The following is a 110963-nucleotide window of genomic DNA, read 5'->3' as shown; positions in this document are numbered from 1 at the left end:
AGCAGCTTGTCGATGTCGAGATAGGTCTCCGCCGCGGTGGCGCCGTGCAGGGCGTACGCCTCGTCGGCGAGCCGGACATGCGGAGCCGAGGTGTCCTGGTCGGCGTACACGGCCACGCCGACCAGGCCGGCGTCCCGGCAGGCCCGGATCACCCGCACCGCGATCTCCCCGCGATTGGCCACCAGGACCTTGCCGAATTCACGCGTCAACGAGCCCTCCCGGGGTCGTGGCCGGCTGTGCTGCCCGGATGCTCGGCAACACCTCACCGGCGAACAGGTCCACCATCTGGTCGAACTCGCCTGCCGGACACGCGGGTGCGAACACCATTTCTTCCGCGCCCGCCCCGGCGTACTCGCCGATCCGCCGTCGCACCTGCTCGGGCGTTCCGTACAGCAGGTAGCGCTCGGCTCGCCCACTCAGGTCCTGCCGGTAGGTGCGACCGACCTCGGCGAGCACGTTGCGCCTGGCCCGTGCGGGATCGCTGTCCACCGCGGCCCAGCAGAAGACCGCGCCGCGCACGGACTCCGGGGGCCGCCCGTACTCCGCGGCACGCGTCCGCACCTCGGACAAGCTCATGGCCAGTCTTCCGGGATCGACCAGGTAGGGCAGCCAGACATCGCCGTACCGCGCGGCCCGCCGCAGCGCCGCCGGGCGCCGTCCGCCGACCCACACCGGAGGACCGGGCCGTTGCACCGGAACCGGTTCCAGCGCCTGGTCCCGGATCGTCGTGAAGCCGCCGTGGAACGTCGTCCGCCCGCCCGAGAACAGCTCAGCGAGGAGCTCCAGTGCCTCGTCGGTGCGCCTGCCGCGTTCGGCGAGCGCGACCCCGAGCGCCTCGAACTCGGGCGGATGCTCGCCGCCGACACCGACCCCCAGGTCGAACCGGCCACGAGCGACCTGATCGAGCGACGCGATCAGCTTCGCCGCGAGCGCGGCCGGGTATGCCGGCAGCACGGTCAGCGCGCTGAGCAACCGGATGCGCTCGGTGGCCCCCGCGGCCGCGGCGAGGCCGACGAACGAGTTCGTGATCGGCCCGTGGAAGAACACGTGTTCGCCGCAGCAGAAGTAGTCGAAACCGAGTTCCTCGGCCCACCGGGCCACCCGCACCAGGTCGGTCTGGTCGCGGCCGGGCGGGAACATGAGGCCGACACGCATCAGGAGCCCTCCGTTCCGGGGACCCGGGCCAGCACCGCGGCCGCCATCCGGATGTGCACGTCGTCGACCATCTGCCCGTCCAGCACGGCGACCCCGGCACCGGCGGCCCGCAGGACGTCGCGCGCGTGCCGCACCTCGTCCTCGCCGGGAGTGAACGCCTCGTGCGCCAGCTCGACCTGACGGGGGTGCACGCAGATCTTGCCGGTGTAGCCGAGCTCGCGCCCGCGGGCGGCGTCGACGCGAAACCGCTCGCCGTCGCGGACCGCGACCACGGCCTGGTCGATCGGCGACACGTGGTTGAGGAACGCCGCCACGAGCACCTGGCTGCGGGCATAGAGCACCTCGAGGCCCTCGGCGGTGCGGCGTCCCCCGACATCGGCGATGTAGTCCTCAGCGCCGAAGTAGGCCGCGTCGAGCCTCCCCGCCAGCAGTTGCCGGCTGTCGGCGACGCCGCGCGCGGTCTCCAGGCCGACGATCACCGGCACCCGCGCGCCAACAAGCTCGCGCACGCGGTCGAGGTCGCCGCGGTCCTCGTACTTCGGCAGCACCACGCCGATTCCCGGCAGCCGAGCCACGGAGGTGAGGTCGTCCGCGAACCAGGCAGACCCCGCCGGGTTGACCCGCACCAGCATCATAGTCCGGCCGAAGTCCTTGCCCCGCAGGGCGGTCAGCGCCGCCTCCCGAGCCGCGATCTTGTCCGCCGCGGGCACCGCGTCCTCCAGATCGACTACGGCGGCGTCCGGGGCGAACCGGGTGATCTTGTCCACCAGCTCGGGCCGGGTTCCGGGCAGGAACAGCAGGCTGCGCGGACTCAATGGGCGTTCGCCGCCGGTCATACCGGACTCACCACGTGGTGGCGGCGATGGCCGGAGCGTTGCCACCCGTCCGCCGCCCGCAACCGGCCGAGCAGTTCGGCGCGCAGACGTTCCGGCGGCACCACGGCGTCCACGACCAGTTCGCCGCCCATCCGCGCGAGCGAGAAGTCGGCGGCCTGCTCGGCGACCCGGGCCTCGACGAACTCCCGCCGCTCGACCGGGTCCGCGATCGCCGCGATCTTGTTGGCGTAGACGGCGTTGGTCGACGCCTCCGGCGACATCGTGCCGATGGTGGCGGTGGGCAGCGCGATGGTCGCGCGGGGCTCGAACCCGGGAGCGCACATGGCGTAGAACCCGGCCGCGTACGCCTTGCGCAGGACCACGGTGAACTTGGGCACCTCGGCGCAGGCCATCGCGGTGATCATCTTGGCGCCGTGCCGGATGATGCCCTGCCGCTCCACCGCGACACCGACCATGAAGCCGGGCACGTCCTGGAGGAACACCAGAGGGATGTTGAAGGCGTCGCAGAGCGAGATGAACCGGGCCGCCTTGTCCGCCGAGTCGACGAAGATCGCCCCGCTGCGCACCGAGGGCTGGTTGGCGACCAGCCCGACGACGCGCCCGTCCAGGCGAGCGAGACCGGTGACCAGCTCGGTGGCCCAGCCGGCCTTGATCTCGAAGAAGCTGCCGGCGTCGGCAAGGCGCAGGATCACCTCGCGCACGTCGTAGGCGGTGTTCGGGTCGAGCGGGATCAGCCCCTCCGGCCAGTCCGGGAGCTCGGGCTCCGTGCCGGATGTGCTCGCCGGCGCCGACTGCCAGCTGTCGGGCAGGTAGGACAGCAGCAACCGGGCGGCGGCGATCACCTGCCAGTCGGCGTCGAACACCTCGTCGCCGCAGCCCGATACGGTCGCGTGCATGAGCGCGCCGCCCATCTCCTCCAGCGTCGTGCTCTCGCCCGTCACCTTTTCGGCGACCCGCGGCGAGGCCAGGTACATCGAGGCGTTGCCGGCCACCATGCCGACCCAGTCGGTGAACGCGGGCATGTAGGCGCCACCGGCGGCCGACGGTCCGTGCAGGCAGCAGATCTGCGGCACCCGCCCGGAAAGCCGGACCTGGAGGTTGAAGATGGCGGCCGCGCCGCGGCGTCCGGGGAAGAACCCCAGCTGGTCGGTCAACCGCCCCCCTGCCGAGTCGACCAGGTAGACCACCGGCATCAGGTCACGGTCGGCGCGCTCGAGAATGCGGATCTGCTTCTCGCACGTCAGCTGTCCCCACGAGCCGGCCTTGACGGCGAAATCGTGTGCGATCACCGCGACCGGCCGGCCCTGGATCGTGCCCACGCCGGTGAGTACCCCGTCGGCCGGGAGCCCGTCGCCGGCAAGCAGTCCGTCCTCCACCCAGCTGCCGGGATCCAGCAGCAGCGCGATCCGCTGCCGTACCGGCAGTTTGTCCGGCCATCGGCTGGCGTCGCCACCGGCCAGCGCCGCGCGCGCGGCGGCCTCGGTTTCGGCGATCTGCTTTTCCGCCTCCTGCCTCATCATGTCCGTGGCGGCGTCGGTCACGACTGCCCTCCCGCCGCCGACGGTGTGGTGCCACCGGGCCTGCGGTACATCAGACCGGCCCGGCGGCACTGACAGATCAGCTCGTCGCGCTGGTTGTGCGCGCGGTGTTCGAAGACCACGATCCCGGCCTCCGGGCGCGACTTCGATGCCCGTGCCTCGACGACCTCGCTGTCCACCCGCACCGTGTCCCCGGCGAACACCGGGGCCGGGAACCGCACGTCGCTCATCCCGAGCTGGGCCACGATCGTGCCCAGCGTCAGTTCCGGCACCGACAGCCCGACCACCAGCGCGAGCGTGAACATGCTGTTCATCAGCGGCTTGCCGAACTCGGTACGCGACGCGTAGTCGGCGTCGAGGTGCATCGGGGCCGGGTTCATGGTCATCGTCGTGAACAGGACGTTGTCGGTCTCGGTGACCGTGCGCCGGGTCGCGTGCCGCACGACGGTACCGGCGGTCAATTCTTCGAACCACTTGCCCGATACCGGACGGTTCGGGTCGATGCTCATGCTGTGCTCATCCCCTGTCCTGCCTGTCACGCCACACCGCGGTCACCCCGGCCCCGGATGCTGAATGGCCGCGGCGCTCGCGATCGCGCTGTCGATGTCCTCCTGCGGCACGCCGGTCTCGGCGAGCACCTCCACGGTGTGCGCACCCAGGCCCGGCACCCCGGACCGGGGCCCTGGCCACCGACCGTCCACGCCGAGCGGCTGCCGCACGTACCAGCGGCCGTCTCCGGGCAGCCTGCTGATCAGCTTCCTGGCCCGCACATGCGGCACGTCGGGCAGCTCACCCAGGCCACGAACCCGGCCGAACGGCACATCCGCGGCGGTGAAGATCTCTTCCCATTCCGCGCACGTCCTGGTGGCGATCCGGTCGGCCAGCGCGGCGGAGAGCCGCTCGTGCCGGTCGAACCGCTGCCGCGCGTTCAGATTCAGCTCACCGGTCAACCCGGTGGCCGCGCAGAGCGCGCGCCAGAAGTGATCCTCGTGGGCCACCCCGAGCGCCAGATACCGGCCGTCCCGGGTCGCGAAAACGCCGTACCCCGGCTCGTAGGGGAACCCCGGCGGGCCGTCCTTGTTGAGTACGGGGCCGATGTGCGCGGTCAGCAGGGACACCAGGGCGTCGAACATCGATACGTCCAGCCACCCGCCGCACCCCTGCCGCTCCCGGCGCAGCAGCCCCAGCAACACGGCCTGCACCGTGAGCAGGCCGGAGGCCAGATCGCCGAGTGCCAGCGACGGCGGTGCCGGAGGCGAGGCGGGCGGCAGGTGCTCGTAGAGCATGCCCGCCTCGGCCTGGTAGGTCAGATCGTGGCCGGGCCGGGTCTCGTTCGGACCGCCCTGGCCGTAGCCGGTCACCGAGACGTAGACCAGGTCGGGCCGGACCTCGGTGAGTTCGCGGGCGCCGACCCCGAGCCGGTCCAGGATTCCAGGGCGGAACCCGTCGAGCACGACATCGCTGCGCCGCGCCAGCGCGCGCAGCAGGTCCCGGCCCTGGTCGGTCTTGAGGTCCAGCGCCACCGACCGTTTGCCGCGTGCCAGCGCCCCGTGGAAGCCGGGGAACGCGCGGGCCGGGTCACCGGCGCCCGGACGTTCGACCAGCACCACGTCGGCGCCGAGGTCCGCGAGGATCAACGTCGCGTACGGCCCCGGGTACTGGTGCGCCAGGCTCAGCACCCGGAGCCCGTCCAGCGGAAGAGACATCCGGTCAGACCGCCAGGCCGAGCGCCCGCGCGATCAGCATCTTCTGCACCTCGGAAGTGCCTTCGCCGACGGTCAGGATCCGGGCGTCCTGATAGTGCCGGGTGGCCGCGGTCTCCTCGATGAACCCGTACCCGCCCTGCAGCTGGGTGGCCAGATACGCCGCTTTGTTCGCGGCCTCCGAAGCGACCAGCTTGGCGGTCGCGGCCGCCTCCCGGATCGGCAGCCCCTTGTCGTACTTCCAGGCCCCGTCGTAGGTGAGGGTGCGCGCGGTCGCGGCCAGCGCGGCGATCTCGGCGGTCTGGAACGCGACGGCCTGATGCCGGCCCAACTGCTTGCCGAACGAGGTCCGTTGTTCGACGAACCGCATCGTGTCGGCCAGGCAACCGGTGGCCAGCCCCGCGCTCATCGCGGCGATCGGCAGCCGGGCCCAGGTGAGGAACTCGAGCACGTCACGGTAGCCGCGACCGTGCTCCGATATCAGCGCCTCGGCGGGTACCCGCACGTCGTCGAAGAACAACGGGTGGGTGTCCGAGGAGCGCCAGCCCAGCTTCGGGTACTTGTCCCCGACTGTCACGCCGGGCGCGTCCAGCGGGACCAGGAACGCCGACACCGGCGGCCTGCCGCTGACGTTCTCGCCCACCGCGGCCATCAGGATCACGTACCTGGAGAACGGCGTACCGGAATTGGTGATGAACTGCTTCGACCCGTTGATGATCCAGTCGGAGCCGTCCCGGCGGGCCGTGGTGGCGATGTTGCCCGCGTCCGAACCGCCGGACGGTTCGGTGAGCCCGATGGAGATGAAGGTGTCGCCGGCGGCCGCCGACGGCAGGACCTCCCGGCACAACTCCGGCCGGTCCTTCGCCAGATGCTGCAGGAGCGCGACACAGATGGACTGCACGTGCACGGTGACCGCGAGCGATGAGTCCACAGTGGCCAGTTCCTCGACGGTGAGGCAGAGCGATCGCAGGTCCGCGCCCGCACCGCCGTACTCCGTGCCGACCAGCAGGCCGAACATGCCAAGCTCGCCCGCCTTGCGCACCAGCGCTGGATCGAAGAACGACTCGATGCTGCGCCGGGCGGCCCCGGGTGCGACCTCCTCGGTGACGAACCGGCGCACCGTGTCCCGCCAGTCCAGATGTTCGGGCTCGAACGCCCAGGGAAGGTCATAGCCGTCGGTGGCAAGTCCCTTGCCCTGCCTGGACGCGATGGTCGCGGTCATCCGACACCACCTGCCTCTCTCTCGGTTCCCATACTGTCAATCCGAGCGATCAAATTCAAGTCTCTACTAGATAATCTTCTGATGTGTAGATTTTGACGGTCAGGCACCGCTGACCCGCTTGCCGTGTGCCTGCCAATGCGGCTCCCGCAGCGCCTTGCGCAGCAGCTTGCCGACCACGTTCTTCGGCAGCGGCTCGGTGGTCAGCTCCACTTTGGACGGTTTCTTGTACGAGCCGAGCCTTGTCCGCACCAGATCGATCACGCCCTCTTCGGTGACCGTGGCCCCCTCCTCCACCCGGCACACCGCCATCGGGGTCTCCCCCCACTTCTCGTGCGGAATGGCGAACACCGCGACCTCGATCACCTCGGGGTGGTCATTGATCACGGTCTCCAGCTCGGCCGGCCAGATGTTGAAGCCACCGGACACGATCATGTCGTCGGCCCGGTCGAGGATGTAGACGAAACCGTTCTCGTCGATCCGGCCGATGTCGCGGGTGCGCACCCATCCGTCGACAAGCCGGGTGGCGGTCAACTCGTCGTCACCCCAGAACCCGCGCATCTGTGACTCGACCTTGGCGTAGAGCTCGCCCTCCTCGCCGATCGGCAACACGGTCCCGTCCACGTCGCGCGCCTCGATCCGGGCGAACGGCAGCACTCGGCCAGCCGCCCGCATCGGCGTCGAGCCCGGGAACTCGCCGAACCACTCCTGCGGGGTCATGACGGTCAGCGGGACCGCCTCGGTCTGCCCGAAGACCTGATATAGCACGTCTCCGAACACCCGGCGCCCGGCGTTCGCGGTGGAGTCGGTGATCGGTGCGCCGCCGACCAGGATGCACTGCAGGGCCGCCAGATCGCGCTGGGCCGCCGACGGCTCGGCGGCCAGCATCTGCACCATCGACGGCGGCGCGAACATGTGGGTCACCCTGTGCCGCTCCAGCATCCCCAGGACCTTCACGGGATCGAAGGAGCCGAACAGCAGGTTGGTACTGCCATGCAGCCAGGCGGGCAGGAACAGGTAGCCGGAAGCGTGTGAGATCGGCCCGGCGTGGCCGACCACGCTCTCCCAGTCGAGGTTGGGCAGGCGGTAGAACCAGTTCCGGCAGTTCACCAGCCAGTCGTGCTGGGTGTAGCCGACCCCCTTCGGGCGTCCGGTGGTGCCGGCCGAATGGCGGATGATGTACCAGGCATCCGAGTCCACGTCCACCATCGGGTCCGTGTCGGACCGGCCGGCGAGCCATTTCTCGTAGTCGTCGTCCCGGACGACCACGTGCCGCAGGCAGTCCGATGTGGAGGGAAGTTCGGCCACCGAGTCCGCGTAGGCCTGATCGGTCAGGACGACGCTGGTGCCGGTCTGTTCGATCATGTGGCCGTGTGACTCCGCCGAGTTGCGGGCATAGAGGGGGACCCGGACCGCGCCGGCGATCGCCGCGCCCAGGAACAGGTCGGCCGCGCCGAGGTTGTTGTCCTCCAGCCCGGCGACACGGTCACCCGGCCGTACGCCGAGATCACGCAGGGCGTTGGCGAGCCGCACCCCCCTGGCCCACATCTGCTCGAAGGTGAAGGTCTCGTGCTCGGTGATGACCGCGACGCGGTCTCGGTTGAACGCCACCGCCTGGCGCATCAAGCTCGGTACATCCATGGTCCTCGGCTCCTCACACCGCGACCCGTCGCCTCGTCGGCGATCGGACAGGCCATGAGGGAAAGTAGGACCGATCCGCGGCGCCGAGTAGCCACGATCGTGGGGGCTCCGCCGACCGGAATGCGCCGGGGACAAGCAGGCTAAGCCGGGGAAAGCGATAGGAAAGGCGCGGCCAGCAGATCGGCGAGCTGATCGGCCAGCTCCTCCGGGGCCAGGGCCCCGCGCGGGTCGTACCACTCGGGAAGATAGGCGAGGGCACCGAAGGCGATGCCGAGGCGCAGCCGCAGCTCCGCCGCGCCGATCCCGTGCCGGTCGGCCACGCGTCGCGCCGCCTCTTCGAAGATCGCGGCGTGCTCACGGCGGATGCGGAGCACGGTCTCGCGCAGTTCCGCTATCGGCACAGAAGTCTTGAAGAACAGCGGCACGAATTCCGGATAGTCGCGCACCTCGATCAGGACCTGTTCGCGGAACAACGCACGCAGCCGGTCCGCCAGGTCCTCGGTCGCTGTGGCGATCGCACGCAGCCGGGCGAAGACCTCGTCACCGGACTTCTGCACGCAGCGCAGGAACAGCTCCTCCTTCGAGGAGAAGTAGTGGTACAGGCTGGGCCCACGCAGGTCGAGCTCGGCCGCGATCAGATCGAAGTTCGCGCCGTCGTAACCCTTCTCGGCGAAGATCCTCGCCGCGGTCCGCTCCAGCCGCTCCACCCGTTGCGCACGCTTCCGCTCTGCACGAGACGAGGGCACGCGCCCACTGTCCCCGGATCCAGCCACCGACCACCTCGCACACCGTGTCAGCACTCACGGTAGCAAGCCCGCAACGCGCGCCCGGCACACCGCCTCGCCCGTACCGCGCCGCGCCGGCGACCGGGATCGCGAGAACGCCGGCCGATCCTCGCCGACGTCGGCCACCTCCCTGCCCGCTTGGGCGATCCGCGGGAGAGGGCGGGTGAGCAGGCCCGTTGCCCCCACGATCGTGGGTGTCCTTGACATCCACTCAGTCTTAACCTGCGTCGTACACCTGCTCGCTCTCGTCGATGGAGGACGAGTCACCAAAGCTGGGAGCCAGGACCATGGCCGCACCGCCGGATGCGCCGACCGATGGCACCGAACCGGGGCCGGGGCCGCGATATCGTCCGGGCTTGCGCCCCTCACCTTTCGATAGCTGCCGGCCAAGCGGCGCCGTGTGACGGAAGCACCGTGATCGCCCACATCGCGTGCCGTGGCGACCGCCGAGCAGCGCTTCCCTCCGCGAGCGATCAGCCGGCGCCCTCGAGCCCGGCACCGCCGCAGGTGTGCGGAATGGCAGGCGTTTCTCGCCACTCGAGGTGCCGGCCAGACCGAGTCGGCAGAGCGGGAGCCTGCGAGGTACCTCACGGCGAGTCCGCAACTGAACGCCACGGTCCCCGACGACGGCGGTTCGTGCCTGCGGTGGCTACTCGGCATCGCGGGTCGGTCGGGACTCGCGTCCGGCATCGCCGGAACCGGGGTCAGACCAGGAAGAGGCGCGGTGTGCCACTCGGCATCCCGCATGACTAACCCGAAGGAGCGTGGCATGACGGACAGCCTGAATCAGCTCATCTCCGCTTCCCTGCTGCCGCTGCGCAAGCAGTGCTATTCGCGGGAGCGTGCGGAAGAACTCCTCGCCGCGCGCGCACTGCATGACGAGGATCCGGACAAATACTGGGCCTGGGTGGCCGGACAGCAGCGGTGGATTCGGCCGTGGACCACGCTACGGTCCGGTGGCCTGACCGATTTCCGGTACTTCGAGGGCGGGTTGATCAACGTCGCCGACAACTGCGTCGATCGCTGGGCCGAGGACGCTACGGCCGCGGACACAGCGGCGATAATCTGGGAAGGCGAACCCGGCGACAGCCGCACCGTCACCTACCGGGAACTGGCCGCCGAGGTGTCCAGCCTCGCCGCCGGGCTGCTCGACCTCGGAGTGACCAAGGGCGACGTGGTCGCGATCTACATGCCCAACTTGGTCGAGGCGTTCACCGCGATTCACGCCTGTAACCGGATCGGCGCCATCTACACCGTGCTGTTCTCGGGTTTCGGCGCCGACGCGGTCGTATCCCGGCTCAGGGCCTCCGCCGCGAAGGCGGTCGTGGTCGCCGACGCCAGTTACCGGCGTGGCAAGCTGGTTCCGCTCCTGGACAACCTGCGGACTGCTCGCCGGAACCTGGACCACGTGGCACATACCATCGTTGTGGACCGCACGGGCCGGCAAGTCCCTCTGCAGCGGGGCGAGGTCTCCTACGCGGAACTGGTCTCGGCGCATCCAGGGGGCACGCCGGTGGTCCCGCTGGAACCCAACGACGCTGCGTTCCTGATCTTCACGAGCGGCACCGAAGCCACCCCGAAGGGAGTGGTGCATTCGGTGGGCGGCTTCCTCGTCGGCACCTGGGCGAACGCGCACTGGCAGGTGGGCCGGGAACCCGGCGACGTTTACTGGGTCGCCGCCGACGTGGGCTGGCTGACGTTCCCGATCCAGGCGGTGGTCGGCGGCCTCGCCTGCGGGATGACCATCGCCTGCTACGAGGGTGCTCTGGACACGCCGACCAACGAACGGTTCTACGAGTTCGTCGAGCGGCATGGGGTGACCAAGGTGCTGGCCGCACCGACGGTGCTGCGCATGTTGCGCAAGTTCGGCGACGAGCTGTGTGCCCGGCATCCCCTGCCACAGTTGAAACTGGTCACCGTCCAGGGCGAACCCCTGGACGCTGACACGTTCGGCTGGGCGTCCGAGCACCTGGCCGGCGGCGTTCCCATCGTCAACGCCTACGGGCAGACGGAAACCGGGTCCACCTGGACATATCCCGTCGCCGGGGTGGACGACCTGAAGGCGGGTTCGGTGGGGAGGCCGCTGCCTGGGCACGAATGCGTAGTCGTTGACGACAACGGCGAGCCGGTACCGCCCGGCACGAAGGGAAACCTGCTGCTGACCAGGCCATTTCCAACGCTGGCCCGGACGGTTTGGGGTAATCACGACCGTTACCTGAGCACTTACTTCGGTCGCTTTCCCGGGCGCTACGCCACGAATGACGAGGCGGTGTTCGACTCCGACGGCCACTTGTGGGTACTCGGTCGCGCCGACGACGTCATCAACGTGGCCGCACATCGGATCTCCACCATGGAGATCGAGGCTGTCGTCACCGCCCACGACCAGGTGACCGAGGCCGCGGTCATCGGCGTACCCGACGACACGAAGGGCACCGTCCCCATCGCCTTCGTCACGCTCATGGCAGGCGCCGACGCCGATGCGGTCCGCGCGGATCTCATCCGTCTCACGGGCGAGGAGCTGGGCGGATACGCGCGCCTGGCCCGGGTGTATCCGACCGCCACACTGCCCAAAACCCGCACGGGCAAAATCATGCGCCGGCTGTTGCGGGACGTTCTCGTGACCGGCCGGCCCGAGGGCGACACGAGCGCCATGGAGGACCCCGCCGCCTTGTCGGCGGTGGTCACCGCGATCGCAGGATCGGCCGCGGCGCGGTGAGCCGCGACGGTTCGATTCGGACCCACCCGATCGCGCGGTTCGGCCGGGACGAATAGCCATATCGTCCGGCCGCCGGTAGACGTCGTCCGCAATGGACGTTCTGGTTGTAGCCGTTGGCACGACCACACGATGGCGTCGCGCTCGTCGGCGGTCGCGGCAAGGTACCCGCCGGGCGATCTGGGCCGCGGCCACCGATACGCGACCGGTTCTTGCGTGGCGTGCCCCGTTCTGCCGTCGTCGGCAGCGACCGCGGCCGCGGCCGGGAAAGCGTTACGGACCGTAGATCGAAGGCTGACGGAACGCGTTGAACAACGCCGTACCCGACACACCCGAAAGAATGAAACCGCACGCCTGTCCGGCCTAGTCGCACCGGTGACAACGCGGCTACTTTCCGTGCGTTTCCAGGGAAAGCACCTGGTCAAAGTCCACTCTGGACAGGCCGGCGCGCGGCAGCAAGATCAATCTACGAGGCGCTGCCCGGCGCGACAGGTCGGCCCGCACTGCGGCACACCCTCAAAGGTGGGTGGTGGGCACATACGGGCGACATCAGAATCTCAGCGGTCAAAGGTATGAACCGCCAGATCGCATGCCGTTCTGGTCGCGCACGGTCGATGGCCCGGTGTCCGATGCCTTTCGTGGTACCCGCGGGCCCGGGGCACATCCGCCTTGGCCATTGCCGAATCCGAGTGACAGTGAGAGGTACGACTAGTGAAATTCGCTCTGCACAAGCGATGGGCTGTCCTACTGGCAGCCGCCTGTCTGGGTGTGAGCCTCGGCGCTCCCGCGTTCGCGGACCCCATCAGCGGGCCGATTTCCGGTCCCGGTTCTGGTTCTCCGCTCGACGGTGTCGGCCAACTGAGCAGCACGGGAGACTTGCTCAAGGGTCTGCCGGCGTTGGCCAATACGGCGACGTTGCCCAACGGCCTGCCACAGCTTCCAGCCGGTGCGCTGCAAAACCTTGCCGGGTCCGGCGCCGGCACCGACACGCGGAATTTCGGTACGCCGACCCCGGCGCCGGACAAGGTGTGCCCGTTCACCGGTGAAGTGCCGATGTCGGTTCCGGTGGTCAATTCGCCCGTCGGGTCCTCCCTGCCCGGACTCGGTGGCTATACCCTGGACGCTGCCGCGATCCCGGTGCAAATCTACAGCGAGCTGTGTATGAGCCGGGAGACACTGGCCGCCGCAAAGGCAGGCAGGCCGGTCGCGGTGCTGCTGCTGGTGCACGGAATCACCTACGGCACCTGGTACTGGGACTCGCCGTACCAACCCGACAAGTATTCGGTTGTGAACGGCTTGATCAAGCACGGGTACGCCACGCTGAACATCGACCGGCTCGGTGAGGGTAGGAGCAGCCATCCGATCAGTGCCGCCGTCACGGCCGACACCAACGCCAACACGGTGCACGCACTCATAGACAAGCTGCACAGCGGCGACATCGGGGGATTCAAGTTCAGGCACGTCGGGCTGGTCGGACATTCCTACGGCACGGTGACCAGTTACCTCGAAACGGCCAAGTTCAACGACGCGGACGTGGTGATCGGGACCGGGTACGGTAACCGGTTCAAGTTCGACCAGGGCGGGATGCTCTTCGCCGGTCTGATCCCCGCGTCGGCACAACCGTTGTACAAGGGGCAGCCCTGGGCCCTGGACCCCGGCTACCTGAGCTTCCGGTCAGGTGCACGCGCGAACTCCCCGTTCTTCAACAAGGCGGACACCGATCCCGCGATCTTCACAATGGACGAGGAATTGCAGAGTCCGGTCACCGCTGAGGAGTTGGCGACCTTCTTCGTGCGTGAATACGACGGCACGCATAAGAACATTCATACCCCGACGTTCCTGATCGACGGCGAGCAGGACAGTTTCTTCTGCGGTCCCAACAACATCGCTTGCGCCACCGCCGCTACGCCGGCGGACGGTCCGAACACCCTCGAAGAGGATGCCAAGGCGATGACCCAATACGAGAACCCGGGCTTCTCGCCGCAGGCCTGCCTCCGCACGGCGGTCATCCCCGGCGGCGGACACGACATCAACTTCGAACTGAACGCGAACCAGGTGTGGGAGCAGATAGCCTATTTTGCTGATCAGTCGATGGGCCCGCAGGGGCAGAACAACGCGAACTATCGACAGTCTTGTGTGAGCAGGCAAACCGACGTCACCGATCTACTGCCGGAGCTTGGTCGGCTGATTCCGCCCACGAACCTGCCGATCAACTGATAGAGAGCTTATGCGAGCGTGGCCGGCCGGGGTAGGTCGTATCGGCGATCCCGGTCGGCTGCGCCACTCCTGCGTCTTCTAGCCGATCCCACCAAAAAGGACGAGTCATTGCGCAGCACCAGCCCTGCACAGAATCACGACCCCGACGACACCGACCGAGAACGGGCGCAGGCGGCGACCGGTGAGCCGGAGCCCGAACTGCCCGCGACAAGCCGGAGATGGCCGTCGAAGTTTCGGCGGCCGTTCGTCCTCGCCACGACAACGCTCGTGATCGTCTCCGGCGTCGTGGCGGCAATGGTGTTGACAATGCACGGTCGTTCCCCATCGCCAACCTCCGCCGCGGCAGCCGATCGTTCCACGGTGGAACCGCCGGCCGCGGCCGGCACATCCGCTCCCGCCGCTTCCGCCGCGCCTACCACCTGTCCCACCGCGCCGATGGCCGGTTCCGTTACCGCTGGGGACGGGCATCTCACGCTTACCGCCGACCAGGTGCCCTACTCCACACTGGTTCAGTCAGACCTGCCCGAAGGGTGGCAGGTTGCGCCGGCCCCCGACTCGGCCACCGGCACGGCACCGGCCAGCGGCTACAGCCCCTTGGACGATCTGGCCAGAACCATGAGCCGCGCGCCGGTGCGCACCGGTGTCCGGTTCGTCAAGGGGAATTCAGGCTCGCTGGTGCAGCAGGCGGTGGCGGTACCCGCGAAAGACGGAGCGAGCGCCGCCTTGACCGCCTTCAGCTCCGCGACCAGGGCCTGCACAGAGTTTGCCATCCCCGGTCGGGGAAGCTCGCAACGTGTGACCGTCCGGCCGCTGGTCACGCCGGCTCGAGGCGACTCGTCCGCGGCGGTCCAGCTCGTGACCCCCACCTCGCGCGGCCAGGTGGTCGTCGACGTGGTGGTTGTCCGCATCGGCAAGGCATTGACCACGCTCTATCTGGCGGGCGTGGGCGACGTTCCGGCAGATCTGGTCGACTCGGTCACCGCCCACGCTCTCGACCGGGTTCGCGCGGCCGCGAGGGCCTGACCCAGAGCCGAACCGACCTGCTGACCCGACTCAAGTCACGTGTTGAATATCTAGCGACCAGCCAATATAGTGACTGTCGCCACAACGCGCGAAGAGGCGCGGAGGGAGGCTTCGATGCCGGTACCGGCCGAGCATGACCGAGTCGCGTCTGGTGACCTCCTCAGGTCGCTGCGGACGTCGTGCCTCGTTGATGTCGCCTTCGCCGCGCGGGTGGACGACCACAGCGACACGTTCGTCCTGGATCGGTTCGAGGGCGCGCGCACGGCGAACTTGCGCAATCTCGTCTGTTCCACGGAACACGGGGTGGGCGGCAAGTGCATTACGCTCAGCCGGCCGGTATCGGTGGCCGACTACGCCGCCGCTCGCGGTATCAGTCACGAGTTCGACCGTCAAGTCGCGGGCGAAGGACTTCGGGCAATGTTCGCCATACCCGTCGCCGGTCCGACCGGGGTACGGGAGATCGTGTACGGGGCGGTACGGCGACCGCTGTCGTTCGGTGAACGGCTGATCGACCGGGCATTGGCGATTGTCGACGACGCGGTCAAGGCGAGCCGTGCCTGCCGAAGCCCGCAGCCCGATCACATCGGTCTCGCGATCCGCGACGTCTACGCCGAGCTCGTCGCGATTGCCAAGGACGTCGCCGACCCGACACTTCGCCAGCGACTGCGTGACCTCACCGAACGGCTCGTCCGCCTGCAAGGCGGCAGCGCGCACCAGCCGTGGGTGAAGCTGACGCAGCGGGAGCTGGACGTACTCGCCGAGGTGGCCATGGGTTGGAGCAACGGACGTGTGGCGTCCCGGCTTGGCCTCACGGAGCAAACGGTGAAGTCCTATCTCAAGGGCGCGATGAGCAAACTGGACAGTCACACCCGGGGCGAAGCCGTTTACCAGGCCCGTATCCACGGCTTGCTGCCGTAGCCCGCCGAGGCGTAGCGCACGGGCCGAACACAGCGCGCGCCCGTCGCGACGATGTCCATCGCGGGCACCCACGCTGCCGGATATCCGCGTACGGCGTCACAGATCTTGTCGGGGTGTCCCTCGGTCACCGACTCGGAGGCGAAGAGCCGTGGGGTAGCTATTCACCTGGTGTGAGTGCGGGTGGTAGCCAGGCGCCGGTGGTGAAGAGTTGGTGGAGGGCGTCGAGTTTGTCGTGGGCCTATTTGGTGGTGGTGTCCAGGTAGGACTGGACGATGGCGAAGTCGGTGAGCCCTTGCAGGGTGCGCCAGCAGCCGCCGGAGGTGCGCTGCTGGATTTTGACGGGCCTGCAGGCTCTTTCCGCGGCATTGTTCGTAAATGGGACCGAAAGATCAGTGGCGAATCTCAAGATCATGTTCTCGAAGCGCCGGAACCGGGCGATGAGGGTGCGTGCCTTATCGGCGAGGGCGGTGTCTTCGTCCTGGTTGTCGTCTCTACCTCGGGCGCGGGCGCCCAGGTAGTGGTTGCGGATCTGCTTGAGCGTTGCCTCATCGAGGCGGTCGGCGTCGCGTTCACGGGCGGTGTGGGCGGCGCGGTTGGCGTCGGTGAGGGTGGTGGCCATCGCGGTGGCCCACACCTGCCCGTCGGGGTCGGCGTCGGAGATCGACCGCAGATCGCGCAAGAGATGGGCTCTGACCGTACAAACGGCGAAGCCAGTGATGCAGCTGGGGCAAGCTCGGCACGCCCCGGACCCGCCAACGGCGTATGGTGATCGCTTTGGCGATCGTGGGTAGGCCTCCGGGCTTGCGACTCGTGCGATGTCCGTGATCGATGCCGGAACCGGCCCAAGCGGGCTGACAAATCAGGGATCGCGTGCACACACTGTGTCACCCGACGGTGCCGTGCCTACCCGGCGAGACTCGGGGTTCAGCGGCCGAGGGCCTGCTGGAGCTGCTTTTTCGTCATGGTGGAACGGCCGCGGATGTTGCGCTTGCGGGCTTCGTTGTACAGCTGTTCCTTGGTGGGCCCGCCCGGCCCGAGGCGCTTGCCGGACCTGTGGCCACCTCGCTCCTGCGGAGACTTATCGCGCAGCGAGGTCTGGCTCTGCTGCCGCGATTCCCCCGATCGGGCACGGTTCTTGTTCACGGTCCTCGCCGCGATCTCCTCCGCACGCCGTTCGCTCGCGCCACGCTCCTTTTGGCTGCTCTTGATGCTCTCGTACTGCCGTTCCCGCTTCTCGTTCCAGGCCTGCTGGGGCATGACAAACTCCTTTCCCGTGTAGCGTTTCCCGTGCCGAAGGTCGCGCAAACCTCACGCCGGGTTGAGGCCCGGCTACGGGGTGCCTGCCAGGTCGCGAGCAGCTCGCCGCGCCGCCGGCAGCGGGCGACCGGCGTTTTCGGGGCGTAGTCTCATGGAGCCTTCGTGTGCATGGTTTCGAACCCGGACGGTCATGACAGGAGGATGTGATGAGCGAGCCAACTGATGTCACCTCCGGTCTGGAGCGCGAGCTGCGGATCGTGCGGGAAGATCGGGCCGGGGCCGTGGTGCTGCGTATCGGCGGTGAGGTCGACGCCTTCACGGTGCCCAGGTTGACCAACGCGGTCGCGGATGTCGTCGCGGAGCAACCACGGATGCTGGTGCTGGACCTGTCGGCGGTGGGGTTTCTGGCCTCGGCGGGGTTGTCGGCGTTGCTGACGATGCACCGGGATGTCGGCGATAAGACCGTGCTACGGATCGTCGCGGATGGGCGGGCCACACTGAGGCCGATCCATCTCACCGGACTTGATCAGAGTTTGCCCCTGTACCCGACGCTCGAGGCGTCCCTGGCCGGGCTGTGATCACGGTCGGCACGCGGCTCCGCATCGGGTGATCAGCAGCGCGACGTCGTCCTGCGCGGGACGTGACCCGACCTGCGACGTCATGACACGTGCGCACAGGTGTTCCGGATCGTCCGTCTCGATCAGCTCGGTCAGCCGTCGCATGCCGACATCGATGAGCTGGTCGCGGCGTTCGACCAGTCCGTCGGTGTAGAAGGCGAGCACGGTGTCCGGCGCGAGGGTCAGCACGGTGGTGCGGCGGGGTCGCGTCGCGATCGTCAGGCCGATCGGTGGGTCGGGCGGTGCGGGTGCCAGTGTTGCGCGTTGGCCAGGCGAGGCCACGACGGGGGGTAGGTGACCGGCGAGCGAGAGCGCCAGATGACGGCGGCCGGGGTCGAACACCCCGTAGGCCACGGTCGCCATCGCGCCGTGTTCGAAATGGTTGGCCTTGCGGTCCAGCTTGCCCAGGACCTGGGCGGGATCCTCGGAGTCGAGTGCGTAGGCGCGCAGCGCGCTGCGGAGCCGGCCCGTGATCACCGCTGGGTCGAGCCCATGCCCGGACACGTCTCCCCTCACGACGCCGAACCGGTCGCCCGGCAACCGGAACAGGTCGTACCAGTCGCCGCCGAGATGGGCACCGGCGCCGGGCACGTACCGCGTCGCGAACGTGAGGCCGGGGGACTTCGGGCGGCGCAGCGGGCAGCAGACTGCGTTGGAGCGCGAGGGTCGCGGTCTGGTTCTCCCGCAGGGCGTCCAGTTGCAGGGTGACCGCGAGCCGGTCGGCGAGCATTCGCACGACCGCGATATCGGCCTTGGTGAATGTGCGCGGCCGCAGGGAGCCGACGTGGAGCACCCCGATCAGCTCGGCGTCGGTGAGCATGGGCACGCCCAGCATCGTGTGCAGACCGCGATGCCACAGCGAGGGGTTCGACACGGTGGTCTCGTCGACCCGGTCGATCACCACGGGTTCCAGCCGCGTGGCCACTCGGCCGGCGAGGCCGACTCCAAGCGGTGTGCGAACGCCCTGGTAGAGAGCCTCTTCGAGGCCGGCCGCGGCGATCGGAACGAGGTACCGGCCGCGCGGTTCGTGTCGCAACACCATGGCCGTGTCGACTCCGAGGACTTCGCACGCCTTCTTGAGCGCCATGTCGAGTTGCTCACCGAGCCCGAGATGACCCACGGGTGTGCCGATGATCTCGTCCAACACGGCCAGGTTGGGCGACTCCGACGATGGCGGCATGGGTTGACTCTACGCTTGGCGGAGTCGCGCCGAGCCGAGAGCGCAAGTCGTGGCGTCGGGAAACAGCAGCGGTAACGTCAGCCCGGGGTGGTTTCACCGCCCAAGGCGGCGATGACCTCACCGCTGTAGTAGCCGGCGAGCCGGTTGGAGGCGAGAAACACGTACGACGGTGCGAGATCGTCGGGATGAGCGGCCTCCTGGAAGGGGACCTGAAGTCCGAACTTCTCGACCCGCTCGGGCGGGAAGGTGGACGGGATCAGCGGTGTCCACACTGGACCCGGCGCCACGCAGTTCACCCGGATGCGGCGACCAGCGAGGGCTTGTGCCATCGCGTACGTCCACGCGTGTACCGCGCCCTTGGTCGCCGAATAGTCAATCAGGGACTTGTTGCCGCGCAGCCCGTTCACCGAACCGGTATTGATGATCACGTCACCGTCGCCGAGGTATTCCAGCGCGGCAGAGGTCACCCGGAAATAGCTGTGAATGTTGACGTCGAACGTATGCGACCACTGTTTGTCGGTCAGCTCCTCCGGCGCGTTTACCGGCCACTGCGTTGCGACGTTGTTCACCAGTATGTTCAGCCCACCCAGGCGGCGCACGGTCTCGGTCACCACCAAGCGGCACTGCGCGGGCTCGGCGAGATCACCGGGCAGCAGCGCGCAGGTGCGGCCTTCGGCGCGAACCAGTTCCGCGGTACGTTCCGCGTCCTCGTGCTCCTCCAGGTAGGCGATCGCGATGTCGGCACCTTCCTTGGCGAACGCGATGGCGACCGCACGGCCGATACCGGAATCGCCGCCGGTGATGAGCGCCCGCTGGCCGGCCAGGAGATCACGACCCAGGTAATCAGCCATGGTATCCCGCGGTGGCGGGTCCATCGGACCTGTAGTCCCTGGCGGATACTGTTGCTGCGGCGGGCGTATCGGCTCGGACATCGCGGCTCCTTCCAGCTCGTCCAGCTGGCTACCCGGCGAGTACGTATTCACACTTGTTCACAATGAGGGGTGCTGCGGCATCGTCGTGAAGGGACGGCCGTCCGTGGGATGAGCACACGGGGGCGCTGCTGGTCCGCCGCGGCGCTCCTGCCGAGGTGTCAACCAGCTCATAGCGGGTACACCAATCATCATGCGTTCTGCCGTACTGGACATCGGTTCCAACTCCGCACAGCTACAGGTTGTCGATGTCGCTTCAGGGGCGCCTCCGCTGCCAGTGCACGCCGTCAAGGAGCCGACGCGGCTCGGTGAGGAGTTGCAGGCCGACGGCAGCCTGAGCGAACGCGGCGCCCACCGTGTCGCAGCCGCGGTCCGGCGTACCGTCGAGGCAGCCGGCAGGCTGGAGGTGGAGCTGCTTTACCCCTTCATCACCGCGGCGATCCGCGACGCCACCAACCGCAGCGACGTCCTCGACTTGATCGAGGTCGAGTCCGGAATCCGGCCACAGTATTTGTCCGGCGAGGAGGAAGCCCGCCTGACCTACTTCGCCGCGCATCGGTGGTACGGCTGGTCGTCGGGTCACCTGCTGCTCATCGACATCGGTGGCGGCTCCATGGAACTCGCGCTCGGCCGTGACGTCGAGCCCGACCTGGCCGTCTCCCTGCCGCTCGGCGCGGGCAGACTGACCAGGAGCCATCTCAACGGCGATCCACCGGGCCGCAGCGAACTCAAGGGGCTCCGACAGCATGTGCGCGACACGTTGTCGGAGGTGCTCGACCGGCTGCGCTGGGAGGGGAACCCGCGACGTGTCGTCGGCACCTCGAAGACGTTCAAGCAACTGGCGAGGGTTGCCGGCGCCGCACCGCGGCGAAGGGGCCCGTTCGTCAAGCGGGAACTGTCACTCGCCGACCTGCGCGACCAGATCCCTCGGCTCACCGACGTGAACACCAGGAAACGCGCCGAACTCAAAGGAATTTCGAGGCCGCGCGCCGGCCAAATAGTGGCCGGAGCGCTGACTGCCGAGGCCACTATGTCGGCGCTGGACGTGATTTCCGTCGAGATCTGCCCGTGGGCCTTGCGAGAGGGAGTTCTGCTGCACCATCTCGAAGCCCACTCAGCCACTCCGGAACTTCCGTTGCGGGCTCTGTCGAGAACTGCCTTTGCCAGCAAGGGCGAGAAAAATGACGGAGTCACCGCGCGCGGCACTGTAACCGCCCTGCCAGCGCGACGCGGCCCGCCTGCGTGATCTCGACCCGTACCCGTCGCCCGGTCGGTCCCGGCCGCAGAAGCGCGATGAAACCGTCGTGCGCGAGTTCGTGCGCGCTCACCTGATCGCCCGTCGACGAAGAGGTCGGGTTCCACGCTCGGCACGCTTTCGACGCGCCCCTCGGCCGCGGCCCGCAGCACGTCAACTTCCGTGCGAAGAGGACAATTCCTGACGCCGCGGCCATTTTTCCTCCTCATCGGTGGCGTCGGGGATCAACATCGTGGCGACCACACCGCTGCGCAGGTAGTCGATCACGGGCTGGGTGAGGATTTCACCGGGCAGCACGACCGGAACACCGGGCGGGTAGGGGCTCAGTGTTTCGGCGGCGACCCGGCCCGCGGCTTGCTGGGTAGGCACGTGTTCGGCGGGGCCGAAGAAGGCCTCGCGAGGGGACATCGCCTGCTCCAGTTCCAGCTCGGTCGGGGCAGGTAGGTGCAGCTCTGGTGCCGGGGTGGTGTCTTCGTCGTCGGCGATGGTGAGCTGCGCGGCGATACGTCGAGGGCATCGAGCCGCTCGCCAGTCTGCAGTGCCCATCCCCGTCTGTGTCCAACCGATGCGCAGCCCGCTGGGCTGGAGCGTTGAACTGCGCCCCGCTCGAATTGCCGATGGTGGGCGGGCGTGCACACCCTGGGTCGTTTGTGCTTGCCTTGCCGCCGTAGGGAATCGCTCCGGTCGCGGCACGTCTCGATCAAACACCCGAGCGGTCGCGGGTCGGTGTTTGGTGCTCTGACACCGTGGCAATCCCGAAACAGGAGGTCATCATGGCGAGACCGATCTGGCGTGGCGCGTTGTCTTTTGGGCTGGTCATCGTGCCGGTGCGGCTGTACGCCGCGGTCGAGGACCACAGCGTGCGGTTTCGCCAGCTGCAGCAGGGAACCGGTGACCGCATCCGGAATCGCCGGGTCAACGAGCGTACCGGCGAAGAGGTCCCCTATTCCGACATCGTCAAGGGCTATCCGACAGATGGTGAGTACGTACCGGTGGAGCAGCAGGAACTCGACGATATCGCGCCTGGGCGATCGAAGACGATCGACGTCGAGTCCTTCGCGGAGTTGGGGGAGATCGATCCGGTCTTGTTCGACCGGGCCTATTGGCTCGGTCCGGACGACGAGAAATCCGACCGCGCGTACGTGCTGCTGCGCGACGCGCTCGCTGACCTGGGCAAGGTCGCGATCGCCCGGTTCGCCATGCGGGGCAAGGAATACCTCGCGTTGATCCGGGCGTCCGGTTCCGTGCTTGCACTGCACACGCTGCATTTCGCGGCGGACGTGCGGGAGCCGGGGCAAGCCCTGCCGAGGCTGCCCGGTGCGGTGAAGACCCGCACGAAGGAATTCGATCTCGCCGAAGACGTGGTCGACGCGATGACCGAGCCGTGGCGGCCGGAGGACTACCAGGACACCTACCTCGACCGGGTGCACGAACTGATCGAGGCCAAGAGCTCCGGCGACACGGTTGCCGCGGAAACCGGGCCGAGCGAGCCGACCAAGGTGGTCGACCTGATGGATGCGTTGTCGCGCAGCGTGGAACGCCGTCGCCGGGGGACATCGGCGCGCGCCCGGAAGAACGCGGCGAAAGACCTGTCGGGTATGTCTAAAACGGATCTTGAACGGCTCGCTCGCGAGCATGGCGTCAAAGGCCGGTCGAAGATGACCAAAGCCCAACTTGAAGAGGCGCTGCGGGCATCATGACGCCTTCACGTGTGCCGCAGTAGCGCACCGAAACCTTCCCAGAGGTCCAGTCGCTCGTCCAGCACGGCCAGGTCCGCTCCGGTCGCGACCGCCGCGAAGGGCAGCGCTTCGTCGGCTCGACGAGCGACCGGCGCGTCGAGCCCCGACTTCCCGACCGCGACGTCCGCGGGCCGGCGCCCGGTGAATACCGTCGCGTCGCCCGGAGAAGCGACCAGGAGGGTGGCCACATTCGCCTCGGTCAGCGCGGTCGTCACGGCGTCCAGGCCGGCGACCGCGCGCCCGGGCGTCCGGCCGGACTCGGCGCGGAACTCGGCGGCCACCTCGTCGAGCCCGGCCAGCTGGTGCCCGGTCAGCGCTTCCTGGATGCGCCGGTCGTCGCCGGTGCCGACCTCGACGGTGATCGGCCGGAGGGCCTCCGGCAGCAGCTCCCGCACGGCGCTACGGGACTGAACTTCCCCGGCCAGGAACACGAATGCGGCGGCTGTGCGTTCGGCCGTCTTCGCGATCTCGCGGGCGGTCTCGGCGAGGTTCTGCCGGGTCGTCTCCTCGGTGTGCTTCTGGATCTCGCGGTGGGCAGTGCCGCCGCCGCGCACCTTGTGCACCGGATGATCGGCGCCGCGCACGACGTGTGTGCGCGGCTTGCCCGGGCCGTGCTCGGCGATTTCGGCACCGACGCGATCGACGGCCGCGACAACATACGGCGGCCATTCGTCGGTGTGCACCGCCAATGGCACCAGATACGGCAGTGGCGAAAACCGCACCTCCGGTGTCGCCGGCGGCCCCGCCAGCCGCCGGTTGACGAGCACCGAGCCGCGCGCGGCGATGACGCCGCGACCGGCCTTGCCGGCCGGCGGCCGGCTGTCCCGCACGGCGGCTACTACCGCGGCCACCGTCTGCGGATCGGCCCCCTGCGCGGCCAGCTCGGTCTCGACTTCTCTCAGCCGGAGGTCGAGTTGTTTCATGGCGTCTTCCGTATCGTGCGACTCGTCCATGTGCACCGAGGCGAAAGGGCCGTCGGCTTCGGTGACCGGGCGCAGCCACGATGTGTCCACAGTGGACCCCCTAGTGCTTTGTGGGCAACAGCTCCTGCAGTTTCGTCATGACGCCTTGTGTGACGAGGTGCCACGCGTTCGGGTCGCCTTTGAGTACGGCCTCGGTCATCGAGGTGACCTGATCCAGGGTGGCGTGCGGTGGGATCGGCGGCACCTCAGGATCGCACCGGATGTCCAGTACGGTGGGGCGGCGGGCGGAGAATGCGGTGTCCCAGGCTTCGCCGAGTTCGCCGGGTTCGTCCACGGCGATCCCATCCAGGCCGATATTGCGCGCAAAGTCTGCATAGGACACTTCGGGCAGTGTCTGCGATTCCTCGAATTTCGGCGCCCCGCCCATCGCTCGCAACTCCCAGGTGACCTGGTTGAGGTCGCCGTTGTGGAACACGCAGACGATGCATCGCTGATCAGCCCACCGCTCGCGGTACCGGGCGATGGTGAGCAGCTCGGCCATGCCGTTCATCTGCATGGCGCCGTCGCCGGTGAGCGCGACCACCGGGCGGTCCGGGAAGGCGAACTTCGCCCCGATCGCATACGGCACGGCCGGGCCCATCGTCGCGAGCGTGCCCGACAGTGATCCGCGCATCCGGCCGCGGAACCGCAGATTCCGGGCGTACCAGTTGGTCGCTGACCCGGAATCGGCGGTGACGATGGTATCGTCGGGGATCCGTTCGGACAGTTCGTGCACGATCCGCATCGGGTTGATCGGGTCTGCATCGAGCATTGCCTGCCGCCGCACGGTTTCCTGCCAGCCGGCGACGTTGTGCTCCACCCGTTCACGCCACGAGCGGTCCTTTTTGGCCCGTAGCAGGGGAATCAGCTGCTGCAACGTAGCTTTGGCGTCGCCCAGCAGTGGTACCTCCACCGGGTAGCGGAGGCCAAGGAAGCGGGCGTCGACGTCGATCTGGACGGCGCGCGCCTGATCGAAATCCGGAAGGAACTGGGTGTACGGGAAGCTGGATCCGACCATCAAAAGGGTGTCGCAGTCACGCATCAGCTCGTAGCTCGGCCGGGTGCCGAGCAGCCCGACCGACCCGCTGACGTACGGCAGGTCGTCCGGTAGGACATCCTTGCCCAGCAGCGCTTTCGCGATCCCGGCGCCGGTGACTTCGGCGACCTCGCGGAGTTCGGTGACCGCATTGCGCGCTCCCTGGCCGACCAGGATCGCGACCTTCTCGCCCGCGTTGAGCACCTCCGCGGCGCGCGTGAGCTCATCCGTCGGCGGGAGAACGACGGCACGCGGACGGCTCGGCGGACCGGAGGGTACCTGCTTGAACACGTGCTGTGGCGGGGAGTAGTCATCCTCTTGCAGATCCGCCGGGATGATCACGGCGGTGGGCGCGCGCTGAGCGAGCGCGGTGCGCATTGCGCGGTCCAGGGCGTTGGGGAGTTGCTCCGCCACGTTCACTTCGACGAGGTATTCGCTCGCCACGTCTTTGAACAGCGCTTGCAGGTCCACTTCCTGCTGATAGCTGCCGCCCATCGCGCTGCGCGCCGTCTGACCGACGATCGCGACCACGGGAACATGGTCGAGTTTGGCGTCATAGAGGCCGTTGAGCAGGTGAATCGCGCCCGGCCCCGAGGTGGCCATGCACACGCCGACCTCGCCGCTGAACTTCGCATATCCCACCGCGGCGAACGCGGCCATCTCCTCGTGCCGGGCCTGCACGAACCGCGGCCGGTCATCCGCTTCGCCGAACGCGGCGACCAGCCCATTGATGCCGTCACCGGGGTAGGCGAACACCTGCTCGACACCCCATTCGCGCAGCCTGGCCAGGACATGATCGGCAACCGTCTCAGTCATGTCTACCGGTTACCGCCGCACCGCAAGGGCTAAACGTGCTGCCGATGCGTCCGGAATGGACAGTCGCTGTCGGGCGGTTTACCGCGGTCACATCGTGGGCAGCCGAGGGCCATGGGCTTCGGATACACGTTGATGACGGAGCAGGCAGGCCCGCGGGACCTGGTGGCCAACGCGAGCGCGGCCGAGGCCGCGGGATTCGATTTCGAGGTGATGAGCGATCACTACTCGCCGTGGCTCGCCAGCCAGGGGCACGCCCCGTACGCGTGGAGTGTGCTCGGCGCGGTCACCCAGGCCACGGACCGCGTCGAGTTGATGACTTACGTGACCTGCCCAACCAGGCGGTACCACCCGGCCGTGGTCGCGCAGAAGGCCGCCACGGTGCAACTGCTATCCGGCGGGCGCTTTACCCTCGGGCTCGGTGCCGGTGAGAACCTGAACGAGCACGTGATCGGCCCGGGCTGGCCGCCGGTGAACGTCCGGCACGAGATGCTCGCGGAAGCGCTGACCATCATCGGCCAGCTGTTCGACGGTGACTACGTGAACTACCAGGGCAGGCATTTCCAGGTCGACTCGGCGAAGCTGTGGGACCTTCCCGAGCGCCGGGTGCCGATCGCCACGGCCGTGTCCGGACCGCAATCGGTCGCGCTGGCCGCCCCGCGCTCGGACGCGATGATCGCGGTGGCTCCTGATGACGATCTTGTCACTGCCTGGGACAGGCTCTCGACCGAGACCGGCCAACGGAAGATCGGGCAGCTGCCGATCTGCTGGGACACCGACCGAGACGCAGCCGTGCGCAGGGCTCACGAGCAGTTCCGCTGGTTCGCGGGCGGCTGGAAGGTGAACTCGGAATTGCCCGGCACGCAGGCTTTCGCGGACGCCACCCAGTTCGTCACACCGGCGGACGTCGCGGCGAACATCCCGTGCGGTCCGGATATCGACGGGATCGTGTCCGCCGTCGCGGAGTTCGGGAAGGCAGGATTCACCGACGTCGCGCTCGCGCAAATCGGGGGCGGTGCACAACGGGACTTCTTCGCCTTCGCGGAGCGTGAGTTGTTCCCCGAGCTTCGGGCAGCCAGGTCGTGAGAAAGCGGACGATCCGGCTGTCCGGGCGGCCCACCGACGTCGAGAGCGCGACCCTGCGATACCTGCTGTTCGGCCTGCTACCGGCGTGGTTCGCACCGGGGATTCTGGACTGGCTGCAACACCGGCGCACCCGCATCGAGCACACGTCGGGTACCCGGGAATCGCTGATCCACGCGCTGATGATGGCAGAGGTCGGCGGGCCGATAGCGCTCGCCCTACTGTGCGAGATCAACCCGCTTGCGCTGGTGATCATCGCGTCGGCGATTGCGGCGCACGAGGCCACGGCGTTGTGGGACGTGCGGACCGCGCAGGACAGCGGCCGCACCGTGACGCCGTGGGAGCAGCACGTCCACAGCTTTCTGGAATCCTTGCCGTTCATGGCAACCGGGACACTCGCGTGCCTGCACTGGGAGCAGTTACGTGCGCTCGCGGGCGGTGCCACGCAGGGGAATGCCTGGCGACTCCGGTTCAAGCGGCGTCGCCTGCCCACGGGCTATCTGGCCGCCGTCGGCGGTGCGATCGCCGGGCTCATCGCGCTTCCCTACGGCGAGGAGCTGTACCGGTGCCTGCGTTCGCGGCGGCCAGCAGCTCCGCCAGATGCACCGGCGCTGGCGTAGCCGAATTCCTCGTACAGTGCGGACAGTCGGCGCAAGTAGTCACCCAGCCGATCGGGCGCCACGGCGGAGTCCTCCCAGCCCTCGAACGTGTCGCGGTGGCTCGGCACGTGTGCGGTCGCACCGAGACCGGCCTCGCGCACCTGCCACAACTCGTCCTCGCCCGCCGGGTCGTCGAGGAACGCGACCGTGGGTTCGTGGTCGCTCTCATGCATCGCGTCCAGCATCCGTTTGGCCCGCTCGTCGGCTTCTTCGGTGTCGGCGCCACCGAACTGCACCATGAGGAACGCGTTGCCCCTGGGAAGTTCGGCCAGCGCTTCGGGATTGAGGTGCTTGATCTCCTCGTCGCGGATCAGCTTCGCGTCAACCCCCTCCAGCGCGATCGGTTCGTGTGGCAGGATCGCGGGCACGGCGTCGGCCGCGCGGTCGATGCTCGGGTAGCCGAGCACGACCAAGCTGCGGCTCTCCAGTACCGGAACGAGTTCGAGCTCGGCGCGCAACACGGTGACCAAAGTGGACTCGCTGCCGACGAGCAGTCCGGCGACGTCGAAATCGTGCTCAGGCAACAGCGAGTCAAGATTGTAGCCAGACACCCGGCGCGGGACATCCGGATAGCGTTCCCGGATCCGGTCGGCGTAGGTGTCGCGCAGGCCGCGCAACTGCCGGTACAGCGCCGCGCGCAGGTCACCGCGACGTTCGATCTCTGCGTACTGTTCGTCGCTGGTCTCACCGCACCAGAACCGGGTGCCGTCGTAGAGCAGGACCTCCAGCCGGCCGATGTTGTCCACGACCTTGCCGGTGCGCTGGGCGGTGGCGCCGCAGGAGTTGTTGCCGATCATGCCGCCGATCGTGCAATTGGCGTGCGTGGCCGGTTCCGGCCCGAAGCGCAGGCCGGTATCGGCGAGCTGCGCGTTCAGCTCGTCCAGCACGATGCCCGGTTGCACGACGCACGTGCGTGCGTCGGTGTCCACGGATTCCAGTTCGGTGCAGTATTTCGACCAGTCGATCACTACGGTTGTGTTCGTGCACTGGCCCGCCAGGCTGGTACCGCCACCGCGAGAGAGCACGGGCGCGTCGTACTCGCGGGCAACGGCGATCACGTCGGCTGCGGCATCCGGGGTGCGCGGCAGCACGACCCCGATGGGCACCTGGCGGAAGTTCGATGCGTCGGTCGAGTAGGCCCCCCGGCTGCCGGCGTCGAAGCGGACGTCCCCGTCCACCCGCTCCCGCAGCGATCGGGCCAGCCCGTCGGCGTCGACAGGGCTCATCGTTGTCCTCCTCAGACGGGTTCGGCATAGCGCTCGGCGGCGGCGTGCCGGAATGTCAGGCCGTGGCCGGGACGCGATGCGTCAGGGGTGACCTCGCCGCCGGTTGGATCGAGACATCCGTCGAACAGCGCGTTCTCGATGCGAACGTGGTCGTGGAACCATTCCAGATGCCGCACATTCGGGGTTGCGGCCGCGACAGCGGCGTGCAGGTGTGGGGCGCAGCGGCCGGACACGGTCAGCCCGAAACTCGCCGCGACGGCCGCGGCGCGGAACCACTCCGTGTAGCCGCCGCAACGGGTGGCGTCGATCTGCAGGCAGTCCACGGCACCGGCTTGGCACATGCGGCGGAAGTAAAAGATGTCGGTGCCGTACTCGCCCGCCGTCACCTCGGCGGTGACCGAGTCCCGGATTTCGCGCAGTCCGTCGATATCGTCGGAGCTGACCGGTTCCTCGAACCAGCGCACGTCCCACTCAGCCATCGCCCGGCCGACGCGCGCGGCCTGTTTTCGTTCGTAGCCACCGTTCGCGTCGACGTACAGCTCGACGTCCGGGCCGATCGCCTCGCGGGCCGCCGCGATACGGTCGAGGTCGCGGCGTTCCTCGCTGCCCCACGACTCGCCGATCTTGATCTTCACCCGGGGGATGCGCTGGTCGTGTGCCCATCCGCAAGCTGCTTCGTGAACTGATTGGCGTCGTAGGTGGTGAACCCGCCGCTGCCGTACACCGGCACGGCATCGTGCACGATGCCGAACAAGCTGGCCAGTGGCAGATCGAGCAGTTTCGCCTTGAGATCCCACAGTGCCACGTCAACGGCCGAGATCACATAACCGATGGCACCGGCCCTGGTCGCATTGCGGACCGCGGCGACCATCGCCGACCAGCAGCGGGGCACCGCCAGCGCGTCCCGGCCCACCACCACGCCGGCCAGCAGATCGCGCACGATGGCGGCACACGCCGCGGCACCGTAGGTCCATCCGACGCCCACCTTCCCACCCGCACGCGCGTGCACGACGACGATCGTGGTCTCCTGCCAAGCTGCGGTGCCGTCGGCCTCCGGGATCTCGGTGGGCAGCGTATAAGCGGCAGCCTCGACGGACTCGATCCCGATCACGTCCGCTGACTACCCGCTGCGTGCCGAGTCAACCATGTCGCCCGCGGACGTTTCGCCCCGGCGCAATGCCGGGTAACCGACGGTGGAACCACGAAAGGAGGCGGCGTATGCCTTCGGGCGAATACCCACCGACCACGAACGACGCGGGCATCCCGGTCGAAAGCGACGAACACTCGTTGACGCTCGGACCGGAGGGTCCCGTCCTGTTGCAAGACCATTACCTGATCGAGCAAATGGCCCAGTTCAACCGGGAACGGATCCCGGAACGCCAGCCGCATGCCAAGGGCAGCGGCGCGTTCGGGCGCTTCGAGGTCACCCAGGACGTCAGTGCGTACACGAAGGCGGCGGTGTTCCAGCCCGGCGTGACGACCGATGTTTTGGTGCGGTTTTCCACCGTGGCGGGTGAACGCGGCAGCCCGGATACTTGGCGTGACCCGCGCGGGTTCGCGGTGAAATTCTACACCACCGACGGCAACTACGACATGGTCGGCAACAACACGCCGGTGTTCTTCGTCAAGGATCCGTTGAAGTTCCAGCACTTCATCCGATCGCAGAAACGCCGCGCCGACAACAACTTGCGCGACCACGACATGCAGTGGGATTTCTGGACCCTGTCGCCGGAATCGGCACACCAGGTGACCTGGCTGATGGGCGACCGCGGCATCCCCCGCACCTGGCGGCACATGAACGGCTACAGCTCCCACACCTACCTGTGGATCAACGCGCGAGGCAAGAAGTTCTGGGTGAAGTACCATTTCAAGACCGACCAGGGCATGGAGTACTTCACGCAGCACGAGGCCGACCAGATGGCGGCCGTGGACACCGACTACCACACACGGGACCTGTTTGAGGCGATCGAGCGAGGCGATCATCCCAGTTGGACACTGTCCATGCAGATCATGCCGTTCGACGACGCAGAGCGCTACCGATTCAACCCGTTCGACTTGACGAAGGTGTGGCCGCACGCCGACTATCCCCTGGTCGAGGTCGGCCGGATGACCCTGGACCGCAATCCCGTCGACCACCACACGGAAATCGAGCAGGCGGCATTCGAACCGAACAACATGGTGCCCGGCATCGGGCCGAGCCCGGACCGGATGCTGCTGGCCCGCCTGTTCTCCTATGCCGACGCGCACCGTCACCGCCTCGGCGCGAACTACAAGCAACTGAAGGTGAACGCGCCACACGTGCCGGTGCACAGCTATAGCAAGGACGGCGCGATGCGGTACGAGCCGGTGTCGGACCCGGTGTACGCCCCGAACTCGAAGGCCGGACCGCGCGCCGACACCGAGCGGTCCGGCGAACCGGCCGGCTGGGCGGCCGCAGGCGAGATCGTGCGTTCACCGTACGTGTCCCACAAGGCGGACGACGACTGGAGCCAGCCGGGCACGCTCGTTCGTGACGTGCTGGACGACGCGGCCCGGGAGCGGCTCATCGACAACATCGTCGGTCACCTGCTCAACCAGGTCACCGAACCCGTGCTGCAACGGGCTTTCCACTACTGGCGCAACGTGGACACCGACCTCGGCAGGCAGGTCGAGGAAGGAGTGCGGGCCAAGCAGGGCGAACTCGACCCGAAGGCCGCCGAACAGGGTAACCCGGCCCGCCGCAGCATGCAGGCCAAAGCCTGACCGCTATCGGGGGCACGGTGTGGCCAGCCGCTGGGCGGTCTCCAGCAGCGACGCGTGTACGAAGGCCTGCGGCAGATTCCCGCGCAGCTGCCGTTGCAGGACATCGTATTCCTCGGCGAACAACCCCGGCGGGCCGCACGCGGCACGGTTGCGTTCGAACCAGCGGAACGCTTCAGTCGCCTTGCCTTGCTGCCACTGCGCGAGCGACATCGTGAAGCCGCACAACAGAAACGCGCCCTCCGCTTCGCCCAGCGGCCGACCGTCCTGGGCGAAGCGGTACACATACCCGTCCTCGGTGAGCTCGTCCTCGACCGCTTGGAGGGTGGTGAGCGTGCGCGGATCGGTGGCCGCCACGGCACCTCGCACCGGAGGCAGTAGCAGCGATGCGTCCACTCGGTCGTCGCCGGGGCTGCGCCGCCAGGCGCCGCCCGGACCAGTGCAGCGTGGGGCCGTCTCGGCAAGTATCGCGTCGGCGAGGGCGGTCAGTTCGGCGGCGCGAGGGCCGGGCAGCTGCGCGGCGTAGGCGCGCAGCCCGGCGACGCAAGCCAGGCGCGAATGCGTCCACCGCTTGTCATCCAGTTCCCAGATTCCGGAGTCCGGCTCGTGCCACCGATCGCCGATCATCCGCACGGCCAGTTCGGCGGCGCGGTGACCTTCGGCGTCCAGGTGATCGTGGGCGGCGGCCGTCGCGAACACTTGCAGGGCCTCGCCCGGGGTGTCGAGCTGGAACTGTGCGGTGGCGCGGTTCCCGGTGACGGCGGCGCCCCCGGGGTAGGCGGGTAGGCCCAGCGTTTCCGGTGCCGGCACAGCCGCGCCGGTCGCCCGATATGCGGGCGCGAGGTCGGGACCGTGCTCAAGGACACGTGCCGTGACGAACCGGACCGCGTCGTCGAACAGCGGATGCGGGTCGCCGACGGCGACCGCCTGGGCGGCATAACACTGGTCGCGCAGCCACACATACCGGTAGTCGTAGTTGCGTCCGGCCTCGGCCCGCTCGGGCAGGCCGAGGGTGGCCGCCGCGACCATGCCGCCACCGCGTGTGGTCAGCCCGCGCAGCACCGCATAGGCATGCCGCGCATCGCGTGGCGCGACGCTGCCGGCGAACGCCGGGACGGCCTCCGGCCAGGCGTGTTCGGTGCGGGTCCACGCCAGCTCCGCGTCGAGGAGATCGGGCAGTGGCCGATCACTGATCTCCAGCACGAAGTCGTGGTGCCGGCCGGCGGGTACGAAAAGCTCCCACCCGAGCGCGCTATTCTCGTCCGGCTTCGCCTCCGCGGCGCCGGACCACCGCACCCGGAGATCACCGGTACGGGCCAGCCAGCTGCCGTTTTGGTCGCGGCGGAGGTCGTGCATGGGCCGGGCGCCGTATCCGGCTCGGACATCCAGGCAGACCCGGAGCCGGACATCCTTCTCGACGGCCAGCACACGGCGGAGGATCACCGTGCGGTGCTCGTCACCGGGAAACGCCAGGGCGTCTCGGCATTCGACCGCCGTATGGTCGGTGATCCAGCGATTGCGCCAGATCAGGCTGCCGGGCTCGTAGTAGCCGCCCCATGCGAAGCGGTCGGTCGGCGTGATCGCGTAGACGCCATCGCCGTTTGCGAGACCGGCGAACACGGCGTCGTCGTCCCAGCCCGGCGCGCACAGCCACGCGAGATCGCCCTGCGGACCACACAGGGCCCCACGTTCCCCGTCGGCGATGAGCGCGTATTCGCGCAGTACATGCGGCGCGACCGTCACCTGGACCGTCCGGTGAGCAGCCCCGCCACAGCGCCAGCGAGCCGGCCAGCATTCCGGCACCGGCCAGCGCGCCGTGATGCCTGCTTGCCCACAGCTGCGCACTGCGCTCCCTTGCCTGGCGGTCGAACGCGCCGTGTGCGCCGAAGTCGTGTCCCTGCGGGGCGTCGTCGGCGGGCTTCCACAAGTTGGCCGGCTGGTCCTGGCTGCGCCGCTGATCGGTTTGCTGGGACGAGAAACCGGTTCTGGCAAGATATCGATCGAGCAGGCCGGGTGCGATCGCGTTGAGCGCCAGCGTACCCGCGGTGCTGACACCCACCCAGTACTCCCGACGGCGAGGATGATCGGCCGCGTACACGATCGCTCTCGCCGCCACCTCCGGCTGGTAGATCGGCGGGACCGGTTGCGCGCGCCGGGGCAGCCGCGACAGTACCCAGGAAAACTGCGGGGTGTTCACCGCCGGGAGTTGCACCATGGTCACCCGCACGTGACTGTCCTCGTGCAGCAGTTCGCACCGCAGCGACTCGTGCATGCCCTGGATCGCGTGCTTGGCCGCACAGTACGCCGACTGCAACGGGATGCCGCGGTACGACAAGGCCGAACCGACCTGCATGATGGTGCCGGCGTCGCGTGCCTTCATCCGGGCGAGCGCTGCCAGCGTGCCGTGCACGTACCCGAGATAGGTCACCTCGGTAACCCGCCGGAACTCTTCCGGCCGGATCTGGTCGAACGGCGCAAACACCGAGGTGAACGCGTCGTTCACCCACACGTCAATCGGGCCGAACTCCGCCTCGACCCGGCTCGCGGCCCGCTCGACCTGGCTGAAGTCGGCCATATCGGTGGGCAGCGCCAGCGCGTCGCCACCGGCCTCGCGAACGTCGTTAGCGGCTGCGCGCAGCCCCCGTTCACCGCGGGCCAGGAGCGCGACCCGCGCGCCACGTCTGGCGAACGCGCGCGCAGCGGCACGCCCGATACCGCCGCTGGCCCCGGTGACGACGACCACCTGACTCATCGACGTGTGGTCGCTCAATCGACCGAGAGCGCTTCCAGCAGGTCCCCGACCTTGGGGTCGGTGAGTGCCCGGGCCACGTCCGCCTGCGCGATGATCCCGACGAGATCGTGCCCATCGATCACCGGAACCCGCCGCACCTGGTGCTGCGCCATGGTGCGCAGGACTTCTTCGGCGTCGTCGTCCGCGCCGACGGTGACGGCCTCCCCCTGAGCGAGGTCACCGGCCTGGATCGCGCGCGGGTCCTTGCCCGCGGCGAGCACCTGCACCACGATATCGCGGTCGGTGATCATCCCTTTGAGACGGTCGTCCTCACCGCAGATCGGCAGCGCCCCGACCGCGAGGTCGGCCATCCGGCGAGCGGCATCGAGCACCGCCTCGCTGGACCGCACGCACTGGGGATCCTTGGTCATGAAGTCACGTGCCTTCGTCATCGCTCTCCTTTTGCGTCCTATGTGGATCCCAGATTCATTCGAGCGGGCCGTCGGCGTCTTCCACGGCCTGCTTGACCTCCTCGGCCACCTCCCGCCATTCCCGCTCCTCCCTCGGAGGCGTGTCCTCATCGGGACGGTGTGGACGCCGCTCCTCGTCGACCGTGGTCCGGTGCGGGTTCGCGAGATCGTTCGGATCTTCTGTACTCATAGCGAGAGACTGCCCACCGCGCCACGGCTCCAAACAGTGCGGGTTTTGTTCCGGCCCGTCCCGGGTACTAACCTTGCCGTGGAAGTCGGCGTATGGTGGGCGTTCCTCGTGGTGGTGTGGCTTGCCACGCTGAACTCCGTGTCAGTACAGGAGATCGTGACCGCGGCTGTACTTGCCGTGCCGTGCGCCGTGGTGGCCCGTACCGCCCGGCGGGCGGCCGGCTTGCGCTGGAGCATCCGCCTGACATGGATCCGGTGGTTGGTCATGCTGCCGGGTGCGGTCATTCATGACGCCTTGGCCGTGCTCGGGCTCGCGGCCCGTCGCCGGACGCACGAATGCCACGACGAGTTCCGCAGCATGACGCTGCCCCGGGAGCGGGGGGAGGTTGCGCGAGCCGGCCAGGAAGCGGCAACCGTGGCGGTGCTGTCCGCGACTCCGGGGTCGGTGGTGGTGGACATCGACCGTGACTCCGGCGAACTGCTCTTCCACAAGATGCCGATCGGTCGTACCCGGCTGGAACGGGAGTTGAGCCCATGACGGTCTGGCTGATCGCGGCCGGCGCGTTACTGCTGGGCGGCCTGCTGCCCGCGATGGTCGTGTCCTATCGGGACACCGCGGAACGCCGGGTGGTGGGGTTGGGCCTGGTGTCCGTCACAGCCACCCTGATGATGCTCGTGGTCTGCCAGGCGTTCGGCCAGAGCAGCTACCTGATCGTGCCGCTCACCCTGGCACTGCTGTCGTTCGTGGGCACACTGGTGTTCACCCGCCTGCTCGGCGCGTCCGATGAGTAGCGTCATCGCGGGCATCCTGCTGGGCACGGGGACGCTCGTGGCGGTGCTCGCCTCGCTTGCCGCTGTGCGGGCCCGGACCGCGTTTCGCCGCCTGCACTATCTGACCGTCCTGACCTCCGTCGCCAGCCCCCTGATCGGGGCCGCCGCGATCGTCGTCGACGGTTTCGGGCTCAGCGGCGCGAGTGTGCTCGCGATCGTCGTTCTTCTCGCCGTCACCGGCCCGATCCTCGGGGCCGCGACCGGCAGGCTCAACGCGCGCCGCGACGGGGTCATCGAGGTGGCGACACCGGAATGACAGTCCTGAGCTTTCTCATGCTGGGCCTCGTCGCGCTCGGCGGCACAGTGGTCGTCCTGACGTCCGATCCGAGGAGGCAGGCCGTCACGCTATCGGTGTACGGCGTGTTGCTCGGTGTCCTGTTCCTCATTCTGGCCGCGCCCGACGTCGCGCTGTCGCAGGTTGCGGTGGGCAGTGCGGTGGTACCGCTGATGGTCCTGCTCACCATCCGCAGTGTTCGGTCCACAAAGGACAAGAAGCAGTGAGCAGAAGGGCGCGGCTCGTGCTGTTCGGGATCGGCGCGACCGTCCTGGCAACCATGCTCGGGTACGCGTTGCACCTGGTGCCGCCGTTCGGCGGTGACTGGCATCCGTACCGGGACAGCGCGGTGGCCGCGGCGCTGTCCCGCCAGGCCCCCAACGTAGTCACCTCCGTCAACTTCGACCAGCGCGGCCTGGACACGTTCGCTGAAGAGGCGATCCTGCTCGCGTCCGTGATCGGTGCGGTCACCCTGTTGCGGCCGGCCGCAGACGAGCGAGCTCGCCGGCCGCCCGGTGCCGGGCATGTCCTGCAGAGCACCCGCCTGGCCGGTTACCTGCTCCTTCCGGTGAGCCTGCTGCTCGGCGCCGATATCGTCGTGCATGGTCACCTCACACCCGGCGGCGGTTTCCAGGGCGGTGTCGTGTTCGGCACGGGCCTGCACCTGATGTATCTGGCGGGCAGCTATCCCGCGCTGCGCCGCTTGCGCCCGTTGCACTGGTACGAATATGGCGAGGCCGTGGGCATGGGTGCCGTCGTTGCGCTGGGCGTGGCCGGCCTGGCCGCCGGTGCGGGCTTCCTGGCGAACGTGTTGCCGACGGGACAGTTCGGGCAGCTCGTCTCGGCCGGCACCGTGCCACTGTTCAGCATCGCGATCGGCATCGAGGTGGCATCCGGGGTGGTCGTACTGCTGGCGGGCTTCCTCGAACAGGATCTGGCCATCGCGACGAGACGGGGCCGCCGATGAGCACCTTCGCCTACGGGACCGGAATCTGGTTGGTGCTGGCCGGTGTGTTCGGCGTGGTCCGCAGCGGTAACCTGATCCACACCGTCGTCTGCGTCTCGGTCGCGCAGTCGGGCACCTACGTCGTGTTGCTGACGGTCGGCTACCAGCGTGGCGCGGTCGCGCCGATCTTCGGACCGAGCACCGCTGCGGGCACACCCGTCGTCGACCCCGTGGTGCAGGCGATGACGCTGACCGACATCGTCGTCTCCGCGACGGTGACCGCGTTGTTGCTCGCACTCGTGATCCAGGTGGCGAAGCGGCACGGCACGATCGTGCCCGACGAACTGCGGGCGCTCCGTGGCTGATCCCACCGCGCTGCTCCCGTTATGCCTGGTCGTGCCGGTCGCCGGCGCGTGCGTGCTGCTCGCACTGGGTGCGAGGTGCCCACGCTGGGTCACCGACGGCACCGCCGTGGCCGTGGCCGCCGGTGGGCTCGCGGTCTCGGCGTTGCTGCTGCACGCCACCTCGGGCGGCCGGGTCGTCACCTGGGCCGGCGGCTGGCAGCCCCGGCCGAACCTGACCGTCGGCATCGTGCTGGTCGCCGACCGCGGCGGCAGCGGCATCGCCGTGCTCATCTTCGCGCTGACCACCGTCGCGCTGCTGTTCGGATGGCGCTACTTCGACACCGCCCACGGCCATTACCACGCGCTCATGCTGCTGTTCGCCGCCGGTATGGCCGGCTTCGCGCTGACCGGCGACCTGTTCGACATGTTCGTGTTCTTCGAACTGATGGGCGCGGCGGCCTACGCGCTGGCGGGGTTCAAGATCGAGGATCCAGAGTCTGTCCAAGGTGGACTGACGTTCGGCGTCGTCAACTCGCTCGGTGCCTACCTCTGCCTGACCGGAATCGGCCTGCTGTATGCCCGCACGGGCCAGCTCGGTCTGCCACAGCTGGCCTTCGCCTTGTCCGCCCGGGGCAGCGATCCGCTGGTGCTCATGGCGTTCGTGCTGATCGGCACTGGCTGGCTGGTCAAGGCCGCCGCCGTACCGTTCCATTTCTGGCTGGCCGACGCGCACGCGGTCGCACCGGCCCCGGTATGCGTGCTGTTCTCGGGCGTCATGGCGCCGTTGGGGTGTTACGGGCTGGCCCGCCTGTACTGGGTGGTCTTCCGCGGCGTGCTCCCGGACACGGCCGTGCACCGCACCTTCCTCGTATTCGGCATCGTCACCGCCACGTTGGGTGGCCTGATGTGCTTCACCCAACGGCACATCAAGCGGCTGCTGGCGTATTCGACGATCGCCCACATCGGCCTGTTCCTGGTTGGCATCGCCGCGCTGAGCCCACTGGGGATCGCGGGTGTGGGCGTCGCCGTTGCCGCCCATGCGGCGGTGAAAGGTGCGCTGTTCCTGCTGACGGGGCTCTTGCTCAGCCGCTACCGCAGCGTAGATGAACTCGAACTCTACGGACGAGCCCGCGACCACAAGGTGGCCGGGTTCGCGTTCGCCGTCGGTGCGCTCGCGCTGGCCGGCCTGCCACCCTTCGGCACAGCGCTGGGCAAGGCGTTGATGGACGAGGCCGGTGATTCGCCCGCACTCACCGGGCTGACGCTCGTCGTGTCCGCACTGACCGGCGCCGCGGCGTTCCGGGTCGCGTTGCGGGTCTACTTCGGGGTGGGCCCCCCACCCTCCGACGAGCCCGCATCGGAGCTGACCACCGGCCGCGACGAGGAACCCGACACCCAGCCTCCTCCCTCGACACCGACAACCATGACCGTGGCCATCGCATTGTTGTTCGCAGGCGGGCTGGTCATCGGATTCGTCCCCGGAATCGGACCTGCCGCCGCCGCGTTCGTGAACCAGCACGCCTATACCGCGGACGCACTCGCGCAACCAACCCCGCCCGCGCCCGCCGCGCCTGAAACGACATGGACCGGAACCGGTGTCTTGCTGGGTCTGCTCACGACCGCGCTCGCCGTGCTCATCGCGTTGGCGGCCCTGCACACCCGGCGAGTCCCTGGGTGGTCGCGCACGACGCTGGCCGGCCTGCATCGATTGCATTCCGGTCACATCGGCGACTACGCCGCCTGGCTGGCGTTCGGAACCGCGGCCTTCGCCGGAATCCTCGCCCTCAGCGGAACTTAAAGATTTTTGGCTCTCCTGTCGTAGTAGCAGCGGCGGGTCAATCCACGTCGGAATGATCAGACGTCACGCTGTCGGACTTCTGCCGACTCATCGTCGATTCGACGATCAACGTGGCCAACGCGTTGACGGCCTGCTCGTACTGCTGGGCGGTCATCGGCATCGTCTCAATCCGTTCGATCACACAGTCCCGCCGACGGCGCTTGGCGCAGGAATCTTCAGTCACGGTGCCCATCATCAGCAGCCGCGACAGCATAGGCCGACATTGTCGAGTCACACGTCTGGTTGATACACACTCCCGAGCTCAAGCAGCGCTCTCAGACATCACAACCACGAGCGAACGAGATCAGCGACGGTGCAATCGGGCTGATCTTGCTTGAGATGAACGAACATGAACCAGCGCACCGGGACACACTTGCCTGTGTCGCGGGCGAACCCAAGTAAGTCAATCGTCACTTAGGGCTTCGGTTGGCCATCGCGTCAGGAAGGCACCGAGCGCATTGTCGATGAGCACGCCCTGTTCTGTGGGCTCCTGGCCTGGCCCGAGGTGCTCGGTGAAGGCGTCGGCGAGGACCTCAATCACCTCGTCCTGCTGGTCCAGGGTGGGCCTCTCCTGCACCTGCAGCGCGGACAGGAGCTCAGGGTCCCGTTCCGCGAGCAGGGCCGTGACCACGTCCCGGTACTCCGCAGGGAGGCTCTCGATCACGGTGCTCACTCCTGCCTCCAACCCGCTTTGGATCGTGCCCATGCGGTGACGACTTTTCCTTCTTGGTTGAGGTTTACCACGGCGTCCTTTCCCGTGAAGCGGTAGGCGCCGCCATACTGGTCGGGCCGGTACTTCGGTGGCTTGACCGGGTTGTCCACGGCGTCTTTTGCTGCGGCGTCGCTGACCCCGTGCCCGTCCCGCTCAGCCATTTGCTGCGCCCCATGCTCAGTCTGGCCGGTGATTTCTTTGGGTGGTGGGAACGGCGGTTCGGTCTCGCCGCCCCCGCCGCTGGTGCTGTTGGTCTGCATCGGCGACACGTGATCGTCGCCCATGGCATGCATGGCGAGCTGCGTCGCTCCGGCCGCCGCCGCCGTGGCGCCACCGGCGATGAGGGTGGCCGAGCCCGCTTGGAGCGCAACCCCCGGCGCGATACCAACACCGGTGGCGTCGAGCACGGTGCCTACGACTTCGCCGCCCGCCCCGGCGGCCATGCCGAGAAACCCCATCGCCGTGGTCGCCAGCTACCCAGGGTGGTTGACCATCGCGTTGCCGAACGACGCCAACCCGTTCACCAGGTGAGCGCCCGCGTCGGCGAGGAAGTTGCCCGCCTCATCGAGCCAACTCGACTGCTTCGGCGCCCCACTGGTGGCGTCCTGGATCGCCGCAGCAACGGCGTCACCGACTTCAGCCAGCTGACCGCGCGCCCGGTTGAGGGTGTCCTGGGCCGCTTGGCGGGTTGCGGTGCCGGGATCGGTGAACCGGGGCGCAGGCTGATTATTGGCCGCCGCCTGCGCCGTGGCCTAGTCGTGCTGGGCTTGGGCTTGTTGGGTTGCAGCCTGGCCCTGGTTCCACTGGGCGAGGTCGCCTCGACCGCTTGGGCCTGGGCCCAGCGCAGGGTACTCGCGTAGTAATCCAAGGCATCGGCGGCCGACAGCAGCGAATCCGCTGCGTCATACCATTTGCCCGGCTCATACGAAAACTTGTCATGGAACGCCCGAGCCGCCGGTCCCTGCCAGGCGCCGGTATCGATGGCCTTGAGTCCCTCAGCGGCACGGCCCGCCCGATCCGCACGGGCGTGCAGCACCCGCACGTTCTCCTCGATCGCGTCCGGCTTGCCCTTCACCAGCTCGGTGGGATCTTGGGTTTGGCCGAGTTCAGCCACCGCCGACCGCTCCCGTACCGGAGTCGGTCTTCAGGGTGCGGGCCGTCGCGCCGTCGATGGCCCGGTAGGCGCGGATCGCACGCGCCAGGGCATCCGCGATCGCTCCAGCGTCGTTGGTGAGCGTGTCGAGGCCGTCGCTCCACCGGACGCAGCAGTTCATCAGGGCGTCGTGCACCCCGGCGTGCCCGTACAGCTCGCTGTCACCGCACAGCCCGCGCAGCTCGAAATTGTGCTGGTCATCGACACTCTGGCGGATACCAGTAGCGGCCTCGTCGACCTTGTCAACATCGACACGAAACCCAGGCCCGTCCATAACGCTCCATCCGCTCGGTGACAGTGCAAGCCGCACCAGTGCGCGAAGCCCACCCCTGCAGGATCAACTTCAGGCCACCTTGGCTGCCGATACCAACCCTCCGCGTAGCGGCACCACCACGGTACGAAACCGAGGAGCCGGCCGATCCGAGACCCGCGACTACCACTCGAATGGACCAGCAGTATGAGCATCGGGGTTGCTGGCAGCCAGCCGAGCGCCTAGAGACGTCGCGCCGTGCTCATACGTTCCGTCGCACCAGCCACGACGCCAACATCAACCCGCCGAAGGAGCCAACCACCGTGTCGATCACGCCGCCCGCCAGCACACCGATCGCCGCCGACTATGTATCGCAGCACCAGCTCCTCGACCGCTGCGTCGTTGGCGACTGGCGCGAACAGTCGCTCGCCGACATGCGGCAATACTTCCGCGACGACGGTCCAGCCGAAGCGCTGTACAGCGGGCGAAGATTCGAGCGACTGGCCGGCGGCGGTGACACAGCCGCGGTCCGGGACGTGATAACGCCTGCCGACGTGCTGGCGTTGACCTTCTTGAGCATCACCGACCGGCTGCCCGCAGTCACGATCGACGTCACCGAGACCTATGCCGACCGGATCACCAAGCTGCTGACTCAGCTCCCCACCGACCTGGCGATGCACCAGGCGCCCTGGGAGCACTACGCCGCCGGATCACCGGCATTCGAGCTCTGGACGCTGCTCTGTCGCTGCGGCGGGAAACAGCGCTGGGTAATGGCCCACAAGCTATCGGCTCGCAAACGGCCGCACCTGCTGCCGGTCTACGACAACGAGGTCGCCACGTTGCTCCAGCGACCAAAGGACAGCTGGGCCTGCCTGTGGACCTGGCTCCACGACAACCCGAAACGACCGAAAGCCCTCAGCGAACTGCGCGACGAGGTGAGCGGGATCGCGGACATCAGCCTGCTGCGATGCCTGGACGTGGTGCTATGGATGCGGGCGACCCGATAGCGACAACCACGTCAGATTCCTCGCGCAGCCAACCCTCGCGTAGCGCTGTCCGCCGCGCCCAAGCCAGCTGGGCGCGATCGACAGCCGTCACTACCCGATGACCTGTGCAGCCCCGGGCGACAGGTGTCGAGGCACTTCGAAATCCGGCTGTGGAAAACCGCCGCGATGACGACGCGAAGAGACGACAGTGTTCGCATGAGCGCAAAACTCGAGCGTCTTCACAGGAAGACCCGAAACCGTTCATCTTCGCAGGTCACAGGTCATCTAGGGTCTTCCTGTGTACCCTTCTGGTGGACCTTGGGGGAGCTTATTACAACCCGAAAGACCAGGTCAAAGCCCTGGAAGAGCTCCGTGAGAAGCTTCCCAGCCTCGATGCACCCGAGCCGCCGTCGATCAAGCGGGACCGACCCGACCGGGCCCGGCAACTTGGCGCCGATCAAGTCGAGCAGCTGATCGCCGAGTACCGGTCCGGCGCGACGGTGTACGAACTCGGTGACCGGTTCGGCATCGAACGGCGAACGGTCAGCAGCATCCTCCACCGGCACGGCGTGCCGATGCGCCGCCGTGGCCTCTCCCCGGACCAGGTCGACGATGCCATCCACCTCTACAACCTCGGCTGGTCCCTGGCACGAGTCGGCGACCACCTGGGCGTCAACCACACCACCGTCCTGAACAAGCTGCGCGAACGCGGCATCCCCACCCGAGACACCCACGGACGTCCGCGCGCCGAAACAGGTGGTGCCCGATGACCCGTCGTGCAGCTATGCCGACTCGATCAGGTTCGGATGGGGCCCTCTGTCGTGCAGACCGTCACCGTGATCAGGGGGTCGGACTCACCTTTCCTCTTCGGCTTCGCCGAAAACCCAATGACGTCTCAATCTCGCGCTCCGGCTCGGCATACCTGCCTGGGTCGCTCCACTCATCGCACCCGCTGTCGACCTCTCGGTCCTCGGGCTCCTCCTCGGCCGTCGACACTCGACCCTCGCGTGGGCGACGCCAGTGCAACTATGGCCAGCCCGACGACTGCTGATCTTCGCAGAACGGTGACCCTCGCATTGGACGTGGCCGACCCACTCATAGCCGGTCAGTACGGCAAAGCTGCGTTCGATGTCGTCAGCCCACTGCTGCTGAAGGGCTGGGCCGAGGCCGGCCCGGAGCTACTGCGAGCCCAGCGCACTGCCAATCGGCCGACCGAAGCAACGCCTGACGACACGAAGCTGGCACAGGCCCTGTTCGCTGACGAACGACCGAGTATCGAAGGGTCAGTACCGGAAGCATCCGGGGACAACGCGGGCCCGGCAGCGCGCCGGCAAACGAGTACAGCGACCTCGCAGCGTCCGGAACGGTCGACCACACGCCGGTTCGGCAGGCGTGATCGATTGGCGCGTCAGCGAGCACGTCGAGCGCGTGACTGAGCACAGCAGCCCCGGAGACCTTCCAGCGCCAGCGCCCTTCCAGGATGCACGACGGTTCTGGCGCCTATGCCACGCTGAGGAGGAGGGTTGTCATGGGGGCACCGCTGGCCGCGCCAGAGTCGAGCGCGGCTGGCTCTTTGCCGACGACTGATAGCCCTGCCGCCGCGAACAGCGGGGAAAGGGCCGACGGTGTCCAGACGCGGTCGTTCATGTCCGACACGACGCAAGGGACCGGATCGCCTGGTGTCGACACTGCTTTCGGCACTGCTGCCGTGCGGTGCAGGAGCGCGGTGGTGGAGTCGAAACGCATCGACCAGATGATGAGGTGGTTGACGTCGTCGCGATCGGTGAAGGAGTCCACGACCACGCGACCATCGAGGTGGGTCATCGCCGACGGTGCGCCGTCGTCGAAGATGCTCACCGCGACGCGGCCTCCCAGGGAGAGAAGGGACCGGACGTGCGCGAGCAGGGTTACCACGACGTCTTCGTCGGTGAAGCCATTCAGAGTGCAGTCGGCGAGGAGCACCGCGTCGAACGTGACACCCGGATCGTAGGCGAGGAAGTCACCCGCCACGAATTCCACTCGATCAACCCCGGCCGCGTCGGCCCGGGCACGGGCGCGTTGCAACGCGGGTTCGGAGGTGTCGATCCCGACCAGGCTGGCGGCTTTAGTGTTGGTCGCCAAGTGGACCAATGCACGCCCCATCCCGCAGCCAACCTCAAGTACCCGAGCGCCGTCGCCGATCGCCAGGGCGAGGCCGGCGAGGTCCCACTCGGTCTCGCCAGTCCGGCGCTCGACGTCGCGTTCGTAGTCGTCGAACAGCGGTGAGTCGAAGTAGTACGGCTCGACCGTGGCGGCGACACCGGGCAAGCGGAGCAGACGGTCCAGCGGCGGGACGGGGGCTGCCGCCGGTGCCCCGGCACGGTTGTAGTCGGATCTGACGGTCACGAGCCCGTGTCCTCCTTGATGCGCAAGGGAAGTTCGGCCATCCACAGCACCCTGGTGCGGGTCTGCCCCGCGGCGACGGTGATCTCGGCGCGGGACAACTCTTCGAAACCCAGACGTTCCAGCCACCTCACCGCCTCGGTGTTCTCGGCGACGTGGCAGTCGACCCGCAGCCGCCCGATGCCCCGCCCAGCCAGCTCCGCACTCAGCCCGAGCAGAATGCCGGTGCCAAGCCCTCGACCGCGCGACTCGGGTTCCACGACCACCATTCCCAGAACGGCGGTCCCGTGTTCCGGGTACTGCTCCAGCAGGTCCACGGCAGCAACCATTCGATCGCCGGAATAACACCCCAACAGGTGCTTGCACTCCTCAGGAACGTACTGTAGCCCTTCCAGGAATTGACTCTGCGCATCCGCCGAACCCGTGGGAATTCCGAAGCTCAAGCGGGAGTAGTCGTCGCACCTTTCCAGCAGATCCTGCAACGCGGGCCCGTCGTCGGACTCCAGCGGACGAACCTGTTGACTGCCCGACAACATCACGTTCAGTGACACCATTCCCCCTGGGCGCCGTGGGCGCAGTTCGTTTCTTCTCTACCTCGATAAGACGCTTGATGGCGGCCAGCTTATCAGGTAGCGTCAATCGCACTGGGGCATGTTCGGGGGATTCAGCGGAACTCGAAGAGTTCGCTTGACAGGGGGAAAGATCGCGGCATCTACAAATGGGGGTTGTTGTGGTAATTCAAATGCCCGCGCCATTTAGCTTCTGGGTGCAGCCCACCAAGCGCACCAACCTCGACAGCGAAATGGCGTACGACGTGTGCGATCCGACCGGGGTCGAGCTGACGTTCGACGAGATCACCCGCTCCATGCAAGAGATGTTCGGCCAGAACGTCATCAGCGTGTTCTTCGAGGGCGGTGAGCCCTTCCTGCGCGAGGACTTCCTCGACATGGTCGAGTACGCCACCCCCAACGCCTTCACGATGATCCGCACCAACGGCACGCTGGTGACCGCCGAAGTGGCTCGCGCGCTCAAGGCGGCCAGCGTCGGCGTTGTGTGCGTGGACATCGAGGGCGGCGATGCCGCCACACACGACGCTCTCGTCGGCTTGCCTGGCGCCTTCGACCGCGCCGTGGCGGGAGTCCGGCATCTGGTCGAGGCCGGGATCTCGACGTTCATCACCACCATCCTGACCAGCTACAACGTCGACCAGCTGCAGATGCTGGCCGACCTGACGGCCGAGACCGGCGCCGAGAAGCTCGGTGTGCTGCGCCTCTACCCGCTCGGACTGGCGCGCAAGAACTGGACGAAGCTATCCGTGCCGCTGCCCCGTCAGATGGCCGCGCTCGAAGCGATCTCCGTGCCGGCGGGCGTGCAGCTCATGCAGTCCTGGCACCCCAACGATCCCAACTGCTGCTGGCAGATGGCCGCCGTCGACGCCTATGGGAACAGCATCGGTTGCCCCTACCTGCGCGACTTCGCCAACTACGGCAACATCCGCGATGTGTCCTTTATGGACACTTGGCGCAACCCGGCATACAAGAAGGTCCGCGCTGCCAGCGCAGCCGACGCCTGCCCGGAATGCGCGGCCAACGACCGCAACCGCTCCGGCGGCTGCCGATCCACCTCCTACGCCTTCGGGGGCGCCTGGGACGCACCGGACCCGTACTGCACGCACATGAACAACGGCACCGACCTGACCCGGCTGCCGGACCGGATCGTCGACCTCCCGTTCGGCGCCCCGCAGACCATGACGGGAGTGTGACCGTGCCCGTCGAACCACTGGACCGGACGGTGTATGTGCAGAACGCGCGACTGCGGCTGCGTCCGTTCGAGCCGTGGCATGCGGTCATGGCCTACACCCCGGACAAGCCCGCGCTCCACTGGCTCAACTCGTACTCATGGCTTGTGCTCGAACTCTGCGAAGACCGGAGCCTCGAGGAGATTTCCGCGACGATCGCCGAGATCATGCCCGATCGCGACGACGTCCTCACCTCCACCAAGGACTGTCTCGAAGACCTGGAGCGGAAGGGCCTTGTCCACACGAGCAACGCCGCCGGAATGCTTCCGGCCGGGGAGGAGGTGAAGAACTAATGCGCAACCGTATCGACATCGAAAAGCTCAAGGCGATCGCAGCCGAGGACAACGAGCGTCCCGAGGTATCCACCCTGGACCCCCAGGTCCGGACCTCCAAGTACGCGTTGTTCCCTGAGCCCAAGGACATGTCCGCGCTGGAGGACGAGTCCTGAGCCGACAGGTGCCCGGCGTGGCCGCCCGTCCCGCCGGGTCCGATGACCCCTCCTTCTCCAGGCACGCGGAGGTTTCCATGGCACGTCGCCCACGCACGCTGCTGGTGAACCCACCGTTGTGGAACGTCTACGCGCCGCACCTGGCGGTGCCGCTGTTGACCACCGTGCTGCGCGACCGCGGGTGGCCGGTCACCGCCTTCGACCTGAGCGCCACCCACTTGCGATGGATGCTTTCGGCGAAGACGGTGGCCGGTCTCGCCGACCGCTACGATCGCGCCGACGACCTGGGCCTTGACCCCGAGGCAGTGGACGAGGCCCGGCTGCTTCTACCCTCGGTGCGCGACGGGATCGAAGACGCGTGGGTCACCGTCCACGACACCGCGAGCCTGCACGATCACGCCGCTTTCGCAGCCGCGACCCGTACCATCGGCAACGCGCTGGTGTGCCATTCCGCCGCGTTCGCGGGCTTCCACTGCGACCTGCGATCCAATCGCCAGTACTACAGTGAGCGATCCAGCGCGTCGGTGCTGACCGCAAGCGGAGACCCCGATCGCAACCCCTACCGGTGGGCATTCGAGGAACTGCTCCCACCGCGGCTAGCCGACCCGAGCCTGGGCTTGGTCGGTATCTCCGTTTCCGCCGACACCCAGCTGATCCCGGCGATGACCGTGGCCGCTTTGGTTCGCGAGCACCGGCCGGACCTGCGGATCGTGATGGGTGGCAACTACATCACCCGGGTAGCCGGCCGGTGGCGTACCCGGCATCCGTTCTTCGACCTCGTCGACGACTTCGTGCTGTACGAAGGCGAGGACGCGATCGTCGCCCTGTGCGAAAACCTCTTCGAAGGCAGTACCCGTCCCGTCCCCGGCCGAAGCACCCTGGCCCCTGACGGACAACTGAGCTTCGCCCCGGCCCGCGACGTCTCCCTCGCCACCCTGCCCGCCCCCGACTTCGACGACTACGATCTCGGCTCCTACCTCGCTCCCGGGCCGGTCTTGCCCGTGCTCGCCTCCCGCAGCTGCGCCTGGGACTGTGCGTTCTGCTCCATCCCGTTCGCCAGCAATCGCTACCGCCATCGGGACGCCGCCACCGTCGCCGAGGAGATGCTGTACTTGGCGCAGCGGCACAGTACGACGTCGTTCATGTTCGTCGACGAGATCATGACCCAGCGGACCCTGCGCGAAGTCAGCGCCGAGCTGGTGCGCCGGGACGCCGGCTTGCACTGGTACGGCGAGACCCGGTTCTCCGCGGGGCTGGACGACAAGCTTGCCGCGCAGCTGCACGCGTCCGGTTGCCGTCGGCTGGACCTGGGCCTGGAGTCCTACAACCAGCGAGTGCTCGACCTGATGCGCAAAGGCACGAAGGTCGAGCACGTCGAGGCGAACATCGAGGCGTTGCTGGGCGCGGGTGTTCCCGTGCACCTGTTCTGCATCACCGGTTTTCCCGGCGAAACGGAGGAAGAGGCCCGCCGCACACCCGAATTCGTGGAACGGGTGCTGCGCCGCTCGACGGAGGAATTCGCCTTGCCGTATTCGACGAGCGTGAACGGCCCGTTCATCCTCGACTTGCTCTCCCCGGTCGGCCTGCACCCGGAGCAGTACGGGCTGACCGTGCTCCACCCCGGCCCGCACGAAGACCTTGCGCTGAGTGTGGACTACCTCACAGATGCCGGTTTGGCCGGCGCCGAGGCCGCGCGGCTCGCCGCCGCGGCCGACGCCCTGCCCGACACCGGCCGCTCGGCGCCTCTGCAACACCGCGGTCTCGTCGGCGAGTCCGAGGAGTACGCGTTCCTGCGTTGCGTCCACCGCACCGGGGTTCCGCCCGGACGTCCGACCGCGCACCCGGCGGCGTTCGCCCCTGTTCGCGGAACCTCGCTACGGCTGGCCGAGGGCGTGACCTGGCGCGTGTCGGCGGACGGTGGGGTGGGGCTCTACGCCGCTGGAGCCGACAGCATCCTCCGGTTGCCGCGGCGATGGGTACGGCTCGTGTCCGAACTGGACACGGGATGGCAGTTCGACAACTCGGACAACACGATTGTGGACGTACTCTGCACGCTTTGGACGTTCGGTTTCCTCGCCGATCGCCGAAAACACGCCGTCCCCCTAGCCGCGGGGACCGATCTGCGTGTGCGGGTGCCCCCGGGCTGGCGGGAAAACGTCGACCTCACGACCGGTCGAGCGCGCCTGACCAGCTCCGTGACCGGGCGGGAGGTGGCGCTCAACGTGCACGCGTTCCTGCTGTGGCTGGAGCACACCGCGGACGAGCCGGCGGCAGCCGACTCGGAGCTGGTGGCCGACATGGTCCGCGTCGAGCTCCTGCAGGCGAACCGGCGGATCGGCCCCATGGCATCCGGCGACAAGACCAGAACGGGCAGGCAGGTGAGCGCGTGACCACGGTACTAACCACCGGTGGCAACAAAGTCGGGTACTGGCGCGCGTTCCTGGAGCGCTATTGGGAACGCGAGGCGGCCATCGTCGGCCCGCCACCCGTCGACCTCGACCTCACCGGTGACTGGTTCTTCCGCGCCGTCGTGCAAGCCGCGGCGGCGGGAGACCGCGGCGAGGGGCCGCTGCTCCAGCTCTCGGTCGACGGCGAACGCCTGCACCGCGACCGCGCCCGCTACCTGCCCCGGCCCGAGGACGGGTCCGTCGCCGGGTTCCTGTCCCGAATGGACGACGAGACCGGCGGCGCCGAGTGGAGCATGGGCTTGAGCCGGTTGCACCGCACCAGTTTCGAGATGTGGGAGCGAGCCGCGGTGTTCACTGAGGACCTGTGGACGGCGCTCGGAGGCTTCCCCTCCGGCTACGCCGACACGGATATCTTCCTCGGCCGCTACGCGGGTACCCATGTCGGTATCCACTGCGACAACGCCGCCAACTTCATGTTCGGCGTCGCGGGGCCGAAGGACCTCGTCGTCTGGCCGCCCGAGGACGGCGAATGGCTGCCCCTGCACCGCCGCGACTGGTTCGCGGTGCGCGACACCGGCCAGGTGCTGCCGGCAAGCACGACCGCGATGGGCTATTTCCCCTCCCGGTACTGGCATGTCGGCACGTCCGCAGATGCTTCGTCCGCCACCTTCAACATCGCTCTGTTCTTCGACGGCGACCCGGTCAACGCGATCATCGACGACGTGACGGCACAGCTGGCTGCCGCCCCGCGCCCACCGCACGGGGAAATCGTGCGCGCGAACGGAGCGGCGTTGCCCGAGGTGGTGGCCGTCCTGCTCGACAGCGCCATGGCTCGGATCGACCAGGACACCGTCGCCGACCGGCTCCTGGCCATTTGGCTGCGCAAGCTCACCGCCCGTGGCTTCGGCCACGTCCCCGTCCCATTGGACGTTTCTCCCGTAGCCGAAGACCAGGCCGTGTCGTTGCACCGCTTCCCCATCGCTCACGAACGCTCGTGCCGCAAACTGCTGGTTTCGGCGAACGGTCATCTCGCCCGGTTGCCCGACCACCCCGCCCTGCCCGCCGTCCTCGATCGGATCAACACCGGGGAAGCGGTCACCCTGGCCGAGCTCGCGCGTGAACGAGCGGACGACGAGTTCACTGATATCGTCCACGCCGTGCTTTACCGGCTGCGTTCATGGCGCGCGATCGATGTCCGGGACCAGGACGGTGTTTAGGGCTTTCGGGCTGCGCGCCGTCCTCCTGTTCACCGTCCTCCTCATCTCCTACGGCGGTGACGAGGTCGCCGTCTTCGCCCTCACCTTTCACCTGTCCTCCTCCGGGGCGCTCTTCGTCGCCGGCCTGCAAGTAGCGGCCCTGCTGCCAGGAGTCCTGCTGGGGCGGTACGTCGGCAAGCTGCTCATCGGACGCAAACCCGGCGCAGTCGTGGCGGCAGCGTCGGCCGCGCAGGCAGCCGTCGCGGTCGTCCTGTCGTTCGACCTGCCCGCCGCCGGAACCGTGGGGTTCGTGGCGCTGCTGGCGGTGGTGAACACGTTTAGCGTGACCATGTTGAACGCGGCACTCCCGATGCTGGCGGCCACGGAAGTCGCCGAGTCGGCCTACGGGCTCGGGCAGTCGGCGTCCTCGTTGGCCATGGTCTTGGGTCCGCTCGCGGGCGCCGGTTTGTTCGCCGTCATGGGCGTGCGCGGCGCACTGCTGATCGATGCCGCGACGTTCCTCACGGTGGCGGCCTACGGCGTCGCGGTGCGTGCGGTACCCCTGGCCGAGGACGCCGAACCCGATGCGAAGCCCGAACGAGGTGGGCTGACCGGCACAGCGATCCTCACGGTGGGACTCGTGTTCGTCGTCATCGGCACCACCGCGGGCACGGACGTGGCCTTCGTCTTCCTGGTGCGCGAGCACATGCCTGACTCCGCCGTGGCCGTTCTCGGGTTCGCCACCGCCGCGTGGGCCATCGGCATCATGCTGGGCAGCTCCCTCGTCAGCCGCGTGTCTTCGGTGTCCCCGGTCGTCCGCCTCGCTTTGTCCGGTTCCTTGATCGGCGCCGTCTACCTGGCCTGCGGCCTGGCCCCGACCGCGGCAGTCCTGCTGACCACGTTCGTCCTGGGCGGCCTCGCCAACGCGATCTTCAACGCCACGCTCCGTGCCGCCATCTACCGCATGGTGGGTCCGTCGGAAGCCACTCGGGCGTTCGGTACGTTCCTCGCTGGCGTCAACGCGGCTATCCTCTGCGGCATCGCAATCGCAACTCCGTTCGCCGAGGGCGCCAGCGCCACTGCGTACACCGTCGGTGGTGGCGCGGCCCTGCTTGCCGCGCTTGTCGCCATTCCGGTCGCTCTCCGCACCAGCGCCGAAGTACCGGCCGAGGACGTTGCTACCTGATGCGGTAGCCGTTCAACACGGACTCCGCGGGCCGCGCCAGGCTCTCCAAGGGCGGCACCGCCGACCACGATTTCGGTCGCCCTCTGCTTCGGTCCAGGTCTACCGCGCCTGCGATGACGACCAACGCCAGCAACTCAACCGTGCCCCTCTTCTGTCAGCTCCATCTCGCCGATGGCCGCATCACGAACCGTGAACCGTGGCCAGTGGTATCTGACCTAGTCCGGATCTTTCGTGCGGCTGATGTGCTGGCCTATCTGGAGCAACAAACCAGACGAAACCGATACTGCCTGGAGCCGGTGGTTAACTCAATGAATTCCTGAGCAACCTGCCTCGAAAAGCTTGACACGTTCCGGAAGGTGCGGATGTTGGAGCTGTTGGTGTTCCCGTGAGCGAGCCAGGTGTCCAGGCTGGTGGTCAAGAGAAAGGATGCGCCCATCGAGCCAGGCCAGCAGCCACTTCCGTCGCAAAGATCAAGACGGCGGTGGATTGTGGGTGCCAGTCCTGACGCAATGGAGGCATACCCGAACGGCGGCTTCCCTGATCAAGCGCCGATCGAGCCGGTCTACATAACGAAACCGACTCAATCGGCGTCCCGTGTCCAAATTGTGTCTGTGGACCCTGGAGGTGCCTACTCCAACACAAAGATGCAGGTCAAACAACTGCATGCCCTTATTGGCAAGTTGCCAGGGGTGGATGCACCAACACGACAGCGCAGTGGGCAGTCGCTGCCGGGGCGAATGCGACGGCTGGACGATGGTGAGGTGCAACTACTCGTCGAGGGGTATGACGCCGGTTCGAGTGTGTACGAGCTGGGTGAGCAGTTCGGCATCAGCCGTCAAACGGTCAGTCGAATCTTGAAGCAGCGTGGCGTCACGATGCGACGCCAGGGTCTCTCCCCTGAGCAGGTCGATGAGGCGGTGCGACTGTACGCGGAGGGCTGGTCGCTCGCACGGATCGGCAAGCGGATGGCCGTGGACCATGGCACGGTGTGGCACCGGCTGAGGGAGCGGGGGGTACGGATGAGAGATCCGCAGGGGCGAGAGCGCCCATGACAAGCACGCGTCGCTCAGAACGGTGGCTCATCACTAGACACGTTCCACGGATCGGCCTGCTTTGGTATCGCACCGGCTGGAAGGGGCAGGTTGGTCACGACGTAGAGGTTGAGGATGTCGTCCCTGTCGATGAACATGATCTGGCTTCGCTTGGCATCGTCGAGTGCATTGCCGATCCAGTTCCGGGCGGCTTTGGTGATCTCGCCCCCGGCGACGATGAAGGCATGGTCCACCAGCACCCGTTTGTTAATCTCCGGGTCGAAGATCTCGTGTGCCAGCATCATCAAGGCCTGGTGATGGATCTCGGCAACGTTCGCGTTGCCGGCCTTCGTGACACCAGATGCATCGATCTTCCCCTTCTTCGCCTGAATACCGAAGTAGAGGAAATGCTGGGTCGGCAAGGTGTAGCGCATCCAGACATCCTTGCCGTACTCCAGCGCCTTGTCTTTGTGACCGGCCGCCGTGATTCGGTGGAAACCGAGCTGTCGAAAAAGCGGCAGCAGGACCTCCTCGATCAGCTCGTCCTCGCTGCACCTATCGAGGTACGCCGCGAGGTCGCCCCGCCGCTTGACCTCCGCCGCGGTCAGCGGTCGGTGAGGATTCGCCTGAAGCACCGTTACGGTGTTCGTCCCGACGTGGCGGAGATACGTGTGGCGATCCTCGCCGTAGAAGGCTTCGAAACCCTCTCTGGTCAGCACCTCGTTGAGCTGTCTTAGCGCATTAGGCCGATCCGTGCCCTCGTTCATGGCGTCGCTCGGACTCATGAGCTGGTCGACGAGGCGACAGAAAATCTCGGGCGGATGTATCGGGCCATCATGCGGCTCACCCAGCATGGCGTCGAGCACGTCCGCGACCCAGCGGTGACGGGTCGAACCGTCGTGGGTCCAGTCAGTGTCAAGCTCCTGGAAGAACTCGGTGATATACATGCTCGACCGATACGGGAAATACTTCGGTTCCTCGCCTGGTCCAGCGTCGTACGAGCCAAGGTTCCCGCAGATCAGGTCGCCGAGCGCTTCGGAATTCCTCCGTCTGAACTTCATGCGTGCCCCTCCGGCGGGACGGTGGCCTGATGCCTCGCCGCTTCCAGCATTGCCCTGACCGGCATTGGGAACAGAGCATCGAGATCGAGGCTCCGTGTCAGGCCAGCCAGGGTGCTCCAGAATTGGGCCCGTACCTCTTCGGGCGTGAGTGCATACGCATCCGCCACTGCCCGCTCAACGTCGAGTGTCCAGCCTGGCTGCGTGAGGAGGCCACCTCCCGCGCGGTTGCCTGCAGGATGGTCGGTCTCAGGCAGGAGCCGGTCGAGAGGCACGCCTGCACGGCGAAGTCGCTCGTAGTCCATGCTGCGGTTGACGGAAAAAAGACAGCCAAGCCCGACCGCCCGTTGCGTCTCGCTCTGGCTGCCCAGCCACCAGTGCAGCACGATGCCTGGTGCGCCGGACTCCTCGACCAGATCTAGGACGTGGGATGTTGCCCTCTTGCTATGTACCGAGACGATCCTCGGTACCTGGGCAGCGAGCGCGAGGATCGATCGGAAGATCCTCACCTGTGTCTCGGTGTCCGTTCGTGCAGCGCCGTCGAGGCCGACCTCACTCAGCAACGGAGTGTTCCGCATCAGGCCAGCAAAATGTTCAGCGTCAAACTCAGCCTGTGCTGTTCGCACGCCTGGGTGGCACCCAAGTCCCCAGATCGTCACCTGATCACGTCTGTGGAGAGTCTGTTCGAACTCCGCAAGAGAGCGTGTTGCGGCGAAGACGACCGCACCCAAACCTTCAAGATCACGGGCACTGATTCGCGTGTCGACGTGGGCGTGCATGTCGATTGGCGGCAGTTGGCGGCTCATTGGATGTACTCCCGCAACTCGGCCGCCCCTCGTCTGCACAGGTCGAGCGCGTCGCTCGCGCGATAGTTCGCTGACAAGGACATGGCCATTACTGTGCGAGGTTTGACCTCGTCTTGGCAGAAGTCTGCGACGGCTGCCTCAATCGACTTCTTTTGCACGAAGTCTTTGTAGCTTCCGTCCGGGTCTTCGCTCAGATACGTCGTCCGATCTTTAAGACCGGCCGCCTTGAACGCAGCTCGGCGCACGATGCAGCCGAAGCAGACGCCGCATGAGCTACCTGGCGGCGCACCCTCGTAGTGTGCATCCGTGTGCGAACAGGAGTTGGTTGCGCTCAGGTACCGCGAGGCCGTGTCGGCATTCGTCTGGTCCGCAATAAGTGCAAACATCTGCCCCTTCGTCAAGTTCTGGAAGGGATTCTCGATCCGGCTGTGGGCGCCTAGTGCGGCCAGCAGCTTCTCAAGATCGTGCAGAAATCTTGGGTGTGTGGTGCGCGTCGAGAGGGCTCCTCGTCGTTCGGGCCCAAGGGGTGGGTTGAGCGAAGCGAAGCCGTTCTCGGGGATCAGGAGGGGACTACTGGTGCGTGAGGCGACGGCCAAACCGAGGGCCAGGAACAGGAGTGACCGCGAACGGCTCGATGGCTCGTTTCTGAAGTTCGTTCTGTCGAGGCGCTTGGAGCCGCGGTTGAGGTTTACCTGGAAGTGAATGGACGTCTGGCGGGGTGCTAGCTGGGCAATGGAGTCAGCGAGACTCTTCTGGAATGGGGAGATGGCGGTCGAGCTGAAGTGCGAGACGAGCGCCTGGGTTTCACCGGGCTGAAGTTGCAGGGCCGAGTACAGCGCGCCGGCCGCGGAGTCCGCGCCACCGCTCAAGAGAACCGTTTGAACGAAGCTGGCATCGTCAACGGGGAGTGGCGTGACAATGCTCGCAGGTGCCGCGACGAAGTCGAGACTCCAGCGGTCGCCTGTCAGGAAGCTGATCAGCTCGGTCAGTTCTTGCGACTTTGTCTGCCAGCGCCCAGGATCGGCTATCTGCACAGTAAGGTGGAGATCGCGCGCGTTCCAGTCAGCGCCCCGACCTTTCCGGCGCACCGAGCGATCTGCCGCAAAGACTCCCAAGGCGACCCGGACGAAGTCGCTGTTGACTTCCCCGATCGGTCCGAGGGCGCTGAGCGAAGGTTCGAGCGAGCCAGTAAAGGACGATCGACTGCTGTCGTTCCATAGGAACACCTCGTCATAGCCGCTGCCGTCCTGAGCGGTTTCCGAGTTGGTCGCGAGCAGCAGACGAGTCACGAGTCAACCCCGAAGATCCGGCCAAGCTCTCGGATCCCGTTTTCAATTGCGTCGGCCATCTCACGCTCTGAGGCACCCGTGGCTGTGAGCGTCACCTGCTGGGCATAGACCTCGGCGGTGTCACGAACTCGTTCCTCGGCCGCCCGCCGATCAGCCTGTGTCGAGCCATTCTCGCGGATGGTCTTGCCGACTTCTGTCAGCACGGTGTCCGCGATGATCGTCTCGATCGCCTTCCGCACCACTTCTTCGGGCGAAGGCGCATGGCCATCAGGCGACTGCAGAACCCACTCAACGACCGCAGCGACGATCTCCCGCTCCTCGCTGTCCTCGACGGTGCCATTTGGCCTCGTCTCGAAGGCTGCCTCAACGATCTTGTATCCGATCTCGACAGGATCGTTGAGGGCACGTAGCTGGTCGTAATCCAGCCCGACGCGTTCGAGGGCTTGCCTGTCGCCTGCCGCGTAGCCGAGCGCGAGTCGTCCTGCCCGACCTGCGGCCCGCGAGACTCTTCCGAGAGAGCGACTGGCGCCACCGGATGAGCGACCTCCGCCGCCAGGCGCACGTCCCCCACCTGTGCCACCGCCAGGACCGTCAGCGCCGCCGCCACGGCGTGCACCCCCCAGAAGCAGCCCCAGCGCGGGGCGAAGGTCAACATCCGGTCGGTTGTCTGCGGGTTGACCGTCGCCTGGTCGATCAGCGGGGATGTTCTGGTCGTCCTTCTGAGGCGTTGTCGGCGGAGCATCAGGACCTGCGGCGTCGTCCAGCCAGTCAACAATGGACTGACGCAAGTCTCTTGCGTCCTTGCCTCCACTTCCCCCAAACGAATTGCTAGTTCCCACTGGCGTTGCTCCATACACCCAGGACGCTGTCGATCGTCCTCGCGAGGTCCTCTTGGGCACCGCCCGCTTTCCATGCCTCAAGCACGGGCCGGTAGAGGTCCGGCTGCCGGGTCTTCAGCATCAGGCCAGTCGCCGGCGTGACCTCTCCGGCAGGAACCGACTTCAGCGCTGCAACGACCGTGCTCTCGACTCCTGGGTGGACGTCCGCGACGCGCAGCATCCCCGCAACGGTGAACTTTTGCAGTGCCGGTTGGTCCCGGGTCTTGCGGCCCAAGAATCCAACCAGGAGCTGCGCGTCGCTCTCGATGAGTGCCTTGAGATCACCCTCTTTGATGGCAGATCGGTCGATCTTGAGGGTTGAGGTAAGAGCACTGGCAATGTCCCGAAGACGCTCAGGCAAGCCCCGGTCGACAACCTCCAGCCCGACAAACGACGCGGCCAGATAGAGGTAGCCGGACACGGCTGACGGATCGAGCTCTGGTGGCAGCTTCGCCCAACGAATGAGGGTGTCCGAGAACGACTCCTCCTTCTTTGGCGGCGCCTCGGCCGCGGGCTTGCGCCGGGGCTTCTTACCGTCTTCATTCGGCTCGTGCACCGAAGACGGTTCGATCGCCTGGTTTGCCTGGCGGTCAAGCGCTTCCAGCTTGTCTCGCAGCTCATTGGTTGCGAGCCAGTCGACCACCGTCGTGAAATCCTCAGGAAGGAGACGCTCTAGCACCATCAGCTTGGCGACAGCGTCCGAAGGAAGCTCGATGCCACGACGGCGGGCCACCGATTGGCGGACGTTGAGATCGTTCAGGAACCGCTTGATGCGCCGAGGGTTCCCCTTGAACTTCTCGTAGAGAATCGGCGTCAGCCGTGAAGCTGTCGCCAGAGGCTCAGCAAGGTCCACCCCTGTCGGCATGACGAGATCGTCGAGGCTGCTGCCACTTCGTCGAAGATTGTCGCACTGCTGGACTAAGGCATCGAATCCTGCCTCGTCGAGCGAGTCATGCGACAGCAGCAGGAACAGGTATGCCTGGGTATCGAACCAACTTAGGCCCGGCAGTGGGATCGTCGTCTGTACGATCTTGTGGAGGTATAGCTGGGCAGGCGTCTCACCTTCTGAAGTAGCCACACCCGGCGTGCCCAGCCGCTTCTGGATGGCCTCTGCGACACGCTCCTCGTCCGCGGCGATCACGAACGACATGCCCTTGGCCGAGAGAAACAGGCGAATGGCTTCCAGCGTTTCGACGACGGTTTCGGGCAGACAACGATCGAGATCGTCGACCAGGACCACCACTCGGCTGATGTGTTTTAGGCCGTCGGACGCAAGAAGCGCCCCAAACTCCTCTCGGAATCGCGCCAATCCTTTGTCGCCAGACAGTTCCTCCGCCTTACCTGAATCCTCCTTGATGAGTGCCACCAGGTCTTCTGGTTTCGGCAGCTGGAGAGTCATCGAAGTGACGGCCGCCATCTTGAGCGCCTTGGCCCAATTAACCTTGCCGACGAGCTTTTTCAGTAGCTTCTTCGCCTGGCCGCCCTTGCTCTCGTCGATCGCTCCGTCCAGCGCCGAGAGCACCTCGGCAATGAGCGACTCCTTGGGGCCGACCGCTGGGTCGTAGCCCCATGGCTGGGTTGGAACGACCAGGACCCTTGTCTCGGCCTCGACGGAACGGCGTTCGATCTCGACCTTAACAAGCTCTAATACGCTGGTCTTGCCGCTTCCCCAAGCGCCTGAAAGTCCGAGCGCTATCGGGTCGAGACCATCATCAAGAACCGCGTCAACCACCGTCGAGGCGACAGCTCTGAACGACAGGAGATCCTGAGCGGTGGGCTCGTCCGACCACAGCGGGAAGCCACGGTCACTCATTGCACCAGCTCCCCGCGGAGGGCGGGTACGGCACGACAGCCCAACCAGAGGCGACCAGTTTTGGATCGAACCTGTCCTGGCCCGCGAGAGCATCGGAGTTCATCGCACGCTCCCCAGATCGCCATCGTGTACTCCTCCTCGTCATCAGCAACGTGATCGCTCAGAGCGACCGATACGTTTCGTGTGCCGCCCGTCATATGCCCGCACCCGAGATCCCAACGGGCTTTAGCCGCAGTGGGCCCTGAGCTACGAGGCGGTAACTCAACTTAGCTCCTCCTCCAGCACCCACACGAACGCCACACCGGCGCGCGGGAACACCTGGCCGTCGAAACTGACGTCCACGGTTCTGGCGGGCGCCGCTGCTGGTGACTGTTCGACGCGTGCTGTCTCCGGGCTGGCGAAGTAGTCGAGCACGTTCACACGGCGGATGCCGGCCGTTGTGTAGTCGAGTTGCACCCGCACGCCCTTGGCTGGCCGCGGCGCGTCGAGGTAAAGCAGATGGCCGTGGCGTTGGACGAGCACGCGGTAGGTGTACGAGAGGGTCACCTCGTGGTCGACGGCTTTCGCGTCGAGCGTCACCGTGGCCTGTTGGCTGCCGTTTCGGGCTGTCCGCCGGATGCGTTGGTCCCGGCCGTTCACGCTGAACTGCAGCAGGGTGAACGCTTCGGGATCAGCGGCATCAAGTCCCGCGTTCCTACCGACGTACCAGGCCGAGGCGACCGTGGGGTCGTGCAGCAAGTCGCGATACTCGGCGAGGTCTGACACGGAGGCGAACCGCATGGTTCGACTGGCAGGTTTGACCTTGTACTCCCAACGGACGGTAGCGACGAACATGGAGCCGTTGCCCGTGGCTGGGCCACCCGGCCACGGCGTCAATGAGACCGACACGTCAACGTCGCGCCAGCGCTCGGGTGAACGGATGACTTGGTCGCGCAGATCGGCGTACGCCTGGTGGCCGAGCCTCTGGTCACCGACGCGCAGCCCGATAGCGTTTGCGGCGATGCGGTCGAGGGTGTCATCTGAGGCAATGTCCTTCAACGCCTCAGCGTTGAAGGCGAAGCTGTCCAGGACAGCATCGCGGATGGCCGGGGCTTCTTGCCGAATGGCCGTGCGGAAATGCTCGGTGGCCCGCTCGTCAGCTTCCTTGCGCGCGTAGTACTCGAAGATCACCGCGATTACCCCGGCACTGAGCAGCGTGGTGCCCAGCTCGTTCAGCGGCCACCCGACCAGCCAGCTGAACGTCGGTGTGGAAGCCACTGCGTTCGAGAAGAAGAGGAAGCCCACCCCGACCACAGCAGTCAGCAGTCCGGCAAACCGGAGCTTGGTCTTGTAGAGCTGGTCGAGCAGGTGGGACATCTACCAGCTATTGTACCAAGTTTTGTACACGTGTTGAATAGACGACGAGCGCCCTGGGTGGTAGTGACACCCAGGGCGCTCGCGTGCGGGAGGCGGGAGACGCAGGATCAGGTGTCGCCACCGCCACCGCTGAAGGCGTTACGCATCGGGTCACCTCCTCGGCTTGTTCGGGCACCGCAAACTCCCTGGTCAAAGCCAGGGAGCGCCACTATGCTACTCATAAGTCTGTAGACCTACAAGTAGCATATGCGAACGCTTTCCTCCGTGGAGGGCGATCTTCAGCGGGCAGTGGGGCGCAACCTGCGCGCCTACCGGCTGGAGCGCGGCCTCAGCCAGGAGGACTTCGCCGACGTGCTCGGCGTCCACCGTACCTATATGGGCGGCCTGGAACGCGGCGAACGCAACTTGACGCTTCGATCGCTTGAACGGATTGCCGAGAAGCTCGGTGTTCCGCCGCTCGAGCTGCTCCGCGACGATGGCAAGTAGAAGCGATCCGCAGGAGCACGTCAAAGGCAACCCACGGGTCGACACCGCTACGTGCGCCTCGATGTCGATGGCATAGCCGAAGAGTGGGAGCAGGGGCGGTACGTGTCGGTGTTCACGACCCACCGGTAGCCAAGTCACCCGTTACCAAGACGATGTGCTCCATCCAGTAACCGACGGGTTACGAACAGCGATACACCTTCAGAAAGGCGGACGGTGTAGCGACAAGACGCGCCACACTTCGGTTTATAATAGAATCAAGGAGTACAAAAATACATGAAGCCCAATTTTCAGAGGGGCATTAGAGTAAATTTCTCGACTGAGTTCGTTGTCGAAGGTGGCGACTTCTCGACGCTCGAAGTACGGGCGGGCACGGATGGCAAGTTTCACTACTTCTACGACACCAAGAGCAATCGGCTCATTAAGCACTTTGTGATTGATGACCGGCCAAGAGTTGCCACGCTCTGTAATGTCTTCCTTATCAAGAAGGACGATGGCTATTCCCCGCGCCTCAAGTTCTGGAAAAAGGACAAGACCAAAGCAGATAAGCCGACTCTTGAGTTTAAGCTTGCCGATAACGCTGACACGAGAACCATCAAAGCGCTCGTTGATACCGCAGACGCGTACAAGAACTTTTGGACGCTGATCGACTTCTTGCAGAGCTACAAAGGCGTTGAGCTTCCGCCAAACCAGTTCAAGGTCGTGACAGCTCAGAGCGCCCAACTGGTGGAACAGCTCAGAGGCGCCGACCGAGCTAGTGTCATCGAGGCCGTGCGCAGCGTCCTCGGCAGCTCGCTCACGCAAGCCGATATCCACCTTATGACCAATCGGAAAGCCCAGCTCGATTACTTCGGCCGGCTCTTAGCCGATGAATCGTTCTTCGAGGCCGAGCGCGTCAAATATGGACGCGACGGCAAAGAGGCACTGTGGGAACACTTCTTTGAGGAAAATCCTTGGATCTTCGGGTACGGCTTAAACCTCATATCCTGCCGGACGTTCGATGACGGTAAGCTCGAACGGTACACGACTGGCGGTGACCTGTTCCGTGGAGCTGCAAAGCGGAGCGATGCGGTTTTGCGATCCCGCGGGTTTGTCAGCAGCCTTCTTTTCTGTGAGATTAAGACCCATGCGACGCCACTCTTGGAGGTAAAGGCGTACCGTGAACCCGACGTATACCAAGCATCCCGAGAATTGACGGGTGCCGTCTCGCAAGTGCAAAAGACGGCCGACAAGGCTGTTCGTGGCATTGGGCACTACATTGAGACGCACACCGAGAAGGACGGCACGCCAACCGACATCGAATACTCGACGGTGCGGCCGAAGCAAGTGGTCGTGATCGGCGACGCGCGCCAGTTTCAACAAAACGGGCGGGTCAATGGCGAGCGCTTCTCATCGTTTGAGTTCTACCGACGCGGCATTACCGACGTTGAGATCATCACGTTTGATGAATTATACCAACGAGCACAGTTCATTGTTCAAGACTAGCGAAATAACGGAGGCTACGACTCCGAAGCCAGGCGTTAGCATCTTTGGCTGCAATTATGCTACAATCGAATTGACATGGCACATAAGAAACAAAAAGGGTCAGCGCTCGAAAAGGCGTTCTTGACAATCGTAGGCCTCTACGTCTTGCTGGTCTCTTTGTTTACGTTCAGTAAAGCTATATCCCTATGGCCATTTGCCTTCTTTGTCATCGTTTCTTTATTTTCTGCGTATGCACTCCATAAAATAATATATAGAAATGACACCCGTAGATTACTGGGGTCAACTCTAATAATAGAAGGCGTTCTATCCATCTTCTTGCTGTATCCTACCCCTCTCGCGTTGGGTGCTGATTTCATCGGGGTCAAATGTAGTCATTGGTCTGGAGTGGTTGAAAAGTGTGCGGATAACATCTCCTTCTTATCCATTGAGTCCTTGCTTACGTTAATGGTTCCTATGGTGCTCTTGGCAATCTTTGCTTACCAAAAAACCAAGTAGTTTTCAACATGAAGATGCCCCCGGGATTTCTCCGCGAGGGCCGGCTCTTCAGCATGTAAAGCTTAGTTCAGGGTTATCACTCCGTTCACAATCTGGTAGTACTCGTACTGCCCGTCAATATTGGGATGGAAAATCTTCTCCCTGTACCCGTTTCCGAAGACGTCGTTTGGTGCCACGTTATGGAAATACGAGTCCAGCCCTTGACAGAGATCATGACCATCGAATGACCCGTCAACGCTCGCGTTCGGGTCAATGTATGTGAACTCGGTATCACTGAGCGTATTGGTGAACCCCGTGACCGCATCATGAATCTCGCCATTGAGTTCGGTAACGACATCACGTGCAGCTAGTGAATCAGCCCCATCTCCAGCAGAGGAGCTCAAGTAGCTACACTGGACGGGCAACGAATCCAGCCCCGAAGAGGGAGTGACGTACGGGTAGCCGATAACGTAGACCTTTGCATTCGAAGTTCGATCGGCAATCTCGGTTAGTACATCCGCCAGATGGCCAGGTAGGACATTGTGGATCTTGTACATTGTTGTGCTGTAGATCGATGTGCTTGAGTCGCACTCACTCGACGGAGCGGCACAGGCTGTTGCAAAGTCGCTGAACCCGATGTCGTTTCCGCCGATAGTGATCGTCACTACCTTGGTGTCGTCCGACAAGGCATCAACCTGCGCTGGCTCGTTCCACTTTCCTGCTGGGTCATCGGCTTCCGTCGTACCCAACACGTCGTTCGTTGTCGCACCTGAGCACGCCACGAAATTGATGTACCCAAGGTTCAACGACGGAGTTTGCGAGAGCCAACGTGGATAGGCGGACGTACTCCGGTGACACTTGTTCACATCATCTTCATCCGTCCCGGCCTCAAACGGCGAATTCCCCTCGCCACTTGAGAACGAATCGCCCATAGCAACGTATCTTGCAGCGGGAGGTTGGGTTGATGCAACTTCGCCCTCATACCCCGAAGGGTAGTTAATGGGGGCGTTTATAAACAAAGGTCGTAGGCTATACCCACCCGACGACACCGTGGAAGTGGCCGCAACAGATCTGGGTTCCGTAGACCAAGCAGTACTAGGTTTACCACGCCAAGCCATCGAGATGACTGGAGTGCACTGGTCATTGCCCCCAGAAGAACCCAAATCGTCAAACTGAACACGCACAGCGTACACATAACCGTCATCCGTGTTGGTCATGTGCGCTTGTTTCTGCGCGCCCCAGTAGATTGGGCTGGAAGAGAAGTCAACCTGCGCCGATGCAGATGGTGTAAACACCACATACACTGCATCCGCGATCGGGCTTCCCGAATCTGGGTAAGAAACGTTACTGTTGTGCTGTTGGACAACAGCCCAACCTGCTCCGTTGCCGAGAGTAGTAGCCCAATCTGCAAGTGTTGCAGATTGGGTTGCGCCACCAATTATCTGTGTCCTTGACGTCCACGAAGATGAATCAGTAAGGATACTTTCCCATGATGACGTTACGTCAACCGACGCACACGTCGGAGAACCTTGAGTCGCGCTGTCTCTCGACAAGTGAACGCTACCGACGGATTCGATCACATCGTCATAGCTACTTGTTGCACTCGCCGTCCCTGCTGATGCAATCGTCAGCAGGGACATGAACACGCCAACTATGGCGCCTAACGCAAACCTTCGTCTTGGGTGACGCATAAAGCGTCTCACACCCTTCCATAGGATTTGAACCTGAACTGTTAACGTTCGCGACGCCTGGGGAGCACTGCTATGCCATGTTTGGGCGCAGCACTCCCCACACGTCGTTTTGCTTGAAGAGCCAAACTATTTATGACATAGTTAGAAACTCGTGCATATGGTTAAAAGAACAACACACCGACTGGAGGGCTACGTGTAAATACCTCAACTAGTTGGCTTCTACGCTACCTGTGACACGGAGAGCAGATAAATTGCGCACTTGGACTCGTGCGTCAAACAATTGACCATCGAATGGCCGACTTTCGCGTTCATTCGGCATCCATAGATTCGGGACCTGTTCAAGGTTCGGCCCTCATGAACAGGCCGCTTCTGTCATTCGACCCCGCACCGTAACGAGAAACACCCCGTGTCCGTTGCCGGATGCGGGGTGTTTTCATGCCGAAGGCGCGTCGGACTCCAGGATGGCGATCACTTCGTCAACCAACCGGTTTACCCAAGCGCGAAGCGGCAAGTCGTCGAACTGCAGGATATCTTCACGCTCGCGTACCTGCCGGTGCATGGCGTCATCCGCTTGCAGGCGGAACTTTTCAAGATTCTCACTGTACTTCTTGTCGCTCGACCTAGGCCGATACTGACTCGCCACTGACCCAAAGTTGGGCTGACCAAAGATCGGCGGCACGTGATCGAGTATTGCCCGTAGCAGCGCATGACAGGCGTAGACGTTCTCGCTGGCGTAGTTCTCGTTCAGCTCGCGCAGGAGTTGCAGCAGCTTCTTGAGGTTCCACTTCGTGCCTGCTTGCGCTGCCTCCAGCTTGTCGATCAGCGCTTGGTCAACGTAGCTGTTACGAACAGGCACCGCGACAGAAGCAGGAACGACGCTCGGCACAACCCGATCGGGGATCTGCTGCACCCAAGCGACGACGCGTTCCACGTAGTCTTTTAGGTCCTTAACTCCCTGAAGCTGTTTTAACCCTTCTCGATGAAGCGTCAGCTCCCACTTTCCAGTGATCGGCTCGCGCGATCCACTTGCCAGGCCGATCGGTTCATTCCATAGCAAATCCGGCATGAGACGGTCAAACGCCGGACTAAACGGTATCCGCTGACCAAGGTCTTCGTTAGTGATCGTTATCGGTTCAACCTCAAATGGATTGGTTGATGGAGCCGAGACTTCGTCGATGAACACTTGCAGGGCGTGAACAAAGTCTTCGCCAACCCGCTGGAATTCAGGCAGCTGCAACGCCGCTGCTACGGTTAACCGAATGACCGTGTCGTCGCGGATAATTTGGTCGTTATACCTCACCAGGCCGTACCTTGGCATCTGCGACGACACCGGCCATATCGTCGGCAACGAGTGCAGGACGTCCAGTGTGTTCTTTCCAGTCTGGCTATAGATACTGTCGACATGCCGCCAATGAGGCCAGCGGCCATGCTCCTGAGCAGGCCCATAAATAACTCGAAGCAGGTTCTGCTGGTTGGCACCAAGGTCAGCAAAAATATCCGGCGGGATGGTCATACGACGCCACTTCCCACCGCATTCGGCCGCTCCCCTGTCGCCAGAAATTCATGCAACCCCTCGCGCACGGTTGAAAGCGGCACTTCAACATCACCCCGTACCTGCGTGTGGTTGCCCATGTAGATGTAGTCGACTACCGCGTTCGGATCGCCGTCGCCCTTCGTCCAGCCACCTTCAGTGCGGGCCGTGTACCCAATAAAGCCCTTGTCCTTGCCCAGACCGACTTCGAGGGCAGGCGAGCGCTTCACCCCGGCAAGGGCCACTTGAATCATGGGCGGGGCGGCGTTACCGGTCGTTTCAGCCAGGATGCGGTCAATCAACGTGTCCAGTTCAGCCGCAGTGGTGACACGAATCGCAACGTCACCCGCCGCGTTCTTCGGCGCCTGGTCGTACCAGATGTCGAGGGCTACCACTGTTCGCCTCCCTGGAACGTCTCTTTGTAACCATCCGGACCGTACACGGTGACGGCGTAGCCCTTCGGGAGCAGGACGGGCAGGAGGGAATCACAGCCAAGCGGACCGACACACGGCCGGTTGTTGATGACCAGCTCGGTGTGCCGTTGCCCGGTTTGGATCATCTCCGTCGCCACCTTGACTTCGACATGCGTGGTGATGGCCAGCTTCCGGTTCGCGGGTAGTCCGCACTGCTTGAAGCGTTCCCACGCTGCCGCTGACTGTTCGTCCTCGCCGCTCACTGTCCTACGCACCGTGCCGTCGACGTCCACCCATTGGCCGTGGGTCTTCTTGTTCTCCGGGTTCGGGCTCGGTACCGGAGGGGGAAGCTCGTCACGTAACTTCTCGACGCGTGCGGGATCAACCGGTACAGGCGTCGCCGGTGGATTCGCTGCTTCAAGCGGTTCCGGCCGGCTGTTCGGTGGTGGTGGCGGTTCAACCGGTCCCACTTTGGCGAGGTACTGCTCCAGCGCTTGCCCCGCGGCGGTGACCTGTTGATGTGTCGCGCCAAGCGCGGTGATGACCTCTGCAAGCAGGCCGACCGCCTGATGAGCTTCCGGGTCTTGTGAGCCTTGGATCACCCGCATCAACAGCTCGTGGGCCTCGGTGAGCGCATAGAGCGCCTGTCCTACTTGGCCGCTCGGCAACAGGGAAATGGCGCGGCCGACGTCGCGCACGATCTCGTCAACCGACATTGACCCCCCAGTTCATCCTCTTGAACCATAGAAGCCAAGGAACCCGACCAGCCAGTGCTCAGCCGGTCGGACAAAGCCGAGGCGCTTCCGGCCCGCCGAAAGACAGTAGAGCCGGAAGCCCCCGACGCCCTCCCGCCGATGTGGGCGTTGTGATCGGCGGGCTGGCCCCATCACCTTGTCGGACGTGCGCGAAGGCTCGGTTACCCGGACGCGCTACGGCGCGGTGAAGACGACACCTCTGCGCTGTAGTGGCTGGTGAAGGATTGACTTTCGGGAAGCGCTTGGAGCAGGATGGTTCCGCTGGTTCAGCATGGTTCTCGAAACAGGAGGCAGGATGCGTGCGCAGTTCCTTGGCAAGGACCCCGAGTCCCAAGAGGGGCAGTCACCCACGCTGTTTGCGACCGACCGCACCGACCGCGTGACTTACATCGCCCAGGGATGGAAGGTGACTGACCCCGACGCGTTGGCCGACGTCGGCCCCGTACCGGAGCATGAGACGCTCATCGAAATCCCAGAAGACGTCCTTAAGTTCTACGCCCGCCGCTACCTGCAGGAAGAGGGAGACCACTGAGCCGCTTGATTGAGCCCGGCCCGACGTTCGGCCAGCTCTTCCAGACCTTCGAGCACACGGCCTTCCGGCTGGAAACCCGTGATCAGTACACGTCCGCCAACGAGACGGAAGCTCTGCGGCAGTTCGTGGCCGGTGAGCCGGTGGACATGGGCTGGTTCCAGAACTGGCTGACCATGATTCGGCAGGCCACCGCCGAGGGGAAGCGGTTCTCGCGCGTCCGCGTCGTGACGGTGCCGCTCACCGACTACAGCCGCTTCGGCGTCTTCTGCTCCGGCTACACCAACGACGCCGGTGAGGACATCCGCTACCTCGACCGCACGCAGGCCGGTGAGCTACCGGACTACGACTACTGGCTGTTCGACTCGCGCCTGCTGGTGCGTATGCGCTTTGCCGACAACGAAACGTTCCTTGGTGGCGAAATCATCGAGGATTCGGCCGAGATCGTGCAGCACAACTACTGGCGGGACGTCGCCCGACACAAGGCACTACGGCGGGAAGATTTTGCCCCGTAGTTCGCCGTCGCACATCTCGAGCGTGCAGGAAGCACGGGCAGCGCTCGGCGCTCTTCTCCGCGAGCTACGGCAGAACGCCACGTTTACCGTACGGCAACTCGCCGAGGTGCTGGGCTGGCCGCATTCCAAAGTCTCCAAGCTAGAGAACGGCCGGCAAACCCCCACCGAGACCGACATTCGCGTGTGGACACAGGCCACCAACGCGGAGCACGAAACAGATGGCCTGCTCGCGCGCCTCAGAACGCTGGAGTTTCAGCACGTCGAGTGGCAGCGCCAGCTCACCAGTGGTCTCAAGTCGCATCAGGTGAAGCTGACAGAACTGAACGCCCGAACACGGTTTTTCCGTGTGTTCGAGCCCACCTTTGTGCCGGGGCTGCTGCAAATCCCTGACTACGCTCGCTTCCGCTTCGAACAAAGCGGCCGCGTCTTCGGTGTCCGTCACGACATCGATGAAGCGGTATACACGCGCATTCAGCGCCAAGAGATTCTGTACCGGCCGGAGAAGCGCTTCCACTTCGTCTTGACCGAAGCCGTGCTGCGCTACCGGCTGTGTCCCGCGGCGGTCATGCTCGGCCAGCTTGACCGGTTGGTCTCGCTGTCCATGTTGCCGAACGTGAAGCTCGGGATTATTGGGTTCGGCGTTGCGTACGACGTCGCACCGTCACACGGCTTCTGGCTTTTAGATGACGACCGCGTCATGGTCGAAACCTTCTCGGCCGAACTGAACTTGGCACAACCTCAGGAAACTGAGCTGTACGGCCGCATCTTTGCGCAGCTCGCCACTGTCGAAGGGATCAGCTACGGGCGTGAGGCCCGCAGCCTCATCACCAAGGCCGCGGAGCAGTGGACGACGTACCTGCCCGAGCGGTAAGCGTCGGTTCCCGAATCGCCCGCTGCTTGATCAACGTCACGAAACATCGAGAAACAAGCTTCGTGTGCGCCTCGCCGCGTCCATACGCTCCCGTGCACTGGATAGCTCAGTGTGGAGGGCAGCGAAACATGAAACCAACCAAGCGGTGGACGCCGTTAGATCAGCAGACATACCGAATCACTTGGCGGGACGGCAATGTGTGGGTCCTGCATGCTACCCCGGCGGGCAAGTATCCCTGGCTGCTCACCAACGACGATGGTGCCACGCAGGAAATCGGGGTGTCTGGCACCGTGGCCGCCCAAGCCATGGCCGAGTTCTGGCTCGACGTAAGCAGTCTCTACGCGCCGGTGGCACCGACAGCGTTGCGAGCAGCCGCATGACCGTGACCAAACCCAAGTACCTCCTATGTAAAACTGGCGAGCTGCTCGTCTGGGCGCAGCTGGCCGACCATCTGACTGCACGAATCGACCAGGGCGAATTCAAGAACAGCCTACCGCCAAACGCGGTTTTGGCCGCAGAGTACGGCGTTGCTGAGAACACAGTGAGTCGCGCCATCGACGACTTGATTTCCCGTGGTGTCATAAAGCCGCTTGAGGGCCGGGCGTTTCACTACGTGCGCGAAGCGGACGGCATGTGGCTGCACCGTGACCAGTGGCGAAACCTGGCGTCGAAAATCAACGACGACGATGCCATGTCCGTGCTGAGTGAAGACGCACCCGTGGCGTGGGCGCATGGTTTTCGGGCCGACGTGCGCCGCGAAGAATTCCGCGAGTCAGAGGCATGAGTGACCGCGTCACCTTCGACAACGGTGACTGGCCGGCGGTGCAGGCAGCCGTCACCCGACGCATGGCGGAGCTGGCGCTGTCGCCGCGCGATCTGCGAGACCTGACCAGCCTGTCGGCGTCGTCACTTGCCAAGCTGCGCGGCAAGCAGCCGGTGGGCAGGATGCACCTCGGCACGCTGCGGCAGGTGTCGAGGGGTTTGGGATGGCCCGACACCGCCCTGGCCGATCTCGCCCAAGGTCGGCTGACGCCGGAGGACTTGGCCAACCCGGACCCGTCCGAGCCGGAGCTGCACGAGCGGTTCCTGCGCTTGGAAGCCGCCGTGCGGCAGCTACATCAGGGGTTGACCGAGATAGCGCAGCTTGAGGACGAGCGCTCGGCCAAGATGGCCACCCTGCTCACCGAGGTGGCTACCCTCGCGGGGCTCCTGAACTCCCCGGACCTGATCCGGGTGCGCCTGGCGGCCCGGCGAGGGGAAGCTCCGCTCCGCCGAAGCGGCACGGTGCCGTCGATACGGCCGGACGAGTTCAGCGAGACCGATTCATGAGCGACCGGGCCGTGTATTACACGACGCTCCGGTCTCGGGCCAGCCGGTTGCGTGTCGCACTCGATGAGTCCATCCACTTCCTGATGAACGCCGACACCTGCGTGCAGGACATCGGCCAGGCCGATCTTGGCGAACTGGGCGAGTTGAGCGCCACCGACCACCACGATCTCACGACGTGCGTCAGCCACGCGCTGTTCTTCGCCCGGCTGGCCGAGAAAGCCACGAGCGATCACGTCAACGAGCTGGATCGGGAGCTGGCGCTGCTCGGTATCGACCCGCTGGCGGACACCGAGCGGCCTGCCGGATGACCCACCCGGCGAAGTTCAATCCCGACGCCACCCCGGGGTACGCCTACGTCCAGCTGGCCGACCATCTGGCGGCCCGCATCGCGTCAGGCGAGCTGCGGCCGAATACGCCGCTGCCTGCAGAACGACGTTTGGCCAGCGAATATGGCGTATCGGTTGGCACCGTACGCCATGCCACGCGGCTGCTGCGCTACCGCGGTTTGGTCAAGACGATTCAGTCGAAGGGGACGTACGTGGTGCCGTCGACTACCCCAGACCTGCCACTCAAAGAACACGCTATTGACCATGAGAAAGAGATGACCATCCAATGAACACGCGACCCGAGACATACGACCAACTGCTCACCGAAGCGTCCGGCCTGCATGACCTAATTGAAGCCGCGATGGGCAACGTCATGGATTTGGGCCGCACGGTCCGAGGTATGAATACCTCAGGCGGTGACGAGGAATTTACGGGCGGGTTGTGCGGAATTCTTGACGAGCACCTGCGGAAGTCTGTCGATGAATCGCTATACCACCTTTACCACAGCGAGCGGATCGTCAAGGAGTACGAGGAGGGGCTGGAGTTGGCGAAGACGCACTTCGACAACAAGATTCCGGCTGAGTGATGACATCCAGCTTCGATCGGCCACCTGTAGCGGTATTTACATCATGAGCGAACATACGGTTGATCTTTTTCGCGGCCTGAGTGATAGATAGAGCAGCCAAACGTGGCAGAAGTCGTGTTCGGTGACACGACGCCTCGTCGGTGTCCTGCGGCCTATAGGTGAACCAACCGGGTTCGCCGGCCGCAATTCACCGAGGAGGTGACTCGCCATGAGCGAGCCAACAGGAGCGGGAGGACCGCTGCGTACCTTGGCCGTGCGGATTAACGAAGACCTGCGTGCCCAACTGGACGTCGTCGCCCAGATCACCGGCCGCAGCGCCACTGAGGAGATCCGTCTGGCCCTGGAGCACTGGATCGAGAAGACCAAGTCCGACCCGGCCACGCTCCAGAAGGCCGAGGCCATTCGCGCGGAGATCGAGCGTGAGGCGCAAACCCGACGCAATGCAATTACCGCCATTTTCGGCGGGGACAACGCAACGTCGGGCGAACCGAAGAACGCCTCGGCTTCCCGCCCCGCTACCCGTCGCGCCAAGGCTGACGAGTAGCACGTCGCGTCGACCTGAGCGCGAGCTCAGGGAAAGCGCCCGGCAGGAGCGTGTGTCCGCACGCGACCCACGTCGCTGTGCCACGGGCACCGCTCCTGCCTTTCTGCCTGGATCGGCCGGAGCGCCACCGTCGACAATCTCAGCTCCCTCCACACCAGGCCTCGGGCCCAGCCACGGGGCCCGAGGCCTGGTGTGGAACGGATCGCCCGCCAGGCACGAGGCCTCTGGTCCGGAAACGAGCAACACACAGTGATAACCGTAATCGTGATCCCGGTGGATCGACGCAACCCGATACACCTCGCGCAGATCGATGAACACGCCCTCGATGCCTTCCGGCGTCTGGTGGACGGCGACCTGGAGGTCGCTCATCTGAACCGGCCGCCAGCGACGCTCTACATGAACGCCGAAGGCAAGCTCCTCGACATGCCGGTCAATGGACGGGCGACGGCGCTGGCGTGGACCCACAACAGTGCCTTCCGAGGCCGCGACGTCATCGCCGGGCCAGCGTTCATCGTCGGCCGGCCTGACAGGCGCGGCGATGACACGTCGGCGCCGCAAGATCTCGTCGACCTGCTGTTTCATACGCGACGCTACCGCGTCGAAGTACAAACAGCGCACGACCGTCAGTGGAGCAGCAACGCCCGAACCTTCGAGGACTGGCTCGACGCCTACGTCTATGGCGTCGACCTGGCCCAGCGCTGGACGGCCGTGACCGAGGTCCGAGTCGTTCCGGTGCTGGACGAGGCGTTACGGGAGAGCTGGTATCGGATCGGGATAGGTTACCGGCAAATCGCCGGAGCCACCGACCCGCGGTTTACCCGGGACAGTTTCACCGGCTGCTACAGCGTTGAGGAGTTGGAAAACTGGATCGGGCACGCTCAATGGGTGATCGGGACAGCCTTCTACTACCGTGACCTCTGCTTCATTCAGCAGACTAAGAGCGGTGACGAGTGGCTGACCATCCGGCACGGCATCGCATTCGAAAGTTTGTCGCTGATGCCACACATCGAAGACGGCACATTCGCCTCGTTGGTGCACCGCCTGCTGGCGGCGTCGAAGGAGCAATGCCAGCGGCTGGAGTACTGACAGCCGTGGCGTGAACTCCGCAGGCCCAGAGGCATTCGCCGCCCGGCGGCACGCTGGCCGGAAATCCATCCTCAAGCCAGCAAAGGGCGGGAGTCGACCCGACGCGGGTTTTATCGCGGTCTGGGTACGGCTCCCGCCTATTTTAATTTGCGGAGAAAATGAAGAACACCCCGGCCGCTGAGCGGACACGGGGTGTTCTTCGCTCGCGGGCCGAGGTGATGAGTCGGAAGAGGTTCGGGTCAGACGTCAAGCCTCTTGAGTCGGTCGCGTATCTCGCATAGGACTGCCGTCTGTTTCGTCACGGCTTGTTCGAGCTTCACGAGCATAGTGACGACCGCGTCATGCGTCTTGGGACTCTGAGCTTCCAGAAAATCCCGTACGGAGGTAAGACCCATGAGCTCGTCGGCCATTCGGCTGATCGCCACCCTCTCTCGCCTTTGGATCTCCTCGCTGCGCACGCCGAGCTTGCGAGCAAGATAAGCACGGCGATGAGGCACACTATCCAACCATGCATGTTCTGCGTCGCCGAACGCATTGCGAAGGGCCTCGGTGTGCTCGTCCTGCTCCAGGGCTCCGAGGACACCATGGAGCAGGTCGTATAGCTCTTGACCGTTCGTTACGCCGAACCCAGCGGCGTATTGCGTGGCCCGTTCAGGGGTCAGACCGCCGCGCTGCGTCAGGCGTCGAATTAGTTCTTCCAGGCGAGGTTTTGTTTCTCGCAGATTGGCGTTTCCGCCACTCTCTTCCGACATATGGGTGTGGCTCCTTGGTTGCTTCGGACAGGGCACACCACTAGCTCACGCAAGTAAGTGGAGCGCCACATCCGAAGACCACGGCCACCGATGTGCGTTATCGACGATCGACAATCTCTTTCATTTAAACACAAAATGACAAATTAGTCAATAGTTTGACTATGTCGCTATGTTAAAGGGAATAGCGCATTCAACTAAGCGACACGTGCACATTGAAGAGCAGATAGCCGCCATCCTGACCCAGGTAGCCATCCTGCTTGTTGCCAAGGAGTACGCTGCCTTCTGTAAGGGTGTCACTCTTTACCCCGACACCTTCTTTCGGGGTATCATTTGTGAACATACGTGTCGAGTCGGCTTGGTATTCGATGGTGACCGGCCGTGGTGAGATGAAGTTGCAACTGTCCCACACCGTGGGGACGGGTGAGTTGTCCGCCGCCAACGCGCCGACCAGACCAGGGTTGTAGATACCCGGCGCTGGAAGCACGGCCCAAGCCCGAGCGCGTTGGAGCTTCGCCGCCACGTTACCCTCAGTAAAAGGCGACGGCGTGGCGATACTGTCAAGCCTTGGGGAAATATCATTGTCGAAGAAAATCATGCACTCGTAAGTGTGCTCATCACGGGCGATGAGGTCATCGCCCCAGCCGCCACCGGGCTTGCCCTTGTCGGCCAAGTCATGGCACTGGACAAAGTTGCGCTCATCGCCGAAGCCGGTGAGGTCCGTGATGGAGTTGAACACCGGGTATGGCGCTGGATCATTGATCGTGAAGGTTCTACGGTCTGGCCCCCACCCGCGCGTGTTGTCGATCTTTGCGTCCGGCGGGGTAGACACCTGCGCGCGGGATGGGACCGTTGCCGCCTCGACCAGATTGACAGGACTTTGACTCGATCTGTTTTTCACGATCAAGATGCCGGTGGTAGTCCCAACCGCTGCGACCATGACGACCGCGAGGGCAACTGATGCCTTTACGTCCCGCCTGATCCATGTAACAAGTGTGGAGCGTGCGCGGCGCCACCACGGCGCATCGCGGTCATCGGCGGTCGGGGCGTCTTCGGTAAGTGCCACCGGAGCAGATTGGCCATTGGCCAGTACCTCAGTGCGACGTGCTTCACCGGGCACATTCAACTTCCCAGCCCGGCGCAAGATGAGGCACGCAAGTGCGGGGAAGCCGTACAGGTCCTCGTAACGCCTGTGTGTCTTGACGTCCACTTTCATGAAGAACGCCCTGCTGTTCGGATCAAACACGTCCTTGGCGCAAGCCCACTCGCGCCGCTGTGTCAGATTCCCGTGCGACCGGAGAGAGGCTCCGTCATCGTCGTTCCCGATGGCCAGCGCCACGCGCACTGCCACAGGGACCGCATGTTTGACCACCTTGGAGCTCAAGGCACCCAGCGCCCACGCATTCCCCGCGTCGAGCAAATGGGCGATGAGGTCATCGAGCACCGAGAGTCCAGCGTACGGGTCGTCTGGCGTCATGAGGAGATCAAGCAGCTCTGCGTTCTCGTGATCTTTGAGCCTCTCGATGGTCAGCCCGTCTCCATCTCGCAGAGCCTGGAACCGAGCCACTAGCTGCTCAACATCGCCCAACCGGCACCCCTCCGCATCGTTGCTGGTCAGTATCCCATGACAGTGCCGGACAGCAGGTGACAGCGGGGGACATTTCAATCGTCCACCTGTCTGTCCTGTTCTGTCCCCTGCCCTCCTGCGGACGGTTGAGGTGCGCGACCAGCCAGTTCTCGCGCATCCCCACCACCAGAAGGAGGAATCGTCATGCCCCGCACCCGCTACACCCGCCTCGTCCATGAACACGACGAGATCCGCCAGGAGGAACAGATCCGCGCGCTCCGTCGCCTCGCGCACGAGCTTCACCGCCAGCCCACCGACGTCGTGGAGATGGCGATGGTCATCGACCTGAAGGATCGCCGTCGCGCTCGTCTGGAACAGAACCGTCGCCACAAGCCCGCACGCACCGTGACCACCGTCAGCGCCTGACCGAATGGAGGCTGATATGGACATCATCCATCGTGGCCACGCCGTCCGCGTCTCGGCCGCGTCCCCGCTTGACCTCGGCGTCGCGATCAGCAAAGACGTTGTCCGCCCGTAGTCAGACGGAGGGGCGGCACCGCCGCCCCTCCCCACCATCGTCCCCACACATAGATCGGAGGTGCTTCATGTCCGCGTACACCCGAATCCGCCACGGCGTCGCCGGTGCAGTCACCGTGCTGACAGCCACGATCGCCTTCACCGCCTGCGGCTCACCGTCCTCGACGCCGGGCGATATGGCGGCCAACCAGCAGCGTCTCGCCCAGTGCGACCCGGCCAAGCCGCCAGCTTCCCTGGTGGAGATCGACGGCACCGGCTCCAGCGACGCCGCGTCGATCACGACCGAACGCATGCAGGCCATCGAATCCATCGCCACGCGCACGGCGGTGTGTTCCGGCGACCTGCGCGTCTTGGCCTTCTCCTCTTCCTCGGCGGCGACCACTGTCTTGTTCGATGGCCCGCTCAAGATGGACGGCGCCACGGACAACGCCCGGCTGCGTCGAGTCCCCGGTGCGGTCAGCGACGTCATGGCGAAGATCCGCGCCGCCTACGGACCTGCAGTGGCGGCCTTGCCGCAGAACGGCAGCGACATCACGGCGCAGTACCGGTTGGCCAGCGAATGGATGCAGCAGATTGGGGATAGCTACCGGCTCGACCTCACGGTCTTCACGGATGGGTTCCAGAACATCGGAGTGGATCTCAGGGCGAGGGCGCTCAGTAAGCAGGAAGCGACGGCGCTCGCCGACAAAGTGAACGTCCCGAAGCTGCCGGGAGCGTCTGTAGTGGTGGCTGGGCTCGGCCGGATCGCCGAGGGCACGCCGCCGTCCGCGGTGGTTGAGGGCTTGGTGGCCTACTACGACGAGCTCTGCCACAACACAGGCGCCGCGAAGTGCAGCAGTGTCACCGACTATGCCCAGGCCGGCCGATGAGCATCGCCAACTGGGCCAAGCGCCTCGACGACATGCTCACGCCGGACACAACAGAATCGTGGGAGGAGACCGCCGATGCTGTTGTCCTGCAACGCATCGACGAGGCTGACAGTCGGCCTCGGCCGACCAACGTCGCCACCTTCTACTCGGAGGAGGAATACGAACGCCTCGCCGAGGAACAGGAACGGCTGTGGTCGGCCGAAGGTGAGCGCGAGGCCCGAGGGCACACTGTTCGGGTATCTGGCCTGGACGCGGCCGCCGACGCGGCGCTGGACCTGCTGGCAGAAAGTAAGAAGGCAGTCGCCGCGGCCTACGAAGATCACCTGCATGCGTCGCGGGTGCTGACGCCGCACGTCCGCCGCGAGTCCGGTGCGAAGCTCAGGTACCGGATGGTCTGGCCGCTCCTCGTTCTCGGCGAAGCCAGCGGCATCTGGTCGGCGGCGATCTCCTGGGGCGACATACCTTGGATTGCCGCTGGCCAAGCCCTCTCGGCGGGCTTGGCAGGTGCATCCGCAGGGCTGGTCGGCAGCGAGCTCAAGCGTCTGCAACTCGCCCGTACGCGTCGCCGCGATCCCGACTCCCTCACTGAGGACGAGCGCCGCTACGAGCGGCTTTTTACCGGGAGCGAGAAGACCCCGGGCATCGTGAAGCTCATCGGGTTCGTGTCGGTCCTCGTTGCGGCGCTGCTGGCGGTCGCGGTGTTCGCGTTGCGCTCGTCGGTGGAAGGCAGCTCCTCCGGGCTCACCTACGCCCTCATTGCCTTCGCGACGGCGTTGGCCTCTGGCTTGCTGGGCTACCAGGCGGCCGACGAGGTGGCGGATCTGCTGGCGACGTACGTCAAGCAGGTCAAACGGGCGGAACGCCATCACCGACAGCTGGCTGGAGATACAGCAATCGCGGACCGGGCGGAGGCGGTCGAGGCTGCCCGCTCCACCCAGGCCGAAGCCGCACTCCGCGGCCAAGCCGCCAGCAAGCGCGTGGCGTCGCTCAGCTTCCGGATCCTCCGGCGCAACCCCGGTGCCGTTGGACACGGCTACCCATCTGGAGACGCGAGCGGGGTGATCGGACGGCGAGCGCGCCGGAACGGCGGTGCCGTATGACCGCCTCCGTCCGCTTGCTGACGAGCACGCTGCTCCCTGGCGGCCTGCTTGGTTCGCGAACCTCAAGCAAGCCGCAGGCTCGGTCAAAGGCGGGGTACGCCCTCGGCAACCCGGGCAGGCCAGCCACAGTGCCGACGCTGCTCATCGCGGTCTTCGACAACTCGGGCTCGGTGATCTGTCCGGTGGGTGCCGATCCGCTGTCGAACCGGTTCGCCGAAGTCGAGCACGCCTTCTCCGTAGTGGCGCGTAAGGGCGCACGCCACGAACTCGGCGCCGTGGTCCATTTCGACACGCCATCGAGTGGCGAGGTTGGTCCGGTTCCGCTCACCCGGTCTGGGGTCGGCGCCCTCAAGAAAGGCCTGCGGATCCCGCCGGACGGTGCAGGCTCCAGCGAACTCGCACCCAGCTTGGCACGAGTCACGGAGGTGGCAGAGGCCCATCCCGAACACGAGGTAACGCTGGTCGTCCTCTCGGACTTCCTACTCATGGATCCCGATCCGCGCGGTGTGCTCAGCGATCTCGCCGCCTTCCCCGGAGATGTGCACGCCGTCGTTCTCGGTGCCCGACTTCCCGCGGGCGTCTTGGACGAGCGCATCACCGTGACTCACATCGGGCGGGACGATCCGCCTGGCGCGGTCGCCCGCGCGGCGTTCGCGAGCCTGATCACCCACCGCCCGGGGAGCTCCCTGTCTCCTCCACCGTCGTAGCGAATAGCACAACATGTTTCTCGTTGATTCTGCTCGCACATAAACCAGCCAAGTAACAGAGGTAGTGAATCGTCGGTTCGCCCGAAGGTTCGAGCGAATATTCGAGCGAACCGACGGTTTCTCTTTCATCCGCGTCGCCTCATAACTAGGGGCGAATCCCGGCCACTTGCCGCCGGGAGCAAGAAAGGAGGACATATGCAAAAGGAGGTCACTTCAGAGCCGTCCGCAACCACGGGCAAGTTCCGCACGATCCTGGCGGACCCGCCGTGGAACACCCAGCAGAAAGGGGAATTTGGAGCCAGCCGACACTACCCGCTCATGAGTCTCAAACAAATCAAAGCCATGCCAGTAGCCGACTTGGCCGCCACCGATGCCCACTTGTGGTTGTGGGTCACGAACGCGACGCTCCGCGACGGCTACGACGTCGCGGAGGCATGGAATTTTACTGTTCGGTCGCCGCTGACATGGGTGAAATTCCGCCTTGGCCTGGGCGCCTACTTGCGCAACTCGACGGAACATCTGCTTTTCGCGACTCGGGGCAAGGCGCCGGTCCGATTTCGTTCGCAGCCGACATGGATTAACGCTCCCGTCCAAGAACACTCCGTCAAGCCGGACGAGCAGTATGCCGTCATCGAGCGCATCTCGGACGGCCCGTACCTGGAGCTGTTCGCCCGGCGTCGGCCACCAAGCCTGCGTGCGTGGTCGGTGTGGGGCAACCAGATCGACTCCGATATCAGCATCCCGGGTTACCCGGTGCCTAGCGATCAGACGACGCGGGGGACCCGACCATGAGCGACAACAAGTCCGGCAAAAACGTCGTCGAGTGGCTCTTCCGCGCGTGCGTGCTCGTGCTCGGTACAACCATCGCGCTAAACGTCGCCATCATGTATCTGCAGCCCGTTTTGCCGTGGCTACTCGGCGGCTTCGCGCTGGCCTTATTGGTTTGGCTGACGGTCGCCATCGTGCGCTGGCAGAGGTCGAAATGGTGACGTATACCCCTGTTATGCGTATTCAGTGGTGGATCGTTGTGAAATGGACAACCCCACTTGACATCTTATCAAAAATGTTCAATAAGTTGGGCGGAAAGCCCGCCGCCTTCGGGTGGCACGCCAATAGTTCGTGTAATTGGAAGGAGGTGGTCTATGGCCCATGCCAAAAAGAAGCGTAACAACAGCTCAAGATCGAGCGAGGAACGACGGTACACGGTTCGTGGTGTTCGCCGCGACCCAGTGGATGTCTCGAAACTCAGCAAGGCGCTGATCGGCCTGGCCATGGCCCAGGCTGAACGTGAGGCGCAGGCTGAGCACGCCAGCCGATCTGCAGACGATGTCGAGCCAGAGGGCTCGACACGTCACCAGTCGCAGCCCGGAGGTGTCGAGGATGCCTAACGCAAGCGACCTTGTCTTTTCGGGCCTGCATCTGCCGAGGCCGCTCGATCTTGGTGTGGTGACGCGCTTCTTGGCCCGGCTCGCCGCCGATCGTGACGCTCCGCGCGTGGTGCTGGAGGTACGCGCCGACCAGGACGGTACGCGGCATCTGCTCGGGTCCCGCCCGACCGACCTGCACCATATGCGGCATCTGCTGAGCGACCTGATTCCCGGCACCGTGCTCACCAGCCCGAACCTGAACCGCACTGAGCCGCGGCCCGCGGTTGAGACAGCAGGGCGGCTAAAGATTCAGCCGCCAGGGTTGCCGCTGCTCACGCTCGCGGCCGAGGCCACCACACGGGCATTGCTGTCGGCGCTGGCCGCACCAATGAAGACCGGCGAACACCAGGTACTCCAAGTGGTCCTCGGCCCTCGACACGCGCCGAAGATTGTGTCCGGGACCGCGCCCGATCCGCACAGCACACTGGTCGACGCCCTCATAGGTGGCACGAGGCCAGCCAGCGCGGAGGTGCGGGCTCGGCTCAAGGAGCGCTACAGCGAAGGCGGGTTCTCTGCCACCATCCGTTTGGGTGCGGCCAGCCCGGACCGAGCCCGGCGTCGCCGTCTCACCGCTGGGCTGCTGAGCAGTCTGGCGACCGCGCAGTCCGCTGGTGTCCGTATCGACCTGGTTCGGGAGTCGGCCGCCGCGCTCAACCTCGTTCGTCTGCCGTGGCGCTGGCCATTACATTTGGCGGTCAGCGAGCTGATCGGCCTGTTGGCGTTCCCGCTCGGGGACGGCGAGCTGCCGGGTCTGCCACCAGTGCATCCGAAGCGGCCACGAGCGGCATCTTCGGTGCACACCGGCCCGCGCGTGTTTGCTCACAGCGCGGCACCGGGCGATAAGCGGCTACTCGGGATCTCACCGCAGGACCAGACGTTCCACGGCGCGGCGTACGGCCCCAGCGGGTCGGGCAAGAGCACAGCGCTCTTGAATTTGATCTGCGCGGACGTCGACGCCGGTCGTCCCATCGCCGTGCTCGACCCCAAGAAGCAGCTCATCCAGGACATCCTCGCCCGCATCCCCGAGCACCGGGTCAACGACGTCGTGCTCGTCGACGCCAGCGAGCTGGAGCCGGTGGGCTTCAACCCGCTCGAAGTCGGCAACCGTGACCCGGACGTCGTGGTCGATGGCCTGATGGCGGTGTTCGAGGCCGTGTTCCGCGACGGCTGGGGGCCGCGCACCGCGGACCTCTTCTCCGCAGGGCTTCGGACCTTGGCACGAGCCAGCACGACGAAACGTCCGGCCACGCTGCTCGACCTGCCAAAGCTGTGGACCGATCCCCGATTCCGCCGCCAGCAGGTCGGACGGATTCAGGCGGACGCGGCGCTCGCCGGGTTCTGGGCGTCGTTCGAAGCACAAACACCCGCTGCGCAAGCCGCGATGACCGCAGCACCCATGAATAAGCTGCGCCAGTTCCTCCTCCGGCCGGCGCTGATCCGCATGCTGGATCAGCAAGCCAGCGCGTTTCGATTGCGCGACATCTTCCGCGACAACAAAATCGTGCTCGTTCCCTTGAACGAGGGCCTCATCGGGCCAGGCACGGCCTCCTTGCTCGGGTCGCTGGTCATCGCGGATCTGTGGCAGGCAACCCAGGAACGTGCTGACGAACCTGGCGCGTCGACGCAGGTCGGCGTCGTCTACATCGACGAGGCGCCACGCTTCCTGAACCTGCCAGTCTCGTTGGCCGACGCGCTCGCCGTCTCGAGGTCGCTCGGCGTCGGCTGGTTCCTGGCCGCGCAGTTCCGCAGTCAGTTTCCGCCCGCGCTCAGGACCGCCGTCGACATGAACGCGCGCTCGAAGATCCAGTTCGCGACCGAGTTCGAGGACGCCCGCGACACGGCGAAGCTGACTCGCGACCTCAGCACCGAGGACTTCCTGGCCCTGCCGAAGTACCACGCCTACGTCAACCTCGTCGCCGATGGCCACCCCTCCGGCTGGGCACTGGTCGAAACCCTGCCCGCGCCCCCAGCCATCTCCGACCCCGAAGCCGTGCGCGCCGTCGCCAGGACGAATCACGCTCCGACCGTCCCGCCTGCGAACACCCCGGACGACACCAACAGCCAGTCCCAGGCAGTTCCAGACACGGATGCGGTCGAGCCGATGGTGGTCGAGGTGGTTGGCCGGAAGCGGAGGCGGCCGCGATGACTCACCACCGGTCTTTGGAGACGACGGTGGTGAATGAGGCGAAAGCAGTGTTCGGCCGTCTGTCCGCCCCTGTCTTCACGTTGCCCACCTCCATACGTTTCCCCAGCTCAACCCCCGTAGCCCCTACCTTGTGGGATGGGACTGACCCCCTATTCGGGGGTCATCCGGCGGCACCTGCCGCCAGCCAGGAGGCCAGCGTATGAGTCCGGCGGCCGTCACCAACCTGCTTATGAAACTGTCCGAACGGGACATCGCAATCTTGGAATCGCTGCGCGCCCATCGCCTGCTCACCACCAACCAGATTCAGCGACTGCACTTTGGCCGCGGGCACGCCACGATCACCGCCGCCGCCGGAGCCACCATGCGGGTCCTTACCCGACTCCACGACCATAGACTCGTCGCACGTCTCGAACGGCGCATCGGCGGCGTCCGGGCGGGGTCATCCGGCGTCGTCTGGCAGCTCGCCTCCGTCGGGGAACGACTGCTACGCACCATGCACGGTGAGAAGCAGCGCCGCCGCTACGTCGAGCCCACTCCCGCTTTCGCCGCCCACACGCTGGCCATCGCCGAACTCGCCGTGCAGCTCCACGAACTGCAGGGCGATGGCGCGGTCGAAGTCGTCAGTGTGGACACCGAGCCATCCTGCTGGCGATCGTTCGTCGGCCCGCATGGCAACGTCGAGTGGCTCAAACCGGACCTGTACGCGATCACCGCGAACGGCGAGTACGAAGATCACTGGTTCATCGAGGCAGACCTCGCCACCGAGCACCCACCGGTCGTGGTGCGCAAAGCCAAGGTCTACCAGCGCTACGCCGCCACTGGCGCCCACCAAGCCCGTCACGGCCTCTTCCCCGCCGTGACCTGGGTCGTCCCCGACACGGCCCGGCAGCGGGCTATTCAGGCGGCTCTGGCGGCCGACAAGGCCATCCAGCCCGGCCTGTTTCGGGTGGTCACCACTGACGAGTTCAGCGAGCTCATCCGACAGGGCCACGCCGAACCGACAGCAACTCCTGACGCGCCGTAACACCAACCACTTACCGAAAGGAGGGATATACCCATGGAACGACTACCACGTAACCCAAACGACGACCGGGACTCAACCGGTCCAGAAATCGAACGAATGCCGAGAGACGAAATAGACATGACCGGCGTCATCCGACAAGACGACGCACTGGTCGACGTCATCGGGGACGCTATCGGCGAAGCCAAAGCAGACGGCGGCGAAGTTCCGGAGTGGGGCGCCCGCACCTTGGCCCGTGCACTCGCCAACGAACGCGACGACCCGATGAGCGGCGCCCTGCACCACTTCGCGATCACCGGCCGTGCCGACCGTGAAGCGATCGCCAAAGAGCTCGCCGAGCTCTACCAGCGCACCACCGACGAAGAGATCCGGGAATGGATCAACTGGCTCGGCATGTACGTGATCAACCTGCCCGATACGGCCGGCACCTCCGGCGACGCAACAACACCTGATGACACGCTGGACGAAGACGCGCTCAACGACATGGTCGAACGCTTGCGGAGCACCTGCGCCGAGGCCGACGCCCAGGGCGCGCCCATCTCCACCGACGACGCCAAGGTCATCGCCGGACTGCTGGCACACCTGCTCCCGCCCGGTTCGGAGATGAGCCGCTTCGCCGCAACCGGTGCCGCTAACCCGGTCGTCATCGCCGAAGAATGCGAATTCATCCGGGAGCGCACCCTGGGCGCGCCGGACATCAGCACGTGGGCACTGTCGTTGGCGCACTACCTCGCCGCCAACGCCAGCCTCGGGCGTCAGGCCGGACAACCAGCCCTGGATGCGGGCGATCTACCGAACGATCTCCTGATCCGTTACGGCATCACCCGGCATGGCGATGCGTTCCGGGCCTACCTGAGCCTGCCGGCCATCGACCCCGCCCGTACCGACCTGATCAAGAGCTTCCTGGACTTCTACGTCGGCACCTACGACTCCATGGACGACCTGACCACGGACCTGGTCGGCGGCACCCACAGCGAGGCCGAACTGCTCGAGTTGGCGCGTGACGACATCAGTTTCGAGGAATTGGTGCGCGCGGGGTGGGACATCGTCGAACTCGACGGCAAATTCTACGTATTCACGAAGTAGGAATCGCAAGCCACGATTACGGCTGCGAGATTTCCCCGAAAACGCCGACAGTAATTGCCGCATTACGATGCGGAATAGTCATCAATACTGGAATTAATAAGAAAACGAGCTATTGTCGGAGGTGGCAATTGAAAAGGCCACAGAGTCTAAGCGTATCACCACCAATAAAGAAAGGAGATTTTAGCTTCTATGCGATCCAAACAAGACAGCAGGAACGAGCTTCCCCGAGCTGTGACGTATCTGCGATTCTCTCATGTAGACCTTGGTGGCAACATAATTGCCGCCGCACGGGAGTTGTGCGAACGTCGAGCCAATGAACTCGGCGCGCGCGTCGTCGCGGAGTACATCGATATCGGACCAGATCTCAGTGACGACCGGGACCAGCTCGGATTGATGCTGGACGATATCGCCCCGGGCGAGGAGATCGACTACGTCATCGTGCCCGATCACTCCACAATCGCCAAAGACATGCACGTCTACACGCGCGTTGCCTGGCGAATCCAGCAAGCCAAAGCCAAACTAGTTGCCGCCTCTTCGCCGCTCGATCAATACCAAGCGATGTGCGCGCACCCGCTCGGCCTCATGCAGGCGGTTGCTGACTGGGCGAACGAAGACCCTCGTGGGGAATCGCATCCGAAAGTAGAGGGGGAAGGAGGAACGCTGTGAACAGCAGCACGAACAGGGAACGTGACTGGGGAGCCTGTGCTGATCACATCGCCGTGGCGTGCACGGCCCGAGGCGTCTGCAACGACACCAGCTCGTCAACACGTGCTTGTGACGACGCGCATGAACTGTCCCATCCACACAGCGAAAGAAAGGGAGGGACACAGTGACTAATACGAACCGGCTGGGGCCACGTGCATGAGTGACACTACTCTGAACCGCAAAGTGGCCGCGTCCGCCGCTGGCGTCAAGCGCCGTAAGCGGGCCGTTCTCTACCTTCGTGTGTCGACCCCCGGGCAGGTGCACACCGACTACGACCCCGAAGGCATTTCCATCCCCGCGCAGCGGGTCGCCGGCGAGCGAAAGGGCCAGCAACTCGATGCCGAGGTCGTCAACGAGTTCGTCGAGCCCGGACGCAGCGCCACCAACATCGACAAGCGCCCGGCCTTCCAGGAGATGATCGCCTGGGTCAAGGCCCAAGGCGACATCGACTACGTCATCGTCTACCACTTCAACCGTGTGTTCCGGAACTCGGTCGACGCCGGGATCGTGAAGCGGGATCTCAAGAAGGTTGGCACCCGGATTGTCTCTACGGTCATCGACATGGGTGAAGGCCCCGAGAGCGAGCTGATCGAGACCATCCTGCACGCCGTCGACCAGTACCAATCCCAGGCCAGCGGCGCGGACATCAAGTACAAGATGAGCCAGAAGGTCAAGAACGGCGGCAGCGTGGGCCGAGCCCGGCTGGGCTATCTCAACGTCCGGGAAACCAACCCGAATGGTGGCGAGATCCGCACCATCGCCGTAGACCCCGAACGCGCCCCATTCGTGCAGCTGGCCTTCGAGCTCTACGCCACAAACAACTGGACACAAGCCGACCTCGTCCAAGAACTCAGCGATCGCGGTCTACGCACGCGCGCCACCGCGAAAACCCCGGCGCAGGAGGTATCGATCAGCAAGATGTCGGAGATGCTGCGCGATCGGTACTACCTCGGCTATGTCAGCATCGCCGCTGAGGAGTACCAGGGGCGACACGAGCCTCTCATCGCACCGGAGGTGTTCGACCAGGTGCAGGCAATCCTGGCCACCCGCACCGCCGCACAGGAACGCCAGCGCGTCCACCACCACTACCTCAAAGGCAGCCTGTTCTGCGGACGCTGCCACCGTGCCGGCCGCCGTGGACGAATAATCATTCAACGCGCGGTCAACCGGCGCGGTCAGGTGTACATGTACTTCTTCTGCCGCAACAGGCAAAACGGTACGTGCGACAGCCGCTACGTGAGCATCGCCCACGTCGAGGACTTGGTCGAAGAGCACTACGCCACCATCGAGTTCGCCTCGGACTTCGTCGCCACCACCCGCGCGCAACTCGCGGAGATCGTGAGCGAGCAGAAGGCCTCCACCCGCCTGCTGCACCAGCAGCTCACCACGCAACTCAACGCCCTCGACACCCAGGAAACTAACCTGCTCGACCTCGGCCTCACTGACCTCACCAGCAGCGCCAAGGTGAAGATCAAAACCAAACTTCACGAGATCGAGGAGCAACGCGCCCGACTCACGGAGCGGTTACAGCACACTGGCAAGGACCTCGCCGAGGCCGCGGAACTTGTCGAGGCATGCCTCGCGTTACTGGGGAACGCCCAGGCGCTCTACTTGCGCTGCGACGACGAACAGCGCCGCATGCTCAACCAGGCGCTGTTCACCAGCCTCTACCTCGAAGACGATGAGATCACCTCCAGCGACCTCATCGCCCCCTTCGCGCAGCTCCACGCCCTTCAGGCCGCGCCAGCCGACACACAACGCGCGACGTCCGCCCCCCAGCCACCCAACGCAAATCAGGCCGCTCCCCATGGAGGGAGCGGCCTGATCGTGCCGTACAACCTGGAAGGCCTGCTACAGGGCATCGTTTTGGCCCCGTGTTCTAGTAAGCCTTCCATGGTGGAGCTGAGGGGAATCGAACCCCTGACCTTCTCGATGCGAACGAGACGCGCTACCAACTGCGCTACAGCCCCTTGTTGAAAGCCCGCAAAGCATAGCAACCGCCCGGAGGCGGTCGGGCGAGGGGGGTTACTCGCCGACCGCCCGCCGGAACGGGAGCTGGCCCGGGTCGTCCAGCTCGTGGAAAGCCGGGTCCTCGTCGTCCACATCGACGACCACGGCGCTGCCACGCATGCGAGAAACGGGCGAGGGACGGCGCTCGATACCGACCAGTTCGCGCTGCAGTTCATCGGGCGCCTCGTACTCCTCCCGAGGCTCGCGGCGGGGCATCGGGCGCCGGCGGGCGGCGCGGTCCAGCCTGGCGAGCCGCCGCTGCCGGATCTCGTTCTCGATGCGGACCTGCCGCCGGAGGTAGGCGAGGTAGGAGACCAGCGCGATATCGATCGCGCCGTGGCCCCACCAGAACATCCCAGAGAGGAAACCGCCACCCACCGCGCTCACCACGGCCAGCAGGATGAGGCCGAGCACGACGCGCTGCCGGAATCCGTACTTGGCGCGTGCCGCGATCTCCGCCGCCTCGGGATCGAAACCGCCACGCCCAGGCCGGTAACGGGGCCTGTCGTCGGGTTCCGCGAACTCTTCGACGGCGCGGGCCTGCCGGTGCTCGTACTCGTCGTCCTCGAGTTCTTCCGGCTCGGGTTCGGCGGTCTCCTGCACGGTCTCGGTCATGGCGGTCTCCCGTTCCCCGCTTCCGCTCCGCACGACGCGCGCCGCGAGCGCCGCATCAGTCGTCTGCACGACGGACTGACGCTTCCGCGCGATCATGGGCACGAGCACGACGAGCCACGCCGCCGCGAGCGCAACGATGATCAGTGAGCTGGGCATCTCCCTCTGTACACCTCCCCCGACTCCTGCTACATACCGTCACGCTAGCCACAGGAGTAACAGATCGTTGGACGCCACGCCGCTGACGACGTGAAAAGTGGCCACCGGATCAGGTGAAAAGAAGCGGATGTGGTAGCGCCGATCTCACACGTACTCGGCGCGCCCGTCCCGCACCAGCCGGGCGGCGAGTCCAGGCCCGGTCTCTTCGGCCGTGATCGCGAAGCACAGGTGGTCGCGCCAATCCCCGGCGACGTCGAGATACCGCTGGAAGAGCCCTTCCTGCCGGAAACCGGCCTTGGTCAGCACCCGGATGCTCGGCTCGTTCTCCGGGCGCACGGTCGCCTCGATCCGATGCAGCCCGCCGGCACTGAACGCATGATCGACAAGTAGGGCGACGGCCGCCGTCGCGACGCCGCCACCGACCGCGGTCGAGGACACCCAGTAACCGATCCATGCCGACCGGAGTGAGGCGCGGATCACGTTACCGACGGTGATCTGGCCGGCGTAGTCCCCGTCAACCGTGATCACGAACGGCAGGCACTGGCCACGCCGTGCCAGCCCGCGCAGCGCGAGCCACTGCGTCGGCCACGACCAGAACCCGTTGCGGTCGGCCCATGGCCCGGGCGCCGTCGGCTCCCAGCGCTCCAGATGGTTCTGGTCCCGCAGCCGGATCCGTGACCAGTCCCCCGCGTCACGCACCCTGATCGGCCGTAACGCGACGACACCGGCCCTCACCTTGAGCGGCCCCGGTCTTGCCGGCCAGCCGGGGTGCCGGGCTTCTAGGTCGTAGGTCACTGCCTGCACCGGCGTATTTAACCGTTACACCCGTTGCGCGAGGAAGGTCACCCGTACTTGTTCGCCCGCCGGCACCTCGGTGAGGTCTTCGTCCACGTTGACCAGGCAGTTCGCCTCGGCGAGCGAAGCCAGCAGATGTGCGCCCGAGGTACCTAGCGGCTGAACCAGGTACTCGCCGGTGTTCTCGTCGCGCAGCAGCTGGCCACGCAGGAAGCCCTTGCGCCCCTTGGCCGAGGCGAGCGGCGAGAGCAGCCGGGCACTCACTATGCGGCGATGCGGGTTCCGGGTCCCACGAGCCGCCCTGATCAGCGGGCGGATCAGCACCTCGAACACCACGAGCGCGCTCATGGGATTCGCGGGCAGCAGGAACGTCGGCACCGAATCGGGGCCGAGGCGCCCGAAACCCTGCGCGGATCCGGGATGCATCGCGACCCGGCTCATGTCGATGCGCCCCAGATCGGACAGCGCGGCATGCACCTCGTCACCAGCGGAGCCGCCCGCGCCACCGGCCACCACCACGACCTCCGACATCAGCAGCCGGCCTTCGACCACTTCACGCAGCCGCTTCGGCTCGCTGGGCACGATGCCGACCCGGCTGACCTCGGCGCCGGCGTCCCGCGCGGCGGCGGCCAGCGCGTAGGAGTTCACGTCGTAGACCTGACCGACCGACGGCGTGCGGTCGATGTCGACCAGTTCGTCGCCGACGGACACGATCGACACCCGCGGCCGCGGGTAGACCAGCACCTTCGACCGGCCGACCGCCGCGAGCAAGCCGACCTGCGCGGAGCCGATCGTGTCGCCCTGGCGGACCGCGACGTCGCCGATCTGCACGTCCTCGCCGGTGCGCCGCACGTACGCGGCTGAGGGCACCGAGCGGTGCACGGTGACGTTGGCCGGATGCCCGTCCGTGAACGAAATCGGCACGACGGCGTCGGCCAGGGTCGGTAGCGGCGCGCCCGTCGCGACCCGGACGGCCTGGCCGGGCTGCAACCGCCGCGGCTGCCGGGACCCGGCCGGTATCTCGCCCACCACCGGCAGTTGCACCGGCTCGTCCTCGACCGGGCGCACGTCGACGCTGCGCACGGCGTACCCATCCACGGCAGCCTGGTCGAAGCCCGGCAGGGCGTGTTCCGCGACAACCTCCTCGGCACAGAGCAGGCCCTGCGCCTCGGAAATGGCGACGCGCACCGGACGCGGCCGCACGGCCGACTCCAGCACGAGCGCGACCTGCTCGTCGACGGGACGAAACTCCTGCTCAGCGGCCTCGGGCGGCTCCGGGGTGGGCGGGGTCATCAGCCTTCGTTCTCGATTCGCTCGGCGAGCCAGGTGCGCAGCGACGGGCCGTACTCCGGGTGGTCCAGCGCGAAATCGACCGCCGCCCGCAGGAACCCGCCGGGGTTGCCCAGATCGTGCCGGCCTCCCCGGTGCACCACGATATGTACCGGGTGTCCCTCTTCGATCAGCAGTGCCACCGCGTCGGTGAGCTGAAGTTCGCCCCCAGTGCCGGGCTTGATCCGGCGCAGCGCACCGAAGATCGCCCGGTCGAGCAGGTATCGGCCGGCCGCGGCGTAGGTCGACGGGGCATCCTCGGGCCTGGGCTTCTCGACCATCCCGTGCACGCGCTTGACGTCTTCTTCGTCCGTATCGGTGACATCGAACACGCCATAGGGTGAGATCTGCTCCTTCGGGATATCGAAGGCGCACAGCACGCTGCCGCCGTGCTTGAACCGGACCTCCGACATCCGCTCGAGCACGCCGACCGGCAGCACAAGATCGTCGGGCAGCAGGACCGCGACCGCATGGTCCTCGTCGGTCAGGTTCGGCTCGGCCTGGGCGACCGCGTGGCCGAGCCCCAGCGCCTCCTGCTGGATGGCGACCTCGACATCGATCAGGCCCGGCCCGCGGCGCACCTTCTCCAGCAGCGCCGTCTTGCCCTTGCGCTCGAGGTTTTCCTCAAGCTCCGGCGAGGAACGGAAGTAGTTCACGACCGCTTCCTTACCCGGTGAGGTCACGATCACAAGACGTTTCGCACCCGCTTGCGCCGCCTCGGCCGCGACGATCTCGATACCCGGCGTGTCCACCACCGGCAACAGTTCCTTCGGAACGGCTTTCGTCGCAGGTAGAAAGCGCGTCCCCAGACCTGCGGCGGGGACGATCGCGGTCCGGAACGAGGTGTTGTCGAAGGCGCCCGTCATGGCGGTACAGCCTAACCTGCAACTATGTGTGCCGGGTGGACCGACGACCTGGGCAAGGGCGAGTGGCGGGCCCGGCTTGCGGCCGCGCGCCGGGGTCTCCCCCCGGCCCGACGCGTGTCGGAGGCGCGCGCCCTGGTCGACGCGGTCGCCTCGATGAGCCTGCCGGAGACGGTGTGCTGCTATGTCCCCTTCGGCACCGAACCAGGCTCGGTCGCCTGGCTCGATGTGCTGCGGGACAAGGGCGCACGCGTCCTGCTTCCGGTGATCCCGCCCGCGCCGGCCGCTCTCGAATGGGCCGAGTACACAGGCCCGCAAGCGCTTTCACCAGGCCGGTTGCGCGGCGTGCTCGAGCCGGTGAGCGCCCGGCTGGCACCCGCTTCGTTGCGCGAAGCGGGTCTCGTCCTGGTGCCCGCACTGGCTGTCGACCACGCCGGTGCACGCCTCGGCCGTGGCGCGGGCTACTACGACCGCTCGCTGCCGCACGCGGCCGAAGACGCCACCCTGGCCGCGGTGGTCCGCGATGACGAACTGGTGCAACACCTCCCCGCCGAACCTCATGACATCCGGATGACCGCGGCGTTGACGCCCGGACTGGGGCTCGTCCCGCTGCCGATCCCGTGATTCGTCCGCCGGCGCCCTGCCGCCGGTGACCAACATCTCATGACCCACCGACATTCCCGGAGTGCCGGAGGCCGTTGTGATCAACTGACGGTAAACAGCCAGGCCACCGCCACCGGCGGCGCACCCCGCCGGCGAGGAGCGAGCCCGGCCTCGGTTGCGGTGCCCGAAAACCCCGTTTGACCTGCGAGGGAATGGCCAAGTATCGTGAAGTGTTAGCACTCTCGCGGATCGAGTGCCAATGCGCGAAGGAGCAGCAGTGCCCACGTACCAGTACGCCTGCAAGGAGTGCGGTCACCAGTTCGAGGCCGTGCAGTCGTTCTCCGATGCCAGCTTGACCGAGTGCCCGCAGTGCACCGGCCCGCTGCGCAAGCTTTACGGCGCCGTTGGCGTGATCTTCAAGGGCAGCGGCTTCTACCGCAACGACTCGCGTTCCGACTCGAAGTCCTCGGCCGGCTCGAGCAAGCCGGCCGCCTCCGGGTCGTCTTCGTCCTCGTCGGGCAGTGGCGACAGCGGGTCGGGCAAGTCCGAGTCCTCGTCGTCTTCCTCGTCTTCGTCGAGCAGCAGTTCAGCTCCGGCTGCCGCCGCCTCCTGAGTTATCCACAGGCACCCAGTTGTCCACAGGTGCCTGAAGATCTTCTTCCTCTTCCTCGGGCGCACTTCTAACGTCGAGGTGACGGCGGCGAACGATCGCCGCCGCACCAACGATCCGGAGTGTGCCCGCGATGCGTCTCCCGCCCCGTTCCTCCTGGAACCGCTTGCGTTTTCGGTTACGTGGCAAGCGTTTTCTGTTCTTCCGGCGCGTCGTCGCCGTCGGCCTGCTGCTCGTCGCCGCGGTACTGGCGACCCGCCCGGCCGCGTCGCCACCAACGCAGGCCGAGCCAGCACGCGCTCGGGCAAGTCCCGATGTCCCGCTGACCGGGCAGCCCGGCTTGTCCACAGTTCCGATCCACCTCGCGGACGCGAGTGTGGCGGAGTTGCTCGCGCCCGGAACGCGGGTGGATGTGGTGACCGTCGACGGCGGTTATGAGCGCCGCCAAGTGCTGGCGAGTATGGCGACGGTCGTCGACATCCGCCCTCCGCCGGAGAATGCCGGTCGGCTCGTGGGCGCAGAGCCGAAGGGGCCGCTCGTACTGATCGCCGTGCCCGCCGAAACCGCGACACAGGTGGCGGCGATGTCACTGCGAAACCCGGTGGCCGTTACCCTCCGCTAGACCTGTTGGTGATCGATGGGGCTGCCGGCCAGGGCAAGTCGTAACCACGCCCCCGCCAACAGGCCTTGAGCCAGGTCCGGCGACGAAGGAGTACACATGCTGAAGGGCTTCAAAGATTTCCTGATGCGCGGCAACGTGGTCGATCTCGCGGTCGCGGTGGTCATCGGCACCGCGTTCACGGCGATCGTCACCGCGTTCACCAACGGGCTGATCAAGCCGTTGATCAACGCCATCGGCGGGACGGATGCGGCGAAGGGGCTGGGCTTCAACGTCCTCAGCGGCAATGACTCGACGTTCCTCGACTTCGGTGGCGTGATCAACGCAGCGGTCAACTTCGTGCTGATCGCCGCGGTCGTGTACTTCATCATCGTGCTACCGGTCAAGAAGATCCAGGACCGCCGGAAGCACGGCGAAGAGGCGGGCCCCGCCGAGCCCACCGACGTCGAACTGCTGACCGAGATCCGTGACCTGCTGCGCGAGCAGCGCGGACGCCAGGACAGGGAGGAGGCGAGCAGGTACTGACGCCTGTGTGACCGGTGGGGCTGTCGGCCGGGGCAGGTCGTAACCACGCGATTCGAGGGTCCGGGCAGGTGACACCCGCGCCGCCCGAGGGGCCGGGGCTAGTCGCGGCCGCGCCATCGAGAGGTCTGAGGTGGGTGGCACCAGCGCCATCCCAAGGTCAGCGTGCAGGCCGCAGCGGCGCCATCCCAAGATCCGGGGCAGGGTGACACCAGCGCTCTCCGACGGTCCGGCAGGCTGGCCTCACCCGCCCGATCCGAACGTCCGGCACGCAGGCCTCACCGGCGCGATCCGAAGGTTCACGGCAGGCCGCGCCCCCGCCATCCAGAGGTCGGGCGGAGGTGACACCAGCGTCTCCCAAGGTCCACGGCAGGCCGCAGCCGCGCCATCCGGAAGTCCGGCGCACATGAGCATGCTCCGCGTACAAGACACCCGCGCCATCCGAAAGTCCGGGGCTGGTCGCACCGGCGCGACCCGAAGGTCCGGCGCGTAGGCCAGCAGACATCAAGAGCCCGGCGGAGCAGTCGGGCCGCGACGCTGCGGACCCCGGCCCCAGGCGTGGCGGGGCGCCGCCTCCCACGCGTTCGCGGGCTGTCGTACACGGGAGCGGGCTACCGGCCCCGCCGTAGTGCCGGCAGCGGCTACCGGCCGGTGCCGCGGGCTGTCGGCCGTCGTGCAGCCGGCCACCGACTGTGGGTGCAGCGGGGCTATCGGTCGTGGTGCGGGGGGCGGTTCTCCCGGTACCACGCCTCGCGGTCGCCACTCGGCGACTCCGGTTCGCGCTCGTCGGAGGTGGTGTCCGGCAGGAGGTCTCCGAAGACCGCGTCCAGTTCACGCCGGTCCCGATTCGGGGCCGGCGGGCCCGGCTGGGCCTGCTCGTCGCGTTCGTCGGCGGACAACGGCTTCAGGAGGCGTCGAGGCCGGAAAGCTCGTCGATTACGTGCGGGACCAGCGAAGACAGCGTGGCCATCCCGTCCCGCACGGCCGCGCGCGAGCCGGCGAGGTTGACCACCAGCGTGCTGCCGGACACGCCGACGAGCCCGCGGGAGATGCCCGCATCGACGGCGCCGGCGGCGAGGCCGGAGGAGCGTAGCGCTTCGCTGATGCCGGGAATGGGGCGATCGAGCACGCCCGCGGTCGCATCCGGGGTGACATCGCGTGGGGACACACCGGTGCCGCCGACGGTGATCACGAGGTCGACCCCGCCGATGACCGCCGTGTTCAACGCATTGCGGATGGCGACGGTGTCGGCGTGTACGACGACCACGCCGTCCACGATGAAGCCGGCTTCCTCCAGCAGTTCCGTGACCAGGGGCCCGGAAGTGTCGTCGTGCTCGCCATGCGCAGCACGGTCGTCGACGATCACCACGAGAGCGCGGCCGAGCCGCTGTGCACTGCGTTCCATGGGGCACACGTTAGCCCGTTGTTACCGAAGTCTGACGCCCACGTCCGGCCTACTGCGCGTGCCCGCACACCGCCCTAGCGTGAGGGTGTGCGAGTACTCGTGACGGGCGGCGCCGGGTTCATCGGGTCCCATGCCGCGGACCTGCTGACCGGCGCCGGCCATGCCGTGACGCTGCTGGACGACCTGCTGCCGCAGGCACACGGCGGGAGCACCCCGCCCGGCTACGTCGAGCCGCATCGGTTCGTCCGGGGCGGGGTCGGCGACCAGCGGCTCCTGCGCGAACTGCTGTCCGAAGTGGACGCGGTCTGCCATCAGGCGGCGGTCGTCGGGCACGGGCTGGATCCGTCGGACGCGCCGATGTACACGCTGAACAACGACTACGCGACAGCCGTCCTCCTTGCCGAGATGCACGCGAGCGGGGTGGCGAAGCTGATACTCGCGTCGTCGATGGTGGTCTACGGCGAAGGCCGGTACTCGTGCCTGCGGCACGGCGTCGTCTTCCCCGTGCCGCGGCGGCAGTCCGACGTGGACGCCGGACGGTTCGAGCCGACCTGCCCCGAATGCGGGCAGGGGCTGGAGCCTCAACTCGTACCCGAAGACGCGCCGCTGCTCCCGCGGAGCACCTATGCCGCCACGAAGCTTGCCCAGGAGCACCTCGCGGGGGCATGGGCACGGCAAACCGGCGGCACCGTGTGGGCACTGAGGTACCACAACGTGTACGGCCCGCGGATGCCGCAGAACACGCCGTACGCCGGGGTCGCCTCGCTGTTCCGCTCGGCTCTCGTTCGCGGTGAGGCGCCCACCGTGCTCGAGGACGGCAAGCAGCGCCGCGACTTCGTCCATGTGCACGACGTCGCGCGCGCCAACCTGCTCGCGCTCGAGGCCGATGGCTCGCCGGGCGAACTCACCGCCGTCAACGTCTGTTCCGGCACCTCGCACACCGTCGGAGAACTGGCGAACGAACTGGCCAAGGCGTGCGGCGGCCCGGCACCCCGCATCATCGGCGGCGCCCGCCCGGCGGACGTGCGCCACGTCGTCGCCGATCCCGCCCGCGGGGAAAAGGTCCTCGGCTTCCGCGCCACTGTCCCGTTCGAGACCGGCATCGCGGCGTTCGCGACCGCACCCTTGCGCGACTCCGCACCCCAGCCCTGAGTCAGGGCGCGGCCAGCGGCAGCCGGACCTCGAAACGACAACCCTCCCCGTGGTTGCGCACCCCGATATGCCCCTGATGCGCCTCGACGAGCCCCTTCGCGATCGCGAGGCCGAGGCCGCCGCCGGTCCCCCCGGACCGGTCCGGGGTACGCGCCTGCGTTCCGCGGAACGCGACCTCGAAGACGCGGTCGATCTCGTCCTCCGGGATCCCGCCGCAACCGTCGTCGACCGCCAGCAAAGCCTCCGCGCCGTCCACAGCCACATGGACGGCCACGGTGCCGTCCGGCGGGGTGTGCCGGACGGCGTTCGACACGAGGTTCCGGACGATCCGGGTCAGCTCAGGGTCGCTGCCTGCCACCACGGGCCACACTTGGGCATCCGCCAGGACCTGCACCTTCTTCTGGTTCGCGACCACGGTTTGCGCGGCGATCGCGTCACTGATGACGTCCCGCAGCGGCACGGCGGACATCGTCAGCCGCAGCGCGCCCGCCGTGATGCGCGACAGTTCGAACAGGTCGTTGACCATCCCCGACAAGCGGGCCGTCTCGCCGCTGATGCGAGTCGCGTAGTCCGTGACCTCGTCGGAGTCCGAGACAATCCCGTCCGCGAGTGCCTCCGCCATCGCGCGGATGCCGGCGAGCGGGCTGCGCAGGTCGTGACTGATCCACGCGACCAGATCCCGCCGCGCCGACTCCGCGGCACGCTCGCGTTCGCGCGCTTCGCGCTCCCACACACTGCGCCGCGCGATCGCCCGGCCGAGCACGATCGCGGCGGGCACCGTCACCAGCGCGACGAGCAGGCACACCAGCAGCATCGTCGTGAGCGCGGGGGTGAACATGAAACCGCTGATGCCGAGCACCCCGGACAAGGTGGCCAGCACCGGGATCAGCACGAGCACGGTCATCGTCGTGGCGAGCGAGCCGCGCCTGAGGACGTACAACATGAGCCCGCCGACCGCGGCGACCGGCACCGCGAACGCCAGCGCCCACGGCAGGATGGCCCAGACGTGCGCGAGCATCTCCTGCCAGGGTTCACCGGACCCGATCACGGCGTCACCTCAGCGTCCACGCGAGCCGGCAGCGGCGTCACGACGACACCGGGTCGTACCGGTACCCGACGCCCCACACCGTCGCGATGCGGGTCGGCTTCGCCGGGTTCGGTTCGATCTTCTCGCGCAGCCGGCGCACGTGGACCGTCACCGTGGACTGGTCGCCGAAGTCCCAGCCCCACACCTTCTCCAGCAGGTCCGCCCGCGAGTAGGCAACGCCTGGATGCCCCAGGAAGAACGCGAGCAGGTCGAACTCGCGCGCGGTCAGCGGCAGCTCCGCACCGTCCAAAGTGGCTTGGCGGGCGCCCGGTTGCAGCCGCAGATCACCGTCCGCCACCTCCGACGGAGCCGGTCGCACGCTGGGCATCCGCGCGCGCCGCAGCACCGAGCCGACGCGCAGGGCCAGTTCGCGCGGGCTGAACGGTTTGGTGACGTAGTCGTCCGCGCCCAGTTGCAGGCCGGCGATCCGGTTCTCCTCCTCGCCGAGTGCCGTGAGCATGACCACCGGCACCTGGCTCGTCTCCCGCAACCGCCGGCAGACCTCCAGCCCGCTCATCCCGGGCATCATCACGTCCAGCACGACGAGGTCCGCCGGGCGCTGCGCGAACGACCGCAGGCCCGCCGCCCCGTCGCCGGCGACGTCCACGGTGAACCCACCTGCCTCCAGGTACCGCCGGACCACATCACGCACCGTCTCGTCGTCATCGACGACGAGGATCCGCCCCTGCTCGGACACAGCCACCTACCAGAACGTCGACAGACGCACTTTAGCCCCCGCCCTGGCGCCGCGAAAGCGACTCCACGGAAACCGTCACATAGTGGTAAGAACTCGGAGAACGTCATGCTTTGGTAAGGACGGCAAGGGTTCCGCTCTGTCCATCCTGGACTTAACGTCCGGTTGCGTGAACCTCGATCCGATCGACGTCATCCTGCCCTGTCTCGACGAGGCGGCAGCGCTGCCGGCGGTACTGTCCGCGCTGCCGCCCGGGTTCCGCGCTCTCGTGGTCGACAACGGCTCCACCGACGGCTCCCCGCGGATCGCCGCCGGGTTCGGCGCGAAGGTGGTTCACGAACCGCGCCGCGGGTACGGCGCCGCGGTGCACACCGGCCTCGAGTACGCGACCTCGGACATCGTGTGCTTCCTCGACGCCGACGGCTCCCTCGACCCCGCCGATCTGCGCCCGCTCGTCGAGGCCGTGACCGGCGGCGCGGACCTCGCCGCCGGTCGGCGCGTACCAGTCCGCCGCGGGGTATGGCCGTGGCACGCGAGAGCCGGGAACGCCCTGCTGGCGACGCTCATGCGGCGGCAGCGCGTTCCGGTCCACGACATCGCGCCGATCCGTGCGGCTCGCCGGCAGACGCTGCTCGATCTCGGCATCACCGACCGGGCCTTCGGCTATCCGCTGGAGCTTCTGATCAAGGCCGGGCGCGCCGGCCTCCGTATCGAGGAGTTCGAGGTCGCGTACCGGCCCAGAGCCGCCGGCACGAAGTCCAAGGTTTCCGGATCCGTCCGCGGCACGCTCCGCGCGGCGCGCGACATGGCGAAGGTCCTGCGGGCATGACCGACGCCTTCTGCCTCCTCGTCGTCGCGAAGGCGCCTGTGCCCGGCTTCGCGAAAACCCGGCTGTGCCCGCCCGCCACCCCCCGGCAGGCCGCCGAGATCGCCGCTGCCGCGCTGCTCGACACGCTCGACGCCGTCGCCGCGACACCCGGCGCGCTCCCGGTGGTCGCGGTGACCGGAGACTTCGCCATGGCGGCCCGCTCCGCGGAACTCGCGCACGCGCTGTGGCCGATGACCGTGATCCGCCAGCGCGGCAACGGTTTCGCGGAGCGTCTCGCCAACGCGCACCGGGACGCGGCGGCGCCCGGCCTGCCGGTACTGCAGATCGGCATGGACACCCCGCAGGTCACCCCCGATCTGCTCGGCAAGGCGGCGGAACTGCTCACGTCCCAACAGGACGCCGTCCTCGGACCGGCCGAAGACGGCGGCTGGTGGGCGCTCGGGCTCGGTGACCCGTCGGCCGCGAAGGTGCTCGCGGACGTCCCGATGTCCCGGGACGACACCGGCGCACGGACCCTGCGCGCGCTCACCGCGATCGGGCTGAGCACGACCGAGCTGACCGAACTGTCCGATGTGGACACGATGGCGGACGCCGTTCGCGTGGCGGGCCTCTGCGGCGGCCGGTTTCCCGAGGCGGTCGCGGCGGTCCGGTCGTGAACAGTCCCTTCGACGCCGTGCTGCAGGCCGGCACCTGCGTGCTCGAACTCGCGAACGGCGACCGCGTCGAGTTGCCCGCCGAGCGCTGGGCCGCCGATCCGGGCCACGGTGATCACCTGATGCTGGCCCGCTGCACCGGCCCGACGCTCGACATCGGCTGCGGCCCGGGCCGGCTGACCAGTGAGCTGACCGCGCGCGGCATCAGCTCGCTCGGTATCGACATTTCCGGTACGGCCGTGCGGCTGACACGACTGCGTGGCGGCGCCGCGCTGAAACGGGACGTGTTCGATCGCGTCCCAGGCGAAGGACGGTGGGCGCACGCACTGCTCGCCGACGGCAATATCGGCATCGGCGGCGACCCCGTCGCCCTGCTGCGGCGAGTCCGGGAGCTGATCGCACCGGGCGGGCGCGTGGTGATCGAGGTCGAGCCCGGACATGAGCTGCGCCGCCGGCGGGTCCGCGTCGGCGGTAGCTCGTGGTTTCCCTGGGCGTGGCTGGGAGTGGGCGCGCTGGCGGGAATCGCGCAGGCGGCTTCGTTCCACGTGGCGTGGACCGGTGTGCACGGGCGGCGCCATTTCGCGGAGCTCACCGCCCGGAACTGAACCGGGCTCCCGGCGGGGGAGCGCCGGGAGCCCGGGGTTGGTCTCGGCCGCGCCTGCGGCCGAGCGCCGGGAAATCTGGTCAGTTCACCTGGACGGGCTGGCCGCCGAGGGTCACCTGCAGCGTGCGGTTGTCGCTGAGGGTGAAGGTCACCTTGTCGTTCGGCGCGCGCGTGCGGACCGCGGCGATGAGACCGTCGGCGTCGTTGATGACCAGGTTGTCGATCTTGGTGACCACGTCGCCCGCCTTGAGCCCGGCCTTGTCGGCGGGGCTGCCCTGCTGGACCTGCACGATCTGGGCCCCGCCCGACCGCGCGTCACTGACCGTCGCACCGATGTAGGTCTGCGTGGCCTTCCCGGTGCTGATGATCTCCTGCGCCGTCCGGCGAGCCTGGTTGATCGGGATCGCGAACCCGATGCCCGCGTTGGTCGCCTCGCTCTGCCCGCCGAACCCGCCCGAGGACTGCGGGCTGTAGATCGCCGAGTCGATCCCGATGACCTGGCCGGACAGGTTGACCAGCGGTCCACCGGAGTTACCCGGGTTGATCGCCGCATCGGTCTGGATGGCGCTCATCACCGTCGTCTGGTCGCCGCTGCTGCCCCCGGCGCGGACCGGCCGGTGCAGCGCGCTCACGATGCCCGAGGTGACCGTGCCGGTGAGCTCGAACGGCGAACCGAACGCCACCACGGACTCCCCGACCTTCGTCGCGTCGGAGTTGCCGAGCGTCACGGGGCTCAGGTTCTTCACGCCGTTCACCTTGACCACCGCGATGTCCGTCGTCGGGTCGCGGCCGACGATGGAGGCGTCGGCCTTCGTGCCGTCCGCGAACACCGCCTGGATGCTGCCGCCGTTCGCGGCGACCTGCACGACGTGGTTGTTGGTCAGGATGTAGCCGTCGGTCGAGAGCACGAACCCGGAGCCCTCGCCCTGCTCCTGCTGGCCGGCCACGACGAGTTCGACGACGCTGGGCGAAACCCTCTGCGCCACCGATTCGACGCTGCCCGCCGGCGCGTGGCTGGTCTGCTGCGATGGCACCGGCTGGTTGAGGGCGTTGTACGAACCGCCGCCGGAATTCTGCGACGCGAAATAGCCGCCCGCCGCCCCGGCGCCACCGCCGACGAGGAGCGCGAGCACGGCGACCCCGGCGACGAGCTTGCCCGAACCGCGGCGCTGCTGCGGGATCGCGGCCGGTTGCTGCGCCGTGAACGCCGCGGTGCCGTACGGCTGGCCCTGCGCGTGCTGCTGCTGGTGCGAAGGCGAAGTCCACGCGTACGCCTGGTGCTGCTGCGCCTGCGCCGACCACGGGCTCGGGGCCGGCTCCTGCTGCTCCCCGCTGAAGGAGGTTCCCCGCGGCGGCGTGGTCGCGTCCTCCTGAGCCGGTTGCGACTCCTTCGGGACCTCGTTGCCGTCCGGTGTGCTGGGGTCGTTCTCCGTCATGTCCTCACCATGCTGGTCGGTCCTGAGAGCTGGCTGAGTCGAACCTGAGGGTTCCTAGGTGAGTATGCCGGGAGCCCTAACAGGCCGCTTGGAGGCGTTCGGCGATCTGCCCGGGTGTCGCGTCGTTGATCCACACGCCCATCCCGGATTCCGAACCCGCCAGGTACTTCAGCTTGTCCTTGGCCCGCAGGACGGAGAACAGCTCCAGATGCAGCCAGCCCAGCTCCCGGTCGACTCGCACGGGCGCCTGGTTCCAGGCCGCGATGTAGGGCAACGGCCGGTCATACAGCGCGTCGCAGCGGCGCAGGACCTGCAGATACACCTCGCCGAAGTCGTCGCGCTCGGCTTCGGCGAGCGCCGGGATGTCGGGCACCTGGCGATGCGGAACCAGCAGCACGTGCACCGGCCAGCGCGCCGCGGGGGGCACGAACGCCGTCCAGTGCTCGCCCTCGGCGATGATCCTGGCGCCCGCTTTCCGCTCGGCGTCGAGCACGTCGCCGAGCACGGGACGCCCGTGCTCCTCCTGGTAGGCACGCGCGATTTCCAGCTGGCGCCGGGTTTTGGGGGTGACGAACGGGTACGCGTAGATCTGGCCGTGCGGGTGCGAGAGGGTAACGCCGATCTCCTCACCCCTGTTCTCGAAGGGGAAAACCTGCTCGACACCGTCCAAATCGGACATCGATGCGGTGCGGTCGGCCCACGCGTCGACGACCGTACGCACCCGTGCCGGGCTGAGCGTCGCGAAGGAACCGTCGTGGTTGCTGGTGAAGCACACGACGTCGCACCGGCCGCGCCCGGGAGCCGTCGGCACCAGGCCCAGCCCGTCGACCGTGCCCGGCTCACCGGTGACATGCGTGGAGAAGGACGGGAACCGGTTCTCGAACACGACCACGTCGTAGTCGGATTCGGGAATTTCGGTGGGTTTTCCCGGTTTGCTCGGGCAGAGTGGGCACAGGTCGGCGGGCGGCTTGTAGGTGCGCGTCTGCCGGTGCGCGGCCATCGCGACCCACTCGCCGGTCAGCGGGTCACGGCGGATCTCCGAACTCGCCGCGACCTTCGGCAGGTCGCGGGTGTCCACGGCCGAGCGCTCATGCGACGCCTCGTCGTAGTAGATGATCTCCCTGCCGTCGGCAAGGTGCCGCACCGTGCGTATCAACTTTCCTCCGCCTCGTTCACCTCGGCGATCCTCAGTTCGCCGACGTGCTCGGTCAGCGTCTCGCGCGCGGCCGCCGGTAGCCCGTCGTCGCTCACCACGACGTCCGCCTCCTCGAGATCGGCCATCGTGGAGATGCCGACTATTCCCCATTTGGTGTGGTCGGCGAGCACGACAAGCTTTCGCCCGGCCTCCACCAGCGCACGGTTCGTCTCGCTCTCCTCGAGGTTCGGGGTGGTGAACCCGGCGTCCTCGGCCATCCCGTGCACCCCGAGGAAAACCTGATCCAGGTGGAGCCGTTTCAGGCTCGCGACGGCCACACCGCCGACCAGCGCGTCCGAGGGGGTGCGGACCCCGCCGGTGAGCACGACTGTGCGCTCGGGTTGGCGCAGCACGTCGGCCACCTGGATGGAGTTCGTGACGATCGTCAGCCCCGGCACGCCGTCCAGCGCGCGGGCGAAGCGCCAGGTCGTGGTGCCCGCGGAGATCCCGATCGCCGTGCCCGGCCGGACGAGACCGGCCGCGAGCGTCGCGATCGCTTCCTTCTGCGCTTGCTGCCGCTCGGACTTCGCCTCGAAACCGGGCTCGTCGGTGCTCTCGCCGAGGTTCGCCGTCGCGCCGCCGTAGACCTTCTCGACCAGACCGCGGCCCGCGAGCACGTCGAGATCACGACGAATCGTCATATCCGAGACACCCAGCCTGACGACCAGTTCGCTGACCCGGACGGCGCCCGTGCGCCGGGCCTCCTCCAGGATCACCGCTTGCCGTTGCCGCGCCAGCACCCTTGCTCCCGTCCTCGCCAACTGCACAAAATCCTACACGATCAAACATCGGCGGGATCGTGCTCAGGCGGGGGCTCCCGGCAGCCGGATGGTCAGCAGCGCGCCGCCTTGGGGCGACCGGCCGGCGTACACGTCTCCGCCGTGCCGTTGCGCGGCCTGCTTCACGATGGACAGGCCAAGGCCGGAGCCGGGCAGGGTGCGCGCCTCCGATGAGCGGTAGAAGCGGTCGAAGACCTTCGGCAGATCGACGTCGGCGATCCCCGGCCCCGAATCCGCGACCTCGATGACCGCGGTGCCGTCGCCGAGCGGGTACATCCGGACCCCGACCGTCGAACCGGGCGGCGAGAACTTCACCGCGTTGTCCAGCAGGTTCAGCACCGCGCGTTCGAGCGCGCTGTGGTCACCGGTCAGCACCCACGGCTGCAGGGACACCTCGAACTCGATCTCGCTCGCCCGGCGGCGCGCGCGATCCAGCGCGCGCTCGACGACGTCGATCAGCTCGACCCGTTCGAACTGGCTGTGCGGATCGTCCTGCCTGGCCAGCTCGACCAGGTCCCCGATGAGCTGGGTCAGCTCGTCCAGCTGCGCCTTGATATCGGTCTCGATCTCCGCTCTGTCCTGTTCGGACAGATTCGGCGCGCCGGCGCGGCTGGCCGCGAGCAGCAGCTCCAGGTTGGTACGCAGGGAGGTCAGCGGGGTGCGCAGCTCGTGCCCGGCGTCGGCGACGAGCTGGCGCTGGCGTTCCTGCGACTCCGCGACCGTGCCCAGCATCGTGTTGAAGCTCGTCGTCAGGCGGGCGAGCTCGTCGTCGCCGCTGACCGGGATGGGCCGCAAATCCCCCGTCCGAGTGACGTATTCCGTCGCACCGGTGAGCCGCTCGATGGGCCGGAGCCCGGTGCGGGCGACCGCCGTTCCGGCGAGCGCGGCGACGATGATCCCGCCGCCACCGATCAGCACGAGTACGACGGCGAGCTGGTTGAGCGTCTGTTTCGTGGGCTTGAGCGACTGGGCGAGCACCAGCGCCTGGCCGGGCCCGTAGTGCAGCGCGACCACCCGCATGTCGCTCTTCGCGTCGGTCCGGATCGACGAGCTCGCGGTGCCCTGCGCGACGTCGAGCTCGAGCTGGCTGATGGGCGGCGTGCGTCCACCGGGCGGGACCAGCGGCTCCCCGCCGGCGTCCAGCAGCGCGATCTGGATGTCGGTGCTGCTCAGGATCGCGCCCGGGTACCGCTGGAGCCCCTGGCGCACCTGCGGCGTCTGCGCCGCCGCGATCGCGCGGACCTGCAGGGTGTCGTCCACCTGCTGGTAGAGGTTCTTCAAGACCGTGATGTAGGCGCCCAGCGACACCAGCACCATCACCCCGGCCACGCAGGCCGCGGCCAGCAGCGTGACGCGGGCCCGGAGGGAGATACGGCGCCGGGGCTTCTCGTCCTTCTGGTGCTCGGTCACGTCGATGACGGCTACGGGTTCGGTCATGGTCTGGCTCACGGTGGGGTTTCCCGGAGGACGTAGCCGACCCCGCGGACGGTGTGGATCAGCCGGGGCTCGCCGCCCGCCTCGGTCTTGCGGCGCAGGTACCCGACGTACACCTCGAGCGCGTTGCCCGAGGTCGGGAAGTCGTAGCCCCAGACCTCCTCGAGGATGCGGCTGCGGGTGAGCACGTGCTTCGGGTAGGACATGAACAGTTCGAGCAGCGCGAACTCGGTGCGGGTGAGGCTGATCTCACGGTCGCCGCGGCGGACCTCGCGGGTGCCCGGATCCAGCGTCAGGTTTGCGAAGGTGAGCAGTTCGGCGTTCTGGCCGGGCTGGTTGTCCGGCGCGGCGCGGCGCAGGAGCGCGCGCAGGCGGGCGAGCAGCTCCTCCAGGGCGAAGGGCTTCGGCAGGTAGTCGTCCGCGCCGGCGTCGAGGCCCGACACCCGGTCGGACACCGTGTCGCGCGCGGTGAGGACGAGAATCGGCAGGTCATCGCCGGTGCTGCGCAGGCGGCGGGCCACCTCGAGACCGTCGAGGCGCGGCATCATCACGTCGAGGATCATCGCATCGGGACGGTCGGCGATAACGCGTTCGAGGGCCTGCGCGCCGTCACCGGCCAGCTCCACCTGGTAGCCGTTGAACTCCAGGGAGCGGCGCAGTGACTCCCGGACCGCCCGATCGTCATCGACAACGAGAATGCGCATGTAGACAGTGTTACCGACAGTGCTGAGACCCGCCTAAGAACGTCTCAAAGCTGGTCCAAGAGTCCGCCCCGGTAGGCCAGCAGCGCCGCCTGCACCCGGTTGGCCGCCCCGATCTTGGACAGCACCGCGGACACGTAGCCCTTGACCGTGGCTTCCGAAAGGTGGAGCTTGCCGCCGATCTCGGCGTTGGACAGGCCCTGCCCGATGAGCGCGACGACCTCACGTTCGCGTTCGGACAGGCTGGCGAGCAGCTTGCGGGCAGGCTGGGCGGCGCGCTGACCCTCGCGGTGCGCCCGCACCATCCGGGCGGCGACCCCCGGATCGAGGACGGCGCCGCCGTGGGCGAGGTCGCGGACCGCGCGCAGGAGCGCGGCCGGCTCGATGTCCTTGAGCAGGAACCCGTTCGCTCCCAGGCGGAGGGCGATGCTGACATACTCGTCCATGTCGAAGGTGGTGAGCATGGCCACGGTCGGCGGCGACGGCAGGGCGAGAATGGCGCGAAGGGCGCGGATGCCGTCGTCGGGCGCGCGCATCTTGATGTCGAGCAGCACGACGTCCGGCCGGACGCGGCGCGTGGTCTCCACGGCCGAGCGGCCGTCATTGGCCTCGCCGGCGACTTCGATGTCGGGCGCGCCACCCATCATTCCGCGCAGACTCGACCGCACCAGCTCTTCGTCATCGGCGAACACCAGCTTGATCAACGGGCCCTCCGGATGTTGGGGAGCGGGGTTTCCGCATCCGATCACGGAAGGTTACCCACTGGTAGCGCAGGAGTCGATACTTGTCCTACCCGACCGGTGCGGGTTGCCGCTAGGGCTGATGGTGCCGCTAGGCTGTGCTCTGCCAGCCCTCGTAGCTCAGGGGATAGAGCACCGCTCTCCTAAAGCGGGTGTCGCAGGTTCGAATCCTGCCGGGGGCACCGATCCAGCCAGTGTGCGAACCTTTCGCTCCGTAGTCGCGCCTGGTGAGAGCTTTCACCCGGCAGGAAGTGCCCGTCGTGATCGAGGGTGACGGCGTCGAGGTGCGGTTACGCGAGATCGGCGGCGGGATGTCGACCTCCTTCATCCGGCTGCCGCAGAACACCGATCTCGGCCCGGCGGCCCGAAGGGCCTGCCCGACGACGCCTGCCAGTGCCCACACTGGGGCTACATCCTGGAGGGCAAGCTGCGAATGCGGACGCCGGGCGGCGAGCACGATTACGAAGCAGGACAGGCTGTGTACTGGGCGCCGGGGCACGTGCCGGTGGCCCTAGCGGACACCGAGTACGTCGACTTCTCCCCGACCACGGAGTTCGCCGAGGTCATCGACCACATCCGGGCACAGGCCGGGTGACGGCGATGCGAACCGTGAGCCCCCTGCGGGAACTGATCATCACCGCACGGGCGAGCATCGAGAACCTCAACCCGGCCGACGTCGCACGCGAGGTCGAGGACGGCGACATCCTGGTGGTCGATGTCCGTGAGCTGGAGGAGGCCGCTGCCGGTGTGATCCCCACGGCGGTGATCACGCCCCGTGGCACGCTCGATCTCGCCCGCGCGAGCTGGGCACGCACCTTCACGACAGCCTCGACGCCAGCGGCCGAGCCAGCGGGGCATGAGCGCCGGCTCGACCTCACCCGCACACACCGGCGGCCGGACCGCGGTCATCTGACTACTCGTTGACCAGCACCGGGATCGACACGACGACAGCGGTCGCGTCCGCAACTGCGGGAGCCGCCGCGACAGCGACGTCGATGCCGCTCGTGACCGCACGCGGACCGGTGTGCGTGGCTCCCCCGGTGGGTTCTTCCTCCTCGTAGTGGAACGTGCCGGTGCCGAGCAAACGGCCTTGCGCGTCGTAGAAGGCCGCGTGCACGTCGAGGGCGAGGACGTCGCTGATGTCGGAGGTGATGGCCAAGTGGCCCTGCACCGTCGAGGCCGCCGCGTCCAGGCGCAGGCCGGTCAGCCGGACCCGGTCGGTGAACGGGCCGGGCTCGACGCGCACCTCGCCGACCGCGGCGGCCGGGACCAGTGTCGCCGCGGGGGGTGGCGGCGTTTTGGGCGCGGGCAGCGACACCGAAGGGACCTGAGTGGTGGCCGTGCTCGGCGCCGGGGTGCACCCGGCGCCGAGCACGGCGGTGAGCAGGGCGCCGACGATGAGGCCGGCGCGGATGGACGTACGCAACGAGATTGCCTTACTTGAACAGGGCGTTGTGCATCTTGGTGTAGAGCGAGGTGTTGTCCTGGCTGACGGCGAACGCCTGGCCGCCCGGACCGTAGGCGAAGATCGGCACGTCCGCGCCGGTGTGGTTGCCCGAGAGGTAGGACAGCCACAGGCTCGCCTCGGGCGTGCCGTCGGCGACCCCGGCCGGATCGTCCGGGGTGCGGAAGGTCGCCGGCCCGAAGTTGGTCACATCGGCCGAGCCGGCGCCGTTGATGATGCCGCTGGACCGCTTGGGGTCCTTGGTGTTGCCCTTGCCGTCGCGCGAGGGCGTGCTGTTGTTGGCCGTGTTGCCCGAGTCGACGTTGGCGGGCGGGCCGGCGGCCTCGGCGTTGGTGAACGTGCCCTTCTCGATGATGTTGAAGCCGGCGCACTCGTGGTCGGCGGTGACGATCACCAGGGTGTGGCCGTCGCGCTTGGCGAAGTCGACCGCGGCGGCGACCGCGTCGTCGAACGCCTTGACCTCGCCAAGGGTCTGCGCGGCGTCGTTGGCGTGCGAGCGCTTGTCGATCAGCGCGCCCTCCACCTGCAGCACGAAACCCTTGCCTTGCTTCTTGTTCGCCAACAGCGAGATCGCCTTGCCGGTCATCTCGGCCAGCGTCGGCTCCTGCCGCTGCGGCGCGTTCTGGGGCAGCTCGGCCTTGGCCTGCTCGACGGTCATGTTGCCGCGGTTGAACAGGCCCACGACCTTCTTGTCGGTCACCGACTCCAGATCCGAGCGGGTCGCGGCCTTCTGAGTGGCCGCTGTCTGCGCGGGCAGCGCGGGGTCGCCCATGCTGCCCAGGACGCGGTAACCCTGGGCCTCGAGAGCCTTCTGGTCGTCCGGCTCGAAGCGGGCCAGCCCGCCGCCGAGCACGACGTCGGCGGTGCCGTTGCGGGCGATCTGCTCGGCGATCGGCGTGATCAGGGTCTGGTCCGCCGGCTTCGGCTCGAACGTGCCGTCGGCGTTCTTCGGCAGACACGATGCGTCGGAGTAGGTCGGTCCCTGGCAACCACGCAGCAGCGCGTGGCTGAACATGCCCGCCGGGGTCGCGTCGGTGATCTCCGCGGTGCTCACGTTCCCGGTAGCCATCCCGGCGGCCTTGGCCTGCTCCATCAACGTGTCCACCCGGTTCTCGTGGGCGTCCACCCCGATCGCGGCGTTGTAGGTCTTGACGCCAGACGACCACGCCGTGGCCGACGACGCCGAATCCGTGACCAACGCGGGCCGGTCGCTGCCCTTCTCCACCGCGTACGTCGACACCGCGCCGGCGAACGGCAACCGCTCCATGTTCAGCTTGCCCGCGGCGCCGTAGAACCGCTGCCGCCCCGCGGTCACGTGTGTGCGGCCCATCCCGTCACCCAGCAGGTAGATGACGTTGCGCACCTCACCCCGCCCGTCCGCGGTGCCCGGACCGGCCACTGCACTGCTCGCGGCCACCACCGTCCCGGCGGCCACCACGGCGACGGCCACCGCGACCGTGCCGATCCTCAACTGCTTGCGCTGCACCCTGTCTCCTCCACGTCGTCCTCGCAGCAGCCCCACGGGCTGGCCCGGGACACCCCGGGACCGCGACGCTAAACCGGACGCATGGCAATAACCCGACACAAAGCGGTCTATCACGTAAACAGAAACTATCGGTCAAAGACGACAATCGTTGCCAGAGATCGAGGTTCTCTGGTAACTCGCCCCCAGCGGGGCACAGGCGCCTGTGGCATGCGCCGGCGGGGACCGGCCGGTCGCCAACGCGGGTCCGGGCTGGTCGGTTACCGGTTCGTAACGGGGCCATCCCAAGCCGCGCCGCCTCCGCCGACGCCGACACGGCCAGGGCGAGTGCCTCCTCGGCGCCACGAGGACGGCGGCGGGCGAGAACTTCGGCCAGATGGGAAGCGCGCCAGCGCGACGAACTCCGGCGGACCGAATTCCGTGCCCAGGATCCGGTTCACGTCGGAAGCCTCAAAGGCTCAGGCCTGACGCCATCTGCACTTTAGTGTTAGCCTACTAACATGAAAATCGAGCGGCAGGCACGGCGTCCATACCGCATGTCGTCGCGGGCTCAAGCGGCGGAGAAGACCGCCGAGCGGATTGTCGACGCAGCCGTCGACCTGTTCTGGCAGCATCCGGCGGATGACATTTCGCTGGACGAGGTGGCGCGCCAGGCCGGTGTGACGGTGCAGACAGTGATTCGCCGCTTCGGCGGAAAGTACGGGTTGCTGGCTGCCGCTGCCGAGCGGGAGACCGAGCGGGTCAGCCGTCAGCGCGGAGAAGCTCCGGTGGGGGACATCTCGGGGGCCGTGCGCAATCTGCTCGATCACTACGAGGAACTGGGCCTGCCGGTGCTGCGGCTGCTGGCGCAGGAGGACCGGTCCGCGGCGTTGCGGGAACTTGCCGACCGTGGTCGTGCGGTCCACGCGCAATGGTGTGAGCGGGTGTTCGCAGCCGCGCTCGCCGGGCTCGGCGGCACCGAACGGGCGCGCAGGCTGGCGCAGCTCGTCGCTGTCACCGACGTGGTGGTCTGGAAACTGCTGCGCCACGAACGGGGGTTGAGCCGGCGCCAGACCGAGCTGGCTCTCGTCGAACTTCTCCAACCGCTGACGGGAGACGCGTGATGTCAACGATCCTCGCCTACACCAGTCCCGCCCGTGGCCATCTGTACCCAGCGGTCGCGATACTGGACGAGCTGCGCCGCCGCGGTCACCGTGTCGCGGTCCGGACGTTGGCTTCCGAGGTACCCGCGATGCTGGCCCGAGGATTCCAGGCGGCGCCGATCGCCCCCGACATCGAGGCGATCTCGCACGACGACTGGCGCGCCGGCAATCCCCGCGCCGCGCTGCGCCGCAACGTCAAGGTCTTCACCCAACGCGCACACCACGATGCGAACGACCTCGACCAAGCGATCCGCGCCGAGCGACCTGATGCGGTGTTGGTGGATGTCAACGCGTGGGGTGCCGTGGCCGCGGCAGAGGCGTGGGGCGGACCGTGGGCGACGTTCTGCCCCTACCCTTTGCCGCTACCCTCCCGCGATGTGCCGCCGTTCGGACCGGGCCTTCCGCTCGCGCGCGGACGGCTGGGCCGGATGAGAGACCGACTGCTGCGGCCGATTGTGCTCGGCACACTGGAACGAGTGATGATCCCACCGATCAACCGGGTTCGCGCCCAGCGAGGACTGTCCGCCCACCGCATGATCGGCGAGGCCTTCGGTCGCACTGCCCTGCTGCTCTACCTGACCGCTGAGCCGTTCGAGTACACGCGCACCGACTGGCCCGACAACATCGTGATGGTCGGTCCGGGTACCTGGGAACCGCCTGTCGAGCCGCCGTCCTGGCTCGATCAGATTGACCGGCCGTTGGTTCTGGTCACCACGTCATCGGAGTTCCAAGACGACGCTCGCCTGGTGCGCACCGCCTTCGAGGCCCTCGCCGACGAGCCAGTGGTCGTCGTCGCGACGCTGCCCGGCGGCGACCCGGCCACGGTCCGGGTGCCGGCCAACGGCCGGCTGGCGACGTTCATCCCGCACGGACCGGTGCTCGATCGTGCCGTGTGCGCGGTCACGCACGGCGGCATGGGGGCCACCCAGAAGGCCTTGGCTCGAGGCGTGCCGGTGTGCGCTGTCCCGTTCGGACGCGACCAGTACGAGGTCGCGCGACGAGTCGAAGCCGCACGAGCGGGGTCGCGGCTACCGGCGACGCGCCTCAACCGCGACCGGCTCCGAGCCAAGGTGCGCGAAGCGATGACCATGGCCGAGGGAGCACGACGCATTCAGCAGGCGTTCGCAGCGGCGGGGGGAGCATCCGCAGCCGTAGACGCGATCGAGACCCGCCTGCTCAACGCATACCGTGCGGCACCATCCTGACCACCCGGGCAGATCGACCAGCACACCGGCGCTCGATGGCCAGTCCGCCGTGGCCGACCAAAACCGCCCCGACCGTCGGTTCGCCTTGATCCAGGCTGGGCTCATCCGCGATCGGGCGCTGGTCACAGCCTGGCGAGTGCCCCCGTTGATCAAAGGGGCGAGAATGAGCAGACGCGCGCCGGATCGGCCCAGCGGCTGCTCGACCACGCGATGTGGGACCACGACGAGGTCCAGGGGTGGTGCGCCAACCGAGGTTCGAGTCCCTGGCGGCCCACGCTGGATGTCTTATTAGAAACATGGACCAAGTCCATGCCAGCTAGTAGGGCTTCCACACCATTTGGCGCAGTAGGGCCGCCTCCTGATCGGGAGGCGGCCCTACTGGCGTTTTGGGGGTTGGATGTGGGTGTGCCCGGGTCAGGCTTGTCGCTTTGAGCTTGGTGCCGAGCAGCCTGGACGGCGTGGAGTTGGGCGACGGGTTCTTTGAGGTGTTTCGTGATCTTGTTGTCTTTGCGCGGGTGTGTTTGTTTGCCAGGGTACTGAGTTGGCCCTTGGCGTCGCTGAGTTGGCCCTTGGCGTCGCTGAGTTGGCCCTTGGCGTCGCTGAGTTGGCCCTTGGCGTCGCTGAGTTGGCTCGGGGCGTTATCGAGTTGACCGGCCGCTGTCGCCGGGGGCACAGTCAGCGACCGGACCA

At 66.5% G+C, this 110963-nt stretch carries 119 protein-coding genes, 2 tRNA genes and 6 pseudogenes (1 of these 127 running past the window's edge); 64 read left to right on the top strand and 63 right to left on the bottom strand.

All coding sequences use genetic code 11. The features are described 5' to 3' along the window. The 9 genes from FG385_RS20710 to FG385_RS20670 all read right to left on the bottom strand — a co-directional run. Window positions 1-209: the start of an acetyl/propionyl/methylcrotonyl-CoA carboxylase subunit alpha gene (locus tag FG385_RS20710; protein WP_139098419.1), read on the bottom strand. Its footprint begins 1564 nt before the window's first position; 209 of the gene's 1773 nt are visible here — the first part of the coding sequence; the start codon lies at window positions 207-209; the stop codon falls past the left edge of the window. Beyond that, window positions 199-1155 carry an LLM class flavin-dependent oxidoreductase gene (locus tag FG385_RS20705; protein WP_139098418.1) on the bottom strand — a complete coding sequence of 319 codons (957 nt, stop codon included), beginning with the start codon at window positions 1153-1155 and terminating at the stop codon, window positions 199-201. The genes FG385_RS20710 and FG385_RS20705 overlap by 11 nt, the downstream gene beginning before the upstream one ends. Next, complete coding sequence (locus tag FG385_RS20700) at window positions 1155-1991, bottom strand: HpcH/HpaI aldolase/citrate lyase family protein (RefSeq protein WP_139098417.1); 837 nt, start codon at window positions 1989-1991, stop codon at window positions 1155-1157. Before FG385_RS20700 ends, FG385_RS20705 begins: the two co-directional genes overlap by 1 nt. Continuing rightward, window positions 1988-3532: an acyl-CoA carboxylase subunit beta gene (locus tag FG385_RS20695; protein WP_235022693.1), complete on the bottom strand. Its 1545-nt coding sequence runs from the start codon at window positions 3530-3532 to the stop codon at window positions 1988-1990. Before FG385_RS20695 ends, FG385_RS20700 begins: the two co-directional genes overlap by 4 nt. After that, entirely contained in the window at window positions 3529-4038 is a 510-nt protein-coding gene (locus tag FG385_RS20690) for a MaoC family dehydratase (protein WP_139098416.1), read from the bottom strand. Before FG385_RS20690 ends, FG385_RS20695 begins: the two co-directional genes overlap by 4 nt. Window positions 4039-4080: 42 nt before the next feature. After that, on the bottom strand, window positions 4081-5235 hold the full coding sequence (locus FG385_RS20685; RefSeq protein WP_139098415.1) for a CaiB/BaiF CoA transferase family protein: 1155 nt from the start codon (window positions 5233-5235) through the stop codon (window positions 4081-4083). A gap of 4 nt (window positions 5236-5239) precedes the next feature. Further along, complete coding sequence (locus tag FG385_RS20680; protein WP_139098414.1) at window positions 5240-6454, bottom strand: acyl-CoA dehydrogenase family protein; 1215 nt, start codon at window positions 6452-6454, stop codon at window positions 5240-5242. 99 nt (window positions 6455-6553) lie between these two features. Then, the gene (locus FG385_RS20675) at window positions 6554-8092 is read right to left on the bottom strand and encodes a class I adenylate-forming enzyme family protein (protein WP_139098413.1); all 1539 of its coding nucleotides are present in this window, start codon (window positions 8090-8092) and stop codon (window positions 6554-6556) included. A 140-nt stretch (window positions 8093-8232) separates the two neighbouring features. Continuing rightward, window positions 8233-8838 (bottom strand): TetR/AcrR family transcriptional regulator, encoded by a 606-nt coding sequence (locus FG385_RS20670; protein WP_160148859.1) that lies wholly within the window; start codon window positions 8836-8838, stop codon window positions 8233-8235. Between the two features lie 808 nt (window positions 8839-9646). Between FG385_RS20670 and FG385_RS20665 the strand changes: the two genes are divergently transcribed. From FG385_RS20665 to FG385_RS34015, 4 genes are all read left to right on the top strand, one after another. After that, a complete protein-coding gene (locus FG385_RS20665; protein ID WP_139098411.1) occupies window positions 9647-11593 on the top strand; it encodes an AMP-binding protein in 1947 nt (648 codons plus the stop codon). Between the two features lie 708 nt (window positions 11594-12301). After that, window positions 12302-13807, top strand: a complete 1506-nt coding sequence (locus FG385_RS20660) for an alpha/beta hydrolase (RefSeq protein ID WP_139098410.1) — start codon at window positions 12302-12304, stop codon at window positions 13805-13807. 108 nt (window positions 13808-13915) lie between these two features. Beyond that, window positions 13916-14830, top strand: coding sequence for a hypothetical protein (locus tag FG385_RS20655; protein WP_139098409.1), 915 nt, complete (start codon window positions 13916-13918; stop codon window positions 14828-14830). A 114-nt stretch (window positions 14831-14944) separates the two neighbouring features. Then, window positions 14945-15748: a helix-turn-helix transcriptional regulator gene (locus tag FG385_RS34015; protein ID WP_160148858.1), complete on the top strand. Its 804-nt coding sequence runs from the start codon at window positions 14945-14947 to the stop codon at window positions 15746-15748. Window positions 15749-15905: 157 nt separating this feature from the next. On the opposite strand, the pseudogene FG385_RS20640 reads toward FG385_RS34015, so the two are convergent. Beyond that, window positions 15906-16436, bottom strand: a pseudogene (locus FG385_RS20640) (IS66 family transposase); the annotation flags it as partial. 236 nt (window positions 16437-16672) lie between these two features. Continuing rightward, window positions 16673-17005, bottom strand: coding sequence for a plasmid stabilization protein (locus tag FG385_RS20635; RefSeq protein WP_139098406.1), 333 nt, complete (start codon window positions 17003-17005; stop codon window positions 16673-16675). 206 nt (window positions 17006-17211) lie between these two features. Between FG385_RS20635 and FG385_RS20630 the strand changes: the two genes are divergently transcribed. Then, complete coding sequence (locus FG385_RS20630; RefSeq protein ID WP_139098405.1) at window positions 17212-17583, top strand: STAS domain-containing protein; 372 nt, start codon at window positions 17212-17214, stop codon at window positions 17581-17583. Here the strand turns inward: FG385_RS20630 and FG385_RS34955 are convergent, their stop codons facing one another. From FG385_RS34955 to FG385_RS20620, 3 genes and pseudogenes are all read right to left on the bottom strand, one after another. Next, complete coding sequence (locus FG385_RS34955) at window positions 17584-18213, bottom strand: PP2C family protein-serine/threonine phosphatase (protein WP_235022692.1); 630 nt, start codon at window positions 18211-18213, stop codon at window positions 17584-17586. Between the two features lie 166 nt (window positions 18214-18379). Next, window positions 18380-18664, bottom strand: a pseudogene (locus tag FG385_RS34950) (GAF domain-containing protein); the annotation flags it as partial. Between the two features lie 215 nt (window positions 18665-18879). Continuing rightward, on the bottom strand, window positions 18880-19734 hold the full coding sequence (locus FG385_RS20620) for an SDR family oxidoreductase (RefSeq protein WP_139098404.1): 855 nt from the start codon (window positions 19732-19734) through the stop codon (window positions 18880-18882). Between the two features lie 190 nt (window positions 19735-19924). On the opposite strand from FG385_RS20620, the gene FG385_RS20615 reads away from it, so the two are divergent. Further along, window positions 19925-20977 carry a Ppx/GppA phosphatase family protein gene (locus FG385_RS20615; protein ID WP_139098403.1) on the top strand — a complete coding sequence of 351 codons (1053 nt, stop codon included), beginning with the start codon at window positions 19925-19927 and terminating at the stop codon, window positions 20975-20977. A gap of 162 nt (window positions 20978-21139) precedes the next feature. On the opposite strand, the gene FG385_RS20605 is transcribed toward FG385_RS20615, so the two are convergent. Beyond that, window positions 21140-21532 (bottom strand): Orn/Lys/Arg family decarboxylase, encoded by a 393-nt coding sequence (locus FG385_RS20605; RefSeq protein ID WP_139098402.1) that lies wholly within the window; start codon window positions 21530-21532, stop codon window positions 21140-21142. A gap of 227 nt (window positions 21533-21759) precedes the next feature. On the opposite strand from FG385_RS20605, the gene ku reads away from it, so the two are divergent. Next, a complete protein-coding gene (gene ku, locus FG385_RS20600; RefSeq protein ID WP_139098401.1) occupies window positions 21760-22686 on the top strand; it encodes a non-homologous end joining protein Ku in 927 nt (308 codons plus the stop codon). A gap of 5 nt (window positions 22687-22691) precedes the next feature. Here the strand turns inward: ku and FG385_RS20595 are convergent, their stop codons facing one another. Next, entirely contained in the window at window positions 22692-23738 is a 1047-nt protein-coding gene (locus FG385_RS20595) for an Rv2629 family ribosome hibernation factor (RefSeq protein ID WP_139098400.1), read from the bottom strand. 10 nt (window positions 23739-23748) lie between these two features. After that, entirely contained in the window at window positions 23749-25539 is a 1791-nt protein-coding gene (locus FG385_RS20590) for a thiamine pyrophosphate-requiring protein (RefSeq protein WP_139098399.1), read from the bottom strand. Between the two features lie 111 nt (window positions 25540-25650). On the opposite strand from FG385_RS20590, the gene FG385_RS20585 reads away from it, so the two are divergent. Both FG385_RS20585 and FG385_RS20580 read left to right on the top strand, forming a co-directional pair. Further along, window positions 25651-26622: a TIGR03557 family F420-dependent LLM class oxidoreductase gene (locus FG385_RS20585; protein ID WP_139098398.1), complete on the top strand. Its 972-nt coding sequence runs from the start codon at window positions 25651-25653 to the stop codon at window positions 26620-26622. Further along, on the top strand, window positions 26619-27239 hold the full coding sequence (locus FG385_RS20580) for a hypothetical protein (protein WP_200834571.1): 621 nt from the start codon (window positions 26619-26621) through the stop codon (window positions 27237-27239). Before FG385_RS20585 ends, FG385_RS20580 begins: the two co-directional genes overlap by 4 nt. On the opposite strand, the gene FG385_RS20575 is transcribed toward FG385_RS20580, so the two are convergent. From FG385_RS20575 to FG385_RS34940, 3 genes are read right to left on the bottom strand one after another with little or no spacing between them, the layout of a single operon-like run. After that, entirely contained in the window at window positions 27164-28504 is a 1341-nt protein-coding gene (locus FG385_RS20575) for an FAD-binding oxidoreductase (RefSeq protein ID WP_235022690.1), read from the bottom strand. The two genes, FG385_RS20580 and FG385_RS20575, sit on opposite strands and share 76 nt — an antisense overlap. 11 nt (window positions 28505-28515) lie before the next feature. Beyond that, a complete protein-coding gene (locus FG385_RS34945) occupies window positions 28516-29139 on the bottom strand; it encodes an enolase C-terminal domain-like protein (protein WP_235022689.1) in 624 nt (207 codons plus the stop codon). Further along, window positions 29136-29615, bottom strand: a complete 480-nt coding sequence (locus FG385_RS34940) for an enolase-like domain-containing protein (RefSeq protein ID WP_235022688.1) — start codon at window positions 29613-29615, stop codon at window positions 29136-29138. The genes FG385_RS34945 and FG385_RS34940 overlap by 4 nt, the downstream gene beginning before the upstream one ends. Before the next feature lie 107 nt (window positions 29616-29722). Here FG385_RS34940 and FG385_RS20565 point away from each other — a divergent pair, with 107 nt between their 5' ends. After that, window positions 29723-31246, top strand: coding sequence for a catalase (locus FG385_RS20565; RefSeq protein ID WP_139098397.1), 1524 nt, complete (start codon window positions 29723-29725; stop codon window positions 31244-31246). Between the two features lie 3 nt (window positions 31247-31249). Here the strand turns inward: FG385_RS20565 and FG385_RS34935 are convergent, their stop codons facing one another. The 4 genes and pseudogenes from FG385_RS34935 to FG385_RS34010 all read right to left on the bottom strand — a co-directional run bounded on the left by FG385_RS34935 (window position 31250) and on the right by FG385_RS34010 (window position 34634). Beyond that, window positions 31250-32986 carry a glycoside hydrolase family 15 protein gene (locus tag FG385_RS34935; protein WP_235022687.1) on the bottom strand — a complete coding sequence of 579 codons (1737 nt, stop codon included), beginning with the start codon at window positions 32984-32986 and terminating at the stop codon, window positions 31250-31252. A 43-nt stretch (window positions 32987-33029) separates the two neighbouring features. Next, a pseudogene (locus tag FG385_RS20555) lies at window positions 33030-33995 on the bottom strand (SDR family oxidoreductase); the annotation flags it as partial. A 14-nt stretch (window positions 33996-34009) separates the two neighbouring features. Beyond that, window positions 34010-34426: a CBS domain-containing protein gene (locus FG385_RS20550; RefSeq protein ID WP_139098394.1), complete on the bottom strand. Its 417-nt coding sequence runs from the start codon at window positions 34424-34426 to the stop codon at window positions 34010-34012. Between the two features lie 34 nt (window positions 34427-34460). After that, on the bottom strand, window positions 34461-34634 hold the full coding sequence (locus FG385_RS34010) for a hypothetical protein (RefSeq protein ID WP_160148856.1): 174 nt from the start codon (window positions 34632-34634) through the stop codon (window positions 34461-34463). A 78-nt stretch (window positions 34635-34712) separates the two neighbouring features. Here FG385_RS34010 and FG385_RS34005 point away from each other — a divergent pair, with 78 nt between their 5' ends. Genes FG385_RS34005 through FG385_RS20515 form a run of 7 tightly spaced genes read left to right on the top strand, consistent with a single transcriptional unit; the run spans window position 34713 to window position 38826 of the window. Continuing rightward, on the top strand, window positions 34713-35171 hold the full coding sequence (locus FG385_RS34005; RefSeq protein WP_160148855.1) for a Na+/H+ antiporter subunit E: 459 nt from the start codon (window positions 34713-34715) through the stop codon (window positions 35169-35171). Continuing rightward, window positions 35168-35425, top strand: a complete 258-nt coding sequence (locus FG385_RS20540) for a monovalent cation/H+ antiporter complex subunit F (RefSeq protein WP_139098392.1) — start codon at window positions 35168-35170, stop codon at window positions 35423-35425. The genes FG385_RS34005 and FG385_RS20540 overlap by 4 nt, the downstream gene beginning before the upstream one ends. Beyond that, a complete protein-coding gene (locus FG385_RS20535) occupies window positions 35418-35720 on the top strand; it encodes a monovalent cation/H(+) antiporter subunit G (RefSeq protein WP_139098391.1) in 303 nt (100 codons plus the stop codon). The genes FG385_RS20540 and FG385_RS20535 overlap by 8 nt, the downstream gene beginning before the upstream one ends. Next, window positions 35717-35965 (top strand): Na(+)/H(+) antiporter subunit B, encoded by a 249-nt coding sequence (locus tag FG385_RS20530; RefSeq protein ID WP_139098390.1) that lies wholly within the window; start codon window positions 35717-35719, stop codon window positions 35963-35965. The genes FG385_RS20535 and FG385_RS20530 overlap by 4 nt, the downstream gene beginning before the upstream one ends. Further along, window positions 35962-36705 (top strand): MnhB domain-containing protein, encoded by a 744-nt coding sequence (locus FG385_RS20525; RefSeq protein WP_200834570.1) that lies wholly within the window; start codon window positions 35962-35964, stop codon window positions 36703-36705. The genes FG385_RS20530 and FG385_RS20525 overlap by 4 nt, the downstream gene beginning before the upstream one ends. After that, complete coding sequence (locus FG385_RS20520; RefSeq protein WP_139098389.1) at window positions 36702-37049, top strand: sodium:proton antiporter; 348 nt, start codon at window positions 36702-36704, stop codon at window positions 37047-37049. Before FG385_RS20525 ends, FG385_RS20520 begins: the two co-directional genes overlap by 4 nt. Then, window positions 37042-38826: a complex I subunit 5 family protein gene (locus tag FG385_RS20515; protein ID WP_235022686.1), complete on the top strand. Its 1785-nt coding sequence runs from the start codon at window positions 37042-37044 to the stop codon at window positions 38824-38826. The genes FG385_RS20520 and FG385_RS20515 overlap by 8 nt, the downstream gene beginning before the upstream one ends. A 37-nt stretch (window positions 38827-38863) precedes the next feature. Here the strand turns inward: FG385_RS20515 and FG385_RS20510 are convergent, their stop codons facing one another. From FG385_RS20510 to FG385_RS20490, 6 genes and pseudogenes are all read right to left on the bottom strand, one after another. Next, window positions 38864-39079: a hypothetical protein gene (locus tag FG385_RS20510; protein WP_139098388.1), complete on the bottom strand. Its 216-nt coding sequence runs from the start codon at window positions 39077-39079 to the stop codon at window positions 38864-38866. A gap of 189 nt (window positions 39080-39268) precedes the next feature. Beyond that, window positions 39269-39538 carry a hypothetical protein gene (locus FG385_RS20505; RefSeq protein ID WP_139098387.1) on the bottom strand — a complete coding sequence of 90 codons (270 nt, stop codon included), beginning with the start codon at window positions 39536-39538 and terminating at the stop codon, window positions 39269-39271. Continuing rightward, a complete protein-coding gene (locus tag FG385_RS20500; protein ID WP_139098386.1) occupies window positions 39535-40020 on the bottom strand; it encodes a hypothetical protein in 486 nt (161 codons plus the stop codon). Before FG385_RS20500 ends, FG385_RS20505 begins: the two co-directional genes overlap by 4 nt. 30 nt (window positions 40021-40050) lie before the next feature. After that, window positions 40051-40257: pseudogene (locus tag FG385_RS35660) on the bottom strand (putative T7SS-secreted protein); the annotation flags it as partial. A 191-nt stretch (window positions 40258-40448) separates the two neighbouring features. Beyond that, a pseudogene (locus FG385_RS35655) lies at window positions 40449-40652 on the bottom strand (putative T7SS-secreted protein); the annotation flags it as partial. A 31-nt stretch (window positions 40653-40683) separates the two neighbouring features. Next, window positions 40684-41004, bottom strand: a complete 321-nt coding sequence (locus FG385_RS20490; RefSeq protein ID WP_139098384.1) for a hypothetical protein — start codon at window positions 41002-41004, stop codon at window positions 40684-40686. A gap of 170 nt (window positions 41005-41174) precedes the next feature. Between FG385_RS20490 and FG385_RS20485 the strand changes: the two genes are divergently transcribed. After that, the gene (locus FG385_RS20485; protein ID WP_139098383.1) at window positions 41175-41987 is read left to right on the top strand and encodes a DUF6308 family protein; all 813 of its coding nucleotides are present in this window, start codon (window positions 41175-41177) and stop codon (window positions 41985-41987) included. 149 nt (window positions 41988-42136) lie between these two features. Then, window positions 42137-42736 carry a hypothetical protein gene (locus FG385_RS20480; protein ID WP_235022685.1) on the top strand — a complete coding sequence of 200 codons (600 nt, stop codon included), beginning with the start codon at window positions 42137-42139 and terminating at the stop codon, window positions 42734-42736. A 730-nt stretch (window positions 42737-43466) separates the two neighbouring features. On the opposite strand, the gene FG385_RS20470 is transcribed toward FG385_RS20480, so the two are convergent. Then, the gene (locus FG385_RS20470) at window positions 43467-44351 is read right to left on the bottom strand and encodes an SAM-dependent methyltransferase (protein WP_160148854.1); all 885 of its coding nucleotides are present in this window, start codon (window positions 44349-44351) and stop codon (window positions 43467-43469) included. Further along, the gene (locus FG385_RS20465; RefSeq protein ID WP_160148853.1) at window positions 44348-44899 is read right to left on the bottom strand and encodes a GNAT family N-acetyltransferase; all 552 of its coding nucleotides are present in this window, start codon (window positions 44897-44899) and stop codon (window positions 44348-44350) included. The genes FG385_RS20470 and FG385_RS20465 overlap by 4 nt, the downstream gene beginning before the upstream one ends. 167 nt (window positions 44900-45066) lie before the next feature. Here FG385_RS20465 and FG385_RS20460 point away from each other — a divergent pair, with 167 nt between their 5' ends. The 7 genes from FG385_RS20460 (at window position 45067) to FG385_RS20435 (ending at window position 52436) form a co-directional block, all read left to right on the top strand. Then, on the top strand, window positions 45067-46110 hold the full coding sequence (locus FG385_RS20460; protein ID WP_139098380.1) for a radical SAM protein: 1044 nt from the start codon (window positions 45067-45069) through the stop codon (window positions 46108-46110). A gap of 2 nt (window positions 46111-46112) precedes the next feature. Further along, window positions 46113-46439 carry a PqqD family peptide modification chaperone gene (locus FG385_RS20455; protein ID WP_139098379.1) on the top strand — a complete coding sequence of 109 codons (327 nt, stop codon included), beginning with the start codon at window positions 46113-46115 and terminating at the stop codon, window positions 46437-46439. Beyond that, complete coding sequence (locus FG385_RS34000) at window positions 46439-46594, top strand: hypothetical protein (RefSeq protein ID WP_160148852.1); 156 nt, start codon at window positions 46439-46441, stop codon at window positions 46592-46594. Before FG385_RS20455 ends, FG385_RS34000 begins: the two co-directional genes overlap by 1 nt. A 77-nt stretch (window positions 46595-46671) precedes the next feature. Then, a complete protein-coding gene (locus FG385_RS20450; RefSeq protein ID WP_139098378.1) occupies window positions 46672-48984 on the top strand; it encodes a B12-binding domain-containing radical SAM protein in 2313 nt (770 codons plus the stop codon). Continuing rightward, window positions 48981-50219, top strand: a complete 1239-nt coding sequence (locus FG385_RS20445; protein ID WP_139098377.1) for a hypothetical protein — start codon at window positions 48981-48983, stop codon at window positions 50217-50219. Before FG385_RS20450 ends, FG385_RS20445 begins: the two co-directional genes overlap by 4 nt. Then, window positions 50194-51384 carry an MFS transporter gene (locus FG385_RS20440; protein WP_160148851.1) on the top strand — a complete coding sequence of 397 codons (1191 nt, stop codon included), beginning with the start codon at window positions 50194-50196 and terminating at the stop codon, window positions 51382-51384. Before FG385_RS20445 ends, FG385_RS20440 begins: the two co-directional genes overlap by 26 nt. Before the next feature lie 509 nt (window positions 51385-51893). Then, window positions 51894-52436, top strand: a complete 543-nt coding sequence (locus FG385_RS20435) for a helix-turn-helix domain-containing protein (protein WP_235022684.1) — start codon at window positions 51894-51896, stop codon at window positions 52434-52436. Window positions 52437-52450: 14 nt separating this feature from the next. Here FG385_RS20435 and FG385_RS20430 read toward each other — a convergent pair whose 3' ends face one another. The 6 genes from FG385_RS20430 to FG385_RS20405 all read right to left on the bottom strand — a co-directional run bounded on the left by FG385_RS20430 (window position 52451) and on the right by FG385_RS20405 (window position 59615). Further along, window positions 52451-53476: a PDDEXK family nuclease gene (locus tag FG385_RS20430; protein WP_139098375.1), complete on the bottom strand. Its 1026-nt coding sequence runs from the start codon at window positions 53474-53476 to the stop codon at window positions 52451-52453. Continuing rightward, window positions 53473-54279: a TatD family hydrolase gene (locus tag FG385_RS20425; protein WP_139098374.1), complete on the bottom strand. Its 807-nt coding sequence runs from the start codon at window positions 54277-54279 to the stop codon at window positions 53473-53475. Before FG385_RS20425 ends, FG385_RS20430 begins: the two co-directional genes overlap by 4 nt. Beyond that, window positions 54276-55568, bottom strand: a complete 1293-nt coding sequence (locus FG385_RS20420; protein ID WP_139098373.1) for a 7-cyano-7-deazaguanine synthase — start codon at window positions 55566-55568, stop codon at window positions 54276-54278. The genes FG385_RS20425 and FG385_RS20420 overlap by 4 nt, the downstream gene beginning before the upstream one ends. Next, window positions 55565-56356 carry a hypothetical protein gene (locus FG385_RS20415; RefSeq protein ID WP_200834569.1) on the bottom strand — a complete coding sequence of 264 codons (792 nt, stop codon included), beginning with the start codon at window positions 56354-56356 and terminating at the stop codon, window positions 55565-55567. The genes FG385_RS20420 and FG385_RS20415 overlap by 4 nt, the downstream gene beginning before the upstream one ends. Before the next feature lie 40 nt (window positions 56357-56396). Then, the gene (locus FG385_RS20410) at window positions 56397-58259 is read right to left on the bottom strand and encodes a KAP family P-loop NTPase fold protein (RefSeq protein WP_139098371.1); all 1863 of its coding nucleotides are present in this window, start codon (window positions 58257-58259) and stop codon (window positions 56397-56399) included. Between the two features lie 261 nt (window positions 58260-58520). Beyond that, window positions 58521-59615: a hypothetical protein gene (locus FG385_RS20405; protein WP_139098370.1), complete on the bottom strand. Its 1095-nt coding sequence runs from the start codon at window positions 59613-59615 to the stop codon at window positions 58521-58523. A 246-nt stretch (window positions 59616-59861) separates the two neighbouring features. Between FG385_RS20405 and FG385_RS20400 the strand changes: the two genes are divergently transcribed. Both FG385_RS20400 and FG385_RS20395 read left to right on the top strand, forming a co-directional pair. After that, a complete protein-coding gene (locus FG385_RS20400; protein WP_139098369.1) occupies window positions 59862-60101 on the top strand; it encodes a helix-turn-helix domain-containing protein in 240 nt (79 codons plus the stop codon). A gap of 273 nt (window positions 60102-60374) precedes the next feature. Beyond that, complete coding sequence (locus FG385_RS20395) at window positions 60375-61583, top strand: Shedu immune nuclease family protein (protein WP_139098368.1); 1209 nt, start codon at window positions 60375-60377, stop codon at window positions 61581-61583. A 557-nt stretch (window positions 61584-62140) separates the two neighbouring features. Here FG385_RS20395 and FG385_RS33995 read toward each other — a convergent pair. The 4 genes from FG385_RS33995 to FG385_RS20375 all read right to left on the bottom strand — a co-directional run bounded on the left by FG385_RS33995 (window position 62141) and on the right by FG385_RS20375 (window position 66408). Next, complete coding sequence (locus FG385_RS33995) at window positions 62141-62989, bottom strand: SGNH/GDSL hydrolase family protein (RefSeq protein WP_160148850.1); 849 nt, start codon at window positions 62987-62989, stop codon at window positions 62141-62143. Window positions 62990-64181: 1192 nt separating this feature from the next. Further along, window positions 64182-65261: a hypothetical protein gene (locus FG385_RS20385; RefSeq protein ID WP_139098366.1), complete on the bottom strand. Its 1080-nt coding sequence runs from the start codon at window positions 65259-65261 to the stop codon at window positions 64182-64184. Further along, window positions 65258-65674 (bottom strand): Imm1 family immunity protein, encoded by a 417-nt coding sequence (locus FG385_RS20380; protein WP_139098365.1) that lies wholly within the window; start codon window positions 65672-65674, stop codon window positions 65258-65260. The genes FG385_RS20385 and FG385_RS20380 overlap by 4 nt, the downstream gene beginning before the upstream one ends. Continuing rightward, window positions 65668-66408, bottom strand: a complete 741-nt coding sequence (locus FG385_RS20375) for a DddA-like double-stranded DNA deaminase toxin (RefSeq protein WP_139098364.1) — start codon at window positions 66406-66408, stop codon at window positions 65668-65670. The genes FG385_RS20380 and FG385_RS20375 overlap by 7 nt, the downstream gene beginning before the upstream one ends. A 334-nt stretch (window positions 66409-66742) precedes the next feature. Between FG385_RS20375 and FG385_RS20370 the strand changes: the two genes are divergently transcribed. The 11 genes from FG385_RS20370 (at window position 66743) to FG385_RS20320 (ending at window position 72233) form a co-directional block, all read left to right on the top strand. After that, complete coding sequence (locus FG385_RS20370; protein WP_139098363.1) at window positions 66743-66979, top strand: hypothetical protein; 237 nt, start codon at window positions 66743-66745, stop codon at window positions 66977-66979. 5 nt (window positions 66980-66984) lie between these two features. Further along, window positions 66985-67491: a DUF6879 family protein gene (locus FG385_RS20365; protein WP_200834568.1), complete on the top strand. Its 507-nt coding sequence runs from the start codon at window positions 66985-66987 to the stop codon at window positions 67489-67491. Window positions 67492-67513: 22 nt separating this feature from the next. Continuing rightward, the gene (locus FG385_RS20360) at window positions 67514-68362 is read left to right on the top strand and encodes a helix-turn-helix domain-containing protein (RefSeq protein WP_235022683.1); all 849 of its coding nucleotides are present in this window, start codon (window positions 67514-67516) and stop codon (window positions 68360-68362) included. Window positions 68363-68490: 128 nt separating this feature from the next. Next, complete coding sequence (locus FG385_RS20355) at window positions 68491-68742, top strand: hypothetical protein (protein WP_139098361.1); 252 nt, start codon at window positions 68491-68493, stop codon at window positions 68740-68742. Beyond that, complete coding sequence (locus FG385_RS20350) at window positions 68739-69146, top strand: GntR family transcriptional regulator (protein WP_139098360.1); 408 nt, start codon at window positions 68739-68741, stop codon at window positions 69144-69146. Before FG385_RS20355 ends, FG385_RS20350 begins: the two co-directional genes overlap by 4 nt. Next, window positions 69143-69691 carry a hypothetical protein gene (locus FG385_RS20345; protein WP_139098359.1) on the top strand — a complete coding sequence of 183 codons (549 nt, stop codon included), beginning with the start codon at window positions 69143-69145 and terminating at the stop codon, window positions 69689-69691. The genes FG385_RS20350 and FG385_RS20345 overlap by 4 nt, the downstream gene beginning before the upstream one ends. After that, window positions 69688-69999: a hypothetical protein gene (locus FG385_RS20340; protein ID WP_139098358.1), complete on the top strand. Its 312-nt coding sequence runs from the start codon at window positions 69688-69690 to the stop codon at window positions 69997-69999. The genes FG385_RS20345 and FG385_RS20340 overlap by 4 nt, the downstream gene beginning before the upstream one ends. After that, on the top strand, window positions 69996-70307 hold the full coding sequence (locus FG385_RS20335; protein WP_139098357.1) for a winged helix-turn-helix domain-containing protein: 312 nt from the start codon (window positions 69996-69998) through the stop codon (window positions 70305-70307). The genes FG385_RS20340 and FG385_RS20335 overlap by 4 nt, the downstream gene beginning before the upstream one ends. Beyond that, window positions 70304-70603 (top strand): hypothetical protein, encoded by a 300-nt coding sequence (locus FG385_RS20330; RefSeq protein WP_139098356.1) that lies wholly within the window; start codon window positions 70304-70306, stop codon window positions 70601-70603. Before FG385_RS20335 ends, FG385_RS20330 begins: the two co-directional genes overlap by 4 nt. 208 nt (window positions 70604-70811) lie before the next feature. Continuing rightward, the gene (locus tag FG385_RS20325; RefSeq protein WP_139098355.1) at window positions 70812-71147 is read left to right on the top strand and encodes a ribbon-helix-helix domain-containing protein; all 336 of its coding nucleotides are present in this window, start codon (window positions 70812-70814) and stop codon (window positions 71145-71147) included. A gap of 264 nt (window positions 71148-71411) precedes the next feature. Further along, window positions 71412-72233 carry a DUF3846 domain-containing protein gene (locus tag FG385_RS20320; protein WP_235022682.1) on the top strand — a complete coding sequence of 274 codons (822 nt, stop codon included), beginning with the start codon at window positions 71412-71414 and terminating at the stop codon, window positions 72231-72233. Window positions 72234-72472: 239 nt separating this feature from the next. On the opposite strand, the gene FG385_RS20315 is transcribed toward FG385_RS20320, so the two are convergent. Beyond that, on the bottom strand, window positions 72473-72985 hold the full coding sequence (locus FG385_RS20315; RefSeq protein WP_139098353.1) for a hypothetical protein: 513 nt from the start codon (window positions 72983-72985) through the stop codon (window positions 72473-72475). A 190-nt stretch (window positions 72986-73175) separates the two neighbouring features. After that, window positions 73176-74570: a hypothetical protein gene (locus tag FG385_RS20310; protein ID WP_139098352.1), complete on the bottom strand. Its 1395-nt coding sequence runs from the start codon at window positions 74568-74570 to the stop codon at window positions 73176-73178. Between the two features lie 183 nt (window positions 74571-74753). On the opposite strand from FG385_RS20310, the gene FG385_RS20305 reads away from it, so the two are divergent. The 12 genes and pseudogenes from FG385_RS20305 to FG385_RS35650 form a co-directional block, all read left to right on the top strand. Further along, window positions 74754-74975, top strand: a complete 222-nt coding sequence (locus tag FG385_RS20305) for a hypothetical protein (RefSeq protein WP_139098351.1) — start codon at window positions 74754-74756, stop codon at window positions 74973-74975. A gap of 179 nt (window positions 74976-75154) precedes the next feature. After that, on the top strand, window positions 75155-75955 hold the full coding sequence (locus tag FG385_RS20300; RefSeq protein WP_139098350.1) for a hypothetical protein: 801 nt from the start codon (window positions 75155-75157) through the stop codon (window positions 75953-75955). Beyond that, window positions 75952-77055: a hypothetical protein gene (locus FG385_RS20295; protein ID WP_139098349.1), complete on the top strand. Its 1104-nt coding sequence runs from the start codon at window positions 75952-75954 to the stop codon at window positions 77053-77055. Before FG385_RS20300 ends, FG385_RS20295 begins: the two co-directional genes overlap by 4 nt. 128 nt (window positions 77056-77183) lie before the next feature. Continuing rightward, window positions 77184-77762 (top strand): hypothetical protein, encoded by a 579-nt coding sequence (locus FG385_RS20290; RefSeq protein ID WP_139098348.1) that lies wholly within the window; start codon window positions 77184-77186, stop codon window positions 77760-77762. 195 nt (window positions 77763-77957) lie between these two features. Continuing rightward, window positions 77958-78554 (top strand): MT-A70 family methyltransferase, encoded by a 597-nt coding sequence (locus FG385_RS20285; RefSeq protein ID WP_139098347.1) that lies wholly within the window; start codon window positions 77958-77960, stop codon window positions 78552-78554. Then, entirely contained in the window at window positions 78551-78751 is a 201-nt protein-coding gene (locus FG385_RS20280; RefSeq protein ID WP_139098346.1) for a hypothetical protein, read from the top strand. The genes FG385_RS20285 and FG385_RS20280 overlap by 4 nt, the downstream gene beginning before the upstream one ends. A 153-nt stretch (window positions 78752-78904) precedes the next feature. Then, on the top strand, window positions 78905-79150 hold the full coding sequence (locus FG385_RS33990; protein ID WP_160148849.1) for a hypothetical protein: 246 nt from the start codon (window positions 78905-78907) through the stop codon (window positions 79148-79150). Then, a complete protein-coding gene (locus tag FG385_RS20275; protein WP_200834567.1) occupies window positions 79143-81335 on the top strand; it encodes a type IV secretory system conjugative DNA transfer family protein in 2193 nt (730 codons plus the stop codon). Before FG385_RS33990 ends, FG385_RS20275 begins: the two co-directional genes overlap by 8 nt. Before the next feature lie 199 nt (window positions 81336-81534). Beyond that, on the top strand, window positions 81535-82359 hold the full coding sequence (locus FG385_RS20270) for a replication-relaxation family protein (protein WP_139098345.1): 825 nt from the start codon (window positions 81535-81537) through the stop codon (window positions 82357-82359). A 117-nt stretch (window positions 82360-82476) separates the two neighbouring features. After that, window positions 82477-83442 (top strand): hypothetical protein, encoded by a 966-nt coding sequence (locus FG385_RS20265; RefSeq protein WP_139098344.1) that lies wholly within the window; start codon window positions 82477-82479, stop codon window positions 83440-83442. A gap of 231 nt (window positions 83443-83673) precedes the next feature. Then, complete coding sequence (locus tag FG385_RS20260) at window positions 83674-84108, top strand: recombinase family protein (RefSeq protein WP_160148848.1); 435 nt, start codon at window positions 83674-83676, stop codon at window positions 84106-84108. Window positions 84109-84303: 195 nt separating this feature from the next. Next, window positions 84304-85365: pseudogene (locus FG385_RS35650) on the top strand (recombinase family protein); the annotation flags it as partial. A 366-nt stretch (window positions 85366-85731) separates the two neighbouring features. Here the strand turns inward: FG385_RS35650 and FG385_RS33985 are convergent. The 6 genes from FG385_RS33985 to FG385_RS20225 form a co-directional block, all read right to left on the bottom strand. Beyond that, on the bottom strand, window positions 85732-85875 hold the full coding sequence (locus FG385_RS33985) for a hypothetical protein (RefSeq protein ID WP_160148847.1): 144 nt from the start codon (window positions 85873-85875) through the stop codon (window positions 85732-85734). Window positions 85876-86041: 166 nt separating this feature from the next. Then, window positions 86042-86117, bottom strand: a tRNA-Ala gene (locus FG385_RS20245). Window positions 86118-86172: 55 nt separating this feature from the next. After that, window positions 86173-86928: a divisome protein SepX/GlpR gene (sepX, locus tag FG385_RS20240; RefSeq protein WP_139098342.1), complete on the bottom strand. Its 756-nt coding sequence runs from the start codon at window positions 86926-86928 to the stop codon at window positions 86173-86175. Window positions 86929-87072: 144 nt separating this feature from the next. Next, entirely contained in the window at window positions 87073-87732 is a 660-nt protein-coding gene (locus FG385_RS20235) for a GNAT family N-acetyltransferase (RefSeq protein ID WP_200834566.1), read from the bottom strand. A 15-nt stretch (window positions 87733-87747) separates the two neighbouring features. Continuing rightward, window positions 87748-89016, bottom strand: coding sequence for a molybdotransferase-like divisome protein Glp (gene glp / locus FG385_RS20230; protein WP_139098341.1), 1269 nt, complete (start codon window positions 89014-89016; stop codon window positions 87748-87750). Continuing rightward, a complete protein-coding gene (locus FG385_RS20225; RefSeq protein WP_139098340.1) occupies window positions 89016-89918 on the bottom strand; it encodes a UTP--glucose-1-phosphate uridylyltransferase in 903 nt (300 codons plus the stop codon). Before FG385_RS20225 ends, glp begins: the two co-directional genes overlap by 1 nt. 24 nt (window positions 89919-89942) lie before the next feature. Here FG385_RS20225 and FG385_RS20220 point away from each other — a divergent pair, with 24 nt between their 5' ends. The 4 genes from FG385_RS20220 to mscL all read left to right on the top strand — a co-directional run bounded on the left by FG385_RS20220 (window position 89943) and on the right by mscL (window position 92272). Beyond that, a complete protein-coding gene (locus FG385_RS20220) occupies window positions 89943-90539 on the top strand; it encodes a 5-formyltetrahydrofolate cyclo-ligase (protein ID WP_139098339.1) in 597 nt (198 codons plus the stop codon). A gap of 256 nt (window positions 90540-90795) precedes the next feature. Next, window positions 90796-91131, top strand: coding sequence for an FmdB family zinc ribbon protein (locus tag FG385_RS20215; protein ID WP_139098338.1), 336 nt, complete (start codon window positions 90796-90798; stop codon window positions 91129-91131). 163 nt (window positions 91132-91294) lie between these two features. Further along, a complete protein-coding gene (locus FG385_RS20210) occupies window positions 91295-91750 on the top strand; it encodes a hypothetical protein (RefSeq protein ID WP_327436856.1) in 456 nt (151 codons plus the stop codon). Window positions 91751-91846: 96 nt separating this feature from the next. Then, window positions 91847-92272 carry a large-conductance mechanosensitive channel protein MscL gene (mscL, locus tag FG385_RS20205; RefSeq protein WP_139098336.1) on the top strand — a complete coding sequence of 142 codons (426 nt, stop codon included), beginning with the start codon at window positions 91847-91849 and terminating at the stop codon, window positions 92270-92272. Window positions 92273-92976: 704 nt separating this feature from the next. On the opposite strand, the gene FG385_RS20200 is transcribed toward mscL, so the two are convergent. After that, complete coding sequence (locus FG385_RS20200) at window positions 92977-93168, bottom strand: hypothetical protein (RefSeq protein WP_139098335.1); 192 nt, start codon at window positions 93166-93168, stop codon at window positions 92977-92979. A gap of 5 nt (window positions 93169-93173) precedes the next feature. Next, a complete protein-coding gene (locus FG385_RS20195) occupies window positions 93174-93674 on the bottom strand; it encodes a MogA/MoaB family molybdenum cofactor biosynthesis protein (protein WP_139098334.1) in 501 nt (166 codons plus the stop codon). A gap of 87 nt (window positions 93675-93761) precedes the next feature. Between FG385_RS20195 and FG385_RS20190 the strand changes: the two genes are divergently transcribed. Beyond that, entirely contained in the window at window positions 93762-94826 is a 1065-nt protein-coding gene (locus FG385_RS20190) for an NAD-dependent epimerase/dehydratase family protein (protein WP_139098333.1), read from the top strand. Window position 94827: 1 nt separating this feature from the next. On the opposite strand, the gene FG385_RS20185 is transcribed toward FG385_RS20190, so the two are convergent. Both FG385_RS20185 and FG385_RS20180 read right to left on the bottom strand, forming a co-directional pair. After that, entirely contained in the window at window positions 94828-95874 is a 1047-nt protein-coding gene (locus FG385_RS20185) for a sensor histidine kinase (protein WP_139098332.1), read from the bottom strand. A gap of 37 nt (window positions 95875-95911) precedes the next feature. Beyond that, a complete protein-coding gene (locus FG385_RS20180; protein ID WP_139098437.1) occupies window positions 95912-96610 on the bottom strand; it encodes a response regulator transcription factor in 699 nt (232 codons plus the stop codon). Between the two features lie 166 nt (window positions 96611-96776). On the opposite strand from FG385_RS20180, the gene FG385_RS20175 reads away from it, so the two are divergent. From FG385_RS20175 to FG385_RS20165, 3 genes are read left to right on the top strand one after another with little or no spacing between them, the layout of a single operon-like run. Further along, window positions 96777-97436 carry a glycosyltransferase family 2 protein gene (locus FG385_RS20175; RefSeq protein ID WP_235022680.1) on the top strand — a complete coding sequence of 220 codons (660 nt, stop codon included), beginning with the start codon at window positions 96777-96779 and terminating at the stop codon, window positions 97434-97436. Continuing rightward, the gene (locus FG385_RS20170) at window positions 97433-98092 is read left to right on the top strand and encodes a TIGR04282 family arsenosugar biosynthesis glycosyltransferase (RefSeq protein WP_139098331.1); all 660 of its coding nucleotides are present in this window, start codon (window positions 97433-97435) and stop codon (window positions 98090-98092) included. Before FG385_RS20175 ends, FG385_RS20170 begins: the two co-directional genes overlap by 4 nt. Continuing rightward, on the top strand, window positions 98089-98694 hold the full coding sequence (locus tag FG385_RS20165; RefSeq protein WP_235022679.1) for a methyltransferase: 606 nt from the start codon (window positions 98089-98091) through the stop codon (window positions 98692-98694). Before FG385_RS20170 ends, FG385_RS20165 begins: the two co-directional genes overlap by 4 nt. Before the next feature lie 79 nt (window positions 98695-98773). Here the strand turns inward: FG385_RS20165 and FG385_RS20160 are convergent, their stop codons facing one another. The 6 genes from FG385_RS20160 to FG385_RS20135 all read right to left on the bottom strand — a co-directional run bounded on the left by FG385_RS20160 (window position 98774) and on the right by FG385_RS20135 (window position 104942). Then, window positions 98774-100129: a S1C family serine protease gene (locus FG385_RS20160; RefSeq protein ID WP_139098330.1), complete on the bottom strand. Its 1356-nt coding sequence runs from the start codon at window positions 100127-100129 to the stop codon at window positions 98774-98776. A 76-nt stretch (window positions 100130-100205) separates the two neighbouring features. Continuing rightward, a complete protein-coding gene (gene galT / locus FG385_RS20155) occupies window positions 100206-101285 on the bottom strand; it encodes a galactose-1-phosphate uridylyltransferase (protein WP_139098329.1) in 1080 nt (359 codons plus the stop codon). Beyond that, complete coding sequence (locus FG385_RS20150; protein ID WP_139098434.1) at window positions 101282-102064, bottom strand: DeoR/GlpR family DNA-binding transcription regulator; 783 nt, start codon at window positions 102062-102064, stop codon at window positions 101282-101284. The genes galT and FG385_RS20150 overlap by 4 nt, the downstream gene beginning before the upstream one ends. A 63-nt stretch (window positions 102065-102127) precedes the next feature. Next, window positions 102128-103540, bottom strand: a complete 1413-nt coding sequence (locus tag FG385_RS20145; protein WP_139098328.1) for a sensor histidine kinase — start codon at window positions 103538-103540, stop codon at window positions 102128-102130. A gap of 8 nt (window positions 103541-103548) precedes the next feature. Then, on the bottom strand, window positions 103549-104241 hold the full coding sequence (locus FG385_RS20140) for a response regulator transcription factor (RefSeq protein WP_139098327.1): 693 nt from the start codon (window positions 104239-104241) through the stop codon (window positions 103549-103551). A gap of 44 nt (window positions 104242-104285) precedes the next feature. Next, window positions 104286-104942, bottom strand: a complete 657-nt coding sequence (locus FG385_RS20135) for a response regulator (RefSeq protein WP_139098326.1) — start codon at window positions 104940-104942, stop codon at window positions 104286-104288. A 145-nt stretch (window positions 104943-105087) separates the two neighbouring features. Here FG385_RS20135 and FG385_RS20130 point away from each other — a divergent pair. The 3 genes from FG385_RS20130 to FG385_RS20120 all read left to right on the top strand — a co-directional run bounded on the left by FG385_RS20130 (window position 105088) and on the right by FG385_RS20120 (window position 105902). Further along, a tRNA-Arg gene (locus FG385_RS20130) sits at window positions 105088-105160 on the top strand. A gap of 251 nt (window positions 105161-105411) precedes the next feature. Beyond that, window positions 105412-105573 carry a hypothetical protein gene (locus tag FG385_RS34415; protein ID WP_200834565.1) on the top strand — a complete coding sequence of 54 codons (162 nt, stop codon included), beginning with the start codon at window positions 105412-105414 and terminating at the stop codon, window positions 105571-105573. Between the two features lie 5 nt (window positions 105574-105578). After that, entirely contained in the window at window positions 105579-105902 is a 324-nt protein-coding gene (locus FG385_RS20120) for a rhodanese-like domain-containing protein (protein WP_139098325.1), read from the top strand. Here FG385_RS20120 and FG385_RS20115 read toward each other — a convergent pair. Together FG385_RS20115 and FG385_RS20110 are read right to left on the bottom strand one after the other, a co-directional pair. Continuing rightward, entirely contained in the window at window positions 105892-106404 is a 513-nt protein-coding gene (locus FG385_RS20115; RefSeq protein ID WP_139098324.1) for a hypothetical protein, read from the bottom strand. The two genes, FG385_RS20120 and FG385_RS20115, sit on opposite strands and share 11 nt — an antisense overlap. A gap of 10 nt (window positions 106405-106414) precedes the next feature. Then, window positions 106415-107929, bottom strand: a complete 1515-nt coding sequence (locus tag FG385_RS20110; protein ID WP_200834564.1) for an alkaline phosphatase — start codon at window positions 107927-107929, stop codon at window positions 106415-106417. A 497-nt stretch (window positions 107930-108426) separates the two neighbouring features. Here FG385_RS20110 and FG385_RS20105 point away from each other — a divergent pair, with 497 nt between their 5' ends. Beyond that, window positions 108427-109029 (top strand): TetR/AcrR family transcriptional regulator, encoded by a 603-nt coding sequence (locus FG385_RS20105; RefSeq protein WP_139098323.1) that lies wholly within the window; start codon window positions 108427-108429, stop codon window positions 109027-109029. Beyond that, window positions 109029-110273, top strand: coding sequence for a glycosyltransferase (locus FG385_RS20100; protein ID WP_139098322.1), 1245 nt, complete (start codon window positions 109029-109031; stop codon window positions 110271-110273). The genes FG385_RS20105 and FG385_RS20100 overlap by 1 nt, the downstream gene beginning before the upstream one ends. Window positions 110274-110589: 316 nt before the next feature. Here the strand turns inward: FG385_RS20100 and FG385_RS34925 are convergent. After that, window positions 110590-110963 (bottom strand): hypothetical protein (locus tag FG385_RS34925; protein ID WP_235022678.1); only part of this gene is annotated, 374 nt, incomplete at its 5' end.

Source organism: Amycolatopsis alkalitolerans (assembly GCF_006152065.1).
Taxonomy (GTDB): Bacteria; Actinomycetota; Actinomycetes; order Mycobacteriales; family Pseudonocardiaceae; genus Amycolatopsis_E; species Amycolatopsis_E alkalitolerans.
This window is presented reverse-complemented; position numbering and strand designations above follow the sequence as displayed.

Excerpts from the sequence above, each read along its gene's own strand:
- FG385_RS20705 (WP_139098418.1), bottom strand. The coding sequence starts at position 1,155 with ATGCGTGTCGGCCTCATGTTCCCGCCCGGCCGCGACCAGACCGACCTG.
- FG385_RS20700 (WP_139098417.1), bottom strand. The coding sequence starts at position 1,991 with ATGACCGGCGGCGAACGCCCATTGAGTCCGCGCAGCCTGCTGTTCCTG.
- FG385_RS20690 (WP_139098416.1), bottom strand. The coding sequence starts at position 4,038 with ATGAGCATCGACCCGAACCGTCCGGTATCGGGCAAGTGGTTCGAAGAA.
- FG385_RS20685 (WP_139098415.1), bottom strand. The coding sequence starts at position 5,235 with ATGTCTCTTCCGCTGGACGGGCTCCGGGTGCTGAGCCTGGCGCACCAG.
- FG385_RS20680 (WP_139098414.1), bottom strand. The coding sequence starts at position 6,454 with ATGACCGCGACCATCGCGTCCAGGCAGGGCAAGGGACTTGCCACCGAC.
- FG385_RS20675 (WP_139098413.1), bottom strand. The coding sequence starts at position 8,092 with ATGGATGTACCGAGCTTGATGCGCCAGGCGGTGGCGTTCAACCGAGAC.
- FG385_RS20665 (WP_139098411.1), top strand. The coding sequence starts at position 9,647 with ATGACGGACAGCCTGAATCAGCTCATCTCCGCTTCCCTGCTGCCGCTG.
- FG385_RS34015 (WP_160148858.1), top strand. The coding sequence starts at position 14,945 with ATGCCGGTACCGGCCGAGCATGACCGAGTCGCGTCTGGTGACCTCCTC.
- FG385_RS20635 (WP_139098406.1), bottom strand. The coding sequence starts at position 17,005 with ATGCCCCAGCAGGCCTGGAACGAGAAGCGGGAACGGCAGTACGAGAGC.
- FG385_RS20630 (WP_139098405.1), top strand. The coding sequence starts at position 17,212 with ATGAGCGAGCCAACTGATGTCACCTCCGGTCTGGAGCGCGAGCTGCGG.
- FG385_RS20620 (WP_139098404.1), bottom strand. The coding sequence starts at position 19,734 with ATGTCCGAGCCGATACGCCCGCCGCAGCAACAGTATCCGCCAGGGACT.
- FG385_RS20615 (WP_139098403.1), top strand. The coding sequence starts at position 19,925 with ATGCGTTCTGCCGTACTGGACATCGGTTCCAACTCCGCACAGCTACAG.
- FG385_RS20605 (WP_139098402.1), bottom strand. The coding sequence starts at position 21,532 with ATGGGCACTGCAGACTGGCGAGCGGCTCGATGCCCTCGACGTATCGCC.
- ku (WP_139098401.1), top strand. The coding sequence starts at position 21,760 with ATGGCGAGACCGATCTGGCGTGGCGCGTTGTCTTTTGGGCTGGTCATC.
- FG385_RS20590 (WP_139098399.1), bottom strand. The coding sequence starts at position 25,539 with ATGACTGAGACGGTTGCCGATCATGTCCTGGCCAGGCTGCGCGAATGG.
- FG385_RS20585 (WP_139098398.1), top strand. The coding sequence starts at position 25,651 with ATGGGCTTCGGATACACGTTGATGACGGAGCAGGCAGGCCCGCGGGAC.
- FG385_RS20575 (WP_235022690.1), bottom strand. The coding sequence starts at position 28,504 with ATGAGCCCTGTCGACGCCGACGGGCTGGCCCGATCGCTGCGGGAGCGG.
- FG385_RS20565 (WP_139098397.1), top strand. The coding sequence starts at position 29,723 with ATGCCTTCGGGCGAATACCCACCGACCACGAACGACGCGGGCATCCCG.
- FG385_RS20550 (WP_139098394.1), bottom strand. The coding sequence starts at position 34,426 with ATGACGAAGGCACGTGACTTCATGACCAAGGATCCCCAGTGCGTGCGG.
- FG385_RS34010 (WP_160148856.1), bottom strand. The coding sequence starts at position 34,634 with ATGAGTACAGAAGATCCGAACGATCTCGCGAACCCGCACCGGACCACG.
- FG385_RS20540 (WP_139098392.1), top strand. The coding sequence starts at position 35,168 with ATGACGGTCTGGCTGATCGCGGCCGGCGCGTTACTGCTGGGCGGCCTG.
- FG385_RS20535 (WP_139098391.1), top strand. The coding sequence starts at position 35,418 with ATGAGTAGCGTCATCGCGGGCATCCTGCTGGGCACGGGGACGCTCGTG.
- FG385_RS20530 (WP_139098390.1), top strand. The coding sequence starts at position 35,717 with ATGACAGTCCTGAGCTTTCTCATGCTGGGCCTCGTCGCGCTCGGCGGC.
- FG385_RS20520 (WP_139098389.1), top strand. The coding sequence starts at position 36,702 with ATGAGCACCTTCGCCTACGGGACCGGAATCTGGTTGGTGCTGGCCGGT.
- FG385_RS20510 (WP_139098388.1), bottom strand. The coding sequence starts at position 39,079 with ATGCTGTCGCGGCTGCTGATGATGGGCACCGTGACTGAAGATTCCTGC.
- FG385_RS20500 (WP_139098386.1), bottom strand. The coding sequence starts at position 40,020 with ATGGCCGCCGGGGCGGGCGGCGAAGTCGTAGGCACCGTGCTCGACGCC.
- FG385_RS20490 (WP_139098384.1), bottom strand. The coding sequence starts at position 41,004 with ATGGACGGGCCTGGGTTTCGTGTCGATGTTGACAAGGTCGACGAGGCC.
- FG385_RS20485 (WP_139098383.1), top strand. The coding sequence starts at position 41,175 with ATGGACCAGCAGTATGAGCATCGGGGTTGCTGGCAGCCAGCCGAGCGC.
- FG385_RS20460 (WP_139098380.1), top strand. The coding sequence starts at position 45,067 with ATGGGGGTTGTTGTGGTAATTCAAATGCCCGCGCCATTTAGCTTCTGG.
- FG385_RS34000 (WP_160148852.1), top strand. The coding sequence starts at position 46,439 with ATGCGCAACCGTATCGACATCGAAAAGCTCAAGGCGATCGCAGCCGAG.
- FG385_RS20450 (WP_139098378.1), top strand. The coding sequence starts at position 46,672 with ATGGCACGTCGCCCACGCACGCTGCTGGTGAACCCACCGTTGTGGAAC.
- FG385_RS20440 (WP_160148851.1), top strand. The coding sequence starts at position 50,194 with ATGTCCGGGACCAGGACGGTGTTTAGGGCTTTCGGGCTGCGCGCCGTC.
- FG385_RS20435 (WP_235022684.1), top strand. The coding sequence starts at position 51,894 with ATGGAGGCATACCCGAACGGCGGCTTCCCTGATCAAGCGCCGATCGAG.
- FG385_RS20430 (WP_139098375.1), bottom strand. The coding sequence starts at position 53,476 with ATGAAGTTCAGACGGAGGAATTCCGAAGCGCTCGGCGACCTGATCTGC.
- FG385_RS20425 (WP_139098374.1), bottom strand. The coding sequence starts at position 54,279 with ATGAGCCGCCAACTGCCGCCAATCGACATGCACGCCCACGTCGACACG.
- FG385_RS20410 (WP_139098371.1), bottom strand. The coding sequence starts at position 58,259 with ATGAGTGACCGTGGCTTCCCGCTGTGGTCGGACGAGCCCACCGCTCAG.
- FG385_RS20405 (WP_139098370.1), bottom strand. The coding sequence starts at position 59,615 with ATGTCCCACCTGCTCGACCAGCTCTACAAGACCAAGCTCCGGTTTGCC.
- FG385_RS20400 (WP_139098369.1), top strand. The coding sequence starts at position 59,862 with ATGCGAACGCTTTCCTCCGTGGAGGGCGATCTTCAGCGGGCAGTGGGG.
- FG385_RS20395 (WP_139098368.1), top strand. The coding sequence starts at position 60,375 with ATGAAGCCCAATTTTCAGAGGGGCATTAGAGTAAATTTCTCGACTGAG.
- FG385_RS33995 (WP_160148850.1), bottom strand. The coding sequence starts at position 62,989 with ATGGGCGATTCGTTCTCAAGTGGCGAGGGGAATTCGCCGTTTGAGGCC.
- FG385_RS20385 (WP_139098366.1), bottom strand. The coding sequence starts at position 65,261 with ATGACCATCCCGCCGGATATTTTTGCTGACCTTGGTGCCAACCAGCAG.
- FG385_RS20375 (WP_139098364.1), bottom strand. The coding sequence starts at position 66,408 with ATGTCGGTTGACGAGATCGTGCGCGACGTCGGCCGCGCCATTTCCCTG.
- FG385_RS20370 (WP_139098363.1), top strand. The coding sequence starts at position 66,743 with ATGCGTGCGCAGTTCCTTGGCAAGGACCCCGAGTCCCAAGAGGGGCAG.
- FG385_RS20355 (WP_139098361.1), top strand. The coding sequence starts at position 68,491 with ATGAAACCAACCAAGCGGTGGACGCCGTTAGATCAGCAGACATACCGA.
- FG385_RS20350 (WP_139098360.1), top strand. The coding sequence starts at position 68,739 with ATGACCGTGACCAAACCCAAGTACCTCCTATGTAAAACTGGCGAGCTG.
- FG385_RS20345 (WP_139098359.1), top strand. The coding sequence starts at position 69,143 with ATGAGTGACCGCGTCACCTTCGACAACGGTGACTGGCCGGCGGTGCAG.
- FG385_RS20340 (WP_139098358.1), top strand. The coding sequence starts at position 69,688 with ATGAGCGACCGGGCCGTGTATTACACGACGCTCCGGTCTCGGGCCAGC.
- FG385_RS20335 (WP_139098357.1), top strand. The coding sequence starts at position 69,996 with ATGACCCACCCGGCGAAGTTCAATCCCGACGCCACCCCGGGGTACGCC.
- FG385_RS20330 (WP_139098356.1), top strand. The coding sequence starts at position 70,304 with ATGAACACGCGACCCGAGACATACGACCAACTGCTCACCGAAGCGTCC.
- FG385_RS20325 (WP_139098355.1), top strand. The coding sequence starts at position 70,812 with ATGAGCGAGCCAACAGGAGCGGGAGGACCGCTGCGTACCTTGGCCGTG.
- FG385_RS20315 (WP_139098353.1), bottom strand. The coding sequence starts at position 72,985 with ATGTCGGAAGAGAGTGGCGGAAACGCCAATCTGCGAGAAACAAAACCT.
- FG385_RS20305 (WP_139098351.1), top strand. The coding sequence starts at position 74,754 with ATGCCCCGCACCCGCTACACCCGCCTCGTCCATGAACACGACGAGATC.
- FG385_RS20300 (WP_139098350.1), top strand. The coding sequence starts at position 75,155 with ATGTCCGCGTACACCCGAATCCGCCACGGCGTCGCCGGTGCAGTCACC.
- FG385_RS20295 (WP_139098349.1), top strand. The coding sequence starts at position 75,952 with ATGAGCATCGCCAACTGGGCCAAGCGCCTCGACGACATGCTCACGCCG.
- FG385_RS20285 (WP_139098347.1), top strand. The coding sequence starts at position 77,958 with ATGCAAAAGGAGGTCACTTCAGAGCCGTCCGCAACCACGGGCAAGTTC.
- FG385_RS20280 (WP_139098346.1), top strand. The coding sequence starts at position 78,551 with ATGAGCGACAACAAGTCCGGCAAAAACGTCGTCGAGTGGCTCTTCCGC.
- FG385_RS33990 (WP_160148849.1), top strand. The coding sequence starts at position 78,905 with ATGGCCCATGCCAAAAAGAAGCGTAACAACAGCTCAAGATCGAGCGAG.
- FG385_RS20275 (WP_200834567.1), top strand. The coding sequence starts at position 79,143 with ATGCCTAACGCAAGCGACCTTGTCTTTTCGGGCCTGCATCTGCCGAGG.
- FG385_RS20270 (WP_139098345.1), top strand. The coding sequence starts at position 81,535 with ATGAGTCCGGCGGCCGTCACCAACCTGCTTATGAAACTGTCCGAACGG.
- FG385_RS20265 (WP_139098344.1), top strand. The coding sequence starts at position 82,477 with ATGACCGGCGTCATCCGACAAGACGACGCACTGGTCGACGTCATCGGG.
- sepX (WP_139098342.1), bottom strand. The coding sequence starts at position 86,928 with ATGCCCAGCTCACTGATCATCGTTGCGCTCGCGGCGGCGTGGCTCGTC.
- glp (WP_139098341.1), bottom strand. The coding sequence starts at position 89,016 with ATGACCCCGCCCACCCCGGAGCCGCCCGAGGCCGCTGAGCAGGAGTTT.
- FG385_RS20225 (WP_139098340.1), bottom strand. The coding sequence starts at position 89,918 with ATGACGGGCGCCTTCGACAACACCTCGTTCCGGACCGCGATCGTCCCC.
- FG385_RS20220 (WP_139098339.1), top strand. The coding sequence starts at position 89,943 with ATGTGTGCCGGGTGGACCGACGACCTGGGCAAGGGCGAGTGGCGGGCC.
- mscL (WP_139098336.1), top strand. The coding sequence starts at position 91,847 with ATGCTGAAGGGCTTCAAAGATTTCCTGATGCGCGGCAACGTGGTCGAT.
- FG385_RS20195 (WP_139098334.1), bottom strand. The coding sequence starts at position 93,674 with ATGGAACGCAGTGCACAGCGGCTCGGCCGCGCTCTCGTGGTGATCGTC.
- FG385_RS20170 (WP_139098331.1), top strand. The coding sequence starts at position 97,433 with ATGACCGACGCCTTCTGCCTCCTCGTCGTCGCGAAGGCGCCTGTGCCC.
- FG385_RS20160 (WP_139098330.1), bottom strand. The coding sequence starts at position 100,129 with ATGACGGAGAACGACCCCAGCACACCGGACGGCAACGAGGTCCCGAAG.
- FG385_RS20145 (WP_139098328.1), bottom strand. The coding sequence starts at position 103,540 with ATGACCGAACCCGTAGCCGTCATCGACGTGACCGAGCACCAGAAGGAC.
- FG385_RS20140 (WP_139098327.1), bottom strand. The coding sequence starts at position 104,241 with ATGCGCATTCTCGTTGTCGATGACGATCGGGCGGTCCGGGAGTCACTG.
- FG385_RS34415 (WP_200834565.1), top strand. The coding sequence starts at position 105,412 with ATGCGGACGCCGGGCGGCGAGCACGATTACGAAGCAGGACAGGCTGTG.
- FG385_RS20120 (WP_139098325.1), top strand. The coding sequence starts at position 105,579 with ATGCGAACCGTGAGCCCCCTGCGGGAACTGATCATCACCGCACGGGCG.
- FG385_RS20105 (WP_139098323.1), top strand. The coding sequence starts at position 108,427 with ATGAAAATCGAGCGGCAGGCACGGCGTCCATACCGCATGTCGTCGCGG.
- FG385_RS20100 (WP_139098322.1), top strand. The coding sequence starts at position 109,029 with ATGTCAACGATCCTCGCCTACACCAGTCCCGCCCGTGGCCATCTGTAC.